General features: G+C 51.1%; 85 protein-coding genes (1 of these 85 running past the window's edge). 47 read left to right on the top strand and 38 right to left on the bottom strand.

Annotated elements, in window-relative coordinates; all coding sequences use genetic code 11:
- The 7 genes from IX84_RS20530 to IX84_RS20500 form a co-directional block, all read right to left on the bottom strand.
- On the bottom strand, positions 1-1,008 hold the 5' portion of the coding sequence (locus tag IX84_RS20530) for a S41 family peptidase (protein WP_044225154.1). 651 nt of this gene lie to the left of the window's left edge; 1,008 of the gene's 1,659 nt are visible here — the first part of the coding sequence; the start codon lies at positions 1,006-1,008; the stop codon falls past the left edge of the window.
- 107 nt (positions 1,009-1,115) lie between these two features.
- The gene (locus tag IX84_RS20525; RefSeq protein ID WP_044225151.1) at positions 1,116-2,399 is read right to left on the bottom strand and encodes a hypothetical protein; all 1,284 of its coding nucleotides are present in this window, start codon (positions 2,397-2,399) and stop codon (positions 1,116-1,118) included.
- A gap of 280 nt (positions 2,400-2,679) precedes the next feature.
- Positions 2,680-4,191 (bottom strand): T9SS type A sorting domain-containing protein, encoded by a 1,512-nt coding sequence (locus IX84_RS20520; protein WP_044225148.1) that lies wholly within the window; start codon positions 4,189-4,191, stop codon positions 2,680-2,682.
- An 11-nt stretch (positions 4,192-4,202) separates the two neighbouring features.
- Entirely contained in the window at positions 4,203-4,772 is a 570-nt protein-coding gene (locus tag IX84_RS20515) for a T9SS type A sorting domain-containing protein (RefSeq protein ID WP_044225146.1), read from the bottom strand.
- A complete protein-coding gene (locus IX84_RS20510; protein WP_160213854.1) occupies positions 4,721-7,273 on the bottom strand; it encodes a M43 family zinc metalloprotease in 2,553 nt (850 codons plus the stop codon). The genes IX84_RS20515 and IX84_RS20510 overlap by 52 nt, the downstream gene beginning before the upstream one ends.
- Positions 7,274-7,597: 324 nt before the next feature.
- On the bottom strand, positions 7,598-8,761 hold the full coding sequence (locus IX84_RS20505; RefSeq protein WP_044225138.1) for a hypothetical protein: 1,164 nt from the start codon (positions 8,759-8,761) through the stop codon (positions 7,598-7,600).
- 1,099 nt (positions 8,762-9,860) lie between these two features.
- Positions 9,861-11,084 carry an exo-beta-N-acetylmuramidase NamZ family protein gene (locus tag IX84_RS20500; RefSeq protein WP_238578311.1) on the bottom strand — a complete coding sequence of 408 codons (1,224 nt, stop codon included), beginning with the start codon at positions 11,082-11,084 and terminating at the stop codon, positions 9,861-9,863.
- Positions 11,085-11,118: 34 nt separating this feature from the next.
- On the opposite strand from IX84_RS20500, the gene IX84_RS20495 reads away from it, so the two are divergent.
- A complete protein-coding gene (locus tag IX84_RS20495; protein ID WP_044225133.1) occupies positions 11,119-12,537 on the top strand; it encodes an exonuclease domain-containing protein in 1,419 nt (472 codons plus the stop codon).
- Between the two features lie 58 nt (positions 12,538-12,595).
- Positions 12,596-13,858 carry a mandelate racemase/muconate lactonizing enzyme family protein gene (locus IX84_RS20490; RefSeq protein ID WP_044225130.1) on the top strand — a complete coding sequence of 421 codons (1,263 nt, stop codon included), beginning with the start codon at positions 12,596-12,598 and terminating at the stop codon, positions 13,856-13,858.
- A gap of 36 nt (positions 13,859-13,894) precedes the next feature.
- On the opposite strand, the gene IX84_RS20485 is transcribed toward IX84_RS20490, so the two are convergent.
- From IX84_RS20485 to pyrF, 5 genes are all read right to left on the bottom strand, one after another.
- The gene (locus IX84_RS20485; RefSeq protein WP_044225128.1) at positions 13,895-14,902 is read right to left on the bottom strand and encodes a succinylglutamate desuccinylase/aspartoacylase family protein; all 1,008 of its coding nucleotides are present in this window, start codon (positions 14,900-14,902) and stop codon (positions 13,895-13,897) included.
- 55 nt (positions 14,903-14,957) lie between these two features.
- Positions 14,958-15,230, bottom strand: coding sequence for a hypothetical protein (locus IX84_RS33550; protein WP_160213852.1), 273 nt, complete (start codon positions 15,228-15,230; stop codon positions 14,958-14,960).
- Positions 15,231-15,498: 268 nt separating this feature from the next.
- On the bottom strand, positions 15,499-16,785 hold the full coding sequence (locus IX84_RS20475) for a hypothetical protein (RefSeq protein ID WP_044225123.1): 1,287 nt from the start codon (positions 16,783-16,785) through the stop codon (positions 15,499-15,501).
- 357 nt (positions 16,786-17,142) lie between these two features.
- A complete protein-coding gene (locus tag IX84_RS20470) occupies positions 17,143-18,480 on the bottom strand; it encodes a GntP family permease (protein WP_173426316.1) in 1,338 nt (445 codons plus the stop codon).
- Positions 18,481-18,483: 3 nt separating this feature from the next.
- On the bottom strand, positions 18,484-19,296 hold the full coding sequence (gene pyrF / locus IX84_RS20465) for an orotidine-5'-phosphate decarboxylase (RefSeq protein WP_044225120.1): 813 nt from the start codon (positions 19,294-19,296) through the stop codon (positions 18,484-18,486).
- Between the two features lie 107 nt (positions 19,297-19,403).
- Here pyrF and IX84_RS20460 point away from each other — a divergent pair, with 107 nt between their 5' ends.
- From IX84_RS20460 to IX84_RS20440, 5 genes are all read left to right on the top strand, one after another.
- A complete protein-coding gene (locus tag IX84_RS20460; protein WP_044225118.1) occupies positions 19,404-20,408 on the top strand; it encodes an aminodeoxychorismate synthase component I in 1,005 nt (334 codons plus the stop codon).
- Positions 20,405-21,028 (top strand): aminotransferase class IV, encoded by a 624-nt coding sequence (locus IX84_RS20455; protein ID WP_044225115.1) that lies wholly within the window; start codon positions 20,405-20,407, stop codon positions 21,026-21,028. The genes IX84_RS20460 and IX84_RS20455 overlap by 4 nt, the downstream gene beginning before the upstream one ends.
- Positions 21,029-21,097: 69 nt before the next feature.
- Positions 21,098-22,531, top strand: a complete 1,434-nt coding sequence (locus IX84_RS20450; RefSeq protein ID WP_044225112.1) for an ATP-grasp domain-containing protein — start codon at positions 21,098-21,100, stop codon at positions 22,529-22,531.
- Entirely contained in the window at positions 22,531-23,376 is an 846-nt protein-coding gene (locus IX84_RS20445; RefSeq protein WP_044225109.1) for a mechanosensitive ion channel family protein, read from the top strand. Before IX84_RS20450 ends, IX84_RS20445 begins: the two co-directional genes overlap by 1 nt.
- A 277-nt stretch (positions 23,377-23,653) precedes the next feature.
- Entirely contained in the window at positions 23,654-25,324 is a 1,671-nt protein-coding gene (locus tag IX84_RS20440; RefSeq protein ID WP_044225107.1) for a formate--tetrahydrofolate ligase, read from the top strand.
- 43 nt (positions 25,325-25,367) lie between these two features.
- Here the strand turns inward: IX84_RS20440 and IX84_RS20435 are convergent, their stop codons facing one another.
- Positions 25,368-25,619 carry a hypothetical protein gene (locus IX84_RS20435; protein WP_152605164.1) on the bottom strand — a complete coding sequence of 84 codons (252 nt, stop codon included), beginning with the start codon at positions 25,617-25,619 and terminating at the stop codon, positions 25,368-25,370.
- Between the two features lie 350 nt (positions 25,620-25,969).
- Between IX84_RS20435 and IX84_RS33545 the strand changes: the two genes are divergently transcribed.
- The 5 genes from IX84_RS33545 to IX84_RS33540 all read left to right on the top strand — a co-directional run bounded on the left by IX84_RS33545 (position 25,970) and on the right by IX84_RS33540 (position 27,609).
- Positions 25,970-26,146: a hypothetical protein gene (locus IX84_RS33545; protein WP_160213850.1), complete on the top strand. Its 177-nt coding sequence runs from the start codon at positions 25,970-25,972 to the stop codon at positions 26,144-26,146.
- A gap of 13 nt (positions 26,147-26,159) precedes the next feature.
- Positions 26,160-26,402, top strand: coding sequence for a cold shock domain-containing protein (locus tag IX84_RS20425; RefSeq protein WP_044225097.1), 243 nt, complete (start codon positions 26,160-26,162; stop codon positions 26,400-26,402).
- Between the two features lie 48 nt (positions 26,403-26,450).
- Positions 26,451-26,666 (top strand): hypothetical protein, encoded by a 216-nt coding sequence (locus tag IX84_RS20420; protein WP_044225094.1) that lies wholly within the window; start codon positions 26,451-26,453, stop codon positions 26,664-26,666.
- Positions 26,667-26,960: 294 nt separating this feature from the next.
- On the top strand, positions 26,961-27,347 hold the full coding sequence (locus tag IX84_RS20415) for a hypothetical protein (protein ID WP_044225092.1): 387 nt from the start codon (positions 26,961-26,963) through the stop codon (positions 27,345-27,347).
- 88 nt (positions 27,348-27,435) lie between these two features.
- Positions 27,436-27,609, top strand: a complete 174-nt coding sequence (locus IX84_RS33540) for a hypothetical protein (RefSeq protein WP_160213848.1) — start codon at positions 27,436-27,438, stop codon at positions 27,607-27,609.
- A gap of 36 nt (positions 27,610-27,645) precedes the next feature.
- Here IX84_RS33540 and IX84_RS20410 read toward each other — a convergent pair whose 3' ends face one another.
- On the bottom strand, positions 27,646-29,058 hold the full coding sequence (locus tag IX84_RS20410; protein WP_052516244.1) for an alpha/beta hydrolase-fold protein: 1,413 nt from the start codon (positions 29,056-29,058) through the stop codon (positions 27,646-27,648).
- 118 nt (positions 29,059-29,176) lie between these two features.
- Between IX84_RS20410 and IX84_RS20405 the strand changes: the two genes are divergently transcribed.
- The 5 genes from IX84_RS20405 (at position 29,177) to IX84_RS31260 (ending at position 36,161) form a co-directional block, all read left to right on the top strand.
- The gene (locus tag IX84_RS20405; RefSeq protein WP_044225089.1) at positions 29,177-30,454 is read left to right on the top strand and encodes an LVIVD repeat-containing protein; all 1,278 of its coding nucleotides are present in this window, start codon (positions 29,177-29,179) and stop codon (positions 30,452-30,454) included.
- Positions 30,455-30,467: 13 nt separating this feature from the next.
- On the top strand, positions 30,468-31,061 hold the full coding sequence (locus IX84_RS20400) for a hypothetical protein (RefSeq protein ID WP_152605163.1): 594 nt from the start codon (positions 30,468-30,470) through the stop codon (positions 31,059-31,061).
- Between the two features lie 120 nt (positions 31,062-31,181).
- On the top strand, positions 31,182-31,736 hold the full coding sequence (locus IX84_RS20395; RefSeq protein WP_044225084.1) for an RNA polymerase sigma factor: 555 nt from the start codon (positions 31,182-31,184) through the stop codon (positions 31,734-31,736).
- Entirely contained in the window at positions 31,726-32,946 is a 1,221-nt protein-coding gene (locus IX84_RS20390) for an outer membrane protein (RefSeq protein ID WP_044225082.1), read from the top strand. Before IX84_RS20395 ends, IX84_RS20390 begins: the two co-directional genes overlap by 11 nt.
- 173 nt (positions 32,947-33,119) lie before the next feature.
- Entirely contained in the window at positions 33,120-36,161 is a 3,042-nt protein-coding gene (locus IX84_RS31260) for an ATP-binding protein (protein WP_052516243.1), read from the top strand.
- 18 nt (positions 36,162-36,179) lie between these two features.
- Here the strand turns inward: IX84_RS31260 and IX84_RS20380 are convergent, their stop codons facing one another.
- The gene (locus IX84_RS20380) at positions 36,180-36,788 is read right to left on the bottom strand and encodes a YceI family protein (protein WP_044225079.1); all 609 of its coding nucleotides are present in this window, start codon (positions 36,786-36,788) and stop codon (positions 36,180-36,182) included.
- 158 nt (positions 36,789-36,946) lie between these two features.
- On the opposite strand from IX84_RS20380, the gene proC reads away from it, so the two are divergent.
- On the top strand, positions 36,947-37,780 hold the full coding sequence (gene proC, locus IX84_RS20375; RefSeq protein ID WP_262501663.1) for a pyrroline-5-carboxylate reductase: 834 nt from the start codon (positions 36,947-36,949) through the stop codon (positions 37,778-37,780).
- Between the two features lie 67 nt (positions 37,781-37,847).
- Here proC and IX84_RS20370 read toward each other — a convergent pair whose 3' ends face one another.
- Positions 37,848-42,794 carry an OmpA family protein gene (locus IX84_RS20370; protein WP_044225072.1) on the bottom strand — a complete coding sequence of 1,649 codons (4,947 nt, stop codon included), beginning with the start codon at positions 42,792-42,794 and terminating at the stop codon, positions 37,848-37,850.
- 135 nt (positions 42,795-42,929) lie between these two features.
- Between IX84_RS20370 and IX84_RS20365 the strand changes: the two genes are divergently transcribed.
- Positions 42,930-43,823 carry a lysophospholipid acyltransferase family protein gene (locus tag IX84_RS20365; RefSeq protein WP_044225420.1) on the top strand — a complete coding sequence of 298 codons (894 nt, stop codon included), beginning with the start codon at positions 42,930-42,932 and terminating at the stop codon, positions 43,821-43,823.
- Here the strand turns inward: IX84_RS20365 and IX84_RS20360 are convergent.
- The 3 genes from IX84_RS20360 to IX84_RS20350 form a co-directional block, all read right to left on the bottom strand.
- Entirely contained in the window at positions 43,813-46,092 is a 2,280-nt protein-coding gene (locus IX84_RS20360) for a DUF5916 domain-containing protein (protein ID WP_044225069.1), read from the bottom strand. The genes IX84_RS20365 and IX84_RS20360 overlap by 11 nt on opposite strands.
- An 81-nt stretch (positions 46,093-46,173) precedes the next feature.
- Positions 46,174-46,509, bottom strand: coding sequence for a hypothetical protein (locus tag IX84_RS20355; protein WP_044225066.1), 336 nt, complete (start codon positions 46,507-46,509; stop codon positions 46,174-46,176).
- Positions 46,509-47,222, bottom strand: a complete 714-nt coding sequence (locus IX84_RS20350; protein ID WP_044225063.1) for a YebC/PmpR family DNA-binding transcriptional regulator — start codon at positions 47,220-47,222, stop codon at positions 46,509-46,511. Before IX84_RS20350 ends, IX84_RS20355 begins: the two co-directional genes overlap by 1 nt.
- 190 nt (positions 47,223-47,412) lie before the next feature.
- Between IX84_RS20350 and IX84_RS20345 the strand changes: the two genes are divergently transcribed.
- From IX84_RS20345 to IX84_RS20300, 10 genes are all read left to right on the top strand, one after another.
- Positions 47,413-48,030, top strand: a complete 618-nt coding sequence (locus IX84_RS20345) for a 3'-5' exonuclease (RefSeq protein ID WP_044225061.1) — start codon at positions 47,413-47,415, stop codon at positions 48,028-48,030.
- A 491-nt stretch (positions 48,031-48,521) separates the two neighbouring features.
- Positions 48,522-51,533, top strand: a complete 3,012-nt coding sequence (locus tag IX84_RS20340; RefSeq protein ID WP_044225058.1) for a SusC/RagA family TonB-linked outer membrane protein — start codon at positions 48,522-48,524, stop codon at positions 51,531-51,533.
- Positions 51,534-51,560: 27 nt separating this feature from the next.
- Positions 51,561-53,138: a RagB/SusD family nutrient uptake outer membrane protein gene (locus tag IX84_RS20335; RefSeq protein WP_044225055.1), complete on the top strand. Its 1,578-nt coding sequence runs from the start codon at positions 51,561-51,563 to the stop codon at positions 53,136-53,138.
- Between the two features lie 79 nt (positions 53,139-53,217).
- Positions 53,218-54,813, top strand: a complete 1,596-nt coding sequence (locus tag IX84_RS31255) for a SusF/SusE family outer membrane protein (protein ID WP_052516241.1) — start codon at positions 53,218-53,220, stop codon at positions 54,811-54,813.
- A 130-nt stretch (positions 54,814-54,943) separates the two neighbouring features.
- Positions 54,944-55,624: a TVP38/TMEM64 family protein gene (locus IX84_RS20325; protein WP_044225053.1), complete on the top strand. Its 681-nt coding sequence runs from the start codon at positions 54,944-54,946 to the stop codon at positions 55,622-55,624.
- Positions 55,621-56,127 (top strand): dihydrofolate reductase, encoded by a 507-nt coding sequence (locus IX84_RS20320; RefSeq protein ID WP_044225050.1) that lies wholly within the window; start codon positions 55,621-55,623, stop codon positions 56,125-56,127. Before IX84_RS20325 ends, IX84_RS20320 begins: the two co-directional genes overlap by 4 nt.
- Positions 56,128-56,222: 95 nt before the next feature.
- Complete coding sequence (locus tag IX84_RS20315; RefSeq protein WP_044225047.1) at positions 56,223-56,534, top strand: hypothetical protein; 312 nt, start codon at positions 56,223-56,225, stop codon at positions 56,532-56,534.
- A 100-nt stretch (positions 56,535-56,634) separates the two neighbouring features.
- A complete protein-coding gene (locus IX84_RS20310) occupies positions 56,635-56,808 on the top strand; it encodes a PspC domain-containing protein (protein WP_202965278.1) in 174 nt (57 codons plus the stop codon).
- Between the two features lie 13 nt (positions 56,809-56,821).
- Entirely contained in the window at positions 56,822-57,559 is a 738-nt protein-coding gene (locus IX84_RS20305) for a PPK2 family polyphosphate kinase (protein WP_044225044.1), read from the top strand.
- Positions 57,560-57,573: 14 nt separating this feature from the next.
- Positions 57,574-57,966, top strand: coding sequence for an RNA-binding S4 domain-containing protein (locus tag IX84_RS20300; protein WP_044225040.1), 393 nt, complete (start codon positions 57,574-57,576; stop codon positions 57,964-57,966).
- Here IX84_RS20300 and tilS read toward each other — a convergent pair.
- From tilS to IX84_RS20275, 5 genes are all read right to left on the bottom strand, one after another.
- Entirely contained in the window at positions 57,963-59,315 is a 1,353-nt protein-coding gene (gene tilS / locus IX84_RS20295; protein WP_052516240.1) for a tRNA lysidine(34) synthetase TilS, read from the bottom strand. The two genes, IX84_RS20300 and tilS, sit on opposite strands and share 4 nt — an antisense overlap.
- Positions 59,312-60,316, bottom strand: coding sequence for a carbohydrate kinase family protein (locus tag IX84_RS20290; RefSeq protein WP_044225411.1), 1,005 nt, complete (start codon positions 60,314-60,316; stop codon positions 59,312-59,314). Before IX84_RS20290 ends, tilS begins: the two co-directional genes overlap by 4 nt.
- A gap of 203 nt (positions 60,317-60,519) precedes the next feature.
- Entirely contained in the window at positions 60,520-62,172 is a 1,653-nt protein-coding gene (pgi, locus tag IX84_RS20285) for a glucose-6-phosphate isomerase (RefSeq protein ID WP_044225037.1), read from the bottom strand.
- Between the two features lie 173 nt (positions 62,173-62,345).
- A complete protein-coding gene (locus IX84_RS20280; protein WP_044225034.1) occupies positions 62,346-64,982 on the bottom strand; it encodes an AAA family ATPase in 2,637 nt (878 codons plus the stop codon).
- Positions 64,983-65,180: 198 nt separating this feature from the next.
- Positions 65,181-69,383 carry a DUF4397 domain-containing protein gene (locus IX84_RS20275; protein ID WP_044225031.1) on the bottom strand — a complete coding sequence of 1,401 codons (4,203 nt, stop codon included), beginning with the start codon at positions 69,381-69,383 and terminating at the stop codon, positions 65,181-65,183.
- A 171-nt stretch (positions 69,384-69,554) separates the two neighbouring features.
- On the opposite strand from IX84_RS20275, the gene IX84_RS20270 reads away from it, so the two are divergent.
- Positions 69,555-72,845 carry an AAA family ATPase gene (locus IX84_RS20270; RefSeq protein WP_044225029.1) on the top strand — a complete coding sequence of 1,097 codons (3,291 nt, stop codon included), beginning with the start codon at positions 69,555-69,557 and terminating at the stop codon, positions 72,843-72,845.
- A 12-nt stretch (positions 72,846-72,857) separates the two neighbouring features.
- Here IX84_RS20270 and IX84_RS20265 read toward each other — a convergent pair whose 3' ends face one another.
- Both IX84_RS20265 and IX84_RS20260 read right to left on the bottom strand, forming a co-directional pair.
- Positions 72,858-73,088, bottom strand: coding sequence for a hypothetical protein (locus IX84_RS20265; RefSeq protein WP_044225027.1), 231 nt, complete (start codon positions 73,086-73,088; stop codon positions 72,858-72,860).
- Positions 73,089-73,344: 256 nt separating this feature from the next.
- Entirely contained in the window at positions 73,345-73,866 is a 522-nt protein-coding gene (locus IX84_RS20260; protein ID WP_052516239.1) for a DUF7935 family protein, read from the bottom strand.
- A gap of 279 nt (positions 73,867-74,145) precedes the next feature.
- Here IX84_RS20260 and IX84_RS20255 point away from each other — a divergent pair, with 279 nt between their 5' ends.
- Entirely contained in the window at positions 74,146-74,496 is a 351-nt protein-coding gene (locus IX84_RS20255) for a HesB/IscA family protein (RefSeq protein WP_044146864.1), read from the top strand.
- 260 nt (positions 74,497-74,756) lie between these two features.
- Positions 74,757-76,619 carry a T9SS type A sorting domain-containing protein gene (locus tag IX84_RS20250; RefSeq protein WP_044225025.1) on the top strand — a complete coding sequence of 621 codons (1,863 nt, stop codon included), beginning with the start codon at positions 74,757-74,759 and terminating at the stop codon, positions 76,617-76,619.
- Between the two features lie 321 nt (positions 76,620-76,940).
- On the opposite strand, the gene icd is transcribed toward IX84_RS20250, so the two are convergent.
- Positions 76,941-78,206 (bottom strand): NADP-dependent isocitrate dehydrogenase, encoded by a 1,266-nt coding sequence (icd, locus tag IX84_RS20245; protein WP_044225024.1) that lies wholly within the window; start codon positions 78,204-78,206, stop codon positions 76,941-76,943.
- Between the two features lie 216 nt (positions 78,207-78,422).
- On the opposite strand from icd, the gene IX84_RS20240 reads away from it, so the two are divergent.
- On the top strand, positions 78,423-78,950 hold the full coding sequence (locus IX84_RS20240; protein ID WP_044225022.1) for a flavin reductase family protein: 528 nt from the start codon (positions 78,423-78,425) through the stop codon (positions 78,948-78,950).
- A gap of 100 nt (positions 78,951-79,050) precedes the next feature.
- Here IX84_RS20240 and IX84_RS20235 read toward each other — a convergent pair whose 3' ends face one another.
- From IX84_RS20235 to IX84_RS20225, 3 genes are all read right to left on the bottom strand, one after another.
- A complete protein-coding gene (locus IX84_RS20235; RefSeq protein ID WP_044225020.1) occupies positions 79,051-79,305 on the bottom strand; it encodes a DNA-binding protein in 255 nt (84 codons plus the stop codon).
- A gap of 144 nt (positions 79,306-79,449) precedes the next feature.
- Positions 79,450-82,572, bottom strand: a complete 3,123-nt coding sequence (locus IX84_RS20230) for a WD40/YVTN/BNR-like repeat-containing protein (protein ID WP_044225409.1) — start codon at positions 82,570-82,572, stop codon at positions 79,450-79,452.
- 29 nt (positions 82,573-82,601) lie between these two features.
- Complete coding sequence (locus tag IX84_RS20225) at positions 82,602-83,750, bottom strand: alkaline phosphatase (protein WP_044225018.1); 1,149 nt, start codon at positions 83,748-83,750, stop codon at positions 82,602-82,604.
- A gap of 191 nt (positions 83,751-83,941) precedes the next feature.
- Here IX84_RS20225 and IX84_RS20220 point away from each other — a divergent pair, with 191 nt between their 5' ends.
- A complete protein-coding gene (locus IX84_RS20220) occupies positions 83,942-85,024 on the top strand; it encodes a hypothetical protein (RefSeq protein WP_152605162.1) in 1,083 nt (360 codons plus the stop codon).
- Here the strand turns inward: IX84_RS20220 and IX84_RS20215 are convergent.
- A complete protein-coding gene (locus IX84_RS20215; RefSeq protein ID WP_044225014.1) occupies positions 85,014-85,820 on the bottom strand; it encodes an MOSC domain-containing protein in 807 nt (268 codons plus the stop codon). The genes IX84_RS20220 and IX84_RS20215 overlap by 11 nt on opposite strands.
- Positions 85,821-86,053: 233 nt before the next feature.
- On the opposite strand from IX84_RS20215, the gene IX84_RS20210 reads away from it, so the two are divergent.
- Positions 86,054-88,294, top strand: a complete 2,241-nt coding sequence (locus IX84_RS20210; protein WP_044225012.1) for an OmpA family protein — start codon at positions 86,054-86,056, stop codon at positions 88,292-88,294.
- 64 nt (positions 88,295-88,358) lie between these two features.
- Here the strand turns inward: IX84_RS20210 and IX84_RS20205 are convergent, their stop codons facing one another.
- A complete protein-coding gene (locus IX84_RS20205; RefSeq protein WP_044225011.1) occupies positions 88,359-91,121 on the bottom strand; it encodes a phosphoenolpyruvate carboxylase in 2,763 nt (920 codons plus the stop codon).
- Positions 91,122-91,301: 180 nt separating this feature from the next.
- Between IX84_RS20205 and IX84_RS20200 the strand changes: the two genes are divergently transcribed.
- From IX84_RS20200 to IX84_RS20170, 6 genes are all read left to right on the top strand, one after another.
- Positions 91,302-92,177 (top strand): hypothetical protein, encoded by an 876-nt coding sequence (locus IX84_RS20200; RefSeq protein WP_044225009.1) that lies wholly within the window; start codon positions 91,302-91,304, stop codon positions 92,175-92,177.
- Positions 92,178-92,543: 366 nt separating this feature from the next.
- Complete coding sequence (locus tag IX84_RS20195; protein WP_044225007.1) at positions 92,544-93,758, top strand: DUF4230 domain-containing protein; 1,215 nt, start codon at positions 92,544-92,546, stop codon at positions 93,756-93,758.
- Positions 93,758-94,354, top strand: a complete 597-nt coding sequence (locus IX84_RS20190) for a methyltransferase domain-containing protein (protein ID WP_044225004.1) — start codon at positions 93,758-93,760, stop codon at positions 94,352-94,354. The genes IX84_RS20195 and IX84_RS20190 overlap by 1 nt, the downstream gene beginning before the upstream one ends.
- Positions 94,355-94,455: 101 nt before the next feature.
- Positions 94,456-95,139 carry a response regulator transcription factor gene (locus IX84_RS20185; RefSeq protein ID WP_044225001.1) on the top strand — a complete coding sequence of 228 codons (684 nt, stop codon included), beginning with the start codon at positions 94,456-94,458 and terminating at the stop codon, positions 95,137-95,139.
- Positions 95,140-95,351: 212 nt separating this feature from the next.
- Positions 95,352-97,163 carry a LysM peptidoglycan-binding domain-containing protein gene (locus tag IX84_RS20175; RefSeq protein ID WP_044224997.1) on the top strand — a complete coding sequence of 604 codons (1,812 nt, stop codon included), beginning with the start codon at positions 95,352-95,354 and terminating at the stop codon, positions 97,161-97,163.
- Positions 97,164-97,294: 131 nt separating this feature from the next.
- Positions 97,295-98,407 carry a CNNM domain-containing protein gene (locus IX84_RS20170; RefSeq protein ID WP_202965277.1) on the top strand — a complete coding sequence of 371 codons (1,113 nt, stop codon included), beginning with the start codon at positions 97,295-97,297 and terminating at the stop codon, positions 98,405-98,407.
- 38 nt (positions 98,408-98,445) lie between these two features.
- On the opposite strand, the gene IX84_RS20165 is transcribed toward IX84_RS20170, so the two are convergent.
- Positions 98,446-99,702 carry a GNAT family N-acetyltransferase gene (locus IX84_RS20165; protein ID WP_081968862.1) on the bottom strand — a complete coding sequence of 419 codons (1,257 nt, stop codon included), beginning with the start codon at positions 99,700-99,702 and terminating at the stop codon, positions 98,446-98,448.
- 221 nt (positions 99,703-99,923) lie between these two features.
- Between IX84_RS20165 and IX84_RS20160 the strand changes: the two genes are divergently transcribed.
- Positions 99,924-102,017: a ComEA family DNA-binding protein gene (locus IX84_RS20160; RefSeq protein WP_044224990.1), complete on the top strand. Its 2,094-nt coding sequence runs from the start codon at positions 99,924-99,926 to the stop codon at positions 102,015-102,017.
- 6 nt (positions 102,018-102,023) lie between these two features.
- Here the strand turns inward: IX84_RS20160 and IX84_RS20155 are convergent, their stop codons facing one another.
- Positions 102,024-102,752, bottom strand: coding sequence for a DUF2490 domain-containing protein (locus tag IX84_RS20155; protein WP_052516238.1), 729 nt, complete (start codon positions 102,750-102,752; stop codon positions 102,024-102,026).
- A 269-nt stretch (positions 102,753-103,021) separates the two neighbouring features.
- On the opposite strand from IX84_RS20155, the gene IX84_RS20150 reads away from it, so the two are divergent.
- Positions 103,022-103,666, top strand: coding sequence for a response regulator (locus IX84_RS20150; RefSeq protein WP_044224988.1), 645 nt, complete (start codon positions 103,022-103,024; stop codon positions 103,664-103,666).
- Between the two features lie 98 nt (positions 103,667-103,764).
- Positions 103,765-106,959 (top strand): ligand-binding sensor domain-containing protein, encoded by a 3,195-nt coding sequence (locus tag IX84_RS20145; protein ID WP_081968861.1) that lies wholly within the window; start codon positions 103,765-103,767, stop codon positions 106,957-106,959.
- A 345-nt stretch (positions 106,960-107,304) separates the two neighbouring features.
- On the opposite strand, the gene phbB is transcribed toward IX84_RS20145, so the two are convergent.
- Positions 107,305-108,051, bottom strand: a complete 747-nt coding sequence (gene phbB, locus IX84_RS20140) for an acetoacetyl-CoA reductase (RefSeq protein ID WP_044224984.1) — start codon at positions 108,049-108,051, stop codon at positions 107,305-107,307.
- A gap of 321 nt (positions 108,052-108,372) precedes the next feature.
- Between phbB and IX84_RS31910 the strand changes: the two genes are divergently transcribed.
- Positions 108,373-110,817, top strand: coding sequence for a sodium:solute symporter family transporter (locus IX84_RS31910; protein WP_063978293.1), 2,445 nt, complete (start codon positions 108,373-108,375; stop codon positions 110,815-110,817).
- A gap of 9 nt (positions 110,818-110,826) precedes the next feature.
- Here the strand turns inward: IX84_RS31910 and IX84_RS20130 are convergent, their stop codons facing one another.
- Together IX84_RS20130 and IX84_RS20125 are read right to left on the bottom strand one after the other, a co-directional pair.
- Complete coding sequence (locus IX84_RS20130) at positions 110,827-111,387, bottom strand: DUF6794 domain-containing protein (protein WP_160213846.1); 561 nt, start codon at positions 111,385-111,387, stop codon at positions 110,827-110,829.
- 278 nt (positions 111,388-111,665) lie between these two features.
- Complete coding sequence (locus IX84_RS20125) at positions 111,666-112,733, bottom strand: 3-oxoacyl-ACP synthase III family protein (RefSeq protein WP_044224958.1); 1,068 nt, start codon at positions 112,731-112,733, stop codon at positions 111,666-111,668.
- A 211-nt stretch (positions 112,734-112,944) separates the two neighbouring features.
- On the opposite strand from IX84_RS20125, the gene IX84_RS20120 reads away from it, so the two are divergent.
- Complete coding sequence (locus IX84_RS20120) at positions 112,945-113,697, top strand: 3'-5' exonuclease (RefSeq protein ID WP_044224956.1); 753 nt, start codon at positions 112,945-112,947, stop codon at positions 113,695-113,697.
- Positions 113,698-113,727: 30 nt separating this feature from the next.
- On the top strand, positions 113,728-114,147 hold the full coding sequence (locus tag IX84_RS20115) for an aspartyl protease family protein (RefSeq protein WP_044224953.1): 420 nt from the start codon (positions 113,728-113,730) through the stop codon (positions 114,145-114,147).
- Here the strand turns inward: IX84_RS20115 and coaD are convergent.
- Complete coding sequence (coaD, locus tag IX84_RS20110; RefSeq protein ID WP_044224950.1) at positions 114,140-114,613, bottom strand: pantetheine-phosphate adenylyltransferase; 474 nt, start codon at positions 114,611-114,613, stop codon at positions 114,140-114,142. The genes IX84_RS20115 and coaD overlap by 8 nt on opposite strands.
- Positions 114,614-115,343: the final 730 nt, after the last annotated feature.

Here is a 115,343-nt window from a genome sequence, read left to right as displayed (position 1 = left end):
CCGAAGGTTTTTAGCGTTTAAATCGGTAAATACCTCCTGTAAAAAGGCATCAAAGTCCTCAGCATTGGGCCTGATCCAGCGAGTGGATTTCCCCTTTGCTGCCCGCCGGTACTCCCGCCTGAGAAATAGTCGGGCGAGCGGGCGGATAGGTGCCCGGACGTAGGTCTTCAGGCCATCCACCACTACTTCCCGGTCAAACATACCATTGAATTGAAAGTACCCGTATCCTTTATCTTCGATGGCCTGATACCAGAACCCATCCTGGCGAGGTTTGGAATGGCTACGGCGGGGCTTTTGGCTTTGCAGGTTGAAAGACTTACTGGGACCGGGGGCAACCCTAAGCTGCCTGGGCCCATCCGGGCAGGAACACTCAAGGGATAGGCCCTGTGCCGTATCGACATCCATACGGGCCAGGAGGCGGGGCCGGGAAAACAGCCAGCGCCGGTAGAGGTCGTCGCGAATGCCATATTCATGTTCCCGGGCCGTCATTTCCCCAAACGCTGCGGACAGGCTGTCCAAGCTACGGTTGCCAATTTGATCCACCCAACAACCAATCCAGGATGCCCCATAAATGGAATCGATGCGCTCAATATACCAGCCATAGCCTTCGTTTCGGGGGGCATAATTCAGCTGATAAGGATAAAACAGAGGTTCTTTCGGGTACCAGGACTTTAGCTGCCGGGTATGGTCATTACGGAAGGTGGCCAGTAATCGCTGCAATTCCCACCGGAATTCCTGTGGGCTGCATGGCAGGGCTAACGCTTCGATTCCGGCTTGCTCCAGGGCATCAAACGCTGCCGGCGAAAGGATAGATTCCCAATCGGGATAACTTTCACGTATCAGGCGGGCTGCGAAAAGGTAGTCTTGCTGATAAGGGTTGAGCGCCTTGTAAGCTGGTGTTTGAGTGACCGGGTGGCTGACCGGCTTGGTGCCTTTAAGCAGCACCTGTTCAATGGAGCAGGAAGAGAGCAGGAGGCCAAATAGCAGTAATGTAAAAACCTTCTTCATCGGGGTGCGCATTATTGATGCAATGAAAGTACGCAATTCTTTCTTAAGAAAATCGGCACAATCCGTGAATTGGCTCTGGCAAGGCATTTCATCTTGGAAGTCAACTTCTAATTGATCTCCACCTGATACTGCAGGACCGCCATCCAGAGCCGGTCGGTTTCGAAGACGCCGTTTTCCTGGGCCTGGAAAATGGGGCGGTTCTGTGCGCCCAGCGTCAGCTTACTGTTGTGCCCGTTGAACAACAGGTTGACCGCCAGCTCATAGGCCAGCATAGGGTCGGAAAGCCGGTCGTAACGGGCGTATTCCACAGAGGCATTGGGCTGCAGGCGGGCTTGAGTTGGCGTGCCCCCTTTTGGCAATAAATAGCCGGTTTGCCAAAACAGCACCTGCCCGGTACCAATCATTGGGAAGGCAGCGCCGGTGCCATTGAAGCTGGCTTCGCTCAGTAATAAGCCGGTGGCAGGATTGTTGGCGCCTAGGTTGCGCAGGTAGCCGGGCCCAAAGTCGTAATTGAAAAAGCCGAGGTAAGCCGTAAAGGCATCGGCAGTGCCCTTAAACACGGGCCACTCCACGTACAGGTCTGCGGCAAAGTGGAACATATCATGGTAATCGGGGCTCAACGCGCTGCCCGTCCACATCGCGCGGGGCTGCCAGGCAAAGCCTGCGCCCAGGTTGAAGATTTTCTTTTTGCCTAGGTAAGTACCGGCTCCAAAGGGCCCGTTTCCCTCATGGTCAGCAAACTGATGCTTGAGGTAGAAGGACCAGCGCAGGCGTGGGCGGGTATTGGCCCAGTCAGCGTAGGCACCGGGGTCGCCACTATCGTACTTTATCGGATTGTTCATGACGGCGCGGTAATCCCAGTTGCCAGCCTGCCCCTTCACCCAAATGCCCAGGTTGCGCCCCAGGTGATCGGTCTGGTTGACAGAGTAAAGGGAAAACAGGGGCGCATCCAGCCCCAGCATGGAGCGGCTGCTGCGCAAATTCAGGCGGCTCAGCCCGTGGTAGCCGGATTTCCCAAAACCAACGGCCAGGGCCCGGTGAAAGGCATACTCTGCGTAAAGGTCCAACACCCCGATTTGGAAGTCTGCATTGTTGCGGTAGTTGAGGTTGTTATTGCCAAAACCAGCGTAAACGAAAAGCTCGGGGGTCAGCTGCCCGCAGAAGTTCATCCGCAGGCGGCGGATGGATACATCGAAGTACTCACTGGTGGGCTCGCCGTAGATAACGGTACCGGGGTTCATCTGCGTATACCGCCCCCAGAGCTGGGCGCGAAGACTGGCTTTGAGGTAAGTCTGCCCGGTGGTATCCAGGTTGTACCGCAGTACGCCCTGTCCTTGCAGCACGCTCCATCCCATCATCAACACCACCAGAATTTGCAGGAACCGTTTCATATCGTCATGCTTTTGCCCGCAAGGAACAAAAGGCAGCACACTTCCGCAGTGACTTATCTCAGGGGGAGGGGTGATTTAGTGTTAAAATTACACTATGTGCGACTAAATGAGCATTCTGGAGTAAAAATGGCTTTTCAGGAGCTCTGCCCCGGTTTTTCCAAGTAGAACCTGCCGGATCCCAGAAGAAACCGGGATACGACAGGAGCAATGAGCTGCAAACTTTAACTTTAAACACTTTAACCTTCTACGGCCGACATAGCAAGTAGAGATGCGAAGTTGGCTACTTAATAACCACCCGTTCCACCCAAACCTGCCCCTCCACTTCCACGTGCAGGGCATACACACCCGGGGGCAACTCCGGCAACTGTAGCGGTACTTCTGGTGCAGATGGCTTTGTCACTGCCCATACCGCCTGCCCCTGTATATTGTAGAGCGTGAAGTGGCCCGTGCCCGTGGGCGCTGCGCCCGGCCAGGCGACCGTAAGGTGGCGGGAGGCGGGGTTAGGGAACACCCGCATACCCGGCTCCTCCATCGGCTCAGCCTCTGCCACACCCGTAAGCACCTCACAGGGCGTCTCCCCCTGACACCCATTGGCATCCGTTTTGATGATCCAGCAGCGGCGAGGGCCATCGCCATTAGCTTCTCCGCCACTGACTAAATTACCGCTGGACAGCTCTCCAAAGGAGAAAAAGCTCCCCCCGAGGATAGGATTATTAAGGGTGTCAAATGGAGGAAGGTAATAGCGCGACCAAAGCGAATCCCCGAAAGCCGTGAACTTAAATAGCCAGCCTGCACGGGTGGAGTTGCCATCTACATTTGTACTTACGTGGCCAGATCCTACGAAGTAGCCATCAGACACGTGCTTGATTTCGTGCAGGCCATTATTTCTAGAATGATAGCCAGAACGGTAAATAGGCCGCTGCCAGACGATCTCATGGTTGCTATTGAGGCGGGTCAGCATAGGCTGTACGATGTAAGTATTCCAGTCGATAATTTCCAGCGGCTGCTGCCCAAAGGTGATGATATCCCCATCTTCCAGGGCAACCAATTGCCGCAGCCATCCCATGTCCGCGTTTACTGAAGACTCCCAGCTATCTAAAAGCGCACCATCGGATATCCGGATACGGTGGAAAAAGTTTTTGCTATAGCCCAGGCTAACCTGCCGCTGACCCCCAGCTACTAAAATAGAATCCCCTAAAAGCTGTGCATCCTGGTAGATGTCCTTATCCTCATAATTCCCGTAGAAATTAAGCCGCACGGTTTGCCCATGCTCGTCCACAATGCGCACAAAGGGGTCGGGCACCCCATTGTCCCGGTCTATATCGCCGTACAACAAATACCCCTCTTCTAAAGGTATAGGGCTGCGGTAGTGATAATTGCTAACATCTTCAATGTCAGTATACTCATGACGGAACTCTTCGTTGAGCTGCTCATCCAGTTTAATAAAAATGGCATTAAAACGGATCGTGTAAGCAATTATAACATACCCCCCTCCATTTGCGGGTGCAAATCCACCAGCATTATCAAGCATATATAGACCTTCGCCTCCAAAGTCTGTTAATAGCTGGCTGGCTAACCGCTGCCCTGTGGAATCGTATGAAGCAATTAAAACGCCGCTTTCTAAGGAGTCAGTGCGAGCGGTACCTATGGCAATGACTGTATCATTATGAACCATCACCCTTTCAAAGAAATTACTTTGATACCCCAAATCTTCAGCAATATTAAAAGACTGTGCACTAAGGCCTACAGGCCCCAGCAGCAGCAATAAAAGTGCTTTGGTCACTAACTTCATGGCAGGCTTGTTTAGCGTGAAACAATGATTTTGTGATGCACCGGCTGCTGCCCGGCTATTTGCAGGCGTGCCCAGTAGATGCCCGCTGGCACCGGCAATTGCAGAGTGGTGCGCGAGCCAGTGAGCACGGACTGGAAGGCAGGCTGCCCCTGTAAGTTGTAAAGTATCAGGGAGGCTTGATCAGTCCCTTCCGGAAGGACGACCTGAAGGGTGCCTTGCGTGGGGTTAGGGAAAAACGCAGCACTCCTACGGTCCTGCCTGAGGTGCAGCTCCTTTGCCTGGGGCCCTCCGCTGTTTTGTTGAGCCATTGCCGGGCTCGGGCTGTTGCATTGTACCCCTGCTTCTATCCCGTTGCGCCGCAGAATTTCCGCAGCCAAATACCCAGCCTCGTTGCAGTACACCGTAAAACTAAATAGTTCCTCAACTAACGGTTTGGCCATTGGGGCTAGCTGTCCCTTTTCAGATACAAATGGCTGCAATATCTTAAACAGTTTAGAAAGGACCTCGTAGGTTTCCATTTGGTATGCCGTCAGCTTAACCAGCTCAGGGAGGCGCTTCCAGAGGGCCTTAAAAAAAGCCATATCCCAAAAAAGAATTCCTCCCGGGCCAGCAGGTACAGGCTGCCAAAGGTCTGGGTGTTTTCCAGCCACTGCCGGATAGAGTCTGCTTCTACCGCTACCGTATCCAAGGCATAATATCGAAGGATTTGCCTGGCAGCCCGCCGGCGCTCCTGCTCAAATAACCGGCTTTGCCGCTCCGCTTCCTCTTTTTGAGCTCCTGACAGCCCGGAAGCTACTTCCAGAAGGCTATCCCGCCGGAACCCAAAGTCTTCAAAACGAGCTTTGATAAGAATAGGATCTTCCGGGCAGGGCGGGGAGCAGGGGGCTTCGCCGCAGTATAATTCCTCGTCTAGCGGCTCAATTAGAACCCCTGTTGAAGAGCCTGGATTCTGAGATGGCGCTCCGGGTTTGAAATAGTAAATGATTTCATACAGATCATTCTGTCCCTCCCCGCTTTGATTACTGATGGAGGAGGCGAAAATATTGCCAGCGGGCGTAACCTCATTATCCTGATTCATCCCATGCTGCTCCTTTCTAATCGTCCCTCCGGGCTCAATCAGTATGTCCACACAATTCTCAGGGCCCGGGGCAACGCCGGGAGGCTCTGCCAGGAAGTCGTTGCAGAGGTAAACCAGCCCGTTTTCTTCGTTGCCATTATTAAACCGGGCGGCGTTTCCAACCTCCATCGAAACGTAGTCATTATTGATGATTTCATTGTCCAGCCCATGTCCCGTAACAGTACAGATGGTACCATAGTAGCTGCAGTCCTCGCTCAAGGCCCCCAGGCGGACAAAGGTATTGCCCGAAACGGTAAAGCCCTGCGCTGACCCAAAAATTTCGATACAGGATTTATCAATGGACAGTTCAGCATTAAAATAGGTGGGGTGCTCGTCCGCATTCATCTCAAATAGATTGTCCTGAATTTCGAAGCTACTGCAAAACCTAGAAACTATGCCCTTTGTATTTTTGGAAAACGTGCAATTACTGACTGCAAAGCTGCCCTGCTGTATGCCCAGGTTGGATGCCCGGATGCCTTGATATAGTTTAGAAAAAGTAGTGTTCGCTCGGCAGAAAAACCCAGCTTCCCGGGCATCAATACCAATGGCACGTTTTGGGCAGGCCCCGTTTGGGGCAGAACAATCAGCTGTCCGCTCGTCTGCAAAAGTGGTGTACCTGATCCGGGTGCCCCGGTTACCGCGCAGGACAATAAAGTAGGGCCGTTCGTCTGAGGCACCTTTATACTGGTCGTTGAGCTCAAAATTACCGAAAAAGACCTGATTGCTAGTCCCAATAGCATCATCAGCATCTACGCGTAAGCCTATCTTGTTGTTCATAAGCATACCTCCAAAGATGGTCACCTCCGAGCTATTGCCTACCGCATCTATCCCGCATACAGCATGCTCAATATTGCCCTGCCCAAAAACTTTTACGGCACCTCCCGACTCTACCTTTATACCCTGCCACATTTCATCACAGGCGCTTGTCAAGGTGTTTTTGATGTGGAGCGCTGCGCCAGTTTCTACCGTAATGGTTGCGCCCGGCAGCATCTGCAGGGGCGACAGTATTTCAAGCACGCCTGCTCCTGCTTCTACTGTAAAATTCCCTGTTACACCGGAAGGGACGGTGCCGGGGTAGGCTGCTTCCTGAAGCTGGATTTTATCCAATACGTCATCCGAATAGTAAGCATTCAGCTCCCGCAAATATTTTTTCATTCTCAAGGCCTGCTGTTCCGTAAAAGCATTCCTGCATCTATCCGGGGATATATAGTTCATGTAATTGCGCCGCACACTCGCTGGTATAGATTCACCGCCAGAGCAATCTGTAGGGTCAAGCTCAAAATCCTCATTCAGATCGTAGTCTGTATCACAAACGTAATCGCCACAGCAATAGCAAAGGTCTTCTTCTGAAGAGCAGAAGCCCACAGGTTCAGGAATATCCCCTTCATTGCACTCCCCAAGTACATCACCGGCAAAGGTATGCAACAGCCCCAGCGCATGCCCTACCTCGTGCACCGTTATAGTGCCGCTAGTGGCTAGTTCGCCAGCTTCCAAGCCCTTGACAGTTACATGGTTGCCAGGCAGTTGAGGCGCAAAGCCCAAAGGTTCCCCCTGGCCACTGTTAATGTAAATATTCAGGGCCCGTTCAACCTCATCTTCCGTTTGGAGGCTCCCCCTAATCAGCTCCAAAACACTTAACCCTTGCGGATTTTGATTTTGCAAATCAAAATAAGAACGATAGGTAGCTGGCGTAGCACAATCCGGCGTTGGCCCGTCTGCCAGGAAAAATATTCCATGCGGGTTGAACGCCTGATTGAGGTTGTCCAGCCCTTCTTGAGCCTTGACTGCCAAGTCATACCCCTCTGTACCCCACCAGGTATTGGCCTCGCTCGTTGCCTGCTCATCTATAAAATTGAACTGAACGCGCAGGAAATAGCTCTTGGGGTCTTCTTCGTACTCCCCGTACAAACCATAAGTGACGTAGCTTTGCCCGGTTGCGGTATGCAAGCCTGATATCATGAGCATGGAAAAAATAAGCTTAATATAGAATGTCGTGCGCAGAATTTGTGTGTGTCCTCTTTCGCCTGTTGGCTTCGGCGGATGGAATGTGTGTGTGTGTGTGTGTGTAAACATGAGGTCCGTTTTTTGCGGTTAGTGAATAATCGGTAAGATACGGATTTGGGTGGAGAAAAACAATGTTGGGAGCTCGCCCGTTTTAGCTGGAAGGCGAAAGGAAGCTAAACCTCACAACCTCCTCGCAAAGGGAAAACCAAGACCGGATAGATGCTCCGTCAAAAATTTAGATCAGCACAATAGCTTTATAGCCCTGCAAACCTCCTCACCCTAGCCCTAATCCACAAATAATATGCGCCCGCTCGTGGTACGCTGAAACGGCTGTTGATCCAACTCCCTGAAGCAGTCAAGCCTTGCGCGCCAGAAATAAATCCCCGCAGCCAAAGAAAGCTTTGTCTGGCTCAGGCTTTCCTGATCGCCTGACCAGACTTTCTGCCCGGCGGCATTGAAGAGTTCAAGCTTGTAACTTTCCACATTACGGGAAGGTAAAGCACGTAATTCGGCAGGCAGCCGGCTGGGAGAAGGAAAGGTTATATCACAGAAACACCCATCGGTTTCAACGGTAAAAGACTGCTGGAGGATATCACATCCATAGTAATGATTGAGCGTATACCTTCCTGGCCTCCGGGTTTGCAGCACAGGTTCTATACCTTCCCCAACCCAGTAATAGCCATCTGCATCAGGCAACCCCTCGAGCATTGCACTGCCACTATCGCAAATCACAGTGTCCTTTGGAGGTAATTGGGTGATAGAGCTGCCTGTTTCTCCGCATCGTTCCAACACGACCTGATCTACGTAATAGTAAGCCCAGGGCAAAGCATTCTCAACCCCTGTTTCCTCAAAAGTGGTACGTGCCTGATCGTATAGATTACCAATAAGCAGGTATTCTTCGCCACCCTCAGCCAGGTACTGCCCCCGGATTTCCATCCATCCGGAAGTATCCGAAAGGACACGACCTTCAAGGTTTTTTACCGAATAATAATACCTGCTCAAGCTATCCTGTTCAGGCCGGTTGTGCAACAGCATAGCCCCAAAATCATCGGTCCGGAACTTTGACCGCTCCGAAAGACAAACCTGAAAACTTAGGGTATAAACCTCCCCCGGCTCCAATGGCGCTGTCAACTGCACTGCAAGAAACTCCCGGGCATCCAAAGGATAAACAATCATACCTGCATACCCATCGCCCATATAAGGTTCCTGAAATCCACGATGATTAGCCGGCACACTGGCAACAGCGGCATAAGACCGATGAAAAAACTCTGTCGTAAACAGCAATATGAACCAGTCTACAGAACGATTGACCCCTGTTGGCCTGAATTCCGGATCATCAATTACCAGCTCAAAGGACGGATTCGGTACCAGGTTTTGAGCGGAAATATGCTGAATCATTAGAGCATGCGCTACCAGGCAAACACCTACCCGTAGAATTAATGGAATCATTCTCGAAATTTTTGTCATAAGAACGCGTGCAAATAAATTGAGCTCTAATACCGCACGTCCTGGTAGACCGTGTACTAGGCGAAATTATATTCACTAGCAAACAGTTACAAAAATGGTTCTATAATAAGAGTTCGTACAAGTACTTCCTGAGCAGTTGTAGGTATAAGTCATAGTAACACCTACAGGCACGTTATCGCTGCTACTACCTGGCTTATTAGCCGAGGTTGCAACAACGTCTATGTCAACTGTATAAGTTGGGCTAACACCACTCCAAGGACCTCCTCCGCAAACAACAACTCCCGGGTCAAAAGTCCAGTCTATATCTGTTACATTGCTCCCGCACGGAATACTATATAGATTTTGTACTAATAATTCAACTTCTGAACAGTCGTTTGTAGTTACATTACATATCTGATCATACGTAAAGGTCATAGAGCAAGAAGAATCACTTGAATCATGAGCCAAAACTTCATGTGATGATATAAATGAAAAGGAAAAAAGAGTAAGAATGGTTAAGGTTTTCAATAGGTTAAGCATGGTAATGTTTTTTATAGTTTTAAACAATGTACTATGTAAGATGCAAAAAAAAAACAGAAGCTCCTAAACTTTAACACTTAAGGGGAAGAAAACTGAAAGGTAGGATGAGCTATCCGTTTGCCGGTTACACGGTTTTGCTATGAAACCTGCCGGATACCGGTAAACTACCCGCGAGGTAAGCTCTACGACAGGAGTACTGGCTGCTGGGGTAGAGCTTAAGCCTAGTCCTTCCCAGGCGCTCTACTCCAGCTTTCCTAGGTAGAACCTGCAGCAGAGCAGAAAGCTCTACGACAGGAGCATTAGGCTGCTGGGGTAGAGCTTAAGCCTGGTCCTTCCCAGGCACTCTGCTCCAGCTTTCCCAGGTAGAACCTGCCAGATCCCGGTAAAACCGGGACACAACAGGAGGGCTTTGCTGCTGGGGTAGAGCTTAAACCCGGCAATTGCCAGGCGCTCTGCTTCAGCTTCGCCATGGAAACCTGCCGCAGAGCAGAAAGCTCTACGACAAGAGCACTGAGCTGAAACTAAAGCGCGAAGGGAATGCGCACCTTAACACGCTGCGAAGTCAGGGATAAAGCAAATACCCCTCCCGCATCTCCCGGTAAGCCGTTAGCCCTTCTGCCCAGGAGGCCCGGATTTCCTCCGCCGATTGACCAGCGACAATGGCTTTGCGCAAGGCATCTGTGCCCGCCAGCTTGTCGATAAAGAGGGTCTCCAGAAAGAAGTTCGCCTTATTCGGGTAGGCTTGGTAGAAATCAACGAGGTAGTCAAGGTTCAGGTAGCCTTCCCGACGAATGTGCTCAGGTGCAGTGCTGGCCAGAGAAAAGCCGCGGCAGCGCTTGCCTTCCAGTTTGGGATATTTGGCGCCGGGCATGGGCTCCGGCGTGAAGTAGTAATCGCCAATGGTAGCATCGGGATGACCATAGACCTGGAATTGGGTGTTCGTCCCCCGGCCTACGCTGACCACCGTGCCTTCAAAAAAACAAAGCGACGGATAAAGGTAAATGGAGCGGTTATTGGGCAGGTTCGGGCTGGGCTTTTCCGGCAATTCGTAGGGTGTGGAATGGGTATAGTTCAGGCAGGGCACCACTTCCAGTTCGCACTTGATACCACCCTTAAGCCAGCCTTCGCCATTGACCATTTTGGCATATTCCGCAACCGTCATGCCGTGTACAATCGGCACCCGGTGCATGCCTACAAAGGACTTGAAATCCGGGTCAAGGATTGGGCCGTCCACGTAATGCCCGTTAGGATTGGGGCGGTCGAGGACGAGGACTTTGATGCCTTGTTCCGCACAAGCCTCCATGACGTAGTGCAGGGTGGAAATGTAGGTGTAAAAGCGCACCCCCACATCCTGAATGTCGAATACCACGACATCCAGGCCTTGCAGTTGGGAAGGTTTCGGCTTTTTATTGTCGCCGTAGAGGGAAATGATGGGCAGCCCGGTTTGTTTGTCTTTGCCATCCGTCACCGTCTCTCCGGCATCAGCTGTGCCCCGGAAGCCATGTTCCGGTGCGAAGATTTGTCGGACGTTGACGCCCTGAGCCAGGAGCGTATCCACGAGATGCGTGCTGCCTATGACCGAGGTGGGGTTGACGACCAGCCCCACGCCTTTGGCTTTCTGCAAGTCCGGCAAATAGGCGTCCATACGCGCTGCACCGAGAACGAGCGTGCTATCGATGTCCACAGCCAATGGTATATCAACCGGCTGAACCGCCTTTTCTGACACACTTTTTGCACAATTTAGTGGCAAAAAGCCCAGTATTACAAACAAAATTTTTAACTTCACAACATATTGTTTTTTTACTGACGGAGATTAAACTATGCAACCCAAGCGTTACGCGATTGTCGACCTGGAGACTACCGGAGGCCGGGCTTCCCGCCACAAGATCATTGAAGTGGGCATTGTCCTTCACGATGGGCAGCAAGTCCTGGACACCTACAGTTCTTTGGTCAACCCCGAGTGCTACGTCCCCTACGGCATCACACAACTAACGGGCATTACGCAGGAAATGGTGCAAGATGCGCCCAAATTCTACGAAGTAGCCCGAAAGATAGTGGAAATGACGGAAGGCGCCATTTTCGTGGCACATAATGTGCGCTTTGACTACAGCTTCCTGAGGGAGGAGTTCAAACGGCTCGGCTATACCTATTCCCGGAGGAACCTGTGCACGGTCCGCCTGAGCCGCAAAGCTTTCCCGGGGCTGCCATCCTACAGCCTGGGCAACCTCATCAAATGGATGGGGTGGAAAGCCGATGCCCGCCACCGCGCACTGGATGACGCCCTCGCCACAGCCGAGCTGCTGCGCCGCATTCTGGCAGAAGAGGACAATCAAAAGCAAGTCGTGGACATGGTCAACCTGGGCATCAAAGAATCCCTGCTGCCCAAGTCCTTCGATATGGAAAAGATGCATGCCCTGCCTGAGGAATGCGGGGTGTACTACCTGCACAACGCTCAGGGAGAAGTGGTTTACGTAGGCAAGAGCATCAACATCAAAAAGCGCATTGCCGAGCACTTCGCCGACAAAACAGAGAAAGCGGGGAAGCTGCAACGGCATGTGCACGATATCACCTACGAAATTACCGGCAGCGAGCTGGTGGCCCTTTTGCTGGAAAGCCACGAGATCAAACGCCTCCATCCGCCCATCAACCGGGCACAGCGGGTGCGGCGCTTCCCTTATCTGGTGCATACCCTTACAGATGAGGCCGGCTATATTTGCTATGAAGCCACACAGGCAAATGCTGCCCGCCGGAAAACCCTGCAGGTCATTTCGGAGTATCCCAAATTTGCCCACGCCCGCAACCACCTCAACCGCGTCCGGGAAGCCTTTGAGCTTTGTGCCCGGCTTTGCAAACTACAGCCCGGCAATAGCGGTCCCTGCTTTCACTACCACATCAAGCAGTGCCACGGTGCCTGCGCTGAACAGGAATCAGTGGAAGACTACAATGAGCGGGCCCTGGCAGCCAGAGAAGTGCTTTCCACAGTATTCGAAGAAGACTTTTTCCTGCTGGATGAAGGCAGGGAGCCTGGAGAATTGGCAGTCATTCTGGTTGAAAATGGCAATTATCAGGGCTTTGGCTACCTCGATGAGGAAGGGCTGAATGGCAGCATGGACAACCTCCGGGACGCGATTACGCCCTACGCGGGCAATCCGGAAACCACACGCCTCATACAGCGCTACCTAAACAAAAAGCCACACCTGAAGCGGATTCCGGTGCAGACGGAAGCAGTGGAGTGGTAAAGGGTTACGCCTGCATTTGTGAGTATTCCTATTGACGAATCAATCCAATCCCGCAGCAATGCAGCCCAGACGATCTTTTCTAAAAAAAGCCATTGGCGCTTCCGCCCTGCTTGGTGGTTCCTTTGGATTCCGGCAGGCCCCGCGCAATGCGCCCGACCGCAGTGACCTCCTTAAGCAATTCCAGGCTATTGAGCGAGAGCCCATCGTTCAGCATCAGCACATTCCCAATCCGGTACCCATCAGTGATATTGGTGTCTACCGCAATGGGGAGCACTTCTTCCTGCGTGCCCGTTCCAAGAGCGGAGTGGAAGGCATCGCTGCAATGAAGCCTAAATATGCTGAGCGCCTTTACCCGATCATTTACGAAATGGTGGCGCCCATTCTCAAAGGTAAAGATGCCCGCAAATGGGATGAACTGCTGGACGACTTATACCTCAAAAAGCTGAACTACAAATGGCAGGGGCTCGCACTTTGGGTAGCGATAGCCTATGTGGAGATTGCGGTGCTGGACATGCTGGGGAAAGCCGGGGGCGTACCCATCAGTACGCTGCTGGGAAGCCGGGTGAGGGATGAAGTCGATATCTACTATGCGAGCGGCCGGCGGGGCAATGCCCCGGAAGCAGAAATGGAGCACCTGCTAGAGCTCGTGGAAGCCTCCGGTGCCAAAGCCGTAAAGTACCGCCTGGGTGCGCGCATGCACTACACCGATGAAAGCATGGCCCGCGACAAAGCGCTCATTCCGCTGGTGCGGAAAACCCTGGGCAGTGATGCCACCATTTACACCGATGCCAACGGAAGCTTCGATGTGCCCACGGCTATTGAAATTGGGCGCATACTGGAAGCGCACGGGACCGACTTTTTTGAGGAGCCCTGCCCCTTCGACTACTACGACGAAAACAAAGCCGTAGCCGATGCCCTGAACGTACCGGTAGCGGGTGGAGAAGAAGAGGCTAGCATGCGCCGTTTCATGTGGTTCCTTACCGAAGATGCCCTGCAGGTCGTACAGCCAGACCTGCTCTTTTTCGGTGGCTTAGTCCGATCCGCTAGAGTTGCCAAAATGGCCGAAATTGTGGGCAAGCCCTGTACGCCACACATCTCCGGTGACGGGCTCGGCTTCCTCTACATGATGCACTTTGCGTCATTCGTACCCAATATTGGCCCCTACCAGGAATTTAAAGGGAACGAAGATGGCATCCCGATAGAGAGCAGCGTGAGCCTGCAGCCCAGTGAAGGCAGGATCAGTGTGCCGGATGCGCCAGGGCTCGGCATCACTTTTGACCCGGCATTCCTGGATAAGGCAGAGCGGGTGAAAGCGCTGTGATTTATGACCATATCCAGCGATATTTAGTAACTTTCATTACTGATGATCCAACTCCTGCGCAGTAATGCAAGGTATCTTCTTCGTATTAATACCTAAATGCAGAATCCTGCTGCCGGATTGGTTGATGGGATTGACGCTCTTCCCAATGACAACCCCGTCTTCAGGGCAAAAGTACTCCTTGACTGTTTTTCCAAAAATGGTCTTTACGGCGGCAATTTTATCTCCCTTCTTTAATTGCTGCCCGAGCTGCGGGAAGACATTGAGAATCCCCCCTTCATCAGTGTACAGCCAATAGGAGGAGTCGCATAGGGTAATTTCATCTGCCGGGCAAAGGATTTCACCGGGCAGCATCTTCAGGTCGCAGAGTATGTTTCTGACGCCTACCAGACTGTCGTTGATCACATCCCGTTGAAACAAATGAGGATCTCGCAACTCTATAGTGATGGTCTTGATGCCATGTATGGCGGCCCGCCCCCTTAGCGTTATGCCGATTGGAGTGTGGTTGAGAATGATCTCGGGGTTCTGCAGCCTTGCCATCCTTGAGCTCATTTCATCAGACATATCAGCGCGGATGTAGTAGGTGTTCACACGCCCGAAACTTGCGGTATGCAAATCGATCAGGTAGTCAAATTTCTTGACGATCCTTTCAAAAAGCCGGTAGACATACAGCTCGCTTTGGGTACCATCGCGCTTGCCCGGGCTGATCCGGTTGAGGTCGACACCATCGTTGAAAGCCCTTTGCTCCAGCAGCAGCCCGGGGACATTTGCGACGAGTACGCCCACAATTGTACCCCTGAGTTCATCCAGATTTAAGTCGTTGATGAGCTTCTGGATGACCGGGATGCCGTTCAGCTCATTGCCGTGCAGGGCGGCATTCAGCCCAAGCACCGGACCGTCTTCCTTGCCCCGGGCAATAATGATGGGTATCCGGACCGGCTCACCAATCCCATTGTTGATGATGTGCAACCACGCTTCGCTGATCTGCCCCTTTGGGAAGCTTTCAATATTTAGCTCTTTGATCCGATAAGAATGCTGTCCTTCCATTGCCCTGTTGTTTTTTATTCATGACAACCAACGGTACAATATACGAAAGCCCTGTTCATCGTTGCCTAAATTCCAGCCGGTCTCCATCGTCATTAAACCGGATCGTGTTTTGGTCAATGGAAATGAAATACCAATCGTCATCGAGCTCGTCAAAGTTTCCGACATTAGGAAAGTCCATGTACAATTCCACCCTCCCGTCATCACGAAAAACATTATATGTCCCTGTAACAGTATCACTATCACCCACTGCCGCTATATTACCGTTTGAACTGAAGTTAAAAACATAGGACTCAAAATAATCGGTCTCATCATCTCCATCATCTGTCAAAAGGGTAATGATTAAACCTGCATCATGCATCAAGAAAGAAGTAACAGCGCCAGCATCATTTGTTGATGGACTAACGTCGCTGCCATCATTCTGACTACATCCGATAAACACCAATGAGCAAGCCAGCATGGTAGCAAAACAAAAGAAAGCATTACAATTACCTTTCATAGCATTACTTTAATTTTAAATAATATCCTATTGACACCTTACCTTAATTTTGGTTCTGCCGCCAGCATTTTTTTATTCAAAAAAACGCTGTGCTACCCTGTCATCGCAATGCCCGCTGCATCCGCTTTATCCGCCCGGGATAAAGCACCAGCTGAATAAAGTTGAACTCCAGCTGCCGGAAGGAGACTCCACCCTCAGGTCCTATATTTTGAGTTGGCGTATACCGCAAATTAGTGCGCAGGATAAAGCCCTGAAGCTGATTGGGGCGGATATCCCAGCCGAAGGTCACCCCCGGCACCCATTGTACTTCGCTGCCCTCGTAAGGCGTAGACCGCTGCACCGTTTCCTCCATGCTGAGCCACTCGCGGCTGAGGTGGGGGCCGATAAATGGTACGAAGCCATGGTAATCAAAGAGGAATTTATAGGCTTCGAGGGTTAAGGCCCGGCGTTGCAGGACCTGAGCAGTGCCGTAAGCCGAACGCTCCGACCGGTTCGCCCGGAAAGCCAGGTTCAGGTGGGCATCCCAGGGATAGTGGTAGTAGCCCAGCCCAAATTCCGGGAAGATCGCCGCACCGCTATGGCGGCCTATCGCCGGGTACAGTTTATCATTGCGCGGTGAGCGGCCTAGTATGAAGGCAGATGAAGGGCCCACGGCTACCGACCAGCCGCTGAGGGCTCGCTTTTCTTCCAGGCGCTCCACAGTTGCAGCCGTCTGACCGCTCTTCCAGCTTTTCTCCGCACTGAGGGTCGTCTCTATCTGCCAGTTGCAGCCCAGCCAGAAGTAGGTGGAGGGGAGCTCAATCTCTACCGCATCATTCGGGCTGACGTAGTAGTCCGTTTGGTTATTCAAAAACTGACCCGCGCCCAATTCAAACAACAGCTGCTTGCGCTGCCAGGTCAGCCCCAACTGTACCGGAAACCGCGTCTGATGCGCAAATGCCCCCGAGCCCCGGTTGCTGTTCTGTTGCCAGTCGCTTATTGCAAAGGCGGCACCGACGAAAGGACGGAATTTCTTTTCCTCTATGCGCCAGGGGTATACCCGCAGCCCAGTTTCCACACCGGGATTAAAGGTGTAATCGCCACCAAATGGCACACTGTTGTCCAGCACATTCGCAACAGGTATGGAGATGTAGAAATTGGCGTGCCCCCAAAAGTGCGTCCCTGCGATATTAATGCGCGGGACAAGCGCCGCATTGGGCGTAAAATCCGACAAGCTGCCGTCTCCATCCAGGGCGAAAGTCTGCCCCGATGCCGGAAATAATACCGCGTCCGCCCCAATCAGCAATTGCGCAAACCGGTGACGGGTCTGCCCGCCCTCCACGTAAGGCTGTGCGGTAGACTGAACGTAGAAAACACAGGTCAATAAGCTAAGCCATAGGTATCGCATGAGTTAGGTGTTTTCAGGCAAAAGTAACTCTTAATTCAGGGATGTTCCGCGAAACCCTAAACTTTGCATGGAAACATACATACGTGCTGATTCCTCCTACTGATGAGGCTCGAAGCAGGGTTCGGCGAGAAGTATTCCGGGCGAAAAAGCCACTTTTACAGCACACCCGGCGAAGGAAGTGCGCCGGGTGAAAAAACCACCTCTAAAGACATTACAGATTTCATTCCCTTCCGCCCGAGCCATGCCTCGCTCACACTTTTACATTTTACATTCAGCAGTTTGCAGTTTTACATTCCCCCTCCATTTCATTCCCTTCCGCCTATTCAGCAAAGGCTGGAATATTCACTGTACATCAATTCACCCCAAAACCCAATACAACACCAATACCCCCACCAAAACCGTCGCCCCCTGAGCCGCTGTAATCAACGTAAAACTCCGGTACGCCTCCCGCATTTCCATACCGCTAAACTGCGTGACCACCCAAAAGTAACTGTCGTTGGCATGAGAGACCGTCATAGCGCCACCGCCGATCGACAGCACCAGCAGCGACAGTTCCACCGGGTTCTCCATCCCGAGTTGTAAAACGACCGGTGCTAGCAGAGAGGAGGTAATCACCAGCGCATTGGTAGAGGAGCCCTGAGCTGTCTTCAAAAACGCCGCAATCAGAAAAGCGACCACCAGCACACCTGCTCCGGCATAACCGCCACTGCCCAGACTGCCTTCCACCAGGTCCGCAACCGGTGTGGCTTTCAGAACGCCCCCAAAAGCACCGCCCGCACCCGTAATAATAAGAATCGGCCCTGCCAGTTTGATGCCCTCTCCTATCCAGCCGCTGAGGTGCGCGCTGTCCCATTTGGGCATTAGCCAGAGTGCGGCCACCGTGCCCAGCATAAGGGCAATGAGCGGGTGGCTGAGAAACAACAGTAATGACGTGCCTGGACCATCGTACCCGAGCAGTTTGAGGACCGAACCCGCTGCGATGAGCAAAATCGGGAGCAGTATGGGCAAAACGGAGCGCCCCAGAGAAGGCAATGTACCTGTCTCCGGCGCTTCTGCTACCAACTCCGGCAGTTCCAGCCGCTGCCCCAGCCGCTTAGCCAGGAATACCGCGACCAGCATCGTAGGCAGGGCCACCAGCAGCCCAAGCAGCATAATCGTGCCGAGATAATCCGCAGCGCCGAGGTTACCGGCGGCGGCGATTGGGCCCGGAGTAGGGGGCACCAGGGTGTGGGTGGTATAGAGCCCCGCAGAGAGGGAAAGCGCCAGCACGCCTTTTTTAACGCCCGACTGCCGGGCGACCGCGTCATTCAGCCCGGACAGGATGATGAACCCGCTGTCACAAAATACCGGGATGCTGGTTATCGCTCCAATAGCTGACATCGTCAGAGCAGGGCGACCCTTCCCTACGCTACTGAGCAGCGCAATCGCCAGCCGGTGGGCAGCCCCCGATTTCTCCAGAATATACCCGATGATACTCCCGAACACCACGATAAGCCCGATGTAGCCCATCAGTCCACCAAAGCCTTCGTTAATAGCCGTAATTAGGCCAGAGAGTGGCATACCGGCCGCCAGCCCCAGAAACAAGGTAGCGCTCAAAAGGCTAAGAAGAGGATGCACGCCCAACCGGGCAGACAGCACAATAATCAGTACAATGGCTGCAATAATCGCCAGCAGCAACGGGATTCCGGTGAGCATAAACTATAGGTTTTGAAGCAATGCAGCCATAGAGGTTTGCAGAGCTTGAGCCGCACTTCTTGCTTTTTCCGCAAAGTCCTCCCCTTCCCCGGCGAAAATGATGCCCCGGGAAGAATTGACCAGCAGCCCCACATCCGCATTGGCACCGTGGCGGGTCAGGGCTTCAAGATCGCCGCCCTGTGCACCGACACCGGGCACCAGCAGAAAGTGGTCCGGAGCAATTTCCCGGATTTCCTTAAACTTCTCCGGGTGGGTGGCCCCAACGACGTACATCAGATTGCCGGGCGTACCCCATTCCTGCGCCTTTCGCATGACCTTCTCATACAAAGGCTGGCCGTTTTCCTGCTGATCGAATTGGAAATCCTGACTCCCCTTATTGGAGGTCAGCGCTAAAAGGATCACCCATTTGCCTTCAAACTCCAGAAACGGTTTTACAGAATCCACGCCCATGTAAGGGGCTACCGTAACCGCATCAAAGCCCATCTCCCCGAAAAATGCCTGTGCATAAAGGCGGGAAGTATTGCCAATATCGCCCCGCTTGGCATCGGCAATCGTGAAGTGCTCATCGGGGATGTATTCCAGGGTCTTGCGGAGGCTTTCCCACCCTTTGCTGCCAAGTGCCTCGTAAAAAGCCAGGTTGGGCTTGTAAGCCACACACAAATCTTTGGTCGCGTCGATAATGGCTTTGTTGAATTCAAAAACCGGGTCCTCTTTGTCCAGCAAGTGGCGGGGCAATCGGTCAATGTCGGCATCGAGGCCTACGCACAGGTAGGATTGCTTTTGCAGGATTTGGGCGCTGAGTTCCGCTCGGGTCATATTCTTTTGGAGCGAAAATAGGAAAAAGTGTACATTTCAACTCTATCCCTCCTGTTGTGTTACTATGGCTGGCACAACCGTCTAACTAAAGGAACCCAAACCGGAACATGACCATAACCACCGACCGGCTTACCGCTCAGCAACGTATGAACGACCTGGGTAAAGACCGCCGGCCTTTTCTCTTCCTGATCGACTTTGAAATGCAACGGCCCATTGTGCTGCCCCTTGATGCCATAGACCCGGAGCAGTTGCAGTTTGCCATTCACAACCATCGGAATGACAGGGGCATGCCCTCTGCTACCGACTTCCACTTCGAGCGCCATCCGGTATCGCTTGCACGGTATGCTGCTGCATTCAAAGAAGTGCAGAAAGCTTTGCACGATGGCAATACCTACTTGCTCAACCTGGCCTTCCCTACTGCCATTGATACCAACCTGAGCCTGCACGATATTTTCCTGCTCAACCGGGCGCGTTACCGGATTTGGCTGAAGGGGCAGTTTACCTGCTTTTCTCCGGAGCCTTTTGTGCGAGTCAGCCAGGAAGGGCGCATCGCCTCCTTTCCTATGAAGGGCACGATCGATGCTACCCTGCCCGGTGCCGAACAACAATTGCTGAGCAATGACAAAGAACGGGCGGAACATGCCACAATCGTCGACCTCATCCGCAACGACCTGAGCATGGTGGCTAAAAAAGTCCGGGTAAAGCGCTACCGTTACGTGGAGGCTATTACTACCCATACCGGCAGCCTGCTACAGACCAGTACCGAGATTGAAGGGCAACTGCCCGGTGACTTCCATCAGCAACTGGGTGACTTGTTCTTCAAACTACTCCCGGCCGGCTCCATAAGCGGGGCGCCAAAGCAAAAGACGGTAGAGGTCATCCGGGCCGCAGAGGGACAAGACCGCGGTTACTACACCGGCGTGTGCGGCATTTACGACGGGCAAACCGTAGACAGTGGTGTGATGATCCGTTTTGTGGAAGCCACCCCTGATGGACTGATCTTCAAAAGCGGAGGGGGCATTACCGCCCGCAGCCGGATGGAAGCGGAGTACGAAGAGTTGCTTCAAAAAGCCTACTTGCCTTTTGCCCCTGCAACTGCGCCGTTGATATGAAGCCACGCCTGCTCGAAACCATTTGTTGCCAAAATGGGCGACTGAAGGGGCTGGTATTTCACCAGGCCCGCGTCCGGCGCAGCGCACATGCCCTTGGCTGGACAACCTTACCTAATCTCCACAGCATTACTATACCTCAACGATTTCAAGAAGGGCGTTACAAGTGCCGGGTGCTCTATCGGGAATACATTGAAACTGTTGAATTTACGCCCTACGCAATACGCCCCGTGCACAGGCTTACCCTAGCCAATGCCGATCATATCGACTACGCCTGCAAGTACGAAGACCGCGCACTGATTAACGCCGCCTTTGCCGAACGCGGAGCAGCAGATGATGTGTTATTCGTTAAGAATGGCTTGCTCACCGACACCTCCTATGCCAATATCGCCCTGTGGGACGGCTCCCGATGGCTGACGCCCAGACAGCCAATGCTAGAGGGGACCCGGAGGGCACGGCTCCTGGAGCAGGGCCGCATTTCCACTGCGGACATTCACGCTGCCAGCCTTGACCAATTTGAAAAAATCGCGCTCTTCAATGCGATGATGGACCTGGAAGAAGGCCCGGTAATTGCAGTGCACCCAACCAACATTAGACAAAGCCGCCCGTTTACAAAAAAATAACAGCGGGTAGCTTGTTTATCCCATTTTGAAAACCATACCTTACCCGCAAAAACAGGAAAAGCACAACGCATGAAGTCCCAACTATTCCAACCCGGACAATTTGAACCGGAAGACCATTGGTACGCCAAAGCCCTGAACGCTACCATCCACCCGATGATCTCCTTTTTCCTCAACCTGAGCCAGGAGCGCATCATCAAGCGTTATTGCCACCTCCACCCTATGGTGAGCCCGGATACACTGCGCAAGCTGCTCAAATACAAACCCAGGCACTTTGTATGGGCGGGCGCTGACCTCATGCACGTGACGAGCGAGAAGGGTAAACGCCAAATGGTGGTTATTGAGAACAACTCCTGCCCTTCCGGTCAAAAGTCTATGCCGCTGCTCGATGACAATCAGGAACAAGGCGGCTACCGGCTGCTGATGGAGCGTACTTTCAAACCCCTGACCAAGTCCCGCCGCGGCCCTTCAGGTGAGCTGGCAGTGGTCTATGACAAGAACCCCATGGAGGCCATAGGCTACGCTAAAGCCATGGCTGATGTTTTCCAGGAGCCGGTACATACCGTAACGTATTACAATACGGACGAAGACCCGGCCGTCCGCTTCAAAGACGGGGTCATGTATGTCCTGGGTACGGATGGGGAATGGCACAAAATCAGAATGGCTTTCCGCTACCTCACCCAAAGCCCCTGGAACCGGCTGCCGGTGATGAGCAAAACGCAGATTTTCAACCCGATTGTCGCTTGCCTGGCGGGCGGGCGCAATAAAATGCTGGCCTCCAAAGCCTATGACCTGTTCAATGCCGAACTGGAACAAGCCGGGCTGGAAATCCTGACGCCGGAAACCATCTGGGACGTCAGCCTGGAGGAAGTGCCCATCTGGGTGGCTAAGCTGGGCGGGCAGGCTGTGGTCAAAAACCCATACAGCAACGCCGGGCAGGGTGTTTACACTATTGTTAACGAACAGGAGTTGGCGGATTTTATGAAGCAAGACTTCAAATACTCCCGCTTCATCGTACAGTCGCTCATCGGCAACTACAACTGGAGCTCCACTAGCAGCAAGGGGAAGCTTTACCACATCGGCACTGTGCCCAGCAGTAAAGGCAATGCCTATGTGGCCGACATCCGCATGATGGTGAGCTACACTGCAGAAGGTATCAGGCCCCTGTCTATCTACGCCCGCCGCGCTGCCGAACCACTGGCTGACCATATCGAAGGGGGCACCGACTCCTGGTCCATGCTCGGCACCAACCTTTCCATTAAGGAGGGGTCCAACAGCTGGGGCTCAGATACCAACCGCCTGCTGCTTATGGACCGCCGCGATTTCAACAAGCTCGGTATCGGGCTGGATGACCTGGTGGATGCTTACATCCAAACGGTATTATCCATGATTGCCATCGACAAGATGTCCATACAGCTCTTTAATTCCAAAAACAAATTCCGCACCCGCCTCTTCAAGTCCCTGGATGACGATCAGGCATTACTGGATGAAATCATGCTGTCGTAATGGAGCAACTCAAACCGTATGCGCTTTTTTTAGGGATCATAGCTGCCACCATTGTGCTCGCTGCTATTTTCAGCTGGCTTTTCCGGCGGTTTCTCAAGCGGTCGACCATCATTATCAGGAATGATCCTACCAACTATATTTTTCTGAGACATGCCATCACCGGGCTCATTTATATTGTAGGTATAAGCTGGGCAGTATATACCGTGCCCAATATGCGTGCTATTGCCAATTCGCTGCTGGCTGGCGCTGGCATTTTGGCTGTAGCGGTTGGCTTTGCCTCCCAGCATGCGCTGAGCAACATCATCAGCGGGATATTCATCATTATTTTTAAGCCTTTCCGGGTCAATGACCGGCTCAAATTCCAGTCAGGGCTTCAGGGTGCGGTGGAAGATATCAGCCTAAGGCATGTGGTTATACGGGATTTTGAGAACCGACGTATCCTCATACCCAATTCGGTGATTAGCGAAGAAGTGATTATCAATTCTGATTTTGGGGGTGACTCGATCTGCAAGTGGCTGGAGTTCTCGCTAAGCTATGATACCGACCTGGAGTTGGCCAAGTCCATTCTGACTGAAGAAGCCATGGCCCACCCCAATCTGCTGGACAACCGCTCGGAGGAAGAGAAAGCAGAGGGCTTTCCTGTAGTCAGAATCAGGGTTATTGATTTGGGGGAAAGCGGATTGCGCCTCCGTGCCTACCTTTGGGCAGAAGATAATGCAAGTGCCTTTGCCATGGGGTGCGATGTGATGGAGCGCCTGGTGTCACGATTTAAGACCGCCGGAATTATCTTTGGCCTGCCACAGCGAGTAGTAAGCATGCGGGAAAACCCAGACCGTAAAGAATAAAAAAACCGCACTCAGACGAGAATGCGGTTCAGCAAATTAATTAGTATGAAAAAACTCTGGTAAATTTAACTCGATAGGCCGGCTTTTGTTTCACTTTTTTAAAATTTTTAATAAAAGATCACACTTAATTAGCAAAGGGCTTACAAATAGTTAACCATTTACCTGTTTTTTCGCTTTTCTGCTGATATATATCATTGAAACAGCTAAAACTAAAGTGGATTATACCTGCCCTTAAACAGGTATGACCTAACCAATACCAAACCAGATAAAACCACACATGAATCGAGACATTGAAATTGCTCAGCAGGCAACACTTCAGGATATTGGAGCGATTGCCGCCAAACTGGGCGTGCCTGAAGGCAGCCTGGAACGCTACGGCCACCACAAAGCCAAACTTCCACTCTCCCTGATTGATGCAGAAAAAGCCAGGCAAAGCAACCTTATCCTGGTAACGGCCATTTCCCCAACTCCCGCTGGAGAGGGCAAAACCACTGTATCCATCGGGCTGAGCCAGGGGCTGCAAAAGATCGGGAAGAAAACAGTGGTGGTGCTTCGGGAGCCCTCCCTGGGCCCGGTTTTCGGCATCAAAGGCGGTGCTGCCGGCGGTGGGCAGTCGCAAGTCCTGCCCATGGAGGACATCAACCTCCACTTTACAGGTGACTTTAGCGCTATTGAGAAGGCCCACAACCTGTTGGCCGCCCTCATTGACAACAACATCCAAAGCAAACAGGGCAATCTGGGTATTGACCCAAGGACTGTGCTCTGGAAACGGGTTATGGACATGAACGACCGGGCTTTGCGGCAAGTTGTGGTAGGCTTGGGCGGTACCGGCAACGGACTGCCCCGGGAGACTGGCTTTGACATCACTGCGGCCTCAGAAATCATGGCGATTCTGTGCCTGTGTGAGAACCGCACTGATTTAAAAACGCGCCTTGGCAATATATTCATTGGCTTCACTTATGACCGGAAACCGGTGTATGCCCGTGACCTTGGTGCGCAGGGCGCGATGGCAGCACTGCTTAAGGACGCCATCAAGCCTAATCTGGTACAGGCCCTGGAAGGGGTACCTGCCATCCTCCACGGTGGCCCTTTTGCCAATATCGCACAGGGGACCAACTCTGTTATGGCTACACGAATGGGGCTGAGCCTGGCGGACTACGCCGTCACAGAAGCGGGCTTTGGCGCAGACCTGGGCGCTGAGAAATTCCTGGACATCAAATGCCAAAGCGCAGGCTTGTCGCCCAAAGCAGCAGTGCTTGTCGCCACCATCCGGGCTTTAAAATATCACGGTGGCGTAAGTCTTGACGACCTGAAGAACCCCGATCCTGAAGCAGTTAGAAAAGGTATCCCCAATCTTGAGAAGCACCTGGAAAACCTACAGCAGTTCGGCCTGCCGGTCGTGGTGGCCATCAACCGGTTTGTTTACGATAGCGAGGAAGAGCTCGCCACGGTGGAAGCCGCCTGCGCAGAAAAAGGCGTTAAGGTGGCCCGGTCTGATGGCTGGGCTAATGGAGGCGAAGGGACCCGCGCATTGGCGGAAGCAGTGGTGGAACTTACAGAAAACGGCAATACCCGGTTCAAGCCTTTATACGAATGGAATATGCCCGTAAAGGAAAAAATCAAGACCATTGCCACAACCATTTACGGCGCTGCAGATGTAGCCTACAGCAGGGAAGCAGAGCGCGATCTACGGCGAATCCGAAAATTGGAGCTGGAAGGCTTACCCGTTTGTATAGCCAAAACGCAAAAATCTTTGTCGGATGACCCCAAACTAACAGGACGCCCTGAAGGCTTCACCCTTCATATACGAGGCATCGAAATAGCTGCCGGTGCCGGCTTCCTGGTGCCACTTAGCGGAAATATGATGCGCATGCCGGGCCTACCCGCATCGCCTGCCGCCCTGAATATTGATATTGATGATGAAGGGGTGATTTCTGGCTTGTTCTAATAGGCCATCAAGCTTAATTCATGGGTTGAGCCTTAACAGACCACTAGTCCTGATCTTTGTCGATGAGGTGGTCTTCCAACGGCAGCCCATGCCGGAGCAGTTGCAGCCGGTCCTGGCATTTCTCACAATTACCCAAGTGAGTAATCAGGTGACGATGCGGCTCACTGCCCGGTCTTAATTTCCCACGCCAAAAGGCTGTGAGCACCTCATTCGATGGGCATTCATATACCCGGAGAATTTGCCGTACCGCCCGGTAAACGATGTAAGCCGCAATGAGAAGGAATATTGTAAACATCAGCACTTTATTGGCCCGAAAGATAAGTAGAATCGTATCCTTATGCTTTCCAGGACGTAAAATAACGGGCAAAGTTTTACGCTGTTTTGCCTGCCAGGCAAAAAAACCAAAACTTTCAAAATTGAACTATTTATTGGGGAAAGCCGTTTCTTATAATGTAGCAAGTTGTTTAAAAGTTTGTATTTAATTCGGGTTTTCTTGTATTTCCCCTCTAATCGCCTGACAACCAATTCAATCGAATTTTCTTTCGGAGGTTTTTTTTGATAGCGGAGGAACTCCCTGATAAACGCTGGAAAATCTATGTTGCTACATCCAAAACAGGAAAACACATTAACCAGGAAAAAAATTTCATGGCAAAAATTAAAACCCGCAGGGTGCAAGTTATCGAAGCCGACGCGAAATATGTTACATTGCTCTTTCTCGATCAGCATTGCCAGATTCAGCTGCCCAGACTAACCTTTCTGCACCGGAAAGAATTGGGGCTGTATGAAATTTTGAATCCTGAATTCATGAAACCTGCAGTATAAAACCAAGAATACCATGTGGTTAAAGAAAGTTGTGAATTACTTCACTGGAGAGGACGAATCATTTGAAAAGAAAGGTAAAGTCAAATTTTTTAACCGCAAGCGCGGCTATGGCTTTATAGAGCCCGAAAATATGGATAGAGATGTGTTCGTCCACGTCACCAGTCTTGAAGACAAGATTTCAAAAGGCGACGAAGTAGCCTTCGAGGTTGAAGCCAGTGATAAGGGACTGGAAGCTCGTAAAGTCCGGTTGATTTAGTATCCGGTCGCTTTGGATTCATTCTATTTTATTCACTAAACTATTACTATGAAATTGCGTAAGAACTTTGCAATGGGTAAAGGCAAGTACTACTTTACGATAAAATCCGTCCCCAACAATATTACCATTTTCAGAAAATCAAAAGACGCTGCTATTTCTACTTTCAAGAAGTATCAGAAAGCAGGAAAGGAAATCGAGTGGCTTGGCAAATGGGACGGCAAAAAATTTGTGGACAACTCCATACCTGCTGCCCTGGCTTCCTGATCTGCCCGGATAGAAAGCAAAGCCCAAGCGGCTATAGTTGTTCCCGGTCAGTTCCGTTTATTGATGTCTTTTAAGTGCAAACATTTGCGCGTATCAGTCTTGCAGCCCGTGCTGACCAAACATTAATCTGCTTTTTTGAAACTTGCGCCCCTGGCATTCAGTATACTAATCATGAATCCTGGTCGCCACTCGAAATAAAGTTTTGCCTATTCTATCGCACTTCACACCTCTTCCCTGGTTTTATCAGGGAAGACGCAATTAGATATCGTTCCAATAATTAAAAGCCTCCATGATATGGTTACGTCTGAGAAAGATGAAAAAGTTTACGAAAAGGCTATTACCTGGGTCAGGCAAAGAGGTTACTCCAAAGTAAAAGCCAACGTAGAAGACGAGGGAATCGACAAGCCCACGTCTTTCAAGCAGCCCCCCTCCTCCCCCGATGAGGAAGAGTCGTATATCACTCCTGATATTACCGCAGTGATGCGGGGCAACAAATGCTACTTTGAAATCGCCATGAAATCAGACCAAAAACAAGACCTCATCACTAAATGGAAACTGCTTGACCGGCTGGCTTCAATCAAAGAGGGAAAGTTCTTCCTCTTTACACCGCATGGGCACCGTGCTTTTGCAGACCGGCTGGTAAAACAACATGATATTAACGCCACCCTGATTAACATCTAAGTGTGCCTTTATTTGACCATAAAACGGTAGCCGTTTACCCGAACTTACCGGACAACTACTTTCTTCAACATTTTAATCGACAGCTATTATGATAGATCGAAGCATCAAAGTCAAAGTACTCAAGGAAACGTCTAAAACCGTTACGGTACAACTGACGACTTTAAATAGAAAAATGCCCGTGCCTCGAAAAGAATTCGAAAAGCGCGTGAAAAATGGCCTGTACGAAGTCATCGGTGGTTACGAAGTAGAAGCTGAAGAGTAGTTCTTCCCGGACTACCTTCCCAACACAGTCTAGCATTTACTTCTGCACCATCAGGCGCTTCATGCCTATACATTGGCCGTTTTTCAGGTAAAAGCCGATCAGGTAGGCAGCAGGCGGCAATCCGGCAAGGCTCATTCTCCGACCATCAGGCTGAATGAGCCTTACTAGTTTACCCTCTGCTGTGAAAACCCTGCACTGAAGCCCCGGCTTTTCTTCCGGCAGCTCGATATATACAGTATCTCCGCCCGGGTTCGGAAATACCTCCACACCTTTCATAAAATCGCGGGCATCTTCACTTACGCCGGTGGTCAAATTGCCAAACAACCACTCATAGGCAGCGGGGAATTCTCTTTTCCAGTACCATTCAGCATGTGTACCATCCGGATGCCCTACAGCAACAATCTCGCTTTCCTCAAACCCCGCAGCCAGTAGCTCCTGCTTCATAGCCATCATATCAGCCACCTGTTGCCCGTTTGCCCCTTCCTGAGCTCCGGCAATCATATATATCCGCATATCCTCGTGTTTCCCCCGGTCGCCTACATGGTCATAGCACGCTTCAGCAAACCAGAAAGAAGCAGAAAAAATCCCCGCTTTGCTAAATATATCCTGATGCTCTATCGCAGCATAGAGTGAAATCAGGCCGCCCATGCTCGACCCCATAATACCCGTGTGGGCCCGCCCCGGAAGCGTCCGGTAGTTTTCGTCTATGTGGGGCTTAAGTGTTTCCACGATAAAATCCACATAGGCTTCTCCTTCCCCCCCACCATAACTTGGGTTCACCCACGGACTGTACTCGTCTAACCGGGCGACCCCGCCGTTGTCAATGCCTACTACGATTATGCCGTCATCCCCATTTTCGAACAGGGCGTTCAGGGATTCATCCACTTCCCATTCTCCGAAGGCTGCAGTAGCGGCATCAAAGAGGTTCTGGCCATCGTGCATATAAAGGACCGGATAGTCCGTTGTGGAGGTCGTGTAATCTGGTGGCAGATAAACCCAAATACGACGGTTGCGGTCCAGCTGAGGCATATAAAAGTCTTCCGCAACCACAGTAACATTATCAGCGGCAGTGGAACTTCCCGGGCCGTCTCCTTCCCAGGATACAATTTCCAGATCGACCTCCAACTGCCCCCCGCCGTACTCCAAAGTCCGGTTGGGCAGAAAACCGCCATCCGAATTGCCTTCCACCGTTGCCCAGCTACCCCGGGTAAATTTGAACATCAGAGTGCCCGGATCAGGCTCAAAAGTGAGGGTGTAAGTACCATCCGCAGCTGCAGTAAAGGCATAATCCGAGCTACCTTCCTCCCAACCATTAAAGTTGCCTGCCGCATAAAGGACCGCCCCGTCCGGCGTATTAGCTGGTACACTCGTGATATTGAAAGTCACCTGAGCCAGTGCCGTTATCCCGAAAGCAATCCAAATGAACGTAGACAGAATGATTTGCCTCATCTTTTTTTTTACACAAATATAGGGCTTTAACCCAACCCTCCCTGCTTTATCCAACGTCTGGCTTTGTGAGAAGTCATCGGGAATAGATTATCTCTAAACTTTTCACAAATTTACCTTTATGAAAACGATCCCGACTTTCTATTATCTGATAGGCCTGCTCAGCCTTGCGCTGGCTTTGCCTTCTTGTATAAAGGATACCTGTGAGGCAACGAGTACTTTTCAGGCTTATGAACCGGTTTACGTGAAACCCGCTGACTTCCGCCACTCTATAGAATTTGAAGCACCCAAAGACCTGGAGAACCCTGGCAAAATTTATGTTTACCAGGATATCCTCCTGATTAATGAGCGTGGTGCAGGCATACACCTGATTGACAACAGCAATCCGGAAGCCCCCCAACCCTTTGGGTTCCTGAATATTCCGGGCAATGTGGATATGGCAGTGCGTGGCAATATGATCTACGCTGACAACTATGTAGACCTGGTCGCCATTGACATTACCAATCCCAACAGCCCGGTTTTTGCCGGACGGACCGAAGAAGCCATTCCCAGCCATAGCTTTGACGAAGAGCAAGGCTATTTGGTCCGGTACGAGAAGGTGCCAATGACGGAGGAGGTAGACTGTGACTCGTATACCGGTAATTCCTTTTGGAGAGACGGCACTTTATTCATCGATGTGGCGGCAGGCGGTGTGGCGCAGGATTTCGCCAATGAATCCGCCGGACAAGCGCAGGACGTAGGTGTTGGAGGCTCTATGGCAAGATTCACCCTCGCCCAGGACCACTTGTATGTGGTGGACGAACACCGGCTGCATGTATTTGGCTTGTCCGCCACCCCTGAGCCTGAAAAGATCAATGTAGTCGATATAGGCTGGGGTATTGAGACCATTTTCCCTTACGGAGATAAGCTATTCATTGGTGCTGCCGACGGTATGTATATTTTTGACAACAGTGTGCCTACTGCTCCGGAGCAGCTATCGGTATTCCGCCACGCTACGGCTTGCGACCCGGTTTTTGTAGATGGGAATATTGCCTACGTGACGCTCCGGAACGGCACGGAATGTGAGACTTTTACCAATCAGCTCGATGTGGTGGATGTCACCAACCTAACAGACCCGGTACTGATCAACAGCTTTAGCATGCACAACCCACATGGATTGTCTAAGCTCCATAACGCCCTGTATATCTGTGAGAACGAACAAGGCGTAAAGATTTTTGATGCCACCGACCCGGCAACGGTTGGCAACGAGCAAATTGGAAAAATGACAGGATTCCAGGCTTATGATATTATTACGCTGCAAGGCCATTTAGCGATAGTCATAGGCGACAATGGTTTATACCAATACGATATTAGCAATCCGGAGGCACCACGCCGTTTGAGCAACCTTTTATCGCTGTAATATGGCACAGTATATGAAAGCATGGGCTTTTGCCGTATTTACAGTCTTGGTGCTGCTACTGCCGGGCACAGTTGAGGCACAGCAGGATACTGAAAGCATATTCGAGCCCGGGTGGGCGCATGAAGTGCACTACGGCAGCCTGATCGGGTCCTCAGATTCAGAAATACAAGCCGGTGCCTCCCTGCAATACATTGGCACCTACCGGATAAAACGTTATCTTGGGGTAGGTGGAGGAGTTGGGGCACAAAGCTATCAGTTCAACAGTGGCTACAGCTACTTCCCCTTTTGGGCTGTTTGCAAGCTTTATGACCCTTCTCAAACTGGTGTGCAGCCCTATTTGCAGTTTGCCGCAGGTTATGGAGCAGCGCTTAACCGGAGGGATGAGGAGACTTTGCTGGTTGATGCAACAGGAGGCTTTAATGCTCACGGGGCGATAGGCCTGGAAGTACCCATTCGGCAGGAACTTGGCCTGTTATTGAGTCTGGGCTATCAGTTTCAGTCGGCTCAGTCAACATTTGACCATTTTGGCTGGTGGTGGGGAGACCGGCAGACTACGCAGGAATGGAAGTTCCGGCGTATACAACTGCAAATTGGAGTTAAATTTTAGCCTTCTTTGACAAATCTCGTGGTCAAGTCGAAAAGGGAAGCAAAAGCAACCAACGGGAGCGTTGATTTCCTTTTTGGCTTGACTCTAAATCACGAGATTTGTCTAAGAACCAATTTTAATATGGCAAAGGACGCATCCGCATATACCGATGAAGAGCTGGTGGAAGGCTGCCTGAAAAACAGGCGGCTGTCTCAGGAAATGCTCTACCGCAAGTACTTCAACAGTATGATGCGGATGTGCCTGCGTTATACCCAGGATAAATCAATAGCGCTGGAAATCCTGAACACCGGGTTTCTCAGAGTTTTTAAAAAGCTGGAGAAGTACTCATTCAACGGGTCACTGGAGGGCTGGATCAGAAGGCTTATCTTCCATAGTTTATCAGACTACTTCAAAAAGCACAACAATCAGGTTCATTTTCTCGATCTGGAAGACCGGGACGGGCCTGCACCTGACAACGCCCTGAGCCAATTGTATTTGGAGGATATCCTCAAGCTGGTGTCTTATTTACCGGATGCCACAAGAGAGGTTTTTTACCTCTACGCTATTGAAGGCTACACGCATGTGGAAATTGGAAAGCAGCTGGGGATCAGCACCGGCACCTCAAAATGGCACCTTTCCAATGCCAGGCAAAAACTGAAACAATTAATCAGAACGCATTACAACCATGCAGGATAATTTCACATCGAATATTAACCCCGAATGGGTGGAGGAGGGCTGGTCAGGCATGCGGCAAATGCTCGACCAGGAAATGCCCGTTCAACAGCGCCGCCCGTTGGTATGGGTATGGTGGAGTGCTGCACTGCTGGCTATTGGCATAGGCACAGGTTGGCTGCTCAATGATTTTGCCGGTAACCATACAGTCATCGGGCAGTTGCCGGTTCCTTCCGAATGGGCAAGGGCCAGCCAAAACCCGGAACACTCACCGTTGGAGCAGGAAGCAAACGTTACTGGTCAGGGTGACTCCTCGCCGATTGCAGGCAATACTCCCCCAATAGCAGGAGCAGCTCATTACCCTAATGCGGCTTTGAACACTTCCCCAATTCCCCGCCCCGTAAAACAGTCTGAGCCTAATGCGAAGGTTCAGTATAGACAGACAGCAAGTGCAACGACATCCATAGAGCAGGAAGGGCCACTTGCGCTCTCCCCTGCACTTACTGCTATTCCCCCGCTGAACGCTCTTGCAGCACTCAGCCCTGAACCATTGGAAAAACAAAGCTTTCCGTCGCTGCCCGAACAGCCAAAAACCACTTTGGCTACAACTTCCCCCTGGCAGCCCGGGCTTTTCATAAGCGGGCTCTTCGTGCCAGAACAAGGCAGCACAGGGTATGAAGCAGGGGTTTTTCTTGCCTGGGAGCCTAACCAATCAAGATGGTACAGCCGCTTTAGCATGAGCTACCTCCGCTTAGGGATGAATCAGCAACTGGATCAACGGCAGTTTGCGCTTTCCAACAGTCGCTTCTCCAACAACCCGGCTGTGGTCAGCATGGCTACAAAGGTGGAAGTTGCACACTTCGCTAACACAGCCCTACGTGCCGGCTATCAAATCACTCCTGGGCTGGGGTTGGAAGGTGGCTTCTTCATGGCCTACCTCACCAGCGCACAAAAGGTTAATCTGTGGGCTGGCACAGGGGCACCGGACAATAGCGGCGGAACGGACGGGAGCGAGGCCAGCCTTCCTGCTTTCAATATTACCAACCGATCTCAATCCGTAACAGGGTTAAGCCGCTGGAGTACAGGATGGACAGCTGGTTTACGGTATAATTTAAGTGACAATTTTTTCACTACCCTTAACTACAGCGCCCCTGTAACGGGCTTTCCAGCAACTGGCAATCAAAAAACAATCTTAAACCCAACCATTGCCCTGTCACTATTTGGCAGCTTCTGAAGGGCCAGTTAACATTTTTTTTAGTAGCTTTTGACCCTGAACTTCAGAGTCATTGACAGGAACGAATCATGTCTAAGCTAAAAAAAGGTGATTGCCTGCTCAGGTGTGTTCTTTTTTTTGCGCTTTTTTCGAATTGCTGCCTTCTTCATAGCCAGATCAGTGAAGAGCAACTTGTGCATTTTGATATTGAGGACGGGCTGCCTTCTAAAGTAATCTATGGCGTTGAGCAAGACAGTTCCGGATTCATCTGGGTTTCCACCGATGTTGGCCTCTCCTACTTTGATGGGGTTGAATTTCACACGCTGACCACAAAGGACGGACTGCCGAGTAATGACGTAATTGGCACTGACTATGTGGACCACCGGCTTTGGGTAAACACCCTTGGCCACCTCTCCTACCTCACCCCTGACTTTAAGGTCCAAATTGCCCCTATTTCTTCCTCTACCTTTTCTTCCTACATTGACCATCAGTTTGTAAAAACGGAAAGTGCGCTTTGGATCAGCCGTTCAAATGACCTTTTCAGGCTCAACGATGCCCTGGACATTATGCCTGTGGCCCCGGAACTCCTCCGGGAAGATAGCACCTATTATTGGGTCTTCGAACATCAGGATCAACCCTGGATGGTTAGAAAAAAGAAAGGGTACAGAACAGAGCTGCTCCAAATAGCCGGTAATCAAGTCAACACCTGCTTCGAAGTTGGCGACCCAAGTGATGATGTGTTTTACTTCTACTATGCCTCAAAAGGCCCTCTGCTTTATTGCCACTTTAAGGGCAATGTATTGGTCATCAATACGGACACCGAAACGGCGAAGAAGATAATTCAGGGGCGGGACCTCAACAGCCACATCCGGCTGAAAGACAACAATCTATGGATCATACAACCTAGAAATGGTGTTGAAATATACGCCATTCAGGGCGATACGGCGGCTATTTACCAACAAACACTTTTAAAGGGCCAGCAACCTTCCAGCGTCCTATTAGACAAAGAAGGCAATGCCTGGATCGCTACGCTCGGAAACGGGCTCTACTTTTTGCCCCGGCAAGCCAGTGCAATTCAGGTGGTGCGCAAAGCAAATGGCCTTACAGAAAATACGATCAACAGTATATTAGCTACCGATCAGTACCTGGTTGCCGGCAACCGTAGTAACATCCTTGAATTCTTCACATCCGACAGCTCCGGCAAGGTAGCAGTAACGGGCAGGAAAACCCTGGAGGACCAACCTGGCTTTCATATCACCAACCGGGTTCTAAAAATTGCCATGCCCCTTCCGGACCATTACTTTCTGGCTACCGACATCGGCTTGATTTACTACGGCCAAAACAGGGAGCAGCTCCTACTTCAGGAGGCCATCAAAAACCTGGATATTGGCCTCAATGGAGACCTCATTATTTCCAGTCATAAAGGCATAAGGAAGATAGCGGCAGCTGACCTTGCCCAAATAGACCAAATGACTGCTCCGTGGGAGATGTTCAATAAAAAAGCTGTAAAAATCGAGTCGGTTTTCCCCGGCCGGTCCTACGCCAGCACAGTAGACCATGGCGGGACAATCTGGGCCCATACCATTACCAATGGCTTAATGCAAATCACTCCAACAGATACTATTTTCTGGAAAAACCGCCACCCTGTTTTTTCCAGTCAGATCACAGACTTCGAAATCCTGGCAGACAGTACGGTTTGTGCCAGCACCAGAGGAGACGGGCTGGTCCTGATCAAAAACAACGAATACCGGATACTCAATCAAGATAGCCTGCTGGCCAGTGACTTCATTAATGTCCTCTACCAGGACCCGCACGGAAGCCTTTGGATTGGAACGAATAAAGGGCTTACCAATTGGATTGCACCCTCTTTTGATGGGCCCCGCGCCCAACTCGTGACTTACAGTACGTCCGACGGATTATTGTCCAACAGCATCAATGATATTGCACTATGGCAGGGACAGGTATTCATTGCGACTAATGAGGGCGTAATGTACTTTAAGCCCAGCGAAATCATCAATGCTTCACAATCTCCTAAATTGGTGCTTTACCCGCCGGCAGTAAATGACACTATGGTAATTAAGGCTGCTGTGGCCAGTCTAGCCCCGAATGAAAACAATATCCAATTCAGGTTCGCATCTCTGAATTTCCAGGACCGCCAAACCATCACCTTTCAGTACCGTCTAAAGGGGCTGAACGAGGAATGGGCTTCTACGAAAACCCCAGAGGCGAGGTATGCAGGTTTGCAGCCCGGAAGCTATACTTTTGAGCTCAGGGCCCTTACTGACAAAGGTCAGGTCAGCTACCTTTCCACCCCTTTCCACTTCAAGATCAACCGTCCTTTTACTCAGTCGCTAACCTTTTACTGGCTGCTTTTCATAGGTGCTTTGGCAGTGATGCTGCTTGTTCTCCAAAGTTTCAACCGAAAGGCTAAAAACCGGGAACTCAATCAGCTGGTAAAAGAAAAGACCAAAGCCCTGAAGGAGCAAAACCAGGCACTGGAAGCTTCAAACGCCAAGCTTAGGCGGTCCAATCAGGAGCTCAACCAGTTTGCTTATGTAGCCGCCCACGACCTGAAGTCGCCTCTGCGCAATATTTCAAGCTTCGTGCAGCTGCTGCGCCGCCGTGCCTATGACAAGCTGAACCAGGAAGAGCTGGAGTTTATTGACTTTGCAGTGAAGGGGACGCAGCAACTGGAGCGGCTTATCGATGACTTGCAGGCTTATTCCCAAATTACCGCATACGCTGAGCAAAGAAGCTGGAATACTGTAAAAAACCTGGTTGAGAATGCCATCGGGCAAATCCCAGCCCTTCAGAAAGAAGGCCAGGTGAGCCTCCTTACGCCCAACCACAAGATCTGGATCAACACCCGAAACGGGCAATTGCTCTTTTATCACCTGCTGTCCAACGCCTCTAAGTTCCGGCATCCGGACCGCAATTTGAAGGTACGTGTGGGGGCCAGGGAGGAAATGGGTAAGCCTTATATTTTCGTTGAGGATAATGGCATCGGCATTCACCCACAGTATCAGGAAAAAATCTTTAAGATATTCCAGCGCCTGCATACCAGCCTTGAATACCCAGGTACCGGTATTGGCCTTGCGATCTGCAAGAAAATCATTGAAGAGGAAAATGGCCATATCGGGCTGTCCTCAGAGGAGGGGAAAGGCGCTACCTTCCTCTTCACCTGCCGCATAACCGAAGAAAGGGAAGCAGCTCTCGCTACTCCCCTTTCTAATTGACGATCATTTCTGATCCGATTACTTATTCACAACAAGGTTTACCTGCAGGTCAAACTCATCGTAAATCGTCTTATCTCCCAGGTTGTCAAAGAAGCTGCCTGAACCATAACGAACATTGAATTCAGAGCGGTCAACTACAACTTCAGCCACTGCTTTCGCCTTGTCGCCCATATCTTCCAGGTTGGCCTGGAACTTAATTTCCTTGGTAATATCTTTAATGGTCAGATCACCAACAATTTTGTACTCGCCTGGCTTACCCCGAGATACCACCTGAGTAATATTGAACGAAGCTGTTGGGAATTTATCCACGCTGAAAAAGTCATCAGACTTAAGGTGCCCCATTAATTTTTCGTTCCACTCTCCTTCCAAATCGGTATTCGTCATGGAGGTCATATCGATCACGAAACTGCCACCAGTTAGCATATCGCCGTCGAATTCCAACTCGCCAGACTTCAGCTGAATGTTGCCGGTGTGGGAGCCAGTCACTTTGTAGCCGTTCCATACGATGTTGCTTTCCGCCACGCTTACCGTGCGGCGTTCTTTTTCGCCTTCAACAGGATTAGTAAAGCTCATGCCGATCATTGCTACAGCTGCCAGCAGCACAGAGAAAATACTTGCCTTTTTCATAATGGTTTGGTTTGATTGTTTTTTATGGAAAGGGTAACAACGCTACCCCTGTTAATGTTTAAACTTTAATTGGTGCAAATATAGGCGCTCTAAATCAAAGTTGCAACATCAAAATGAAAATTTCTGCTTATTCCTGCTAAATTGTAGCTTTACGCCTCATCTGGAGCACCTTTGAAAAATTCAACTTTATGAAAATACTGATCATTGGCGGCGGCAACATGGGGCTTACCTATGCCCAAAGCTTCCTGCGATCTCACATCGCCAGTAAGGAGGACATGATGATTCTGGAAAAATCGCCTCAAAAAGCGGCAGAGCTGGCTAAAAGAGACATTGGTACCGTTTACGGCAGAGCTGAGGATTGTATCCAGCAGTCTGATCTTGTTATTTTTGCAGTAAAGCCTCAGGACTCATCTGTGTTGTTTGAGCACATCAAACCACTTATCGACCCGCAACAGGTCTTTCTGTCTATAATGGCCGGTGTGAAGCTTTCGACCATCTCCGGTAGTTTGGGCGCGGAGAAGGTGATCCGGGCTATGCCCAACCTGCCTGCACAGATTGGCATGGGCATGACCGCCTTTACGTCTTCTGATGCAGTCACCCGGATAGAGCTCGTCATGGTTCAAAACCTCCTGAACACCACTGGCAAAACTGTCTACGTTGAAAAGGAAGAAGCCATTGATGCGGCTACTGCAATATCCGGCAGTGGCCCGGCTTACGTCTGGTTTTTCATGAAATCTATGATGGATGCCGCCCGTAATATGGGCTTTTCTTACTCTGAGGCAGAACTATTGGTCAGCCAGACGTTCCGGGGTGCTATTGAACTCTTTAACAAGACAGATTTCACCTGCGAAGAGTGGATTGAGAAGGTTTGTTCCAGGGGGGGCACCACCGAAGCCGCCCTGGCTTCCTACGATAAGAACCTGGTCCGTGATGACATCATTGCAGGCGCACAGGCCGCACTTGACCGGGCGGTGGAGCTTGGCAATGGGTAAGGTGAAACCCAAATTCAAAAAGTACACATAAAAGAGGCGGCACCGTTACCAGGCACCGCCCCATGCCCTATAATCTCAATATCTTAATTTCCACACGTTGGTTCCGCCTTCGGCCATCCTCGGTGCGGTTAGAGAAGAGTGGTTTTCGTTTGCCATAACCCTTGTAGAACACCCGGTCTGAAGGGATCCCTTTAGCTACCATATACTCGGCTACAGCTCGGGCCCTGGCAGTCGACAATTGATCGCAATACTCGTCCGGAGGCAGGTTATTCGTATGCCCGCCGATTTCCACGACGATGGAAGGGTTGTCTTTGAGGAAAATGTAAATCTCGTTCAGCAAGGGCTTCACCGATTCCTGAATCGTGGAACTGTCCGCTTCGAACTGCAGCTTTTGCATCTGAATCGTCTGGCCACTGCTCACGGCGCTGGTCAGTTCCTTCAATACTCTTTCCGTAATTTCAAAGTTGGCACTTGCGGTGCAGCCGTTGGCATCTGTAACGGTGACGCTATGCTGCCCAAGGCCAAGGTTTTCCACTTTAGGGCCCGCAGCCCCGTTGTCCCAGGTGATTTTGTAAGGCGGTGTACCTCCGTTCCCACTTGCTTCTGCCTTCCCATCTTCACTGGTATCGCTGAATGCAGGCTCTACGCGTCCCAGTTCAGCAGTGAGAGGCTCTGGTGCGGACATAGAAACAGCGGCTGTTTTTTCGTTCCCCGCCTCATCGGTCACGGTCACCTCGTAGCTGCCCGCGCCTAGTCCCGTACGGTTTTCACCAGCGGTGCTTTCATCACTCCAGGTGATGGTGTAAGGTGGTTTGCCTCCGCTCACAGCTGCTTGTACGGCACCATCCGAAACGCTGCTGCAGGAAATGGGTTGGGTTGCGGACAATTCCACTTCCAGTGGGAGGATATTCTCGGAAATCACAACCGACGCCTCAGCCGTACAGCCCCTGGCATCTGTAACGGTTACCTGATGGGTAGCCGGTGGAAGTCCGGCTGCCTGTGCCTCCGTACTTCCTGTGCTCCAGGCGTAGGTATAAGGAGCAGTACCTCCGGTCGCAGTTACCTTGGCAACGCCATCGCTATTGTTCGTGCTGGCTGGCTGCACCGCTGTGGCTTTCGCGGAAAGCGCTGCCGGCTCTGTCAGAGTTGTTTCGGCCTCTACCGTTGTCCCTGCCGCATCGGTGAGTGTGAGCTGGTAAGCCCCAGCGGATAAACCTGCTGCCTGGGGCTCAGTGGCGCCATTGCTCCAGGCATAGGCAAACGGTGGCTTTCCACCGGTGATGGCGGCATTCAGAGCGCCTACTCCACCCTTACAGCTTATGGGAGCGGAAACTTCCAAATTTAAAGCCAGGGGTAGGATGTTTTCCGTAATTTCCACGCTTTCCTCTGCGGTGCACCCATTGGCATCCGTAATGGTTACAGTGTGGTTGCCCGGTGGCAGGTTATCCGCCAGGTCGGCGTAGACTTCGGTACTCCAATCATAGGAATAAGGTGGGGTGCCCCCCTTTCCGGAAGCCTTCGCTTTGCCATCTGAAGCATTCGTACTGGCGGGCTGAATGATTACTACTTCAACCGATAAAGCTGCCGGTTCGCCAATCGAAAGCGTGGCGGTAGCGGTAGTGCCGGCTGCATCTGTTACGGTAAGTGAATAATCTCCGGCTGTGAGTTGGCTTGCTTCCGGCCCGTTCTGCCCGCCGCTCCATGCATAATTGAATGGAGACTTGCCGCCTGTGACCTCGCTGGCAATGGCACCCGTCGCTGCTCCATTACAACTAACAGGACCTGTCTCCGTAAGCGATACTTGCAGGGGTAGGATGTTTTCAGTAATGCCCACCGTAGCGGTAGCGGTGCACCCATTGGCATCCGTAATGGTCACTGTATGATCAGCCGGTGGAAGGGACTCTGCCACTTCTGTGGATGCCCCCGTACTCCATGCATAGGTATAAGGCGGCGTACCGCCGGTGGCACTGACCTTGGCTATACCATCTGCATTATTGGTACTGGCGGGCTGTACAGCAGTGGCTTTTGCCTGTATGGGCTCGGGGGCAGCAAGCGAAAGGGTAGCTTCCGCGGTCGTCCCTTGTGCATCTGTGACGGTCAGGGCGTACGATCCTGCGCTCAGCTCCGCAAGGGTTTCTGTAGTGCTGCCGTTGCTCCAGGTGTAACGGTAAGGCCCTTTGCCGCCTTTCAAGGTAGCGACCAAAACGCCATCCGCTGCTCCGGCGCAGGTAATGGAAGCTTCAGGAGCTATAGTGACCTGAAGCGGTAAAATATCCTCTATCATCTCCACCGAAATGGAAGACGTGCACCCTTTCGCATCTGTAACCGTTACGGTTTGCATACCGGCCGGCAACTTGGTAGCCTCAGCACTGATTTCGCCACTGATCCAGAGGTATTCGTAGCCTCCATTTCCACCGGAAGCGCTTACCACCGCACGCCCGTCTGCCTGGCCCGGACTGGCTTCTCCAGTAACTTCCACGCCGACTTTAAGCTTGGGCGGTGCCGTCACTTCGACGGTGGCGTTTGAGGTATTGCCTACTACATCAGTCACCGTCAGGCTATAGGTGCCCGCCGGGAGGGCTTTTAATTGCCTTTCGGATGTGCTGCCATTCGACCAGGCGTAAGCGAAGGGGCCTTTGCCGCCGTCCACTACTGCCGTGAGTTGCCCATCAGCGCCTTCTGTACAGCTTACGGGCTGACTCATCTCCAACTGCACCTGAAGGGGAGCGATATCTTCTGTGACTTCTACTTTGGCTGTTGCCTGACAGCCGTTGCCATCGGTTACGGTAACGGTGTAGGCACCAGAGGACAGGCGCTTAATTTCGGCTGTACTGGCACCGTTGGTCCACAAATAAGCATAAGGCGTAACACCTCCGCTAACCTCTGCTTTTGCAGCCCCATCGGAAGCGCCGGTATTCGCAGGTGTCACCTGAACTGCACGGGCTTTTAAAGCGGCTGGTTCTTCGATGGTAAAAGAAGCCTCAGCGGCAGTTCCTGTTGCATCCGTAACGGTCAGGGTATAGGCTCCGGCGGTCAGGCCGCTGAGGACTTCTCCTGCACCACCGTTACTCCAGGTGTAAGTAAAGGGGCTTTTGCCGCCCGTAACTTTGGCGGAAAGCGCGCCGGCTGCGGCACCCTGGCAATCAATAGTAGCATCCTGACTAATGTTCAGCGATAAGGGCAGAATGTCTTCGCTCACGGTCACCTCGGCGGTAGTGGCACATCCGTTGGCATCCGTTACGGTAACGGTATGTTTACCCGCAGGCAAACCAGTCACCGCTGCAGCATTACCACCGCTGCTCCAAGCAAACTGATAAGGGGACACGCCTCCGGACGCTTCCACCTCTGCAGTGCCATCGCTGCCATTAGCAGAAGCCGGTTGTGTGACTTGAGCTTGTACCTGAAAAGCGGAGGGCTCCTCCACCGTATAAGTTGCTGATGCAACCGTACCATTCGCATCCGTAACCGTGACGCCGTAATCGCCGGCAAGCAGTCCGGTCAGCTGAGGGGTGAGCGCATCGGCTGCACTCCACTTGTACGTGTAAGGCTTGGCGCCGCCTTCTGCATTTACTTTCAGCACAGCACTTTTATTACCCTGACATTTGATGGGCTTAACCTGCTCAATTTGAACGGCCAATTCCTCAAGGGTACGCGAAATATTGACCACAGCTGACACTTCACAGCCCTGCCGGTCCGTCACGGTCACCGTATGTGCGCCTTCTGACAACTGCATGGCGATGGGTGTTGTCTCTCCATTGTCCCAGGCGTATTTATACGGGGGCATGCCTCCCGTGGTTCTTGCTTCTGCCTGCCCGTCGGCAGCACCAGCACTACTGACCTCACTGCGGGCCTCTGCCCGAAGGGTAACCCTGCGGTCCGGGACACTGATATCCGTCAAACGGCTGTTGCCCTTGGTATCCGTGATGGTCAGGCGGTAAGTACCTGGCGTAAGACGGTCGGGGCTGTCACCTGTTGCATTGCCGCTCCAGTTGAAGGTGTAAGGTGGAGCACCGCCGGTTACTTTTACCCGCAGGGCACCATCTGAGCCATTCCCATTGCAGGTGACCGGGCTGACAAGCTCTACGGTAGCAACCAGAGACGAGCCTTTTTGAATAACGTAGACACCTTTGTCTTCTGTACCAATCCAGACTGCACCGTCCAGGTCTACGGCCAGGTAATTGGCAAATTCACTGGTATATTCTTCCGCTCCTCCAAAAGTGCTGGTTTCCCCACTGGTCGGGTTGTAGGAGGCAATGATGCGGGAAGCAATCCAGAGCCTGCCTTTCGCATCCAATGCAATATCGGTAATGCTGCCTTCCACTGCGTCGGTTGGGATATCGATAAGCTCCCAACGGTCCTTGCGGTCTACTTTTCCAACCAACCCGTCGCCCATCAGCCAGACTTCCCCATTCGCCACCGCAACAGACTCAATGATTAGCCCCTTCTCAATCAGGTCCCATTTGCCATCCCGGCCGACCAAAGCGCCATCATTGGTAGCAATCCAAATACGGCCAGGCCCGTCCTTAGCGATTTCATGAACGAAGTTGGACCTCAGTTTGGTGTTGTCCATCGACAACTGCTCTTTGAAAACCAACTTGCCATTTTCTTTTTTCAGGCGGTAGGCGCCGGTCAGGCTAGTACCCAGCCAGATATCCTGATTGACCTCATCGTAAAAAGCGGTAGTGATGTAGTTGTCTTCGTCTATGATATCCCCGATCGCTTCCGTGAGCTCCTGCTGCTGCCAGCGGATGTCGGCATTGCCGCCTGAAAACTGGAACAGGCCCATTTCTCCGGGCTGAAGCGTGATAGGGTCTGCAGAACGGGCACCACTGACTTTTTGAATAATCCGGGTGTTGGCCACCCATTTGGTATTATCGGTATCAACAAATATATTTTTGACCGGGCTGCCCCACGGTAGGGCCGTACTCCGGATCACCTCCAGATTCTCTTCCTGTGCCTTTCCGGCAAAGCCCAGCAAAATCAAAGCAAGCGATAGTAGGTAGCTTCTGCTCATGGTATGGTTTTCTACATTTTCGGCGCAAAGTTAGGCAACCTGAAGCAAAACGCAGTATATGGTTTAATATTACCTTTGTGCCGCCACTGAAAGTCTGCTCATCGCACGGCTGGCATTAACGAATCGATGAATAATATGAACATAGTCCTGTTTTACTTGCTGATCAAGCCCCTCTCGTACGTGCCTTTGCCCGTAATGCACCGTTTTTCTGATGCCCTCTCCTGGCTGCTGTTCCGGGTTTTTGGCTTCCGCAAAAAGGTGATTCTGGGCAACCTGGAGCGCTCTTTCCCCGAAAAACCAGCAAAAGAGATCGACCGCATCGCCCGGGAGTACTACCGGCATTTGTGCGATCTCGTAGTTGAAGCGGTGCGATCTTTCAGTATCCCGGAAGAAGAGATCAAGCGCCGGGGGAAAATGGTCAATCCGGAAATCCTGGAGCCTTTTTACGAGCGTCAGCAGCCTGTCATCCTTTGTGCCGGCCACTACAACAACTGGGAGATGACCGCCACAGCTATGCCTATGTATATCAAACACCGGGTTGTGGGCCTTTACAAACCGCTGAAAGACCAGTTCTTTAACCAAAAAATCACAGTTTCCCGCAGCCGGTTTGGTATGGACATGGTTTCCATCCGCAAAACCCGGGAGTTCTTTGAGGCTGATCATGGGGTAAGCATCATTTTGTTTGCTACCGATCAGGCGCCCTCCAACCCCAACCGGGCGTACTGGACCGAGTTTCTAAACCAGGATACGGCGGTGCTTTTCGGAACGGAGGCCTACGCCCGAAAGTACAACTACCCGGTTGTCTTTGGCTACATTGACAAGGTAAAGCGGGGGTATTACGAAATCCGGTTCAAAGTCATTTCTGAGGATCCGGCCAGCCTGCCCGCCGGTGCCATTTCAGAAGCCCACACCCGGCTGCTGGAAGAGGAAATCCGCCAAAAGCCTGAATACTGGCTGTGGAGCCACCGCCGCTGGAAACATACCCGACCGGAAGGCTGGAAACTGGAAACTAAATCAGCTACAAATTGAGCCAGTAGGTGGCTTTGAGCACAATAGCCCGGTTTTTGCCACGTGGATTCGCCAGAAACTGGTCCGAAAAATAGTTATCGGTGTACACCAGAAAGATATCCGATACGGGCTTAAAGCGCCACTGCAAACGGGTATTGATGTTGACGTTGTCGGCCTGGGTGTTGTATTGCAGGAAGACACTGAAGAAAACACTCCTGGAAAAGGAAAGCTCCGCCCTTGGCCCGACCAGCCATATACCGGCGTCGTTGTAGGGGCTGGGCAACTGAATATCCGTGTACGTCGCATCCAGGGCCAGAATCCCCAATGGCTGCCAGCGGTAGTTCAGCTGAAATCGCAGGCGGGAGAAATCCCCGTTGAAGTAACGCCCGTAGCTGCCTTCCACGCCATAGTAAAAGTCCTTACGTACATCCGAGCTGTAGCTCAAATTAAGGGTAGGATAGGTATAATCTGTCCCTTCCGGCAGTTCTACGCCCCCGGTATTGGTAGGGTCGAATGGGAAGAACAGGAAAGTATAATTCTCTGTATAGTCCAGGCTAAGCTCACTTTGCCCGGGAAACTCCACAAATGCCCCGGCGCTCAGCTCCCGGTCCGTCAGTTGATAGTCCGGTTGGTTGAAAATAAACTCTGTCCTTGCGCTGAGCCCAAAGGCGATGACCCGCTCTGCCCACCATTTCTTTTTTGGAAAGATCAAATGGGTGATGCCCGGAGAGGTGGACAGGAAGCCCCGGCGCGGTACAAAGCCCATTTCGGCTTCGTGGTTGCGCCCGATGTAGTGGGTTGGAAAAAAGATACGCCAGTTGCGCAGGTAATGGCCCACGAAGAGGGCGGCCGCCTGCGCATCCACATGATTATCACTGGTAAAAGAGCGGTGGTAGAAAGCCTCGGCTTCCCATTTATTATCCTTTGAAAAAAGATTGTATTCCAGTCCTGCCACCCGGTTGAAAGCATCAGGGTCGACTTCGTAACCGCCCGCACCGTCCGGCCGGTAGTTCACTTTGTTGGTAAAAATGGCGCCGACAAAGGACCGGTCAAAGACTTTGCGCTGCAGTACACCGACGGAATAGTTGGCAGGCGCCAGGTCTGCATCGGAGACAGCGCCGGTCTGCATATTCAGCAGGCCCACCCGCCAGTTGTTGTCCAGCTTACCGCTGAGCCGGGCGCCCGCCAAAATCGGCACATTAAAACTGCGTTGCACTTCGATCTCGTCCCCACCGGTTGTGGTACGCCGGAGCGTGCCCTGCGCCAGGCCAATCCTACGGCTGAAAAAAGGACGGCTGCTGGGGAAACCAAACTTGCCAAACAAATCCTCATTTTCGAGAAAAAACTGCCGCCGTTCCGGAAAAAAGAGCTCAAAACGGCTGAGGTTGGTCAACTGCCGGTCTACTTCCACCTGACTGAAATCAGGATTAAAGGTCAGGTCCAGGTTCAGAGAGGGTGTTATGGCAATCTTGGCATCCCCCCCGGCATTGAAGTTGCGCTCTGCGGGTAGCCGAAATTCTTCATCCCGCTCCACACCCGCAATAGCGTACGGGATAAGCGAAACGTTTAAGCCCGGGCTCGGTGGCGGCGTAACCCAGCGCATTGGCAAAGTGAAAGCGAGGTTATTGATCCCGAACTGCCTGGGCACCGGATTCCAGGTAGAACGCTCGTTTTGCTTGACAGATATGCGGCTGAAGTTGATCCGCCACTGATTGGCGCCTTCAGATCGTTTGTAACGCAGCGTTTTGAAAGGGATCGCCATTTCCACCACCCAGTACTCCGGGTGATTGGACACCTCGGCGTACCATTTATTATCCCAGTCGGTGGAAATACTGTTGCCGTTATCGATGAGGCCTTCCCGGCGTACATTCAAAGGTGTAACAGCGAAATGGAAACCATTGATTTTATCCTGGAAGGGATCAATATTGACAGCGAATTCATCAGAAGGGCCAAGTTCAAAGTCCCGGCGCAGGGAGGTGACGATGTAATCTTCCTGTGACTGATAAATGACCGCACCAATGTACAGGGCTGTCTCATCGAAGGTGACACGGACTTCCGTATCCAGTTCAGCGTAAGAGGTATCAAACGGGAAGTTTTGGTAGAAATCAGTCGCCACCCCGGCATTTTCCCAGGCTGCTTCATCCAGCACCCCGTCCAGCCGTATGGGCGTTGCAGCAGAACGGATATCCAGCCCCTCTGACGCCTGCCCTATAGCTAAGCTGCTGAAAACACAACAAAATAAAACAGTTAGCCCCTTGCGGCTAGCCCAAACCCTTGCTCGATCCGTCATTAACCCTAATAATAGTTGCCAGCTCCGTAAAGAGCCCTGTATGTTCCTGAAGTATGCAGCAGGCTGAAACCAGCCCGTTTTTTAATCCTCCTCGATGGTATCCGTCACCATCGTTTCAACGTGGTAGTCGTAGAACCGCTCAAACAGCGCCCAGTCCAGTGTTTCCGGCCAATCGTTCTCGTCCAGGCTCCAGCCTTCCAGCAGAACACTGAGCAGGTCCTCCACATTGGCTTTAAGATGAGAAAGGACATCCTCCACATCCTCGAAATCTGGCAACAGAAAAATATCCGCTTCATCGTGCTGATCCATATCAGCATAATCCAGGGGCTGTTCCGGAAAAACTTCATTAGCCCACTCGATCAGAGCTGGCTTGGGCTTCACGACAAGTGCCGTGCGGTTGATTTTGTAAAAATCCATTAGTCTTCTTTCATGTTGTGGAAGACCGCGTTGACATCGTCATCGTCTTCCATGATTTCGATTAGCTTAATGACATCCTCTACTTCGCTGTCTGTAAGCTCTTTATAATGACTGGGAATGCGTACGAGTTCAGACTCCGTCACTTCCAGCCCGAATTCTTCGATACCTTTCTGGAGGTTGCCGTAATCTTCAAAAGCGCAGACCAGGACAATTTTATCGTCTTCCTTCCTCAGTTCTTCCAGTCCAAAGTCGATGAGGCCCAGCTCCAGTTCTTCTCCGTCCTGCCCTTCGGCTTTGACTTTAAAGTTGGCCTTGCGGGAGAACATGTAATCTACCGAGCCGGAAGTACTCAGGTTGCCCCCGTACTTGGAGAAGATGTGGCGGACACTGGCTACGGTACGGGTTGGGTTGTCCGTTGCCGTTTCCACCATAAGAGCTACACCGTGTGGGGCATACCCTTCGTAAACCAGCTCTTCGTAGTTTTCCGCATCCTTTGAAGTCGCCTTTTTGATGGCATTTTCGACGTTAGCCTTAGGCATATTAGCCGTCTTGGCATTCTGTATAGCCAGACGCAGGCGGGGGTTATACTCAGGGTCCGCCCCACCCTCCTTAACAGCAATAGCAATCTCCCGGCCGATACGCGTGAAAGTCTTGGCCATATTGGCCCAGCGCTTCATTTTCCGCTCTTTACGGTATTCAAATGCGCGTCCCATTATCTGCAATTTAAATTTGAATCAATAAAGCAGGCTTAGCTTAACCTGGCTGCCCTGCTTCAGAATGCTTGCAAAATTAGCGTTTACAAATCAGCCTGCCATATTTACTTCTCAATATTTTTCCGCCAATCGCCATAGGGATGCTTCCAAAGCGGCAAAAATCCCTTATTTTAGCCCAACAAACCTCATTATGGAATATTTGGTAATTGACCTCGAAATGTCGGGCGACGACCCGAGCTATCACGATGTGATCGAAATCGGTGCAGTGCTTTACACCGATAACTGGATGGAACTGGGCAGGTATCAATCCTACGTATACCCGGAAAACGAGGAAGCGTTCTCTAAACCCTCTGAAGAAGTTCATGGCATCAGCCTTGAGCAGTTAAAAGACGCGCCCATGCTGGATGATGTCCTGCCTGAATTTGAAGCCTGGATGCTGGGGCTGAGAAAGCTCAAGCCGGACCCCTTTGATAACAGCCGGGCGCTGCGGCACACCATGATTTCGGGCCTGGGCATCGTCAATGACTTCGCTTTTCTGCGCGCCGCCTACGGCATCATCAACCGCCGCTGGCCCTTCAGCTACCACATGCTGGATATGCAGTCCCTGACCCACGCCTTGTTCCCGATCTTCAAAGCCGCCGGAGAAGCCGTACCCGAGCGCCAAAGCCTCACCGCTATTGCCGCTTATTTCAACCTGGAGCGGGAAACCGAGGAGCACAATGCGCTGGAAGATGCCGTGCTGACCGGGCGCTGCTTTATCGAACTGAACAAAATGATTGACCGGCTAAAGGTTGACCCCGCGGTTTAATTCCCGCCGACAGGACTATTGTATCCGAAAGTATGGTCTCAGTGCTTGCTGTATGGTTGCCCCTCCGAGAGCGTGGCGGGCCCCTGCCTGTCCCTGCTTTCAACTCAAATGATAAAGATCAAAGCACAAAAAGCCCGGGAGTGACAAAGGTCATGGTATAGCACAGGCAAGATGATTTCTTTTGTGGCTATCGAAACAAACAACCAATTGTAATCAGAAAACTTAGCAAATGGTTCACGAAAGTCGGGTTTTGCTCAAATTTATTCCAAAATTAAATAGGGCAATTGCGAATCAAGGAATATATTTGCCGATGGACTTGGTATAAAAACTACATTAACCCCCACTGCTTACTGTTACTCAAAAACGACAAATGCCAAGTCGTCAGGGATTTACGCCTACCACTCAAACTATTGAATTAGTGTAAAGTGTACACTAAAATTGACACGGGTAATCTAAACTTACCATACAACCAAAATTAAATTGTAGCTCTTATGAAAAACATTCTGCGATTGGTCGTGGCTTTTGCAGCTGCGCTGCTCCTGGTCCAACAGGGGTATGCTCAGGGTACTGTACAAGGCCAAGCGATCGACGAAAATGGCGAGGCCCTGATCGGGGCTACCATTCTGCTGGTGGGCAGCAGCCGGGGAACGGCTACCGACTTTGACGGTAACTACGTCCTCGAAAATGTGCCGGCCGGCGAACAGCAACTCCGGGCATCCTATACTGGATACGGAGACCTTACTAAAACCATTACCGTAAGAGACGGAGAAACCGTTACGCTTGACTTCCAACTGGGCGAAGACGCCGAAGTGTTGGAGGAAGTGGTGGTCATCGGTTATGGCTCGGTGCGCAAGGAAGATGCGACCGGGGTAGTCGCGAAAATTGATGACAAGAACTTCAACCGGGGAGCCATTGTATCTCCGGAACAACTGCTGACGGGTAAAGTAGCGGGTGTACAGATTGCGCCTGGCGATGGTTCTCCAGGTGGTGGCTCTGCCATTCGTATCCGGGGTGGTACTTCTATCAATGCCAGTAATGAGCCGCTTTTCGTTATTGACGGTATGCCTATCGACAATGAAGGTTTTGCCGGCGGGCGTAACCCGCTGAACTTCCTCAATCCAAGCGACATCGAATCCTTTACCGTACTGAAAGATGCTTCTGCAACGGCGATCTACGGTTCACGGGGTGCGAACGGTGTGATTATCATCACCACTAAGAAAGGGCAGTCCGGCAGCCGCCCGCGGGTGAATTACGATGGGTACTACACCGTAAATGAAATCCGCGGTGAACCTGCGATGCTCGATGCAGATAACTTCCGTGATGTAGTTACGTTCTTCGCGCCAAGCCGACTGAACTCCCTGGGAGGTAATAATACCAACTGGTTTGATGAAATGCTGCGTCAGGCTCAGGGCCAGAACCACTCTTTGAGCGTTTCCGGGGGCGGACAAGACTTTGGCTACCGCATATCTGCCGGTTATCAGCAACTGGAAGGTATCATCCGTGGCTCGGAGACTGAGCGGGCGAGTTTCAGCCTTAACTATAACCACAGATTCTTTGATGATAAGCTGAAGATCAATACCAACCTGCGCGGTGCACGTACACGCGATGTTTTTGATCCGGGCATAGGTGCGGCCTGGGATTTTGATCCTACACAGCCCGTACTGGATCCGGACAATGAAGCCTTCGGTGGTTTCTTCTCCTACGGGAACAGCCTGGCTCCGCGTAACCCGGTCTCTGCCGCTGAGCAACGTATTGACGAAGGGCAATCCTTCCGTACCATTGGTAATATGGAAATTGAGTATTCACTGGGTGACCTTATTGATGGCCTCAGCGTGAAAACCAACCTGGGTTTTGATGTCAATCAGGGCGACCGGAACACCTTTGAACCCACCACCTACACGAACACGCAGGTGGCTAACTTCAATGGTCTGGTGAAAATCGAGAATTACACGCGGACCAACTACCTGTTTGATGCGTACCTCAACTACGACAAGTCACTCAATGACCGCAACAACCTGAAACTTACACTGGGTTACTCCTATCAGGACTTCTACGAGCAATATCCGCTGTTTGAGGGGCAGAATCTCTCAACTGATCAGTTCGGAATTAACGGGCCGGCACAAGCCGAAGACGTATTCCCTGCCAATTCCGTCTTTGAAAACCGCCTGATCTCCTTCTGGGGCCGTGCGATTTACAACTTCGATGAGCGCTATGTACTGACAGCAACCCTGCGCCGTGACGGTTCCACCCGCTTCGGTCCGGAAAGCCGCTGGGGCTTGTTCCCATCAGCAGCCGTTGCCTGGCGTGTCCTACAGGAAGACTGGGCAGGTTCCCTAAACAATATTTTCTCGGACCTGAAACTCCGTGTGAGCTACGGTATCACAGGTAACCAGGAAATTGGTGACTACCGCTATCTCCCACAGTACGCCTTTAGTGATCAGCGGGCGCGTTACCAAATCGGTACAGATGCAGATGGCAACCCTATCTTTATCAATACTGCCCGTCCCAATGCCTATGACCCGGGGCTACAGTGGGAGGAAACGGCATCTCTCAACGTGGGACTTGAGTTTGGCTTTGCCAATGGCCGTATCAATGGCGCTTTAGAATATTACACCCAGAATACGAACCAATTGCTGTTCGAAGTCAACGTACCAGCAGGTACTAACCTTTCTGACCGCGTACTGACCAATATCGGTGAGTTGCAAAACCAGGGTGTGGAACTGACGCTGAACGCCAATCTGCTCAAAACATCGGATATGAGCTGGGACCTTACCGGTAACATAGCTTACAACCGTAACGAAGTACTGGGGCTGTCCAATATTGCTGGTGATGCAGGCATCCTTCGGGGCGGTATTGCCGGAGGTGTGGGCAATAACGTACAGATTCTCCGGGTCGGTCATGCTGTGGACGCATTTTACGTCTATGAGCATATCCTCAATGATGATGGCACACCTGTTTCTGATGAGGACGATCTTATGATGTATGTTGACCAAAATGGAGACGGACAGATCAATGAACTGGACCGCCGGATTTTCCAAAATCCAGCACCGGACATCCTCTACGGTTTGACCTCTAATTTCCAATTCAAAGGGTTTGACCTGGCTATGACAATACGTGGCGCCGTAGGCAACTATGTTTACAACAATAATGCCTCTAACCGTGGTTATTATCAGCGGGTACAAGGTGTAAATATTGGCAATGACCAGTTCTTCCTCAACAACGTTCACGAGTCTGTACTGGAGACGCAGTTCGTCGCCCCTCAGTATTTCTCTGATTACTATGTGGAAGATGCGTCTTTCATGCGATTGGACAACGTAACTTTAGGCTACACCTTACTGCCTAAGCGTGGCATTTCAAGCCTGCGCTTCTACGTTACCGGTCAAAACCTGCTGGTTTTCACCAAGTACAGCGGACTTGATCCGGAAGTAGGCGTGGGTGGTATAGATAATGCGCCATTCCCACGTCCGATGGGCTTTATCTTCGGCGCAAGCCTGGGCCTTTAATTTGTTGAACACAAGAAAAATTAAGCCATGAAAAAAATAATTAATATAGGGTTGATCGCCGTCCTGGCTATGATGTCTGCCTGTACAGATTTGGATGTACAGCCCAGGAACGATCTGACTCCTGATGTTTTCTTTTCAGATGATGCTGCCTACGAGCGTTTTCTGACCCGTATCTATGCCGGACTCGCAGTCACTGGCCAACAAGGCCCTGCTGGTAACGCGGATATCAAATCACTGGATGAAGGCTTCTCCAGCTACCTGCGCCAGTACTGGCAATTGCAGGAACTCCCAACGGATGAAGCTATTATCGCGTGGAATGACGATGGCCTGCCTGACCTGGTTACTCAGGGCTGGAGCAGCACCAATCAGTTTGTACGTGCGATGTACTATCGGGTGTTCTTCCAGGTCTCTCTGGCAAACGAGTTCCTGCGGGAATCCACACCGGAAAAGCTGGACGCACGTGGTGTCAGCAAAGAGGTAGTTGATCAAATGGTCACTTACCGCGCAGAAGCCCGTTTTATGCGTGCCCTGAGCTACTGGCATGGCATTGACTTCTTCGGTGACATTCCATTCTATACTGAAGATCAGGTGATCGGTTCTACCGCGCCTACTCAGTTCAGCCGCCGGGAGGTATTCAACTTCATCGTGAATGAGCTCAACGAAATTGAGAGTGACATGCTTGAAGCCGGCACAGCACCATATGGCCGCGCAGACAAAGGCGCACTTTGGATGCTGCAAGCCAAGCTTTACCTAAATGGTGAAGTCTATACCGGAGGGGAGACTTACTGGAATGAGGCAGTGGAAGCCTGTAACAAGATCATCGAATCTGGTGCTTACACCCTGATGGACGAGTACCACCACAACTTCCTGGCTGATAACGACCGCTCAACGGAGATTATCTGGTCTGTGAACTTCGATGGTGATGCGACTCAGACGTTCGGCGGTACCACGTACCTCGTGCATGCGGCTATCGGTGGTGCAATGAATGCGGAAGACTACGGCGTGAACAACGGCTGGGGTGGACTGCGCACACTGCCTTCCCTGGTAGACCGTTTCCCCGATGAAACCGGCAATATTGATGAGCGGGCGATCTTCTTTACAGAAGGGCAAACCAAAGCCGTAGAGGCCATCAATGAGTTCACTAATGGCTATACCGTGCCAAAATACCAGAACGTTACGTCTGAAGGTGTTGCGGGTTCTGACCCTACCTTTGCCGACACGGATTATCCGATGTTCCGTTTTGGAGAAGTGCACCTGACTTATGCTGAAGCGGTCCTCCGTGGCGCTTCCAACGGTGACCTGGGTACAGCTGTAGCCTACATCAATGCCCTGCGTCAGCGGGCATACAATAATGATGCTGGCAACATTTCAGAAGCAGACCTCAACCTGGATTTCATCCTCGATGAGCGTAGCCGTGAATTGTACTGGGAAGGTGTACGCCGTACAGACCTCATCCGCTTCGGGCAATTTACCGAAAACGGTGTATGGGCATGGAAAGGTAATGTTCAGGAAGGCAGAACAACGTCGCCTCACCTCAACCTCTACCCTATCCCGGCGGAAGAACTGCTGGCTAATGACAACCTGGAGCAAAACCAGGGCTATTAAATCTTTATGGATCGGTAGGGCTGCCTTAGCAGTCCGCCGACCATTCGAAAATTTATCAAATTTTCAATCAGATTAAGACATGAAAAATTTTCTTAAAATATCTTCCATCCTGGTTTTGGCGGGGCTCGTTGCCTTTAGCTGTACCAAGGATGAGATCGACGTGGAAGCGTTGACGGACTTCGCGCCCGGTATTGTTTCCATCTCTCCGGCTAACAACAGCAAGATTGTAGTTGGCAACTTCGACCTGAAAGTCATCGTGGCAGATGGTGAGTCTTCGCCTCTTTCCGAAATCTCTGTGCAACTGCTGGATGAATTTGGTAATACCCTTGCCGATGCGACTCAGGCAGTGACAGGTACCCGCGACAGTATCGTGGTGCCGGGTGCCGATTTTGCAGTGCCTGCCGAACAGCTTGGCGCTGGCATTTACAGCATGAACATCACGGTATCGGATGCTAAAGGGCAGACCACCAACCGAAGCACATCCTTTGAAATTTCGCTGCTGCCTTTCGCGGCCAACCACGATGAAATGTGGATTGCCGGTGGCTTCAACGGCTGGGGCGGTGATGCGATGACCCTCGTCGCTGACCACACCTGGGAAGTTTCAGGCATTGACCTCCTCGGAGACGAGTGGAAGATCAAAAACTGCCTGGACTGGTGTGATGAGGACTGGGGCGACACCGATTGCAACGGCTTCATGGAAAGCAACCTGAGTGGCGGCAACGGCAATACCGCTTGTGGTTATTCCGGCGAAGTGACCGTAACCTTCAACGACGAAACGCTGGAGTACACGGTACGCCCGGCTGTTGAGTTCGCCACCAACCTATCCGGCCTTTACCTGCTTGGTACTTTCAACAACTTTGACGGGGACGAATTCCGCTTCCAGCTCACGGGCGACAACACCTGGGAACTGGCTGAAGTGGAACTGGCAGAAGGCGATGAGTTCAAATTTGCTGAAATGCCCAACTTCATGGGCAAAAACTTCGGTGATGCAGACGGTGATGGTGTAGCCGAAGAGTTTGGCAGCAACACTATGTTCATGGGCGACCCTGGCATTTACAAGATCACCTTCAACGACGCCACCCTCGAGTATACCATGGAATTCCTGGGCACTGGTGGCGGTGGCGGATTTGAGTCCATTGGTATCATTGGTAGTGCTACGCCGGGCGGATGGGATGCAGAAACGCCTATGACGGATAACGGCGATGGCACCTACTCTATCCTGATCGGCCTGCTGGACGGTGAAGCGAAGTTCCGCGCCGATAACGACTGGGCTGTCAACTGGGGCGCTACTGACTTCCCAAGTGGCACCGGTACACAGGACGGGCCTAACATTCCGGTTACCTTTGGCCTTTACGAGGTGACTTTCAACCCTGAAACAGGTGAATACAGCTTTGAGGCAGCTTCAGTTGGCATCATTGGTGACTCCACGCCTGATGGCTGGGACGCAGATACAGATATGATGCCCGACCCTGCCGAGCCATCTGTTCAAACCGTGAATATCGAACTGACGGATGGAGAGGCCAAATTCCGCCTGAATAATGACTGGGGCGTGAACTGGGGCGCTGGTGATTTCCCAAGTGGCATCGGCACACAGGATGGACCGAATATCCCCGTTACTGCGGGTAACTACACGGTACGTTTCAACGTGCTGACTGGCGAATACTCCTTTGAGTAAGTCATTTTGATCTGGCGATTCTTTATCGCCTGATAAATACGGGCAGGTGTTCTCCGGAGCATCTGCCCGTTTTCATTTTGCCTGCCTTCGAACATCAACAACGACGAGCGCTTTTTTTACATAAAAGCCTTTGAAAAGAACACAAGTTACCGCCTCCTTTCTCACCCTGTTGCTACTAGGCAGCCTGGTCGTGCTTTACTTTGCCTCGCCTTCAGTACAGGAAACCGTCAACGAGGGATTCCGGCTGGCAAAAGCTGGTGATGAAGCCGCACTGGCTAAATGGTTTGAACAGTTCGGGATATGGGGCCCTATCGCCATCATACTGTTCATGGTCCTGCAAATGTTCCTGATCATCTTTCCCAGCTGGCTGCCCATGGTGGTGGCTACCATTGGGTACGGACCGGTTTGGGGCGTGGTTATTTCTATAGTCGCCGTCACTGTGGCTTCGGGCATTGGGTATTGGATTGGCCGGGTATTTGGAGCGCAGGCCCGGGAGCGTTTTATAGGGAAGGAAAAAGAGGAGGAAATTTCTGAAGCCATGGAAGAATATGGATTTGGCACTATAGTATTGTTTCGTCTCTCCCCATTCCTGTCTACGGACGCCATTAGTATTATTGCCGGTTTACTGGGGATGCGCTTTGTGCCCTATTTGCTGGCTACCCTTGCCGGCATCACACCACTGGCATTGGGGATCGCCTACTTCACCCGGGACCTCGACCAACTCAAAACCGGGCTGTACTGGCTGGGCGGTATTGGAATACTCCTCTACGGCTTGTACATTTGGCTGGACCGAAAACGAAAAAAATCATGAAAATTGTAATGATCGCAGCCCGTTCCGACAACGGGGTGATTGGCAAAGATGGAGGACTGCCCTGGTCTATGCCCGCAGATGAAGCCTTTTTTCTCAACGAAATCGAAGGCTGTTTCCTCCTGTCGGGCCGGAAATCCTACGAGTCCAATCAGGGCAACACCATTTTTAAAGATAAGCAGTTTGTGATCATCACCCGGCGGAAAAATTACAAAGTGGGCCCCGGCGGAGAGATTGCCCATAGTGTGGAAGAAGGGATCGCCCTGGCCAGGCACAAGCAAGTGCCCCGGCGCTGTGTGCTTGGGGGTGGAGAAATCTACCGGCAGGCTCTGCCCTATGCCGACGAGCTGATCCTTACGGACATTCACACACAGGTCGAAAACGGAGATGCCTTCTTTCCAGCGTTCAGTGCTGAAGACTGGAAGTTGACCCAACAAGAACCGCACGAAGCCGATGCCAATAACCCTTTCCCCTATACCTTTAAGTGGTTCCGCCGCCAACTTTAAATCGCAATCCATTCATAATCAAAACAGTAGACAAAACATATCACCGCCATATTACGTTTTACTGTTGATTATCGATGACATAAATTAACTTTTTAATGGAATACCTCGTAGCAGGAATAGCGGGTTTGATGGTCGCTATCGTATACGGATTAACGCATCAACAACAAAAAAAGCAAGAAAAAAGAAGAGCGCCCCACCCTTCGCTCGACACCAAAAACACCACCAACTACAATATGGAAATCTTGGAGGAAGCGCCTCTGAAAAAGCTCACTCCGGAAGACGCTCAACGTATGATCGAGCACTGGAAACGTGGAGGTTATATTCCTTCGCACCGGGAGTTTTATGCCGTACAGCGCGTCCTTCGCCGCGACGCTAAAGCTCAGCTCAAAGAAGCTCAGGAAAATTAAACGCCAAAAGCCTTGTACCGCAGGGCTTTTCTTTTTTGCAGGAACTGCCTATCTTACCCATTCTTAAAATCTAACAAGCCATATGCCCAACCGAAAATTAATGAAACGGAAAGACCAGGCCGTCATAGGAGGCGTTTGTGCAGGCATTGCCGACTACTACGGCTGGGACCCTACACATGTGCGCCTTTTTTATGTGCTGCTTTCTGTGCTTAGCGCAGCTTTTCCTGGCTTATTGGTATATGTGCTGCTCTGGCTTTTCATGCCAGAACGATAAACACTAATGGTTGATGATCAGACTAAGCGAAATCCCTACAACACCGCCCGACGACCTGGACCGGGACGACATCGAAGATAAGACGAAAGAACTACAGGAACGCCTGGGCGACCTGCAAAAAGTCCTGTACGCCGAGCAAAAACACAGCGTACTGGTGATTTTTCAAGGCATGGACGCGAGTGGAAAGGATGGGGCCGTGAAGCATACCTTTAAAGATTGCCACCCGCACGGCGTAAGGGTCCACAGCTTCAAAAAGCCTACCGATGAAGAGCTTGCCCACGATTTCCTCTGGCGGGTCCACAAGCAGGTACCGCCGAAAGGCATGATTCAGGTCTTCAACCGGTCGCACTACGAGGACATTCTCATACAAAGAGTACACGGCTGGATTGACGATGAGCACGCCCACCGGCGTATGGCGGCAATCAATGCCTTCGAGGAGCTCCTCGCCTTCGATAATAATACCCACATCTTCAAATTCTACCTCCACTTGTCCTACGAGCAGCAAAGGGAAGAGTTGCAGGAGCGCATTGATGAGCCCGATAAGCACTGGAAACATAACCCCAACGACTGGAAAGAGCGCGAGCACTGGGATACTTACCGGAAATACTACGAGTACGCCATCAACGAGAGCCGCATTCCCTGGACGATTGTGCCGGTAGACAAGCGCTGGTACCGGAACTATATCGTGGTCAAAACGTTAGTTGAACGACTGGAGGCACTAAACATGCAATACCCGCCTCTGCCGATATAACTGACAAGGATTTTATGTCGAATATTGAGAAAGTACGTGTAGACAAGTGGCTGTGGAGCGTCCGGATTTTCAAGTCGCGCACGCAGGCCACAGAAGCCTGCAAATCTGGTAAGGTTCAGGTGAATAATTCAGTGGCTAAGCCCTCTCAGCTGATTCAGCGGGGCGACCAACTTACTGTTAAGAAAAATGGTTTCAATTTACAATATAAGGCGGTAGACCTGATCCGCAAACGCGTAGGGGCACCAATCGCCCAAACCTGCTACGAAGACCTGACGCCTGAGGAAGAACTCAACAAGTACAACGAGTGGTTTGTGGGCAAGGGAAAAACGGAGTTCAGGGAAAAAGGTGCCGGCCGGCCGACCAAGCGGGACCGCCGGAAAATTGAACGCTATAAAGACAAACTTTAATCCGGTAAAACGCTCACCTTTAAGCACTGCTTTGTCGAAGGGCGTACCCGGTTGGCATGATTGCTGCGGTGCCCCACGACCCAAAGCAGGGTGCCACTATCATCCGCCAACATCCACGCAGCGGCTTTCTCTGCCCGTGTAAATTTATGGTTGCTAAAGTAATCCTGAACTTTCTGATGCTTCCCGCCCATTCCGAAGGGCTGGAACTGATCGCCTGCCCGCCATTTGCGCAGCATCAGCGGAAATGCCAGTGTTTCGAAGTCAAAGTAGGCTACTTTAGGGTCTTCGGAGAAATGCTCCGGCACCTTTTCCAGCAACTGGAAATACAGGTATCCCCCGGGAAACCGTAGCTGCTCCGCTTCTCTCTCAATAACCAATGACTGCTGAACGGTTTCTCCTTTAGCTACGACTTCCAACACCTCCGCTGCCAGGGCAATTTCGTGAGTTGGGGTCAAAAAGACCTTGCCCGGTTGCCCTTCGTGAATGCCCGACGCCAGATCATTGGCTTGTGTGGTATTCAGCCCAAAGGGCGATAACAACTCAAAAAGCACAGTTGGCAAAGCCGGAGCAAAAGCTTTAAGCGTATCCAACTGATATAAAATCCGGTCGCCATCCTGAGTTTTGGCAGCTTCTTCAATACGGTTCAGCATTTGTTCCATCAGGAAAAGTGACTCCCGAAACCGCTGCATGTTCTCCCCCAGCGATTGCTCCAATCTTGGGTTAAGCTCCCGGAAGGCGGGCAGGACACGGTGGCGAATGAAATTACGGGTATATTTAGTCTCCGTATTACTGCTGTCTTCCCGGTAGGGCAAATCGTTGGCTTCCTGATAATCGGATAATTCCTGCTGACTTGCAAATAATAATGGCCGGACCACCCACCCATTGCGCGGAGGGATACCCAACAGCCCCCTCAGGCCTGTGCCCCGAACCAGATGAAAGATCTGTGTCTCTGCAGCGTCCGTGAGATGATGAGCCGTGGCTACGTAGTCATATCCTGAAGCTTCCCGAATATTCTCCAGCCATTCGTACCTCAGCTCGCGGGCTGCCATTTGTACGGAAACAGATAATTGTTCTGCAACAGCGAGCGTATCGAAAGCAGTTTGATGAAACGGGCAATTGAGCTGCCGGGCAAGGTCCTCCACAAATGCGGCATCCTCATCAGCAGCCTTGCCACGCAGTTGGAAATTGCAATGCCCAATACCGAAGGACAAGCCGGTTTGCGCAAACAAGTGCGCCATGACCACTGAGTCTTTCCCACCACTAACGGCCAGTAAAAAGTGCTGCTGCTTCGGGTGATCTACCCCACAGGCATCAGCCAGGTAGTGCAGCATCCGTTGTGCCAGGCTCATAAGCGGGCATTGGCTTCGTAGTGCTGCCGGAGTATAGCTTCCGTATCAGGCAGCGACTTGAACACCTCAAAAGTGGTGCCCTGCGTCCGCATTGCGCCCAGCGCATTGGCAAACTGTGCAGCCCTAACGTAATCCATCCGGTCGCGAAGCAGACCGTAAGCCAGCCCTCCCGCGAAGGAGTCGCCACAGCCGGTGGTGTCAATGACTTCAGCTACCGGGATGGAGGGGACAAACTCTGCTTTGAACTGTCCGCCGGGCATAGAGTACACCATACAACCTCTGGAGTCCAGGGTGATGATCACTGCCTTCACACCTCGTTCAAGACTGTGCTGGGCGAAGTCTGCCATATCTTTTTCGGAAAGGTCCTGATAGGGCTTTTGCAGGTCTTCAGATTTATACTCCTTGCTGAACCAGCTGCACCCTGCTTCTTCAATATTCATTTTCAGAATATCGATGTAGGGCAGCCATAGGTCGCGTTCTATCCAAAAGCGGCGCACCCGGTCCCCCTGAGTGGTCACCGCTGTGGTTGGCCCATGCGCATCAAAGATGGTCAGCGCACCCGGCTTCCGGTTTTCCCTGATAAACCGCAGGGTTTCCAATGGTACTTCATAATCAGAAATCGGGACACCAACAAATACATCACTGTCCAGAAAGGGCTCCACATCTTCCGGCCGTATGGGCGGCATAAACGCCGTTTGTTTTTCCAAACGGTTATTCTGATCTACAAAGCGGAGCTGGATGACATCCCCCTGATCTAAATGTGCGTAGACGCCCTCCGTGCTGATATTGGAATATTGCCCGAGTAGCGCTTTCACCTTAGGCTCGTCCTTCTTGCGGACATGTGTGATGGGAATGACCGTACCATCCTGAGCAAGCAGGGCTGCAGCACCGATTGCGGTATGCGTTGCGCAGCCGTACTTTTCAATAACCCGGTTTTTACTAGTCGTAATGTGGTCAAAGGGAATAGGGCCTAATACAGCCACCTTGTAATGCTTATCCATAGAAATGCTTACGTCCTGGTTCGAAACGAATATAGCATTTCTTGCCAAATTGACTATTGGATTGGGCTAGAATTGCCAAACAGTTTGACCCGATTTCTATCGGTGCAGCACCGGCAGGCGTCTTAGCGCTGAAAAACCAACAGGTCATTCCGTTTCAGCACGCCAGCATATGCTGCACCGTAAAAGGATAAATCGACTCCAGATTATTCGCGCATTTCTTTCCAGGCATTGATCAGCCCGTTGGTGGAGGCATCATGACTGCTGACATCCTCTGCCCCATCCAGTTCAGGAAGGATTTTCTTGGCCAGCTGCTTGCCGAGCTCCACGCCCCACTGATCAAAGCTGAAAATATTCCAGATGATGCCTTGCGCGAAAATCTTATGCTCGTACAGCGCGATAAGACTTCCCAAACTACGCGGCGTCAATTTTTTGAGCAGGATAGAATTAGTCGGGCGGTTGCCTTCAAAAACCTTGAATGGCAACAGCTGCCCAATTTCTGAGGCGGTCTTACCCTCTGCTTCCAACTCTGCCCTGACCTCCCTTTCGGATTTGCCCATCATCAGCGCTTCCGTTTGGGCAAAGAAGTTAGACAAGAGCTTGGCATGATGGTCTCCGATAGGATTGTGGGAAATAGCCGGTGCAATAAAATCACAGGGGATCAGCTTCGTCCCCTGATGGATGAGCTGGTAGAACGCATGTTGACCATTGGTGCCCGGCTCGCCCCAGATGATTGGTCCGGTTTGATAATTCACCGGCTGACCACTCCGGTCTACGTATTTACCGTTGCTTTCCATATTGCCTTGCTGGAAATAGGCCGGGAAGCGGTGCAGGTACTGGTCATATGGTAAAATCGCTTCCGACTCTGCTCCAAAAAAATTGTTGTACCAAATCCCAATCAACGCCAACAGCACTGGCAGATTTTTGTCCAGCTCGGCTTCACGAAAGTGGAGGTCCATAGCATGAAACCCCTCCAGCAGTTGCCGGAAATGATCAAAACCAATAGTACAGGCTATGGGCAGCCCAATTGCAGAAGTCAGGCTGTAGCGGCCCCCTACCCAGTCCCAGAAACCAAACATGTTCTCTGGCGCAATCCCAAAATCCGTCACGCCATCCGCATTCGTGGAAATGGCTACGAAGTGTTTTGCCACTTCTTCTTCATTGCCTGCGGCTTCCAGGAACCACGAGCGCGCCGTGCGGGCATTCGTCATCGTTTCCTGAGTGGTAAAAGTCTTGGAGGCAATCATAAAGAGTGTCGTCTCCGGATCGCACTGCTTCAGGGTCTCTGCCATGTGGGTGCCATCCACGTTGGACACAAAGTGTACCTGCATACCCGGCTTCCAGTAGGGCTTCAGCGCTTCAGTGACCATCACCGCACCAAGGTCGGATCCTCCGATGCCGATATTGACAATCGTGCGCAGCGGCTTGCCGGTAAATCCCCGCCGTTCTCCATTCACCATCTGATTGGCGAAGGTTTCCATACGGCCCAGTACCTTATTGACCTCAGGCATGACGTCCTTCCCGTCTACCATAATGGGCAGGTTGGTACGGTTGCGCAGGGCAATGTGCAGTACGGACCGGTCCTCCGTTTCATTGATCGGTGCGCCGGTAAACATCTGCTCAATGGCATCATGCAGCTTGCACTCTTCAGCTAACTGCAGCAGCAACTGCAGCGTCTCGTCCGTGATCCGGTTTTTAGAAAAGTCCACAAGAATATCTTCAAACTGAATCGAAAACCGGTTGAAACGGTCCGGATCATCAGCGAAGAGTTGCTTCATTTGTATGTCACGGGCCTGTTCAAAGTGGGCTTCCAGTTTTTTCCAGGCTTGGGTTTGGGTAGGATTTTGTTGGTTTAGCATGAATGTATCACTTGTTTTTTCGTTTTTGGATGGTCGCAATATCGGAGATAATTGTTAATTCAAAGTGAAGCCCTGGCCCCGGCCACCACCATCATTATTACGTACACGATAAAAGTGCAACTTATTTATGGCATACTAACGCCGGAGAAATGAGTATGGCTTTGAAATTGCGACTATCCTTCCCCGCGCTTAAAACCAATAGACTTCTTATTGAAAACAAAGCTGCTCTTATCAAGTTTGAAAGGCTCCACATCTTCGAAAGTCAGGAGATTAGGCGGAGTATTGGCCCGCACTTCGGGTGAAAGGGCAGCTAAACGCAAATTGTGGTTCTTAATGGCCTCATTGACTACATTGCGCACGGTGCGGGCATTGCCAAAGTATTTGTCCCGGTAGTCGTAGAGAAAGGTCAGGTAACTCCTCAGGTGCTCCTCGGCTTCCGGTGAAGGCACCACACTTTCTTCGCTCAGCATTTGCAGTGCAATGCGGTGCAACTCTTTTGGATTGTAGTCTTCAAATTTGAGAATCTTATCGAAGCGGGAGTTCAGCCCGGGATTGGCCTTCAGGAAGGCTTCCATATTGTCCGGATAACCGGCCACAAATACGAAGAACCGCCCCCGGTGGTCCTCCATACGCTTAAGCAAGGTCTGAATGGCTTCATCCCCAAAATCGCTGCCGCCCCGGCTGATGGATAAGGCGTAGGCTTCGTCAATGAACAAGACGCCCCCCATGGCTTCATCAATACGCTCAGCAGTTTTGATAGCAGTTTGCCCAACGTGCCCGGCCACCAGCCCCTGCCGGTCTGTCTCAATCATGTGACCCCGTTCCAGTACGCCGAGGGCTTTGTAAATCTTAGTCAGAATGCGGGCTACCGTCGTCTTACCCGTTCCCGGATTACCAATGAATACGGTATGCAGGAAGAAGCTGTTCAGCACATCGCGGTTAGTCTCCCGGTAAAAACGGACGAGGCGGACCAGTTCATTGATCTGTTCTTTAATGTTGTCCATGCCCACCAGGCGCTGCAGCTCATCCAGCGATTCACGGAGCAGAGGCTCGTCCACCGGGATATTGGGGAGCTGAATCCGGGGCTTGACTTCTATTTTGGCGACATCGTCGTATTCGACCAACGCCAGTTCCTCCGCAGGCAACGTCTTGGGGTCTTCTTTAGACATGACCCGCAGCCCCAGGTTAATCTTGGACTTCTCAATGAGGTCATAGACAAAGCGGGCATTACCAAAGGACCGGTCGCGTGTCCGGAATGCACTGATGATCAGCTCATCAATTTTCTCTTTGGCCGCAGGATGCAGTTTAACCCCTTTGTTATCCGCCGCAACTTTTGCAATCTGCGACAGCTCCTGCGGCAGGTAATCCGGGAATTCAAAATAAAGCTTAAAGCGGCTTTTCAACCCCGGATTGGAATCCAGGAAGTGCTTCATCTCCTTTGGATAGCCTGCCACGATAACAGCAAAGTCCTTTCCGCCTTCGCCCGACATTTCCTTCACCAGTATCTCAATCACTTCCCGGCCGAAGTCCTTGCTGTCGTCATTTGAACGGGCAAGTGCATAGGCCTCGTCAATAAAAAGGACCCCGCCGCGCGCCTTCTCAATTGCTTCCTTGACTTTCGGAGCGGTCTGCCCGATGTACTCTCCCACCAGGTCCACCCGGTCTACTTCGTGTACATGGCCCTTGGACAACAGTCCCATTTTCTTGTAGAGCAGCCCCATCATCTGAGCGACGGTTGTCTTGCCGGTACCGGGGTTGCCAATGAATACGGAGTGCACATTAATCCGTTCCTTTTCCTCAAAGCCACGCTCCTTGCGCAGTTGCAGAAACTGAATATACCGGGCATGGTCTTTCACCTGTTTTTTAATAGCCTCTAACCCGATCAGATTGGTCAGGTTGCTCATTACCTCTTCGAAGGTCTTATTCAGAGACTCATCAGGCGCAAAGAGTATGGAAGACTGCCGGTTGGGCAGGAGTACCCCGGAAGTACCCTCCTCGAAATCCTCTGCCACTTCAAACGGAATAACAGCCAGGAGCTTATCCATGAAGACCAGCTCGGCAGTATAGCGGTCGCGGCGCCAGGAACCTTTGACATTAGAGCCCCAGCCAGCGGTAATCCGTATCAGGTCATCCCGCTTATCGATACGTTGAAGGCGGACCACCTGACCTTTCAATTCACGGGCGTCGTTATAAAACTTCGTGAATAACTCACAGTGCCAGGACTTTTCCCGGAACAGGTTCTGCAACACAATTTCTACATAAATATACCGGGTCTCTTCACTGCTGAACGTCTCGTAGTAAAGGCGCTCGTCCTCAATGACGTCATCGTAAGGCCCTTCGTACAACTTCAGGGACTGTACTTCCAGGTAAGGATTTTCTCCGGGCAGAGCCTCCCGGCCGGCTTCTTCCACATAAAAATACTTGGTGGCTACTTTTTCTCCCTCAATCCAGGCTTCCCAAAAGTAAGTACCTTTCTTCCAAAACGCGCCTTCTGTTTTATTCCCCCACCCTTCGCGTATAAACATAAAGTGGTCGTACTTACTCACTTTACGGCGGAACGGCAGAGAACAGAGCAGCTTGGAATTCTTCTTCATGGCGTAGCAACGAAGCTCTACATCCACTTCCCAGTCTTTGACATCAAAAAGCTTGTTATGAAAGGAGAGCTCTGCGTAAATGTAGGTGGTCTCATACCGGTCGAACACCTGCCGATACTTCTTTTTGTTATCGGCCAGCCACTCCGTGGAAGCATAAACCTTCAGTTCCCGGAATTTATAATTTCGCGTTGTGGGATTCGTTATTTCCTCCGCCATTCGGCAATTAACTGGTTAAAGTCATTAAAGATAAACAAATAGCGCATTTTCAATTTAATTCTATACGTTGAAATGCCCCTTAAGGTACATTTTTTCTAGAAAACCCGGTTTTGTATACAAAAATGCGCCCTGCCGTTATTCCCGACAGGGCGCAATCCAATCAACTATAAAAAATAGTCTTCAGATTCTCTTGTCCTTCTATTTTACCACAACCAGGCGGCGGGTAATTGTACCCAGTGGAGTGACCAGATTGTAGGTGTACATACCAGCAGGCAGTGCACTCACCTCTACAGTGCGGTTGTGCTGGCCCGCTACCTGTGTGCCCAAATCGCTGGCATATACCACTTGTCCGGTAAGGCTGCGAATTTCTTCAGTCACCTGTAGTGGCTCATTGATGCTGAATTGAACCGTCGCCTGAGTGCGTACAGGATTCGGTGCAATCAGGAACTCATCAAAGGCGGCATCTACTTCCCGGGTGCTTGTCAGCTCGCCGAGTGGGAAAGTAGTACCGTCCGGAAGGGCTACCCATACCCCAAACGCTGTTGGGCCATCGGCTTCACCCAGGAAGCCAGTCGCAAATACTGTTGCTGCGCCGCCTTCCAGCCCGGTGAGGTCTGCCTCATAGGCTTTCACTGCGGTACTGTTGTCGTCAGCAGGCGTAACATTCAGCTGGTAAGAAGCAGCTGGTACGTTCACATACCCTTGATAATCTCCGTAGGCCACATCGTCAAACAGTACGCCACCAGTGCTTTGAACGGTAACATCAACATCCGGCGCATCGGTAGCACCGTGGTATAGCAGCAGGTCCACGCCTTCATCAGCCGCCGCAGTCTGTGCCATATCGAATACCGCCAGATCAAACGGGGTATCAGCATTGCCAACCAGGCCGGTTGCCATGACTACATACTTTTGACCATCATTAAAGCGGATATCCTCAAATGTTGCAATCGCATCATCCGCAGAATTGCTGTTCTCACCAGCTACTGCCAGGTCAATATCCGTGCGGGTTGGCAGGTCCACGAATGGCGTTGCGGTACGGTACGCAAAATCATTAAGTAGCAGATCGCCATTGGCATAAACATCCACGGTGGGGTCCGCTGAGTTGTGAATCACCTGCACCTGGGCTACCGGCGTAAAGCGCACAGCGTCTCCCAGTGGGGAGAAAGCAATCAGATCGAAGGGTGGCTCATCGCCCAGCAGGCCGGAAGCGACTACTGTTACGCCGAAGCCAGCAAGACCTTCCGGAATTTCTGATTCGAAAGTCGCAACGAGAGCGTCGCTGTCTCCGGGTGTGATCTCCAGGTAGTAAGTTTCCGGATCAATTGGCAGTACGCCGGAGAAATTTCCATAAGCCAAATCGCTAACCAGCTCAGCCCCCAGGTCACGTGCCGTCACATCTACTGCCGGTGCACCAGGTGAACCATGGAATACGGTTACATCCACCTGAGCTGGGTCTTCTGAAAACAGTACCCCTTCTGTGTTTTGTACCAGTTCAAAAGGATTGTCTGCATCACCGGGGATACCGTTGGCAATGATGATGTTGAACTTTCCGTCTTCAAACACAACAGGCTCCGTTACATTGAACAAGATATCACCAGGCTCTTCACTGTCTGCAGGTGCCACGCCAATCGTAAGCGGTGTACGGGTCGGATAGTAAGTCGTTGCGCTTGTGGCTGTTTGGAAGTCCAGGTCTTCCTCGATTTTCACTGCGTTGTTCACCCAGAGGTCTACACTTGCAGCTGCTGCTGCCGGTGAATTATGGATGATTTGCACACGAGCCGCTGGCGTGAATGGAATGACACTTCCATCGGGCAGGACCGTCAGGAGATTGAAACCTGGATCGCCACCAACAATACCTGAGGCAAAAACCACGGCAGCGAGCCCTTCTGTACCAGTCAGGTTCTGAATGAAAGTACCGACCAGGTCATCCGCACCTGCCGGGCGTACTTCGAGGAAGTACTGAATACCGGGCAAATCAAGATAGCCTTCGGTAAATTCTCCGTAAGCCAGTCCCGTGATGAAAGGAGCATCACCGGAATCATTAATATCCACAGCTGGTGCACCGGGGGAACCATGGAAGGCCATCACCTGAAGGCTTTCAGGGTCTGTGCTTGCTTCCTGGCCCATGGCGCTGACTGCAAGACCGAAAGGATTGTCTGCATCTCCAACGATACCATTGGCAAAGACAACATAGGTTTCTCCGTTCTCAAACATGACCGGGAAGTTGACCAACGTGTCTTCCACAGACTCGCTGTCGCTGAGCGCCACACCAATATTGATCATCGTCTCGGCTGGCAGGGTTTCAAATGGGGTCGCCGTTTGGAATCCAAAGTCATCCAGCAGCAGGCCGCCATTCGCATAGATGTCTACTGTTGGGCTCGGTGAGTTGTGGATAATCTGTACACGTGCCACGGCTGTTGCCGGGAATTCCACAACCGTACCATCCGGCAGGGCAGCAAACAAACCAAAGGCAGGATCACCACCCAGAATACCAGAAGCAAAAACCGTTGCAGCACCTCCGCCCAACCCACTCAGGTCGGCTTCGAAAGTCGCTACAATATCCGGACTGCCGGCGGCGCGCACATCCAGGTAGTACAAACCGGGCTCAGCTTCCAGGTAATCGGTGTAGGAACCATAGGGTAAATCTTCAATAATCGTACCTACCGTGCGGATATCCACATCCACATTCGGTGCACCCGGCGAGCCGTGCAGGGCAGCAAAGGCTACAGACTCCGCATCACTGGCGGCTTCCTGCCCCATATCATTCACATGCAGAGTGAAAGGGAAATCGGTATCCCCGACAATACCATCGGCAGCAACGACGTAGGTCTTACCATTCTCAAAAGTCACAGGGAAGTTCACCAGGGTATCGGCTACTGAGGTGCTGTTGTCCAGCGCTACACCAATATTGATTTCCACACCGGCATCTACAAAGATGAATTCAGACGCTGTCCGGAACGCAAAGTCATCCAGCAGCAGCCCACCATTCGCATAAACATCGACAGTAGGGCTTGGGGAGTTGTGGATCACCTGCAGGCGGGCAACAGGTGTGAGCGGCAATTCAACCACATTACCGTCAGCTAATGCTGCAAACAATCCGAATGTACCTGCGAAGAGTGAGCCAGAAGCAAATACAGTAATGGCATTTCCACCCAATCCGTTCAGATCAGCCTGGAAAGTACCAACGATATTGGGATCGCCTGTTGCTCGGATATCCAGGTAGTATACGTCTTCTCCCACTGAAATATAATCAGCAGAATAGTTTCCGTATGACAGGTTTTCGATGAGGTTACCGATCAAACGTGCGTCAACATCTACGCCTGGCGCATCATAGGAACCATGCAACACTGAGATATCAATATTATCTTCATCCATTGCAGCTTCGCGGGCAGTGGCATTCACAGCCAAGGAGAAGGGAACTGTTCCACCAGTTACGTCCCCTAAAGCAGAAATCACATAAGTGTCCCCGTTAACCAGCGTTACAGGACCACCTGTGTAAACATTATCGGTAGTTGGATCACCGCCAGCCGGTACTACTGCAATATCCAGAGCAACACCAGCCGGAACGAAGTCGAATGCTGTAGCAGTACGATACTCAAAACCGGGGAGGAAAAGACCTCCGTTTACATAAATGTCTACTGTTGGATTGTCTGCGTTATGGATGAACTGTACGCGGGCAACCTCTGTTGATGGCAATTCAATCACCGTACCATCAGGCAGGGCAGCGAACAGGCCAAATTCAGGCGTGGCCCCCAGTAAACCGGAAGCAAAAACAGTGGCAGCGCCTCCGCCGAGGGTGCTCAGATCCGCTTCAAAGGTTGCCACGATATCCGGATTGCCGGCAGCACGGACATCCAGGTAGTAAGTCTGCGGTTCCACAGACAAGTAGTCCGTAAAATTACCATACTCCAGACCGGGGATAAGTGTGCCGACAGTCCGGGCATCCACGTCTACAGCAGGTGCATTGGTGGAACCATGATAAACATTAAGGTCTACCATGCCCATCATTTCGGCTTCTGTTCTGGCATTGGCATTGACGGCCAGGTCGAAGGGCGTATCCATATCGCCGACCACGCCGGTGGCAATAACCGTGTAGTTGACCCCGTCTTCCAGCGCTCCCAGCGGGAACGTAGCAATGGCATCATCAGCGGAATTACTGGGCGAGACCGCGATATCTACCTCGATATCTGCACCAGCCGGTACTTGGAGGAACGCGGTTGCAGCCCGGTAAGGCACACCTGTCAGTTCCGGTAATAGCGCATCATTGACATAAATGTCGACAGTAGGGCCGGAGTTGGTCCCCGGCGTAGGCGAGTTGTGGATAATCTGAACGTTAGCAGTTTGGGCAAAGCTCAGGCATGCCAATAGCATTGCAAGGCTTACCATGTACAACTTCTTCATGGATTGCTTTTTAAAGGTTGGAGATTTATCATCATTCACACACACTAACAGAGCACCTGTTTTTATGTTTGTGGATAAAAATAAAGTTCGTCAACCAAGTTGCCCTTTTGCCAAGTGCTTGTCATTTCCACAAAAAACTTATCTTGCCCGGCAACACCACACCAATCCTACATGGCCCACGTCAAGCTGCAAGTCCCTACTCTGGTCAGCGATCTCGAACTAAACGGGAAGCGCCACTACAGCCTGCGCCCTTTATTCCTGGATTACCCCCTGACTGCGCACCGCAGGTATGAGCACGCCGTTGTGCAATATCAGAAGGAAATCAAGAATCTGTTCAAAGGATTCAGCCTCGACCGGGAGAATGCGCTTCAATTGCTGTGGATGATGTTCCGCCCTGAGGTTCGTTATTTTCAGTTCCGGTATGAACTCACGATTGACCGGCAGTTTATTGCCGGGCGGTACCCGGTGGCTGTTTTCACCTTACAGAAGATGAACTTTGTCGTCCTGCCTACTCTGAATAACTACATGTACATCTCTGATGCCAAATCCCATACCGATTTTGAACAAGCCTGCCGCAGGGTGATCCGGAAGCTTTTGAAACAGATAAAAAAGGAGGAGCAGGAAAGTTTTTCTCCTCAGGACTACTTTTGCGGAGATAAAGATTTCCTGACGGAGGTCGATGTAACGGTCAATATCGCTGCTAAGCCTTTTTCCTTTGATGCGCCAGCCAACAACTGGTTCCTCAGCAGTCTGCTGGACGACACATCCTTCGACGGTGCTGTGGAAGCCGAAAAAACAGGTCAGGACATCAACGCCCTTTATCCGGCTGAGCTCAACCGGGCCTATCATCAGGAAGAGCGGGTACAACAGCTGTACCAACTTATGTATCAGCCGGCACAAACGCCCATCGCAATTGTAGGGCCCAATGGGGTTGGCAAGCATACTATCGTACAGGAAGCCGTTTGGCGGTACGAATCGGGCTACTATGAAAAGGTAAAGAGCCGGCACCAACGCCTTTGGCATATCGACCCCACCCGGCTTATTGCGGGCATGAGTATTGTGGGCATGTGGCAAAAGCGCCTTGAAGCCATCATTGAGTTTATCATGCGCCCTTCCGAAAAGAAGGGCGATAGTGACAAAATGCTGGTCGACAACCCTATTGCACTGCTCCGTATCGGCAAATCCGCACAAAACGATATGACGCTGAGCGACGTACTGCGCCCCTACCTTGAAAAACGTCAGCTGCACCTCATACTCATCGCAACGCCTGAAGAATGGAAAACCCTACAGGAAAAAGGGCGGCGTTTCAGCAATCTGTTCCGGGTTGTGCGCATAGAGGAGCCCGGCCTGGAAAAGGCTGTTCAGATCATTATTGAAAAACGGCGGCAACTGGAGCGTAATAATGACAACCAAATTAAGATTCAGGCCATTGAGCAGTTGCTTACCATTCAGCGCAATTACCTGCGCAATAAGCCCCTGCCCGGGAGTGTCATCAGGCTCTTGGAACAGCTGGCCGTGAAGCACCGGTACGGCATTGTGGATGCGCCGGAGGTAAGGGAGGAATTCCGCAACTTCAGCGGCCTGCAGGAGCATATTTTTGATGCTGCCGAGCCTCTTGAAGCGGAAGCCATTCAGGAAGTACTGGGGCAGCAGCTGGTGGGGCAGCCGGAGGCCGTCCGTGCACTGTCTGATGTAGTACACCTGGTCAAAGCCAAACTTAACCACCCGGGCCGCCCCTTGTCCTCTTTTCTCTTTATTGGCCCGACGGGCGTGGGCAAAACACAGGCAGCCAAAGTACTTTGCCACTATTTAATGGGGCATGAAAAGCAGTTGCTGCGCTTCGATATGAATGAATACATCGACAGCAACAGCCTGCAAAGGCTTATCGGGGACTATTACAATCCGGAGGGGCAGCTTACCGGTGCAGTGCGATACCGGCCTTTTAGTATTGTACTGCTTGACGAAATTGAAAAAGCCCACCCTCTGGTTCTTGACTTGTTGCTTCAGCTGCTCGATGACGGGCGCCTGACTGATAGCCTCGGACGGACCATTGATTTTACGAATACCATTATCATCATGACCTCCAACGTCGGAGCGCGGGAAGCGGGCACTCAACTTGGTTTCACCTATTCAGAGCAGTCTCAGGCACACACTTACCGCCGGGCCATGGAGCAACAATTCCGGCCAGAGTTCATCAACCGTATTGACCATACCATCGTTTTTAACCCGCTAAGGCCGGAACACATCCTGGGCATCGCCCGCATTCAGATCAAAGAACTCCTCAAACGCGATGGCTTTGTCCGTAGGGCCACCATCCTAAATATCAGTCAGAATGCTCTGGAATGGGTGTCCAGGCGGGGCTTCGACCCTCGGATGGGCGGACGGGCGCTAAAACGGCAAATTGAACGCGATCTCACGGCACTTTCCGCTGAACAGCTGATCAACACCCATTCTGACCACCCCATCCTGATGGATATCATCCTGAAAGACGGGCAGCTCCACCCAAAGATTACCCCACTTGAATTTGTTGAGCCGCTGGAGGAAGAATGGATGCCGGAACTGCCTGAGGAAACCAAAGGCAGAGGCTTCTACCGCCGGCTTATTAGCACCCTCGACCTGATGCTGGAAGAACTGGAAGCCTACGAATCCGCCAATCAGGAAGATGGCCCGATTGTTTATATCGACGGGCAATCGGCCGGGCAGCTCGACTGGGAATACCACCACTTTAAATCGAAAGTGGTTGAAGCCAAGGAGTCCATCAACAACATCAGCCTGGCCTTCCGGGACCGTTATTACAAAATCGGGCCAGCAATCCCACTACGCCTGAAAGCTGTGAATATGGTACCCCGGAGCGACTGGTCGACCAAAGGTATACGGGAAAACTTTAAGGATAAGCTCTTTCAGCAGGAAGGCATACGCGAGATCAGTGATGCTTACCAGTATGCCAATGTGCAATTTGACAGCCTGCGCACTGAGTTTCTCAACCACTTTCTGACCGTTGCCATACTACAACTGCAACAACGGGCAGTACTCATCAAGCCTCCCGGCAAGCTCCGCCTGCATGTACAGTCCTGTATTATCGGTATGGGCCAAACTGAGGTCGGTTTCTTAATCAACCTTTATGATAAGCTGCTGCAATTGCTGGACCTCTCCCCCACCCGCAACGATGACAATGAGATCGAAATTGAGGGTTATGGGCTGCGGGCTTTACTCGAAGGAGAGTCAGGCATTCACCTGTTCTATACCGCCAACCGTACTCCGATCCCAATACGGGTAACCTTAGACGGGCTTCAGGACCCAGAGTCTGCACATCGGGTAATCCGGTTGTATGATGCCACGTATACGATCACCGACCTGAGGTCAGGTTTTGCAAATGCGGCAGATATTACGGCTGAAGAGTTTCTGCTGCTCGTCTACGCAGGAATACCTGCTCAGTTGCGCAGAGCACTTTATCCATTGTAGAAGCGAGAGAACTTATTGATTTTCAAGCATGGCTTTCTCCTGCAAAGTAGTGCACAGGCGGACCACATCAGAGAACCGGCCCAGAGCCTGACCATTCCGGTGAAGGTAAAAGGCACCATCAGGTTCAATTGTAATTTGAACCTCCCCGGGCAACAGGAATTCCTGTTCTTTGCGCTGCTCCACGGCAATTCCAAAGTGCCTGAGTGCACAAAGCAACAGTTGAGTTTGGTTAGATGCATCCATAATTGCTGAATTAAATTATGGCAGCTGAGGCATTTGTAAAAAAAATCTGTGAAATACGAAAAATGGATTCATCAATGAGGCTCCCGGTGTTTTTGTTTGTTTATAGCTAATGCAAGGAAGCTAAAGGATGATCTATTTTCTAAAACTACAATCAATATATGATCAATTCTTCAGAAATAAAAATTCCTGCCGGATGATTTGGTGTTTTTTCTGTTTTGTTGAATACCAAAGGGTTATAGCTTAAACAAAACCGGCATTATAATCGGGTAGCCGCCTCTCTTTTAATGGCAAGCAGGGCTTTTTCAACGGCCATAACTTCCTGCTGATTGACATAATTCAGCAGCATCCCTGTCAGTTCTTTTGCATCGGATTTGGCATTTGCTTTCTCCGCTATAATGGAGATGGCATTGACCGATTCATCCCGGGCCAGCTTGATGATTTCCCAAAGTTGGGAGGAGACGTAAACCTGCTGGGTAATATTGTGCTCGTACTCCTGCTGGACCGCCAGCAACAATGACACCCGAAGCTCACCATTGGACATGCCCGGTTTACGGACTCTCAGCAGCAAGTTGGGCAGGGAAATCCGCTCACAAAACAGGGATAAACGCTCATAGGCCTGCAAGCGCAGTGGCAGGGAGGACTTTTGCTGCTCCTGCTGCATTTTAAGGTGCTGGAGCTTTTGCTGATTTTCCATGTAGGTCTTTAGCACAAAATAGGCTGCCAGAAACGTCAGCAGTCCGGGTATGGTAAGTTTGATGATCTCCAGAAGGATTTCCATAGGTTCGTTTTGTATTGAGTGTCCGGAATAGTCACCGCCTGACTGCCATTTTGATTACGCAGGCTGAGCGGTTGGGCTGCAAAACTAAGGACCTTAATCGAAAAAACGCACAGAATTATCCTGGTGGCCAGGAAACTCTCCCGTGATGCCTGGAAAAATTAAGGCAAAATTGTTTTCAAACCAAACCCGGCAGCAGGTTGTTACGTTTGGTAAATTATCGCATAGCACTTAGATTTGTTATGCAGATTAACCATAAACTTAAAAACAGCTTATCCGGATATGAGCGATGTTAAAGTAGAACAGGCTCCCATTGCACTGACTGAAGGTGCTATCAAAGCGCTGAATCAAATCAAAAAAGATCAGAACATTTCTGATGACCATGGGCTGCGCGTAGGCGTTAAAGGTGGAGGCTGCTCAGGCTTTTCCTATAAACTTGGCTTTGACCTCCCCAAAGAGAATGATCAGGTGTACGAAGTTGCCGGTATTAAGATCCTTATGGAAAAAGCACACGGAATTTATCTGCTTGGGATGGAGATCGACTGGGAAGAAGGGCTCAACAACAGAGGGTTCTCCTTTAATAATCCTAATGCTACGGATACCTGCGGCTGCGGAACTTCCTTTTCTGCATAGCTATTTTGCCCCGGACAAGACAGATGCACCTGACCCTGGGGCTAATTATCCTAATTTTACAGCCAAAAAAACAAAAAAGTGCTTCCGGATGACAATCCTTCATGTTCCGGAGCAGTTTAGCAACTTTATGCCTTTTGGTATCGTCTTTCTTATATAATCGCAGCGTAAACCAGCGATGTCAGGAGACTAAATCCTCCAAGACCCCACCAACAAATTCAAGAACGAATCATTTCAATTCAATATTAATCGATCAACTATTTATGAAAAAATCACTACTCCCTTTGCTGGCGCTATGCCTACTAGCTATTAGTGGCACAGCACAGACTGACACCCTATTCCAGGAAGATTTTGATGGCGGCATTCCCGATACCTGGACCATCAGCCCGGGCAACCCTGAAGGTGCAATCTGGCAATGGTCTGCTGACGGCACAGCTGAATCGGCAATTGTGGATGGCGAAGTACTCGATGCCTTGTTTTGGGGCGCAGGAGGCACCATTCAGTCCCCTACCGTATCCAATGGTGTAGCCATGTACAATTCTGACGTGTACGATGGAGGTGGCGTTGGCGTAGGTCAGGGGCCATTCCCTGGTACACACTCTGGCAGCCTTACTTCTCCACCTTTCAGCTGTGTGGGCTTTGACACCTTGTACCTGGCGTTCAATCAGTCTGCACGAGCCAATGCTAATGCCGTGTCTACCATCCTGGAGGTATCTGTGGATACCGGCAACACTTGGGTAGACTTTCCTATTAATCCGGAAGTAACCGGCAATGGCAGCAGTGGAGCAACCGACCTTGAACTCGTAAATATCAGCGAAGTAGCGGGAGGGCAGCCTCATGTGCAAATCCGTTTCACCTGGAACGGCCGTTATTACTACTGGCTGATTGATGACATTCAGGTGATCACTCCAATGGACCAGGAGCTGGAAATGGGCGACTTTTTCTACCCACCTGCCAGCTTCTCCACGCCAATTTCTCAAATCGCAACAGACACCTTTGGTTTCGAAGTGGACATTACCAACTTTGGTAAAGAGATCGTTAACAATATGGTTGTGAAAGCCAGTATCCTGGAACGCGTTACAGATACGCAAACAGAACTGGTGTGGGAAGACAGCCTGGTAATTGCAGAATTCCCTCCTTTTTACCGGGATTCTACTATTCAACTGCCAAACCCTTTCGTACCAGAAGACCTAACACTTGGTGAATACGTGGTACGGTACGATGTATATGCCCAGGATACAGAAGACTTTAACCCGCTGAACAACAGCAAGCAGGACAACTTCCGGGTCTCTTCTAACCTTTTCGCTAAAGAGCCTGCATTGGAAAGCGGCACCCGTCCTGGTAATCAGGCCGACTACCAAATGGGTAACCTTTACCAGATGAGCACTATCGCTACTGAGCAGTTTGTGACCAGCGAGGTTTTCTTCGGCGGTACAAAGAATGCTGCTGATGGGCCCATGGGCGGAGAAAACACAACCATCTTCCTCTACAAAGTTGCGGATAACGTAGATGCTAACTTCGACAACTTCGATTCAAGTATCGAAACTGAAGACCTTCTGGAAATCGGCTTTGGCTTCCACACTTTTGCGGATGACGAAGAAGGTGAACTCATCTCAGCTCCACTCACTGACCTCGATGGCAACCCCATTCCTCTTGAGCCAGGCGCACGCTACATCGTGGTGTCTGAATGGGCAGATCAGTCTACGGATGTATTCTCTGGTACCAACGATGACTTCATGTACTTCCAGATCGCAACCGTCGTGCGTACTTCTGAGTGGTTCCTCGGTGGCTTTGGTCCCGAAACAACTTCTGTAGTACGGATGCGTATTGCCCTGGCTACGACTAGTGATGACATCGCACTGCCAGAAGCTTCAATGAATATTTTCCCGAACCCGGTCGCTGTAAACGATCAGCTGAATGTACGCTTCGACCTCGATGGCAACTCACCGGCTATGCTGGTCGTTGCTGACCTCGATGGCCGCGTTATCAACCTCTTTGAGTACGAAGATGGCCTGACTAACGAAACCGTACAAATCCCTACCAGCAAACTGGCGGCAGGTACTTACCTGGTACGCCTGAGCACAGAGCAGGGTACAAAGACCATGAAGTTCAACGTAGTGCGCTAAGCGCATTATTCTGACAGGAATAAAAAAAGCGCTGCTCCGGAGAAACTCCGGGGTAGCGCTTTTTTAGTTTCGGCTAACCTGAGACGACGATACTCCGGGGCTGCCTGTCAGGTCACACCCCTGCAATCATCACCAGCCTCCGTATCAGGAATGTTCGCTCAGCATGAGAAAAAACACAGACATACGTTAGGTTGCGGTTTTACCACAGATAGTCATCGGGGGCGGTCTGAGCGGGCAATAAAAAACGGCGGCACCTTTCTTTCGAAAAGCACCACCGTTATCTGTTTTCAGCTGCCTGCATCAGGCGAGGCCTTATTCAAATTACATATTCTCAATAATCTCTGTACCAAACTCAGAGCACTTCAGCAGGGTCGCCCCTTCCATCAAACGCTCAAAGTCATAAGTTACGCGCTTGCCTGCGATGGCGCCTTCAACGCCTTTCACAACGAGGTCAGCCGCTTCGTTCCAGCCCATGTAGCGCAGCATCATTTCACCGGAAAGGATAACAGAGCTTGGGTTGACTTTGTCCAGGCCAGCGTACTTTGGTGCAGTACCGTGGGTCGCCTCGAAGATCGCACGGCCCGTAGTATAATTGATATTCGCACCTGGCGCAATCCCGATACCACCAACTTGTGCAGCAAGGGCATCAGAAACGTAGTCTCCATTGAGATTAAGTGTTGCAATAACTGAGTATTCCGCCGGGCGGGTCAGGATTTGCTGCAGGAAGGCATCTGCGATGGAATCCTTGATAAGCAGTGCGCCTTTGTCGAGGGCTTCCTTTTGAGCCTTGTTGGCTGCTTCCTTGCCTTGCTCCGCCACGATGCGATCGTACTGCGCCCATGTGAAGACCTTGTCGCCGTACTCCCGCTCTGCCATTTCGTAGCCCCAGTCCTTGAATTTACCTTCGGTAAACTTCATGATGTTTCCTTTGTGAACGAGGGTCACAGAAGGCTGCTTCTGATCCAGTGCGTAGTCAATTGCGGCACGGACCAGGCGTTCTGTACCTTCCACCGAAACCGGCTTGATACCTAATGAAACAGAATCCGGGAATCGAATCTGAGTCACGCCCATCTCTTCCATGAGGAATTTCTTCACTTTCTCTGCTTCAGGAGTACCGTTGAGGTATTCAATACCCGCGTAGATATCCTCTGTATTTTCCCGGAAGATGACCATGTCAATTGCACCGGGGTTCTTTACCGGAGAAGGCACGCCAGTGAACCAACGTACCGGGCGTACACAGGCAAACAGGTCCAGCTTCTGCCGCAAAGCAACGTTCAGGGAGCGGATACCACCACCTACCGGGGTCGTCAGCGGGCCTTTGATAGCCACGAGGTATTCTTTGATGGCCTCAAGCGTTTCCTCAGGCAGCCATTCGCCAGTTTGGTCAAATGCTTTCTGACCAGCCAACACTTCCTTCCAGTGGATTTTGCGTTCCCCTCCGTAGGCTTTCTCAACAGCTGCATCAAGTACGCGCTCAGAAGCCGCCCAGATATCAGGACCAATGCCATCGCCTTCAATGAAAGGCAGGACGGGATCGTTAGGTACGTTTAGTTTTCCATTTTCAATGGTGATTTTAGATCCGCTCATATTCTATTGTTCAGTTTTTAGTATTTGGTGACAGTAATTTTCTGAGGCTTTTTTAGCGGTCCAAAGGTAAAAATTAAATACAAAAAAACAGGTAGTTCTGACGGTCAGAAACAGGCAAAAGCTTGGAATTTCAGGGGCTGACCCAAGGCCGGGCGGTTAAATCGAACACAGATTTGGTTGCTCCCGTTACCAAAGTGTAATTAAAATGAAAAATTTATGGATACCATACGCGCAAAAGAAGATGTGCTGGAAAAAATCACTTATGGCTTTCACGTTGTCACGACCCGGGCAGACCGGCAGGAATTGTCTACCCGCGACCGCGACTATATTGCGGCGGGGACGATCAGCTGGGCCATGCAGAGCAGCTTCGAGCCTCCAATGGTCACTATTGCTGTAGCCAAAGATTCAGACCTGAACGAAACCATTCCCAAAGCCGGGTCCTTCGCCCTAAACATCCTGGGCAAAGAGGATAAAGCACTTGTGGACGATTTCGCCAAAGATAGTGTCATCCGGAAGGATCAGACCATCAATGGTTATGACTTCCTAAACGGAACAGCAACGGAAGCCCCCATACTCGACCGCGGTATCGGCTACCTGGAATGCGAACTTGCTGATCAGGTAAAAACAGATGGCGACCACGTCCTCTTTATTGGGAAAGTAGTCAATAGCGACCTGCGGCAACCTGAACATCTACCGCTACACGAATGGGAAACCGGTAAGCATTATGGTGGCTTTCCTGCCTGATAAACCGATTAAACCTGACCGGTAAAATCAGAAGCGCCCCTACCCTGCTGCGGATAGAGGCGCTTTTGTTGTTTTGCAATTCTATAATCTCCAGTTCTATCTAACTCAAAACTTCTTCCTCTCCGAGGATACGCCGCGCGGCATCAAGGATGGCAGTGCTTTCCAGATTGACAATCCCGCCATTCGGCCCGGGCTGAATGTGGGCATCAATAATATCCCCATTCTCAAATTTCTTCGCACCAAAGTAATTCCGGACTGTTTGTTCCTGAAGCCCCAATTCATTGGCAATCTTTTTTACGCTTCCGGTTGGGAGACGGTGCTTGATCTCCCTCAGCTCATCATACGTTATATGCATGGCTCTGTCATTTTGTGAAAGAATCGAATTTGCATTAGAAATGTACAAATTCTATCCAAATAAACCAACTTAAAATTTAAGATTCCACGCCTTTTTATTTTGAAAATATATCTTAAAACCAAATAAAAGGGCCTGGCAAATTCTTTAATCGCTTTCCTTTAGCATGATAACGTCCACAGCCCGGGCCTTTACCGCTTTGTTGAACGCTGGAATTGCTTTTTCCCTCAAGGCGTAAAATCGGTCCAGCTGTTCATCGATCTGCCGGGCCAGAGTTTCCTTTACTTGCCGGTCCTGTTCGGTAGGTGGGAAACTCCCCGAACCAACCAGCGCATTGATGTGCGCCAGCTTGTTGGTCAGTTTAATGGGAAAGTTCAGCGGGTCCTGACGGCTCCGGTTTTTGGTTTGGTACAAAGCCGTCTCCACTTCTGTCATTACAGAATCTATAGCTTCTGCCTCCATGAGCAGGCCCTTATATTCCTCCTGCCCTTTCCAACGCTGCATAAACGGCTGCATTTGCTTGCGCACTTCCCGGATATCCGTGATCGCCTGATGTGCCTCAGAGACTTTTTCATTGACCGATTGCATAAAGTCAAAGCGGGCCTGAAGGTCACTGATGGTGGAAGAAATGCGTGGGTCTTTTTTCAATTGCCAGGGCTGCTCCAGGGTGTCCTGAGGCGTCATCAGCCTGACCGTATAGTACCCGGGCACCGCTTCCGGGCCACTAAGCCCTGCCCACCACAGAATCATACCTTCTACTTCTTTGGCTTTGGGGTAACGCAAGTCCCAGTTGAAGGTGTTGGCACCGGCTTCCACCTCCAGTTTATCCTCTTTGTCTTTGGCATCTGTGGAGAAAGTGCGGATGTGCTTACCAGACTCCTCATAAAAAGCCAGAGCTACTGTTTGAGAATCGGTCACCACTGTTTCCGGAAGGAAGAAATGCACCGTTACGCCTCCGGGATGATTGGTGCCGGCGGTTTTCAGGTTTTTGCGCTGCCCGCCATCCATCAGATAGCTGTCTATGGGTTGGAAAAGATGAGCCGTTGCCGTATCCATATCCGGCCTGAGTTGGTGCAGGGGCGTCAGGTCATCGATCATCCAAAGGCTGCGGCCCTGTGTGGCAGCAATTAAATTTTGCTCCTTTACAGCGAGGTCCGTGATGGGCACAACAGGCAGGTTGAGCTGAAAGGGTGCCCAGGAACCGCCATTATCAAAAGAAAGGTACATGCCGCTTTCGGTCCCGGCGTAAAGTAACCCCTCCCGGTCCGGATCTGCCCGGACGACCCGGGTGAAGTGCTCCTCCGCTATGCCATCTACGATGAGCCGCCAGTTGTTGCCATAATCCGTTACGTGGTACAGGTAAGGCTGATAATCGCCCAGCTTATAACGGGTGCCGGCTATAAAGGCGGCTCCAGAGTTGAAGGGATCGGGGTCGATACTGTTGACCATAAGCCATTCCGGGAAATCCCCTGGGGTGATGTTGTCCCAGTTTTCGCCGCCATCACGGGACAAGTGCACCAGGCCATCATCTGAGCCCGTCCAAATGAGCCCCCGCTCGTAGGGTGATTCAGTGGCAGCAAAAATGGTGCAGTAATACTCCACGCCTGTATTATCTTTGGTGATAGGCCCTCCTGAGGGGCCCAGCTTGGTGGAATCGTTACGGGTCAGGTCCGGGCTGATCACAGCCCAGCTTTGCCCGCCATTGGTACTGACGTGCAGGTGGTTGGATGCCGCGTAGAGTTTCTCCGGGTTATGGGGCGAGAAGAACAATGGGAAGTTCCACTGGAACCGGTATTTCATGCCTTCTGCACCATAGCCCATCGGGTTATCCGGCCAGACGTTGACCGCCCGGCGCTCTCCGGTGCGATGATTCTTCATGGTCAGGTAGCCGCCATAGCTGCCGCCGTAGACGATTTCGTTATCGGTTGGGTCCACTGCAATATGCGCGCTTTCTCCACCTGCTGTAGATTCCCAGTCAGACTCGCCTATGCTGCTGCCATCCGTGCGGTGGCGGATGCGGATGGTCGAATTGTCCTGCTGTGCAGCATAGATGCGGTAGGGAAAGTCATTATCGGTCGTAATCCGGTAAAACTGTGCGGTAGGTTGATTGTGGTATGTTGTCCAGTTTTCGCCCCCGTCAAAAGTCACCTGCGCACCGCCATCATCGCCAATAATCATACGGTCAGGATCTTCGGGAGCAATCCATAAATCGTGGTGGTCGCCATGAGGTGCAGCGTAAGCCTTGAAAGTACGTCCGCCATCCTTGGATTTATGGTAGCGGACATTCATCACATACACTACGTCCTCGTCCTTTGGGTCCGCGTAGATGCGGGTATAATACCAGGCCCGCTGCCGCAGGGAGCGGCTGTCGTTGATGCGCGACCAGGTTTCCCCTCCGTCTTCCGAGCGCAGCACACCGCCATCTTTGGCTTCCACCAGTGCCCATACGCGCTCTGCATTTACTGGTGACACCGCAACCCCAATAATGCCCCGCGGCCCTTCCGGGAACCCTTCCTTTTCGGAAAGGTTCTCCCAAGTCGTGCCACTGTCTGTACTTTTCCAGAGGGCAGAGCCTTCGCCACCGCTCTCCAGGCTGTAGGGTGTGCGCCGGATACGCCAGGTAGACGCATAAACCACTCGGGGATTGGTAGGGTCAAGCAAAAGGTCTACTGCCCCGGCATCTGCATTCGCAAAAAGGATGCGCTCCCAGGTATCCCCACCGTCCGTGGTACGGTATACCCCCCGCTCCTCTGCGCTTTTAAACAGGTCGCCCATCACTGCCGCGTAGGCAATATCCGGATTGCGGGGATGAATGCGGATGCGACCGATGTGGCGGGATTTTTCAAGGCCTTTCTGTTCCCAGGTTTTGCCACCGTCTACGCTTTTCCAAATCCCGTAGCCAAAGGAAACGTTGCCGCGCACGGTTTTTTCTCCTCCGCCCACGTAGATCACATTAGGGTCGTAGGTGCTGACCGCTACCGCGCCAACGGAACCGCCAAAGTAGCCATCGGAAATATTTTCCCAGGTCTGCCCACCGTCTTTGGTCTTCCAAACCCCGCCGCCGGTGCTTCCAAAGTAAAACAAATTGGGCTGCCCGGGCACGCCTGTCACGGCACAGCTCCGCCCGCCCCGAAATGGCCCGATGTTGCGCCATTCCAGCCCATCGTAAAGTTCAGGGGCGAAATTTGAGGTAGATTGAGCACAAAGCTCAGAAGATAATGCTGGTAGCAAGAGTACTGCCAGAAGAAGAAGTTCCTTTAGAAAGTTCATGGTCAATGAATTAGGGTACAGGAGTACAATCATTTGCCCTCGACTACCGTCTTTTGCGGTAAGCCCAGCGCCTGTCTCATCTTATAATAGATTTCCGTATTTTCATAAATGCCATCAAAAAGCTCAGCACCTGGACCGTAAGCAAAAACAGGCACCATAGCGGCAGTGTGGCCATTGGTGGTAAAGCTTGCATTGATGGACTCAAAAGAGGACCCTGGATTGAGTGCCATGCCACCAGACTCATGATCTGCCGTAACAATAACAAGCGTTTCCCTGTCCCGCCTTGCGAAATTCAGGGCTTCCTTCACTGCCCGGTCGAAATCTTTGGTTTCTTCAATCACCAGCCCTCCGTCATTGGAGTGGCCACCCCAGTCTATCATGGAGCCCTCTGCCATCAAAAAGAAACCGGTATTACTGCGCCGCCCCAGGAAACTGGCGCCCATGGACACCGCTCTTGGGAGGTAGTCCCGCCCGGCTGCTTTCGTAAGCGGGTGCTTATCAGCTGCAAAATAACAAAAACGGCTCATCGGGCTGGGCACAAGGTCTTTCAGCTCATGCTCCAGATAACTGGTCACATAGTAGCTGTTGCCCTCCATCTCCCGGATGAGATCCCGTTCGTCTTTTTCGCGCCGGTCGAAGTAACGCTTTCCTCCACCAACCAGATAATCGACACCGGAAGCTGCAAGGTCTTCGGCAATTTCTTCATAAAACACCCGGATGGGCTGATGCGCAGCAAAAGCAGCCGAAGTAGCATGCACGATGGTTGCAGTCGCTACAAGTCCGGTAGCATAGCCCTGCCCCTGCAGCTCTTCCAGAATCGTTTCGCAAGCTGCCGAATCTGCTGTCAGCCCAATCGCGCCGTTGTAGGTTTTCACACCGCAGGCAAAAGCCGTTGCGCCGGCAGCAGAATCCGTAATTAAATCGTTTGCTGAATAAGTTTTTTGAAAGCCGATATGGGTGAACTGTTCCAGGTTGAGGCTGTTATCATTAGCGTATAAAGCAGCTGAGATATGCCCCAGCCCCATACCATCGCCAATCAGAAAAATGATATTCCGGGCAGTGGCATTCTCCGGTGGGGGTAATTGCTGCACCCGGCAGGACTCCAACAGTGCAAAAAGGGCTAACCACAGCCCCAGATAATAGACAGGCGCAAAATTAATATTTTGTCGTTTTTTCATACTTTGTCAATCCATAGTCCCTTTTCCAACCTTAATCAAATTATACACCAACTGTTCCAATCAAACAATTGATTATTCTGTTAACATAGAATTAATCGGGCAATAGTGGAATTTTATTTGGAACCACTGTAGCTTTGCCCCGTTAATATAGAAAACAGAACGCCATTTTTTCACTCAACCGAAAACGAACTATGATGAATCGGCTTTTGTCCACTTTAATGGCGATAATCGGGCTCAGCACATTAGGTTTTGCTCAAGATAAGCAAACTATTTTTGATGCCCTGTATTCATCGGAAATATTAGAGGTCACCATTGAGACAGACCTCTCCTACCTTATAGATAATCGCAAAAAAGACGATTACCAGCATGCTATTTTCTCCTTTGAGAATGCTGAGGGCAGGTTGGAGCAACATGATATGAAGCTCAAGCCCCGCGGTAAATTTCGTCGGAACGTTTGCGATTTCCCGCCCATTAAGCTCAACTTTTCCAAAGACCGGCTGATGGAGCGCGGCTATATTGCAGAGTATGACAAGCTCAAACTCGTCACACATTGTATGGACGACAAGTTTGCCTCCAGAGAGAACGTTGCACGGGAATACCTGGCTTACCGTCTCTACAACATCATCTCTGACAAAAGCTACCGGGTACAATTGGTCCGTATCGACTATATCGACAGCAAGGACCGGATCAGCAGGATCAGGCGCTATGGGTTTATTCTTGAAGACACCGATGAAATGGCGCACCGTGCCGGCGGCAAGGAGTGCGAAGAGTGCATCAATGTCCCAGCCGATGAGCTTGCCCAAAAGGAAGAGCACATTATGTCTGTGTTTCAGTACATGATTGGCAATGCGGACTACAATACCGGCATGATGCGCAACGTCAAAATGGTCCGCCCCTATACTGGCACCGGCGTAATCCCGGTACCTTATGATTTCGATTTCGCAGGTTTTGTTGACCCGTCTTATGCCATCCCAAATTCAGATTACGGGCTCGTTTCCGTGAAGCAACGGGTTTTCCTGGGCAATAAGGTAGACAGTGCCCTCTTGTCCTCTACGCTACAGCACTTCCTGTTCAAGCGCATGGAGATGGAGCGGGAGATCGACAACTTTAAGCTGCTTGACCGGCAGAACCGGACCGAAGTGCTTCGGTACCTTGATACATTTTACAAAGAAGCGGAAAACATCCTGAGTGGCTCCCCACTGCGGGAAACGCTTCAAAAACAAGCGCTCCGGGACAATGAAAAAGGCAAAGGTACGAATGAAGTCAGGCGCTAATTTGGTCTCCAAGCCGGATTAGTGCAGTGCCCTGCTCTTCACCTAAAGTAGCATGCAGCCCAAAATTCACCCCCTGCGCATCACGACGGTACGTTGCCAGTGTTGCCAGGGGCTCCTGATATACGGCTGCTGTGGTTTGGTCTGTATTGATCACCTTGCACCGGGTGCATTTACGAATACCTCTTAAGGGCACGCCTGAGATGGTGAAGGATGACCATTCGTCTTCCTCGTAGGCAGCGCCTCCGGTGAAAACCAGGTTGGGCCGGAAACGGTCCATGGGCACTGGGTCTGCGAGATGGCTGTTCAGGTCCTGCAAGGCCGCTTCACCGGTGATGAGCAAGGGGCAGCTATCGGCAAAAAGAGTGGACTCCCCGGGGCGGCCGTACTTTTCAGCAAGCGGTCGGGCATTCGGCAGCGGCAGGTAAACCAACCGGCAAAAAGTCCCGAGCTGATCACTAAGCCACTCGTTGACTTCTTCGCGGCAAAGCTTCGCTTTAACGCTGTCTTCCCAAACCTGAACCGGAACATCAATATCCTGCTCCGGCCCGCTTAGTGGAGTAACCATATAATCATCCCGGTCCCGGCGGTGCGCTAAAACCAACTCCCCCTCCCGTAAAACCGGCTGTATCAAAGCCATCTTTGGGACTTTGCGCTGAGTAATAAACATGCCCTTCATGTCAACCACCATCCACTGACGGTCATAGGCCAGTCCGCGCGGGCCAACAGCAGACTCGCTGAGCTGCACCCCTCCCAGGCTTTTAACCGGGTATATATAAATTCCACTAATTTGTTTCATGCCTTCTTATTCGCCCTTTGTTTTTGCAACCAAATGTAGAAGAATTCGTACAATTGTTTGGATATAATGATTTACAATTCAGGACTACCACTGTAAATGCAGATATCTAACCCGGACAAGATAATCTTTTCCACTGCCTTCAGATAATCGTCTGGCTGGAAAAGGTTTTAGGACACATGGGCATGCTTTAGATTTTCGCCTGCCCGGACAACAACCGATTTAACACAATTGCTATGAAATTTTGGCCCCTCGTTGCGGTATTTTTACTATCCCTGCCTTGCCTGTATGGGCAAAGTTCCCGCCTAAGCAAAGCTGATTCCTATTTTTCGGAAGGCAAACTGGAAGCTGCCATCCCTCTGTACCATCAGGTACTGCAACGGCAGGATGTGCCTCAGGCGAAAATCAATCTGGCAGAAGCTTACTATGGCATTGGAGACTACCACACTGCAGCCAACTGGTTCGCATTAGTGATGCCCATGGAAGAATGCCAGCCGGTGCATCAGCTCAAATATGGTTATGCGCTATTGCACAGTGGCAAATGTGACGCTGCCATCCGGTGGTTCAACATCTATCTGGAACAACGCCCCTTTGACCCCCGTAAACCAGACCTGCTCAATGCCTGCGACAAATATCAATCGCTACAAAATAAGTCAAAAGGGCAGGTAGAGATTGTCCATTTGCCTTTCAATACGCCCAGTAATGACTTTTCGCCCGTCCTTTATCGGGAGGGGCTGGTATTCACAAGCGACCGCTACCAAATGGAGGGGCAGCACCTGGCGCATTTATACCAGGTCACCCTCACCACAGCGGACAGCATGGTTTATGGAATGCCCAGACCTTTTGACGTTGAGACACCTCAAAACCTGCACGAGGGCCCGGCCACCTTCAATGCCAGCGGTAACGAAATCTTTTTCACACGCACCCGCCCTGAGAGCCAGGCGCGCAAAAAACTGGAGATCCGGACCGGCCGCCTGCTGCCACAGGGAACCTGGAGTGCGCTCTATCCGCTGACTTTCTGTAGTGATGAATATGCGGTGGCTTTCCCGGCGCTCAGCCCGGAAGGTGACCGGCTGTTTTTCGCTTCGGATATGCCGGGGGGGTACGGCGGTATCGATATTTACGTAAGTGTGCGTATTAATGGAGCCTGGGGCCGCCCGATTAATCTGGGGCCGGTTATTAATACTCCGGGCGATGAACTGTACCCCTATGTCAGCCCCGCTGGGGATTTATACTTTTCTTCCAATGGCCTGCTGGGATTAGGCATGATGGATTTATTTGTGACCCGCGAAAGTAAAGACGGTACCTGGCAGCGCCCGGAAAACCTTGGCGCGCCATTCAACTCAGCAGCCGATGACTTCGGGATTGCCATGATGGATGCCTCTGAAAGTGGCTATTTTACCTCCAACCGACAGGGTGGCGCAGGGGGAGACGACATCTACTTCTTCCGGCGGAGCGGCCGGATTGCTGCGATTGACGTACTTGATCTTACCAACGGTATGCCTATACCCCATGCCGAATTACTTGACACTCAAAACGGTGACACCCTGCAAACTAATGCAAGTGGCCGTATCGTGCTCCGGGTCCCATCCTGCACCACCCTTACCGGCTGGCAGGAAGGCTTTTTTCCAAAATCGCTTGATATTTGCCCGGATGACGTACCAAACGGTGCAGACACCCTATTCCTGGCCATCGCTTTACAACCAGATATACCGCAAACCCTTAAAGGGGTGGTATTTGACCGGACTTCCGGCCGGCCACTGGAAAGCGTAAAAATCAAACTGGAATCAGAAGGCACCTGTGCTTCTTCCGATCTTGTTTATGCCAATGAGCAGGGACGGTTTACCCTGGAATTGCAAAACGAGTGCTGCTACAACATTACCGCTACGCTCGAAGGCTACGAGCACGTCACACAGCAGTCTGTCTGCGCCACCGGCCCCAACCGGGAGCAGTATATCAATCTGTTTTTGCAGCCCCGGAGCAATGCTATGCCGGTCTCCTCTCCTGCTGACTCAACAAACTACCCGGAAAGTCCGGATAACAGAGGCAATGAACAAAGCAGAACCGACTTATTCGAAGACTTTGAGCCCAGCCGCCCAAGCAGCAGGGATACCTCTACTGTCATGGCTTACAAACTCAATGTCTACTATGATGTTGGCCGCTCAAGTGTACAGCCCGGCTCAGTCAGTGAATTGCTCAAGCTCCGTGACCTGCTGCTCAAAAACCCCAGCCTGGTTGTCGAAATCTCTTCTCACACCGATTCGAATGGCAATGCTGTAGCAAACGAAGAACTCAGTCAGCGCCGGGCTAATGCCATCGTCCGCTATCTGACGAGCGAAGGCATAGACCAGGCCCGCATGATCCCTGTAGGTTACGGGGAGGCTTTGCTGACCAATGATTGTACAGATGGTGTGGACTGTCCGGAATGGATGCACCAGGAAAACAGACGTACAGAATTCAGAATCATCCGGCAGTAAATAAGACCCCGGAATCCGAAAGCCCGCTAAGCTCATAGCATGCCTTGGATTCCGGGCTTGGCGGTTAACCTGTGGTGCCAATAGCACCGGCAATAGCGTTGATGGTCAGCATCAGTTCCATTTGCGTGTGAGCTGCTTGTTTTGCCCCCCTCGCTTTTTCTGCCCGCCAACGCTCCAGCAGTGCAATTTGATGGCGGTGAAGTGGCTGAAGCACAACGGAGCGCATCTCATTGGAACGGGCACGGCGGGGGTGACGGGATTCGTAATCGCCCCCCAGCAATTGATCCAGTTGCTGCCGGACCAGCGATAGCTCCTGCCGGAACATTTTGAGGAAACGTTCCCGAATCGCCTCGTCTTCCACCAGTGCTGCGTAAGCAGCCATGATGCTTTCATCCACTTCTCCGACGCTGTTGTCTACATTTTGCAGGACATATTTGAGGAAAGGCTCATCCTCGCATTGTGCTTTCAATGCCGTATAAGCCTCCGGTTTTTCCTTTTCCAATGACTGCAGGGCGGTACCCAGCCCGTACCAGCTCGTCATATGGTAACGAGACTGCCCCCATGCAAAAACCCAGGGGATGGCCCTTAAATCTGCCAATGTGCTCGCCCCGGTCCGCTTAGCCGGACGGGAGCCGATTTTACTGGATTCGATGGCATCGATAGGAGTTGCCTGCCGGAAAAAAGGGATAAAACCATCAGTATGAAGCAAAGCCGCATAGTGCTCCCGACTGTCCTGTGCCAGGCGCTCCAGGATGGCCTCCATCGGATGCCCTTCACAAGGTTCCTGCCGGTCCAGTACCGTACGGGCAAAGGTGCCGGCCACTAGTAACTCCAGGTTATAGGCGGCGTTGAGTTTGTAGGCATACTTCTGGGCAATGGTCTCTCCCTGTTCGGTAAGGCGTATGCGGCTGTTCAGCGTACCACAGGGTAAAGCATTAAGGAAAGCGGCTGTTGGCCCTGACCCCCGGCTGATAGACCCGCCTTTGCCGTGAAAAAACAGGATATCAACCCCCATGTCCGCGCCAGCGCGGGAGAGCCGTTGCTGTGCCTTGTATAAGTACCACTGACTAGCCATGATGCCCCCGTCTTTATTGCTGTCGCTGTAGCCCACCATAACTTGCTGACGGGGTTTTTCCCAGTGGCGGGTCTTCATGAGGTAGCGCATGGAGCGGGCTGTAAAAGGGTGCTCCAGAAAATTGCGCAGAATTTCCGGTCCCCGCTCTAAATCATCTACGGTCTCCAGCAGGGGCACTACCGGCACTGTACAAACCAGGCCTTCCTCGGTCATTTCAGTCAGCCCGGCTTCCCGGGCAAGCAGATAGACCACCAGCAAATCAGAGACTGAACGGGTCATGCTGACAATAAAGGACCCCAGGCAGTTGATGCCATATTTTTCGGTATGCGACTTTAGGGTGCGATAACATTCCGCCACTGCACGGGCGTTGTCTTCAAGCACCGCATCAGGATGGGTAAATGGCCGGGCGGACTCCAGCTCCCGGCTGAGGAACTCCAGGCGCTTCTGTTCTGACCAGCTGCCAAAATCCGTATCCGGCACCAATGCCGCTTTGAGGAGCTGAGACACTGCCTGATCATGAAAAGCGCTGTTTTGGCGGATATCTAATGCTGCCAGGTGAAAGCCGAGGGTTTCCACCACCCGCTTCACCACCACCACTTCGCGGTAAGCAACTGTGGTGGCACCGTGGGCATCCAAGGCCCGCTGCAGCATCGTCAAGTCTTTCACCAGATCTTCACTGTGGAAATAACAACCCGGGCGCTCGGACAACTGAACGGCGTGGCCCCGTTGTGTGTCCACAGGCAGCTTCACCAGCATAAGGTTGGCCATTTGCCGGAAAGCCTCACCCTTATTGCGGTCCAGGGCTTCCTCACCGGTTTGTTCACCTAACTCTTCCACCATTTCCCGGATGCGCTCCTGGGCTTCGGGGATTAGCTCCTCGATCTGACAAGCAAAGCTTAGGTGCCGGACCAGGCGCGCCAGTTTGCGGCGTATGGCTACGAAAGCATTCAGGCGAAGGCGCAGTAAAGTGTGTTGCGTTACGTCCGCAGTGACCAGAGGGTGCCCGTCGCGGTCACCTCCCACCCAGTCCCCAAAGGAGATTTTCGGGTAGGCGTGAGCCCTGGCCAGAGTGCCGGAGGCAATCCCAAAGGACTCGCCCGCCTTTTCCAGCCTGCGGTCCAGGATTTGAATCAAATCCGGGAAGACTTCCAGCAGGTAGTGCATCACATTCCGGAGTTCTGAGGTGACATCTGGTTTTTCCAGATAAATTTCGCCTGTTTTCCAAAGGCGGTACAAATTTTCCTTGATCTCCAGGTTTAGCTCCTCCCGCTCCCGGGCATTGTACATCTGGTTTTCGCGCTGTACCAGCAAGAGGTAAAGCTCCCGGTGGTGTTCCAGTACAGTAGTCCGCTTAGCTTCCGTAGGGTGAGCGGTCAGCACCGGCTCCACCGAAATTTGCCGCAAAGCTCTGAGGGCTTCCTCCTTTGAAACGCCGGCCTCCTGCAGACGGCGGAAAGCTTCCACCCAAAGCCCGGGCTCCGGATCTCCGGATTCGTCTTCCGCCCGGCGCCGGTGCTGAACAGCCGTATTGATTTCCGCCATGCTCATCAATTGAAAAACCAGAGAGTACAATTGCAGATGGCGGGTGGTAAGTTCATCCGGCACACCCGCCTGACCGATCCACGGAATCTGCTCTGCGAGCTGGGCTTCCCCGCTCTCCTTGAGCACATCCTGCAAAAGCTGCAATAAATGCTGCAAGTCCTGATAGGTCTTTTTAAAATGCTGTTGGGCGTTAGCCAGGAGGGTCTCCATATTATCGCTGTTTTGTTTGTTTCTTAGTTGTCCCAAATATCTTCAATCTTCTCCTGGGATCAAAGAATTCCTACTATATTAGATAGGCTAGCTATCTGGTTTTTACAACGGGCAAATACGTCCTGGTCAATATAATACCTATCTTTGAGCATCACTTCATCCCGAAAATTCAAAAATCTGATGAAACAATTGTTTTATTTCCTGGCCTTGGCAATAGCCGCAATGCTTGCCTCCTGCTCCAGCAATGAAGAGGAACTCTGGATTGAGGCCAACGGCAGCGGGCGGTACGAGTCCACTATGGACCTGAGCGGTATTTACCCTTTTATACTCATGGGGCTCAACAGTGAGCCGGAGGAAGAAGGTGAAGAAAAAGACCCCTTCACAAAGATGATGGAAGGTTTATTGCAGTCCGAGTCCGTTGATACACTGATCCGTTTCTCTGATATGGTCGCGCGGGAGCTTGAAAAAGAGGGGAAGAATCTGGATATGCTGCTGGATAGCCTTGAGTCTGTTGACATCAATGAAGCCGGCATTACGGAGGCCGAGAAAGAAGCAAATCTTAAGCTATTCAGAGAGATGACAAATATCCAGCTGCGCATGCAGGTCAAAAAATCTGAGTCTTTATTCAAAATCACCACCATCAACACCTTTGACGACATTGCCGAATTTAAACAGGGAGGTAATTTTATGGAGACGATGATGGGCATGGACGATTATGCAGCTATGGGCGGACAAAGCGAAATGATGGAAGATGTACTGGGCGCCCAAACGCAATTTGCGCTGTCTGGCAAAACCCTGAACGTTTCCCGCCGCGGCCAGGACATGAGCGACATGAGCGAAGAAGACAAGCAGCAATTGCAGATGGTGGAGGGCATGCTCGGCGACGAGCCTTACCGCCTGACGATCCACTTTCCCGGCAAGGTGAAGAAAAAGTTGAATTCCAAATATGCCACCCGTGTGGACAAGGAAACCGTAGTTATTGAGATCCCTCAGGAGGACCTCAAAAATCCGGATATGAAACTGGACCTGGGCATTAAGTTCAAGGGGCTCAAGTAGGCGCACATGCCTCAGCTTAAATCCTAACCAACCTGCCTGCCCGGCTTAACGTCCGGGCATTTGGCAGCTGTCTTAACTCTGGTAACAGGAGGCTTTCCCTGTCTCCCGGTAACCGGGGTGAGCGCATTGAGCATTTGGTTTGCGCTTGTCCTTAGGAAAACTCAAAAGTCCGGAAAGACGCTGTTACCAGAAACGTAAAGTACAGCGGCTTGGCTATTGGTAAGGTTACGGCCAGTATTCTTATCCCTTTTTCAATCGCTGCAAACCCAAGTTCCGCACATTTGTTCTCATCTTTACGTTTTTCAGATATGAAACGGCGTGACGGCGGGCAGGGCTTGCCGTCTCAAACCTGAATTGAAAACCACTATGGCCAGAAACAACGATTATCCTTCTTCAGGCAGTCGGCCACGCAATATGCTCCGTGCGCTATTGGTGATTCTTATTGTGTGTATTGTTGGCGTACTGCTGTTCCGCAAATTTGTGGCACCGCCGGGCTACACGAGCGTACCTAAGGAATATCAGGTCAACTACGTGCCTTCTGATTTCCGGATGCCCATTGATGAAGAGCGGGCGCTGTCCGTCCTTTCTGACCCGAATAACAACCGCCGGGGTTTCGATGAACTGGTGTATGAGGTCAATATGAGTATTCTGCAGCACGTGGGGCGCCGGATGAACCTCAACGATGGTGACCTTAGCCGCCTGCAGGACGAATATGAAAAACACCACCCCTACCTGAGAGAGCTTTACTTTAATGACTTCACCCAGCTACGGGATACCACCAGTCAGCTCTACGAGACCTGGTATGAAAATGAAGGCGGCAGTGCCATCGAAGCGCTGCGGGAAGTGGCCGGTAAGTATACCTGCTTCCTCGTCACCCAGGTCATCACTACACTGGTACCGGTAAAAGGACAAAGCATTTATGCCAAAGGGCAGGAAGTCAACACACCCTGTGGCGTAGCCATGCAGGAAGCCCTCAATCCCATGCTCAAACGGCTGGAAGAAAGGGCTGCTGTACAAGACTTCAGCCGCTCCCGGGGGCTATTGCAGGAAAAAGTGGAACGGGTAATTGCCGAACTCGCCACCATGGAAGTCCGCGACAAAAAAGGGCTTAACAAGAATCTGCAGACTCGTTTTCTGGGGTTCTCGGTCTCCTCTTCTGATATTGAGGTGTCAGCCATCAGTATACTTAAGGTTGGCTTTAGGCTCAATGAGTATTTTGACATAGGCCTTAATGCCAAGCAGGGGCTCGTCACCATCACGCTGCCTGAGCCAGTTATCCTTTCTCACGAGGTTTTCCCTAAAATTGACAAGCTGGATATCGGGTGGATGCGGGAAGTTCAAAGTGTGGACCTCAACAAAAACTTCGATGTGCTGCGCCGGGAATTCCGCCGGGAAGCCCTGGAAAGCGACATCATGGACGATGCCAAATCTCAGGCCATCGACCTAATGAATACGATGTTTGACCCCGTCATAAAGGGTATCAACAGCCGGTACAACCTCCGTGTGCGCTTCAAGGAAGTCGAATCCGCCTACCCCGAACCGGAAACCGATTACGCTGCCGACAACCAATACCAAGACTGATGCCAACGCTTGATGCCAATTACTGGGAGAACCGTTACCACGACCACAACACCCCATGGGACATTGGCTACCCCTCTCCCCCGCTCGTTCATTACCTTCAGCAGCACACGGAACCTGCAGACCGCATTCTGATTCCTGGTGCCGGCCATGCCTACGAAGCGGTATGGCTGCATCAGCAGGGATATCGCAATGTCTTCGTTTGCGACTGGGCTCCTTCTGCCTTTGAGATTCTGGAAGCAAAAGCTCCTGATTTCCCTAAAGCACAATTACTCGTTGAAGATTTTTTTGCGCTGGACCTTGAAGTGGACCTGATTCTCGAACAGACTTTCTTTTGTGCCATTGATCCGGGCAGGCGGGAGGACTATGCCCGGCAGGCCTGCAAATTGCTCAGACCAGGCGGTAAACTTGCCGGGCTGCTCTTTACACATCCACTGGAACGGGGTGGCCCACCCTTTGGAGGACGGGAAGCAGACTACCGCTCCTTGTTTGAAAAGTATTTTGACGTATTACAGCTTGCACCTGCTGCGGACAGCATCAAGCCCAGAGCTGGGAATGAGGTCTTTCTTGAGGTACAACGCCGGAGTCAGGGGCGTTAGAACAAACCTATTCCAATTACTCTATCTGAACTAAGTCTAAATAAATTTGTTCTGTTCACGCTTAGAGATTAATTTAGCGCAAAGACAGGACAAACAAGAGCATGAACGCTATTTCCATTGTAATCGCTGACGCACAGCACCTTATCCGGGCAGGTCTCCGCCATCTTGTATCACAGGATGGCCGCTTTCAGGTTATCGGGGAAGCGAGCGATGAGGATGACCTGCGCCAAAAGCTCTCTGCTCTTCAACCTGATGTGGTTATTCTGGACTACGATCAGGAAGGTGCCTTCTCCATATCCACCATCAACCGCCTCAAGAAGCAACACCCGAACGTGCGGATTATGGTCATGAGCGATGATGACGAAAAGGAGCGGATTTACAAAGTGCTTCAGCTTGGTGTTAATGGTTTCCTTACCAAAGGCTGCGGCGAGGAGGAAGTCTTTGATGCCATAAAAGCCACAGCAAAAGGAGAAAAGTTATTTTGCACCCGCGTGCTGGATTACCTGCTGGAGAAAAGCTTTCCGGAACAGCAACAAAAACCCGCTGAACGGGAGTCGGTCAGCTGTGGCCCCACCCCACTAAGCCCCCGCGAAATAGAGATTGTCCGGCATATCGCCCGCGGACTGATTGCCAAGGAAATAGCGAGCGAGCTCAACCTCAGCACCCACACTATTTATACCCACCGCAAGAACATCATGAAAAAGCTCAACCTCAGCAGTGCGTCAGAGCTGATCCTCTATGCCGTTGATATCGGAATTGTAGACGGCCGGCAAATCCCCTCCTAGCACAACGGACGAGCCCAAACTCTTTACCCCTCGCAGAATAGCCCTTTCCTCATAATATTCAGGGCAAGGATACCGTTAAACGTTGGGAAACAAATTGGTACGAAAACCGGAAACTTGCAATTGTTGCCGATTTCACTTACATTGAGTGCGTAAATTGACCGGTCTGTGGCCAAACAAAAAATTGGGCCGCGCCGTGAGCCAAATTTAATCATATGAGAACCACTATTCTTACGCTGTTCGCTGTGTTAGCGATCAATGCTGCTGTCTCTTCTGCTAACCTCTACATTTTGTACGATGACGCCTGCATGGACCGGCTGGAGTATGCCTATCAGAATGCAGATGATCAGTCTCCTTACATTATGTACCAGGTGAGTACAATGCCCGGGGAAAAAATCATCCTGGAGGTAGGAGCAGAAAGCCAGACGCCGCAGGACTTTATGCCGGCGCAGTTCATACGCTGCAACAACGCGGTGTTTGATGAGCAGCTGGTCAATGCCATCAACAGCAATATTGATGAGGTGCACATGGTAGTCCGCAAGGGCAGCCGCTATTTCATTTCACCGATCAACTTCGCAGCCCGACTGCTGATCAACGATAACGTGATTCTTTACGACTCCCCTAAATACCGCTTCCAGTTTGACCGCAAGCTGGGCACAATCGGTGAAAATATTGCCTATAACAACCCCAGAGCAGAAGTCTTTTTTGAAGGCAAACTGGAAAATGAGTGTTCCGGAGCTTACCTTTTCCACCAGTATGCAGAATTTGACGGCAACCCACATGCTGATATAGTGCTCGTACCGGAAGTAGGTATAGTGGAAGAGCGTAGCGGCATCAATGCCGAAGATGCCCTGAACAATACACTGCGCCTGGAGAAGGTAAATGGCAGAAAGCTGGACCGCCACCTTCGCCGCATTTGCGATGGTGATTTCACGGAGGATGAAGCTGCCCCTGCCGAAGATGCCTTCGCTTCCCGTGCTGCCCAGGGAGATTTGACGACAAAAGGTGGGACACCTGACTCCTACGGCGCGGAGGCTTACACACGCCCGCGTGACCCGCTTGCGAATGTCGATACGACACCTAGGGCGGTGGCACAAAAGCCCCAAACCCATAAAGTTCAGAAAGGAGAAACGCTCTACCGTATTGCCAAAAATTACGGCGTGACGATCGACCAGGTCAAAGCATGGAATAACAAATCCAGCAATACCATCTATCCCGGTGAAACCTTACAGGTAGCTGCCAGTACAATTGCTGCTGCACAACCTCAGGCTTTAACAGCAAAGGGAGGGCAGGCACAGTCTCTTCCTACCGCCCGCTACAGTACCAATCAGCCTGCTGCAAGCAGCAAAGCTGACAAATTCCACATTGTGCGGGCAGGTGAAACGGTAGCATCCCTTGCACTGCGTTACGGCTATACCGAAGCCCGGTTCCGTCAAATGAACGGACTGAACCCAAATGAAATGGTGAAAGTAGGGCAGCAAATCAAAATTGACCATTGCAACTGCCCGGATGACGCTCCGTCAGCTTACCAGCAGGCTCAACCGCGTATCAGCGCGATGGCTGCCCCTGCACCATCTGACAATAGTGTGCAGGCAAAAGGTCTCGTGCCTCAATCCTACAATACTACGGCACCTCGGATACCACAATCCGGCAGCCCGGAAGGAGAAACGTTCTCAAATGATCAGTTGGGCAGCCAAAGCCCGGAACAAGAGCTTCGCAACACCCCTTACTTCCTGAACCGCTCTTCCGTACAAAGCCCGCCTCCGGCCTCTTACAGCCGCGAACAGCCACCCGCCTATAACAATCCGGACTATACTGCCAGAGGAGGAAATAATCCACAGAGCTACGATACTTATGTTCCGGCACAACAGCAAAACCAGGTACGCACTGTATATATCGTAAAGGAAGGAGACTCCCTGTTCAATATTGCCCGCACCTACGGCACAAGTGTACAGCGCCTGCGGGAAATCAATAATCTGGAAAAAAACGAAGTCCTCATCCCTTATCAGCGGATTTTCTTGAACTAAAATAAGTGATGGGCTGTCGAAAAATGGGCTGTTTCTGAAAAGGAATAGCCCATTTCTATTTATCGAAGGGATGTTTACTTATTTTTGACCAAATTATCTGAATCCTATATATGCTGCTGCTATTCTTTTCAATGTCTATCCTCTTCTCCTTCCTGTGTTCCATATGGGAAGCAGTATTGCTGAGCATTACCCCCTCCTTTGTGGAGGTGACCTACAAGCAAGGTACTAAAACCGGGCAATTGCTGAAAAACTTCAAGGAAGACATTGACCGGCCTTTGTCTGCCATCCTTACCCTTAACACCATTGCCCATACCGTTGGTGCGATTGGCGTAGGCTCACAGGCAGGTAAGATGTACGGTGACCAAAATATGGTGCTTGGCAGTTTTGAGCTGCCGTTCTCAGTGGAAGCTTTCGTGGGAGCTGCCATGACCCTGGCTATCCTGATTCTTTCAGAAATTATACCTAAAACCCTCGGAGCGAACAACTGGAAGCAGCTTTCCGGCTTCACCGTTAACTCTCTTAATGTAGTGATTTTTGCGCTCTACCCATTAGTCTGGCTAAGCCAGCTGATCACCAGGTCGATGAAAAAAGATAAGAACAAAAGTGTGCTTAGCCGGGCAGACTTTTCTGCAATGGCGGAGATTGGTGAAAAGGAGGGTATTTTCCGGAGCAATGAATCCCGGATCATCCACAACCTTTTGCGCCTGAACACTATCCGCACTAAGGATGTGATGACGCCGCGCACCGTTGTCAAAGCGGCCAATCAGGAACGCACCATACAGGAATTTTATGACAAAAACGAAAAGCTGCAGTTTTCCCGGATTCCTGTTTTTGCAGAGTCTAAAGACCATATTAATGGCTTTGTACTGAAAGATGAAATCCTGAGTAACATCATTAAAAATAATGGATCAGCTCCGCTCCGGGATATTATGCGGGAGATTCTCATTATCAATGAGCAAATCCCCCTGCCCGATTTGTTCAATCAGCTTATGGAAAAGCGCGAACACATTGCCCTAGTTGTGGATGAATTCGGCGGCATGGCAGGTATCGTTACTATGGAGGACGTGATTGAAACCCTGCTTGGCATAGAAATCGTAGATGAACAGGACAACATTGAGGATATGCAATTACTGGCCCGGAAGAACTGGGAAAAGCGCGCGAAAGTCCTTGGTTTACTGGAAGAGCTGCAGGAAAACACTGTCAAAGCAAGACCTGAAGAAGAACAGGAAGGAAAGCAGGACTGAAAAGGCAGCCTGCCCTAAAACATCTTATCCTTTAGCCATTATTCTGTTCCAAAGGGATGCCGGATCCCTTCTGTTTTTTCCATTGGTGGTTGGAGAAACCCTACAATACGCGGTAGTAATGCCTGCACAATTGGGCTGCCGTGCTTTAGCCAAACCTGTTGGGGCTGCGGGTAACCACCTACCGAACTCTTGATTACTGTGGCGGTACGGCCGAGAATAATCTGCCGGCTGCCAAAATCCTCAATACCAGTCCGAATACAAGCCAACAGCATATTGAGGTACAACTGCGCAGATTCATTATAAGCTTCGTCAAAGCCCAGAAAGTGGACCTCCGCAGCTACCCCACTGCGCAGCACTGAACAGAACCCCACCAGTTCTTCCTCATCAAAATAGCCAATGACTTTGAAGGACGCTCCAAATGCTCTTTTGAGCCTTGAGAAATAACCTGGCTGCAGACGTATCAGACTGAAATCAGCCCGATCGGCAACAGCGCTGTAAAGCTCGTGCATACGCACCTTATAACGATCCAGGTCTGCCAGAGTCAGCGAACGGCAGCCCAGGCTATCCCCCTTGCGGAAAGCCCGCCGCGCCCGCACCCGGTATTTGCTGGTCATTGCTTCCAGGAAATCCTCAAGAGTATGCCAGCCCGGATCAACTTCCAGGATCATATTAGGCTCAAAATTGAAAGGTATGTAGCCCTTATTTTGAAGCCCGTCCTGCACCAGCGGACAGGCTGATGCCGGCAGGTCCTTGACCAGTATGGCCCGGGCATTTAACCGCTTTCGCAAACGCTCCAGCAAAAGCTGGACCAAATGCGACTGTTCACCTGCCTCAACTTCCGGCGAAAACGCAAATCCAAAGGGGCCTGAAACCTGTGCCGCTCCGCAAACCAGCACGCGTACGCCTATATTCATCCATGCCCAGCGTGGCAGCGCATCACCAATCCGAAAATCAATGATCTGAAGCGACATGATACCTGCAGCTATTCCCATACGCTCCAGTACGACATAGGCTATTTCCATTCCCTCAGGAAGCGTCTCCTCCCAGGCAAGAAGATAATTCCGGCTCAGAAATACCCGGCCTCCACCTGCCAGTTGATCCCATTCTGCAGGCAAATCAAGGGCAGACCGATAGAGACGGGCCTGATATGCACCGATGTCCAATACCACGGCTTGTTCTCTTATACCAGTGTATTCTTCAGCCAAACGGCTACCGCACTCCGACTGCAATAGTTGTTGGACGGTATCGTAGATCGGGCATCGGGAAGTGAGGCGCTCCATCGTTGTTTTTATCATTATGTTTCCGGGTGGTTTGCTCTTTCCCTAACGCTTTTTAAGGATTTTTAGTTGTACGCTTTAAGCAGAAGGCAAGCGCTGCCACGCTCCACCTTTCAACTCCTTCAGACGGCATACCAGGCAAACAAACGTCCGGTAGCCTCCACTTTCTAAATTGAAGGGGCCGACCCGCCTGGTAACCAAGCTGAAATCCATATCTTTAGGCCACAACCAAGCACAACATGCGTTCACCCCTACTGCTACTACTGCTTAATGCCTTTTATTTTATTGCCGGTGCGCAAGTCGATTCCCTTGTACAACCTACTGACCCCGACCAGCAGGTGATCGAGGACTTCCTTCAGAATACAGAAAGCGAAGGCACTTTCGACTTCAATACCATTTTTGAAGAACTTGAGTTTTACCGCGAGAACCCCATCAACCTGAACACCATTACTGAAGGGCAACTACAGGATCTGAATTTGCTGTCGGATATCCAGATCCTCGAAATCCTCAAATACCGTCAAACCGCCGGAGATTTTATCTCTATTTATGAATTGCAGGCTGTGCCCAGCCTCGACCTGCAGACCGTACGCCGCCTGTTACCCTTTGTGCGGGTTAGTGGTGACCTTGATGACTACCAGACACCAATAGGGCAAATGATGCGCGAGGGGCGCAATGAACTCTACCTGCGCTGGTTCCGCATCCTTGAAGATCAGCGTGGATATACGCCACTTGGACAAGACGAGACCGGCTCGCGATACCTGGGCGATCCCAATCAGTTCTACATGCGCTACAAGCATGCCTACAGCAATCGGCTGAGCTATGGTTTTACGGCAGAAAAAGACCGGGGCGAAGAATTTTTCAAGGGCAGTAACCCCTATGGTTTTGACTTCTACTCGGCCCATGTTTTTCTCCGAGATTACAGCAAACGTATCAAGGCTATCGCCCTGGGAGACTATGCCGTCAGCTTTGGGCAGGGGCTGGTCCTGTACAGCGGTTTCGGCTATGGCAAGAGCTCCCTGGTGATGAATATCAAGCGGACATCACGAACCCTTCGGCCATACACTTCCGTAAACGAGTCCAACTTCCAGCGGGGTGCAGCAGTCACGCTGGCTTTCGGCGATCACATTGAGGTTACCGCCCTGGGCTCCCACCGCCGCCGGAGCGCCAACCTCCTGGAATCAGATACCACCGACCTCGAGGATCAGGTCCGGCAAGCCAGCTCTCTGGACCTCGATGGGCTGCACCGGACCCCCAATGAAATCGCAGACGAAGGCGCTATTGCCCAAACCACTATTGGCGGGCAGGTGAAATGGAACAACCGCTACGGGCATATTGCAGCAAATGCCCTTTACGAAGAGCTGGATGCTGATCTGACCCAATTTCGCCCAACTCCAAATAATCAGTTCGACTTCACCGGGAACAACCTTTACAACATCAGCCTTGACTACAGCTTTATTGTTCAGAATTTCAACTTTTTTGGAGAAACCGCCCGCTCAGCCAACGGTGCCATAGCCACAGTAAATGGCCTACTCATGGGGCTTGACCGGAATGTCGACCTCGCCCTGCTGGTCCGGCATTACCCTCGCCATTATCAAGCGCTCAACGCTAACGCCTTCGGCGAAACCTTCGGCGCCCAAAACGAAACCGGTGTGTATTTAGGCATGGAGGTCCGCCCCCACAAAAACTGGCGGCTGAGCGCCTACTTCGATACCTGGCGCCATCCCTGGCTCCGGTTTACCGTAGATGCGCCTTCTACCGGATACGAGTACCGCGGCAGGCTCACCTATTATCTAAAACGAGACCTGGAGGTCTATGTCGAAATCCGGGAAGAACATAAAGCGCAGAACATCAGCAAAATCGAAGGCAAAAACGACTTCACCCTTGACCGCCATATCTTCCAGGCGCGCTTACATGTAGCTAAAAAAGTAACGAAGGAGCTGGAACTCCGCAGCCGTATTGATGTCGGCTACACTGATAATGAAATCAACAACCGGCAAAGCGGCTTCGCGATTTACCAGGATGTACTCTACCGCCCCACAGCGTTCCCCTTTTCCTTCACCACCCGCTATGCACTTTTTGACACAGATGGATTTCAGTCCCGCTTTTACTCTTTTGAGAATAATCTTCTCTATACTTTTTCCATCCCGGCTTATTACAACCGGGGCAGCCGTTTTTACTTCAACCTAAGGTACCGGGGCATTCGCAATCTGACCATTGAGGGGCGGATTGCACAGACCTTCTGGAAAAACCAGGATACCTTTGGTTCAGGCAATGAGCAGATTGACGGACAGACCCGGACGTCTGTAGGCGCTCAGATTAAATATAAATTTTAGCACCACTTATCTGCGCAGGTCAAGATTGTAAGTCAGCCCCACCTGCAAGTCATGGTTTCGTTCATGACGTTGCCCATCGGCTTTCACAATATACTGGTTTAGATAACCCAACTGAAAATTGACCTGGGGGCTAATCCGGTAGCCCAAAGCGAGATACAGCCGGTTTTGACCAAGAATATTGGCATCTACGCCTTTGCCAAAACTGATAAATGGCTCTGCATAGGCAGATAGAAAAAAGGAGTGGTCTTTCAATTCCCGCTGCCCAAGTGGCAATATGGCCATCAGCCGGTACCGGGCCCTCTGCCGGAACACGTAATCATCCGTTCCAGGCTGCTCCAGAAAACGCTGCTCCAGGCGATAGCGGTGATTTACATAGAACCGCCCTACCCTTTGGTTGATCACCCACTGTTGCCAGATGCGGTGCTCCGTAAAAGTAGCAGCGATAGGCTGCTCCCCATAAGGGAAGCTCTCTATCCAGCCATAACCCGCGGTAAGCATGCTGTTTTCCGTCACGTAATAATCAAGCCCTACCCGCATCAGAGACTGCTGCCAGGTGTCCACCCATTCGTGTCGCCGCCATTGATATTCCGTGTGCAGCCCGAACTGATCCGAGAGGCGGTGGTTCCCAAAATACATGTACCAGGTGTTGTACTGCACCGCGATATCTTTTTGTGCATTCACGCCCAGTGCAGCCATAAAAAAAGCAAATAGGAAAATTGTACGCCGTAAGTCCATTCTGTTAAGTTTTGAGTAAAAAAGTGTTAGTCCGATGAGGTTCAGGCGTTTTCCATGCAAGTTGGGGGTAACGGCTGAATAATTCTGTGCACTGCTTCACATGAGTGAAAGTTAATACCAGGTTTCCACTTCGGAGCCTTGCCAGAGCGGGAGGCTGTATCTGTTTTTCGCTTTGTGTATGTTCAGATTTCATAAGGTTATAAGTAGATAATACTTATCTTTGGCAAGCCTGCAGTCCCGGGAGCCAAAACCCAATTAAAGCAAATGGTATGAAAAACATCAACCTGGGGATTATTGAGGACGAGCCAGTCCTTAGAAAAAATATTGACCAGTTTTTTTCCAACCTTCCCGGATTTAAGCTTCAGGGCAGTGCCAGTTCTGTTGAATCTTTTGTAGAAGCCGTAGCAGCCGCAACGCCCCTCGATATTCTTCTGCTGGATATCAGCCTCCCTGGTGGAATGTCAGGACTGGAAGGCATCACCCTGCTCAAGGAGCGTTACACTTCAGTAGATATTATCATGTGGTCTTCTTTCGAAGATCCTGATAAAATTTTCCGGGCCCTGCAGTCCGGTGCAGATTCCTACCTGATCAAGCGGGAGTCTCTAACTACGATCCGGGATGCCATACAAACTGTTGCCAATGGCGGGGCTTTTATGTCTCCGTCAATTGCCCGTAAAGTGATCGACCATTTCGCTGCACAAAGCCGTACCAACAGTAATACAACCCCGGTACTTACCGGCCGGCAGCTACAAATCGTAGATGGGCTGGTAAGTGGCCTGAGCTATAAAATGGTCGGGGCGGAGCTTGGCATTTCGGTTGAAACCGTAAGAGACCACATCAAAAAGATTTACAAACGCCTACATGTAAACAGTAAAGCGGAGGTCATCAGGAAGCGCATGAATGGTGAAATTTAAGGCCTTCAGGATAACCTGCAACAGGCAGGCCTTCCGATTCAATATTATTGACTATATTTAACGAATTGTGTAGTACATTATAAACTACGTCTTGCTTAATGCTTCTTGTAATCAGGTTTAAACCTTTATGCACGATCTTATTGTTGGGCTTTTTGCTCTTCAGGCAAGGTAGCCGTTCCTATGCGCAGCCTACCTTGCCTGAGGAGCATTACTCCCTGAATGACGGGCTTTCGGACCGAATGATCTCTGATATCGTTAAGTCACCTAATGGCCTGATATGGATTGGCACCAGTAACGGACTGAACCGATTTGATGGCTACGACTTTGTCACCTTTAGCAATACACCCTCCAGCCCTTACAAAATATCAGACGCCAACATACGAGGGCTGTCTATGGACCGGGAAGGGCGGCTTGTGATCACTTTCTACAGCAGCTATGCACTTTTTGACCTTCTTCATCCCGCTACACACGAACGGACCACGGTTCGTTTGCTGCCGGACAATGGTATTCAGGGAACGCCGCGGGATATCGCGGTTGACCCCTCCGGAAATATCTACGCGATCTCACTAAGCAATACCCACTTCAGCGTTTATGCCTACAAGGGTGTACAGGAATTCACCGAATTGTTCCAAATTCCCATCAGGCAGGGAGAATATATCCCTCACTTATCGCTGCTACCCCTCCGGGACGGCAGTTTTTTGCTAAATGACAGCCATAACGGGCTACGCCATTTCAATGCTAACGGCCAGTTGCTCAAGCACATCCAAAAAGAAGGTCCTGAAGCACCGGGAAAAGGAGGCTCTTATCCTGGTCTTACTGCTGTTTTTCATCAGGATATCAACGGTAAAGTCTGGTATTCGCTGAGGGGGCAACGTGGAATGTATCATTATTTACCCGGTGAGCGAAGGCTGGAGTATGCCGAACAGCTCCCCACCGGGAAGCGCTACACCCGGATTTGGGAAGACTTAACCGGAAATTTACTCCTGGCCAATTCCGCAAATACCAGTAGTGGTTTCCCGCTGGAAGACCTCACCTGCATCCGCCCTGATGGTAAGCAGTTTGATTTTGACCATTTACTGAGCACGAGTAAATATATTGTCAGCGCTGCCAGCCAGGACTTTTTCGAAAACCTTATCCTGGGCATTGACACCGGCTTGAAGATCGTTCAAAACCAGCAGTTCAAAATCCGGAAGCTACTGGCAGACCAGCTGGGTTCTGACCAAAGAGGAGCTATCATGAGAGGGGTTACCGGCAACGGGACCGATGAGGTATACTTCGCCCGGGAAGTGGATGCCTGGTACCGTTTCAATCCCCAGACGTTCGAACTTGACACCTTGCAAATGATTGACGAGCAAACCGGAGAACAGGTGACCTTATCTTGCGGCAGGAACATCGAGATCGGCACCGATGGTTACATTTGGGGGCTTTCCTGCATCAATGGGCGTAACGGGCGGTTACTGCGGTATGATCGTACTACCTGTATGGTACGTACTTACCTGTTTGACCATAAATTCACCGCCTTTACCATCGCCCGGAACGGGACCATCTGGCTGATCGCCGAACCAGACACCCCCAGCGGGCTGCTCGTGTCTTTCGACCCCATAGCCGAGCGGTTCGAAGAATACTACGACTGGGAAAGCAACAACCCACTAAGTGAAGCTACCCCCCGCTACATTCTGGAAGCCCACGATAGCATCCTTTGGATCGGTACTGAAAACGGGCTTTACTCCATCAATCCGAATACCCGTCAAACACGGTCCTATCAGGTTGGCAAGGGCAATGACAACCAACTAGGGAGCAATATCATCTACGCCATACACGAAGATGAGCAGCACCGGTTGTGGCTGGGAACAACCAATGGATTCAATATTTTTGACCCCCAGAACAACAATTGGAAGCATTATAACCAACAGGATGCCCTGGCCAGCAATATCGTCTGTGGCTTCGTACCCACTCCGGAGGGAAAATACTGGATCAGCACCTACAACGGCTTATCCTTCTTCGACCCTGACCAGCAGACTTTCCGGAATTTCTACAAGGAAGATGGATTGAGCCATGACGAATTCAACCGGCATTCTTTCTATACGGATCTTCTCGGCAACATTTACCTGGGCGGCGTCAATGGCATGAATATCTTCCGAACAGAAGACCTGGTCAGGGAAGTCAGGACCCCGGCACCTGTCCTCACTTTCTTCTCCCGTTACAGCAACGATCAGGACAGTATGATCAGAAGGATCAGCAACCTAAATACGGACCATACGTTTATTATTGGCCCCGACGATACCCAATTCACCTTTCAGTACACATTGCCCAATTATACCACTCCGCGCCGAAATCAGTTTAAAACCTGGCTGGAGGGTATTGACAAAGGCTATATTTACCAGGGCAGAGACAACACCAGCAATTATTACAACTTGCCCGCTGGTGATTACCTGTTGCACATCAAAGGGGCTGATGCAAACGGTAACTGGAGCAGTGAAGCACTGACAATCCCCATACATGTCAATCCGCCCTGGTATAAGACTTATGCTTTTATATTATCCGGGGCACTGGTGTTCTTCCTTGTTCTGTATTCCTTGTTTCAGTACCGGCTGAACCGCCGCCTGGAGATGGAGCGCATGCGGACTAAGCTCTCCAGCGATCTGCACGATGAAGTCAGCGGACTGCTCGCCAGCATCGCTATGCGGACAGACATTCTTCAATTCAAAACCCAAGACGCCGAAAACCAAAAAGATCTTAAATGGATAGGTGAAGTCAGCCGTACCGCCATGTCTAAAATGAGTGATGTCATCTGGTCTATTGACTCCCGGAGAGACAAATTTGAAGACCTCTTGATCAGAATGAAGGAACATGCCGCAGAGATCCTGGCGCCACAACATATTGATTACCGGTTTAAAGTTGATCATCTAGATACCAACAACAGGCTCAAAGTGGACCTTAGGCAAAACCTTTACTTTATCTTCAAGGAAGCCATCAATAATATTGGCAAGCATTCCTGGGCTACAGAAGTGCAAATTCATCTCCATAACGAAGGACAGGAGTTTGTGATGCACATAGAAGACAATGGAAAGGAAATCCGGAAGCAGCGCACCGCTCCAGAAAATACCAGACAGGCTGCTATGAGCGGGCGGGAAGCGGTAAATACACTGATACAAGAGCGCCTCTCTTCCACAAAAACCGGCCAGGGGTTGTCTAACATCCGAATGCGGGCTGAGCGTATAGGCGCATCTTTACGGCTGGCAGAGTCGGACCGGGGGTTTGTGGTCCGTATCCGGTGCAGAAAATTCGCGTAGCAGTGCTTAAAAAAAGCCAGTGTTCAGCGTACCGCCAATCACTGGCTTGATTGACATTAAGAGCGTGTTGGGACTTTAGTAATCGGTCTGTCCCGGTGCACCGGGACACTTTTTCGCTTATACTTCGCCCCGAAAATCCTCATTTAGCTTTGGCTAAACTCCGGTTTTCGGGTCTCGTCTAATCAAAAAATTGCTAGTTTTCGACTAGAAGACCAAAATCCCAACACGCTCTAAGAGATAATATGTTAGCATCTCTAAGGCCTTCAAACCCTGCACCAATGTGCAGAGAGGACCGTTTGATATTGTCAGATTCCAAAACAGGTAAAGGGGATTAACTCTTTCTAATCAGTACACATGCTGGCCACCGTTGATTGCGTAATTGGCCCCGGTAATAAAGGCCGCATCCTTTGAAGCCAGAAAAGAAACAAGGTGGGCAATTTCATAAGTGCCACCGAGCCGGCCGATGGGGATGCCTTTGACAATCTTTTCCCGTACGGACTCATCTACTGCCATGACCATATCTGTGGCAATATAACCCGGAGAAATGGTATTTACCGTTACTCCTTTTCGGGCCACCTCAATAGCCAGTGTTTTCGTAAAACCATGCATGCCCGCCTTCGCTGCAGCGTAGTTGCACTGCCCAAACTGAGCACGTTGCCCGTTAACAGATGAAATATTGATAATCCGCCCATAGCCCTGCTCAATCATTGGGTTAATGACGTGCCGACAGCAGTTGAAGACACTGTACAAATTGGCTCTCATAACCGCATCCCAGTTTTCAGGGCTCATTTTCTTAAATGCCCCGTCCCGGGTAATACCCGCATTATTGACCAGAATGTCAACGGTGCCCAGTTCTGCCTCAATTTGCTCTATCATATTGCCAACCTGAGCAAAATCAGAGACATCCGCCTGAAATAGTTGGGGCGCATAGCCTGCCGCTTCCATTTCTGCCTTCCATACTTCTGCTTTATTAGGGCTTCGGTAGTTAGCTGCCACAACGTAGCCATCGTCCATTAATTGCTTGACCATATCGGTTCCCAGCCCGCCTGTGGCTCCGGTTACCAATGCAATATTCTTTTTGTCTGTTGTCATGATACCTGAGATTTTTGGTGTATTGGTTTACACTTTTACTTTCAAATACAAATATATAGATATCTATATCTTTTTAAAAGTTGTTTGCTGCTGATTTTCATCACCCCGGCAATGGGTCAACCCCTGCCAGCCTGCAAAAGAATCCTCGTACAAGACCATTGCATGCACTAGCTTTCTCAGTGCTCATCCACGGTAATACCACTCAAATTTTTAAATAAAAGTACTTAAGTCCACCCCGTATTTTTATTTATAAATTCATCAACTGACCTGCTTTTCATTGGTTTTCTTCTATTTTCATCAAAGAAAATTAGCACTCAATAAATGGCTTCACAGGAACTGGTATGGGCCACTGCAGGCCTGCTCGCCCTCTACGGCGCAGCTATTCTATTCTTTGTCATCCGCGGCGCAATGCGGACGACCTCCATAGCAGACTATGCCCTTGGCTCAATTCAGTTTTCCCCTGTGGTCGTCGGGTTGTCTCTCGCTGCTTCAATGACAAGCGCTGCTACCTTTATTATCAACCCCGGCTTTATTGCGCTGTATGGCATCAGTGGGCTGCTGGCATTTGGGTTGGTGATGCCACTTGGCATTTACCTCTCGCTCATTGTACTGACTAAAAGCTTCCGCAAGCATGGCGCTACGGTAAAAGCGCTCACTATGGCGCAGTGGATCGGCAAACGCTATGGCAGTAAGCAATATGCCCTGTTTTTCGGGTTCCTGTCGCTCCTGCTCATCACCTTTATAGTGTTGATTTGTGTTGGCCTGACTAAAGTTCTGGCCAAAGCCCTGAATGCAGAAGAGCTATACGTCCTCATCGGGCTGATCGTGTTTGTCTTTGGTTACATGATGTTTGGCGGGGCCAACTCTATGGTCTACACCAATACCATACAGGCAGTACTGATGACGATCGTTGCTTTTATTCTGCTGGGGTCCGGGTATGAGCACTTCAGCGATGGGGTCAAAGGGTTCCTGGATAAGTTGGCTGCCGTTGACCCTCTGCTGGCATCACCCGTTAACCCAGAGAGTTTTCTGTTCCGGGACTACTTTGAGATTGTTTTTTGCTCCCTGATTGTTGGTATTGCCATCGTATGCCAGCCTCATATAATCACCAAATCACTACTGCTCAAAGACGAGCGGGACGTCAACCGGTACCTGCTCACAGGCATCCTGGTAGAAACCTTATTCTTTTCCGTTGTGTTGGCCGGGCTTTATGCCCGCCTTCGGTTTCCGGACCTTACTGCAGATGGCGCCCCCATTAGCATGGATGGCATCATCCCGACCTATGTGGTTACGGAGTTCCCGGTAATGGTGGGGCTGGTCGTCATCCTCGGTCTGATTTCTGCCGGCCTCTCAACCCTGGAAGGCCTTATTCAGTCCTTATCTTCAACCATAACATCAGACATTATCGACCCGGTGCTCGGCCACAAGCTGGGGGCAGGCCATACCAAAGCAAAGCGGCTTGTTGCTATTAATAAAATAGTTATTGTCATACTCGCAGTCATTTCCATAGCTCTTTCCTACGAGCAGCTGATTCATCCCAGCCTGAGCGTGGGCATTTTTGCTCAGAATGGAGTCTATGCTTATTTCTCTGCAGCCTTTGTACCTGTATTGATGGGCATTTTCCTGAAGGAAGTCCCCCGTCAGGCACCGATAGCGGCAAGCCTGACTGCGGTTCTGGTCCACTTTGGCGTCTACTACGGGCGCATTGGCTGGTATATGCAGGCCGAGGTCCGCAATCCGGCCGTAGCCGTGACCTTTGCTATACTGGCTTCACTGCTTGTTGGCGGATTAGTGTACCTCTGGCTGCGGCCAAAGGAAGGTAAAAAAGCAGCAGCACGCCCGAAAAGTCCGCAACAAAGTGTAGCTTCGCCTCCCCCTGATTCATCAGCAACCTCATCAGCAATGGCTTTGGCACAAGCTTCAGAATGGCACCGCTTTATAGATTTGCCCAATGGCACAAAGGTTCATTACACGGACCGTGGCAAAGGGCGTACCACACTGCTGATGGTGCATGGGCTGGGCAGTAACCTGAAGGCCTGGGACAAGGTCATTCCACAGCTGTCGTCCGATTATCGGTGCGTTGCGCTGGATTTGCCGGGGTACGGGCTGTCTGACAAAGGCGACTATTCTTTTGATATTCCATTTTTTGCCGAAACCCTTTTACAATTTAAGGAGGCGCTGAAGCTCCGGCAGCCGGTCCTCATCGGTCATTCCATGGGCGGGCAGACCAGTATTTTTACGGCACTCCAGGCACAGGAACATTTTGCAAAGCTCATCCTGCTGGCCCCGGCCGGGTTTGAGCGTTTCAACTCGGCTGCACGGGAGTGGTTGCGGACCTTTTACAAACCAGCGTTATTGCGCGCTACGCCTGTCCATCAGATTGAGCGCAACTTCCACGCCAATTTCCATCAGTTCCCTGCTGATGCGCAGTTCATGATCGATGAACGCATGGCATTAAGAGCAGATACGGAAGCTTACGTACAGTACTGCAACATGATCCCCAGATGCGTCCTCGGCATGCTTGACCACCCGGTTTTCGACCGCCTCCCGGACTTGCAACTCCCCACCTTAGTCTTGTACGGAAAAGAGGATGCCCTTATCCCCAACAAAATGATCAACCCTGGCCTGACCACAGAGAAGGTAGCCCGGGAGGGAGCAGCCCAACTCCCTAACGCCAGGCTTTTCTTTGTGTCTAAGTGCGGGCACTTCATTCAATGGGAATGTGCCGATGAGGTAGTGGCGCACATCCGGGCCTTTCTCAAATAAGGGCTAAGACTATCGTTGTTTACGAAGCTCCACTGAATCCCGGTTCAACTGCCGTTTTCCTTCGTAGAGGATTTCTGCAGATTCCATTCGCTTTTTCCGTTCTGCTTCCCGGGCTTCCTGCAGCGCAATAACCTGTTCTTTTACTTCTATTGGTTTTTTATTCAAGCTTCGGTGCATGGACCGGATGATGAGCCGCGCCATGTCATCAGGATGGTGCACGCCCATGTCTTTGAGGGCCACCGAAAGACGAGACCCCCCGTAAAAGCCCCAGTTATGAATAATCCACCGCCCGAGGCTAAAGTGTAACTTGCGAACGGCTTCCTCCTCCTCCGCCATACGAAACTTCTGGAGCGACTCCCGGTCTGCAAGTTTATTCAGTTGAACAATAGCGTCGCTCAGGTCCTTGGGGATGTATACCCCATACAGGTATTCCTGCTTAATGCGCCGCTCATAAGCTTTGTCATACTCAGCTTCCGTAGCCACCGGTTCCTCCTGTGCATGCAGTACAGATGCGCCGGCCAGTAAAAAGCCCAAACAAAAAAATAACACCTTTTCCTTCATTTTCCTCATTGGTTGATTTCGTAGATAAAACTGTTTTCGGGCTTACCGTATTGTCTTTTCCGGCCAGCGAATCCACATAACCCTGCACCAGGCAGCCATCCGTTAAAGTCTGTCAGGCAAAAAAAATCCCCGCTGCAATGAACGGGGACCAAAATTAATGTGCTATGAAAAAGTTAATACAACTTCCGTGAATAGAAGATGAACAGCTAACATACAAAATTTGGCAGGGAATGCCCAGAAACAGATAGGAAACCTCCTGTTTAGCATTCCTGTCGCTTTGGTTCAGCTTACCATCTGATCAGAGCTGCGCCCCAGGTGAAACCACTGCCAAAAGCAGCCAGGCACACCAGGTCACCATCCCTGACTGCGCCGGACTCCCAGGCTTCGCAAAGCGCGATGGGCACAGATGCCGCAGTGGTGTTGCCATATTTTTGAATGTTATTCCAAACCTGCTCATCCTTAAGCCCCAGGCGCTTTTGCACGAACTGGCTAATGCGCAGATTGGCCTGATGAGGCACGAGCATATTGATGTCTTCTTTCTTCAGGCCCGCTTTCTCCAGGGCCTCCATGATGACCTGAGGGAATTTCTGCACGGCCATTTTGAATACGAACTGCCCTTCCATATTCGGGTAGATCTGATCGTTGTCGAGCATGTGCTGATTCAGGAAAATCTCGCCAAATTCAGCATCCGAATAGCCATAATCGACTTCCTCACCGGTATATTTTTTATGGTAGCCACCGTGGGAGCCGGGGTTGATAAAGGCCAGTTTTTCTGCATAGGTACCATCCGAGTGCAGGCAGGTTTGGAGCACGCCCTGACCTTCTTCTTCAGTGGGCTGTAGCACAACCGCACCGGCACCATCGCCAAAAATGACAGTCACACCACGGCCCTCTGTGCTAAAATCCAGGCCCATAGAGTGCATTTCTGCGCCTACCAGCAGTACGTTTTTGTACATGCCGGTCTTCACAAACTGGTCTGCTACAGACAGCCCATACACAAACCCACTGCACTGATTCCGGATGTCCAGCGCGCCAATCTCGGTATTAGTTATACCCAACTCGCGCTGCAGCAAAACACCACAGCCAGGGAAATAGTAGTCCGGGCTGAGGGTGGCGAAAATGATAAAATCTATATCTTCCTTACTGATCCCGGCACGTTCGATGGCAATCTCAGCGGCGCGGGCCCCCATGGTGGTCGTAGTCTCTTCGTGTTTGGTGCCATACCGGCGCTCTTTAATGCCGGTCCGCTCCTGAATCCACTCATCACTGGTATCCATGACTCTGGTTAAATCGTCATTGGTTACCACTTTATCGGGCACGTAGGAACCAATGCCCCCAATTTTTGAACGAAGCATAAGTTTTGGTTTTAAAGGCCAGGCGCCCACTTTTGGGCCACTCCACCTTGTATCATAATTTTGTAGACAATACGCTGCTGAATATTTATTCAGAAGCGGGCGTTAAAATCGAAATTTTATTACAAATCGCCAAACACTTACGCCCCCATATCGCTCCCGATAGGATTTGGTAGCTGTATTTATTTTATTTTTGTCAAAAATCGCATCTTCTATGCCTGATATAGCCAACATTCTGTTCCTGGATATCGAAACCGTTTCAGGAAAGCCTAATTTCGATGGGCTCAATGACGACCTCAAAGCACTCTGGACCATCAAAGCCAATCAGCTGGCGCGTGGCCGGACCGAACCACTAACTGAAGAAGAGGTAGCAGAATCTTATACAGAAAAGGCTGGCATCTTTGCAGAGTTCGGAAAAATCGTTTGTATCTCCGTTGGTGTGGTACACCGGGATAAAGCAGAAAAAAAACTCAAAATCCGGCTCAAGTCCTTTGCCAGTGAAAATGAAGCCGAGCTCCTGCAGGGCTTCTCACAGATGGTCTTCAAGTACTACAACGACTCCAATAAATTCGGTTTCTGCGGGCACAATGCAAAGGAGTTTGACATCCCCTACATCTGCCGCCGCCTCATCATCAACCGCTTGCCCCTGCCTGCTCCGTTTGACTTATCGGGCAAGAAACCCTGGGAAACCAAGCACATCATCGACACGATGGACATGTGGTCTTTCGGCGACCGTAAGAACTTCACCTCCCTGAAGTTGCTGGCAGCTGTGCTGGGCTTCCCATCGCCCAAAGATGACATCGATGGCTCGCAGGTAGGCCGGGTATACTGGGAAGACAAGGACCTGCGGCGTATTTCCTTTTACTGCGAGAAGGATGTGCTGGCAACCACTCAGCTCTACCTCCGTTACAAGCTTATGCCGCTGCTGGAAGAAGATCAGGTCGTGCACGTGGACGGGGAGGATTGATTATGATGGCAGTGTTTTGTAATTTGTAGCATGGGAAAAATTTATGCAACAATAAGGCTCATTAATACCCGGGATGTCGTTCTGGCTGATGCCAAAGCGATGGATAAAGCGGCCATTAGAAGCCTTGAGCTTAGCATTCTGGTAGATAGCGGCGCGTATAACCTCGCTATTAATGAAACCATCAAAGAACAGCTTGGCTTACCGATTATTGATGAACAAGTCTTCGAATTGGCGAATGGACAACAGGAAAAGTATCCAATCGTAGGCCCCATTGACATCCAATTTGAAAACCGGGCTACAACCACCAGAGCAGTCTTGCTGCCTGGGGACAATGAGCCCCTATTGGGCCAAATCCCTCTGGAGGATATGGATGTAGTGCTTTTACCCCGCGAGGAGAAAATGATTGTCAATCCCAAAACCCCGCTCATCGCCCGTAAAGAGCTTAAGTAGACTTAAAGCGCTCCCGCAGGGCCTCGGGCACAAAGGGCGTTGCATCTCCCCCGCCAATAATGATTTCCCTTACGATTGTGGAGCTAATGTGGGAGTAGGCCGGCTGACTAATCAGAAAAATAGTTTCTATCCCCTCCCCAACGATGTTATTCAGTTGGGAAATCGTCTTTTCATAATCAAAGTCAGAGGCATTCCGCAAGCCGCGCAGCAGGTATCGCGCACCAATCTGACGGGCATAGTGTGCCGTGAGGCCGGAGAAATGCCCGACTTCCACCTTGGGCTCATCTGCGAAGACCTCCCGGAGCCACTCCAACCTTTCCTCAAGGGAAAAAAGGTACTTCTTCTGGCTGTTGACGCCGATAGCAACAATGATTTTATCGTAAAGCGGCAGAGCGCGCTTGATCAGGTCGACATGACCAATGGTGATGGGGTCGAAGGAACCTGGAAAAATGGCGATGTTAGACATGTAGTTGAGCTTGGTGGCTTTTCGGGAATTGAGTACAAAAATATAAAAATCGGGCAGACTGGGTATTGGGAATAGGGTTTAGGTGATTTTTCAGGGGCGCTTCAGCGAGGCAAGCCTTGGTGGAAAAGATCAGCGGCTTCAGTTTACTATTGCCGTGCGCGGCGTGAGGGAGAACACGGATTAGACTGATTGCGCAGATTTGCACGGATTTCGAGCAGGGGCATAAGAGCGGGGCATGTTTGTGGGGCGGCACTGGGTTGCAAAGATTAGTGGTTTCAGTGTACTATTGCCGTGCGCGGCGTGAGGGGGAACACAGATTAGACTGATTTCGCGGATTTTCGCGGATTTCGAGCAGGGGCATAAGAGCGGGGCATGTTTGTGGGGCGGCACTGGGTTGCAGAGATCAGTGGTTTCAGTCAGATCAGCGGCTTCAGTTTACTATTGCCGTGCGCGGCGTGAGGGAGAACACGGATTAGACGGATTGCGCGGATTTTCGCGGATTTCGAGCGGGGGCATAAGAGCGGGGCATGTTTGTGGGGCGGCACTGGGTTGCAAGATCAGTGTGATCAGTCAGATCAGCGGCTTCAGTGTACTATTGTCGTGCGCGGCGTGAGGGGGAACACGGATTAGACGGATTGCGCGGATTTTCACGGATTTCGAGCGGGGGCATAATAGCGGGGCATGTTTGTGGGGCGGCACTGGGTTGCAAGATCAGTGTGATCAGTCAGAT

This window comes from Phaeodactylibacter xiamenensis (genome assembly GCF_000759025.1).
GTDB classification, from domain to species: Bacteria; Bacteroidota; Bacteroidia; order Chitinophagales; family Saprospiraceae; genus Phaeodactylibacter; species Phaeodactylibacter xiamenensis.
This window is presented reverse-complemented; position numbering and strand designations above follow the sequence as displayed.

Bases quoted from the DNA above. Each gene is read 5' to 3' on its own strand.
- IX84_RS20410 (WP_052516244.1), bottom strand. From the start codon at position 29,058: ATGAGGCAAATCATTCTGTCTACGTTCATTTGGATTGCTTTCGGGATA.
- IX84_RS20395 (WP_044225084.1), top strand. From the start codon at position 31,182: ATGGCAAAGGACGCATCCGCATATACCGATGAAGAGCTGGTGGAAGGC.
- IX84_RS20195 (WP_044225007.1), top strand. From the start codon at position 92,544: ATGGCCAGAAACAACGATTATCCTTCTTCAGGCAGTCGGCCACGCAAT.
- IX84_RS20160 (WP_044224990.1), top strand. From the start codon at position 99,924: ATGCGTTCACCCCTACTGCTACTACTGCTTAATGCCTTTTATTTTATT.
- IX84_RS20315 (WP_044225047.1), top strand. From the start codon at position 56,223: ATGGAATACCTCGTAGCAGGAATAGCGGGTTTGATGGTCGCTATCGTA.
- IX84_RS20210 (WP_044225012.1), top strand. From the start codon at position 86,054: ATGAAATTTTGGCCCCTCGTTGCGGTATTTTTACTATCCCTGCCTTGC.
- IX84_RS20460 (WP_044225118.1), top strand. From the start codon at position 19,404: ATGACCATAACCACCGACCGGCTTACCGCTCAGCAACGTATGAACGAC.
- IX84_RS33540 (WP_160213848.1), top strand. From the start codon at position 27,436: ATGATAGATCGAAGCATCAAAGTCAAAGTACTCAAGGAAACGTCTAAA.
- IX84_RS20125 (WP_044224958.1), bottom strand. From the start codon at position 112,733: ATGCTTCGTTCAAAAATTGGGGGCATTGGTTCCTACGTGCCCGATAAA.
- IX84_RS20470 (WP_173426316.1), bottom strand. From the start codon at position 18,480: ATGCTCACCGGAATCCCGTTGCTGCTGGCGATTATTGCAGCCATTGTA.
- IX84_RS20485 (WP_044225128.1), bottom strand. From the start codon at position 14,902: ATGGAAGGACAGCATTCTTATCGGATCAAAGAGCTAAATATTGAAAGC.
- IX84_RS20355 (WP_044225066.1), bottom strand. From the start codon at position 46,509: ATGGATTTTTACAAAATCAACCGCACGGCACTTGTCGTGAAGCCCAAG.
- IX84_RS20450 (WP_044225112.1), top strand. From the start codon at position 21,098: ATGAAGTCCCAACTATTCCAACCCGGACAATTTGAACCGGAAGACCAT.
- IX84_RS20275 (WP_044225031.1), bottom strand. From the start codon at position 69,383: ATGAAGAAGTTGTACATGGTAAGCCTTGCAATGCTATTGGCATGCCTG.
- pyrF (WP_044225120.1), bottom strand. From the start codon at position 19,296: ATGACCCGAGCGGAACTCAGCGCCCAAATCCTGCAAAAGCAATCCTAC.
- IX84_RS20365 (WP_044225420.1), top strand. From the start codon at position 42,930: ATGAACATAGTCCTGTTTTACTTGCTGATCAAGCCCCTCTCGTACGTG.
- IX84_RS20290 (WP_044225411.1), bottom strand. From the start codon at position 60,316: ATGGATAAGCATTACAAGGTGGCTGTATTAGGCCCTATTCCCTTTGAC.
- IX84_RS20150 (WP_044224988.1), top strand. From the start codon at position 103,022: ATGAAAAACATCAACCTGGGGATTATTGAGGACGAGCCAGTCCTTAGA.
- phbB (WP_044224984.1), bottom strand. From the start codon at position 108,051: ATGACAACAGACAAAAAGAATATTGCATTGGTAACCGGAGCCACAGGC.
- IX84_RS20510 (WP_160213854.1), bottom strand. From the start codon at position 7,273: ATGCTCATGATATCAGGCTTGCATACCGCAACCGGGCAAAGCTACGTC.
- IX84_RS20370 (WP_044225072.1), bottom strand. From the start codon at position 42,794: ATGAGCAGAAGCTACCTACTATCGCTTGCTTTGATTTTGCTGGGCTTT.
- IX84_RS20145 (WP_081968861.1), top strand. From the start codon at position 103,765: ATGCTTCTTGTAATCAGGTTTAAACCTTTATGCACGATCTTATTGTTG.
- IX84_RS20215 (WP_044225014.1), bottom strand. From the start codon at position 85,820: ATGAAACAAATTAGTGGAATTTATATATACCCGGTTAAAAGCCTGGGA.
- IX84_RS20270 (WP_044225029.1), top strand. From the start codon at position 69,555: ATGGCCCACGTCAAGCTGCAAGTCCCTACTCTGGTCAGCGATCTCGAA.
- IX84_RS20425 (WP_044225097.1), top strand. From the start codon at position 26,160: ATGTGGTTAAAGAAAGTTGTGAATTACTTCACTGGAGAGGACGAATCA.
- IX84_RS20185 (WP_044225001.1), top strand. From the start codon at position 94,456: ATGAACGCTATTTCCATTGTAATCGCTGACGCACAGCACCTTATCCGG.
- IX84_RS20490 (WP_044225130.1), top strand. From the start codon at position 12,596: ATGCAGCCCAGACGATCTTTTCTAAAAAAAGCCATTGGCGCTTCCGCC.
- IX84_RS20320 (WP_044225050.1), top strand. From the start codon at position 55,621: ATGAAAATTGTAATGATCGCAGCCCGTTCCGACAACGGGGTGATTGGC.
- IX84_RS20445 (WP_044225109.1), top strand. From the start codon at position 22,531: ATGGAGCAACTCAAACCGTATGCGCTTTTTTTAGGGATCATAGCTGCC.
- IX84_RS31910 (WP_063978293.1), top strand. From the start codon at position 108,373: ATGGCTTCACAGGAACTGGTATGGGCCACTGCAGGCCTGCTCGCCCTC.
- IX84_RS20525 (WP_044225151.1), bottom strand. From the start codon at position 2,399: ATGAAACGGTTCCTGCAAATTCTGGTGGTGTTGATGATGGGATGGAGC.
- IX84_RS20255 (WP_044146864.1), top strand. From the start codon at position 74,146: ATGAGCGATGTTAAAGTAGAACAGGCTCCCATTGCACTGACTGAAGGT.
- IX84_RS20345 (WP_044225061.1), top strand. From the start codon at position 47,413: ATGGAATATTTGGTAATTGACCTCGAAATGTCGGGCGACGACCCGAGC.
- IX84_RS20455 (WP_044225115.1), top strand. From the start codon at position 20,405: ATGAAGCCACGCCTGCTCGAAACCATTTGTTGCCAAAATGGGCGACTG.
- IX84_RS20130 (WP_160213846.1), bottom strand. From the start codon at position 111,387: ATGAGGAAAATGAAGGAAAAGGTGTTATTTTTTTGTTTGGGCTTTTTA.
- IX84_RS31255 (WP_052516241.1), top strand. From the start codon at position 53,218: ATGAAAAATTTTCTTAAAATATCTTCCATCCTGGTTTTGGCGGGGCTC.
- IX84_RS20420 (WP_044225094.1), top strand. From the start codon at position 26,451: ATGAAATTGCGTAAGAACTTTGCAATGGGTAAAGGCAAGTACTACTTT.
- IX84_RS20400 (WP_152605163.1), top strand. From the start codon at position 30,468: ATGAAAGCATGGGCTTTTGCCGTATTTACAGTCTTGGTGCTGCTACTG.
- IX84_RS20390 (WP_044225082.1), top strand. From the start codon at position 31,726: ATGCAGGATAATTTCACATCGAATATTAACCCCGAATGGGTGGAGGAG.
- IX84_RS20235 (WP_044225020.1), bottom strand. From the start codon at position 79,305: ATGCATATAACGTATGATGAGCTGAGGGAGATCAAGCACCGTCTCCCA.
- IX84_RS20190 (WP_044225004.1), top strand. From the start codon at position 93,758: ATGCCAACGCTTGATGCCAATTACTGGGAGAACCGTTACCACGACCAC.
- IX84_RS20360 (WP_044225069.1), bottom strand. From the start codon at position 46,092: ATGACGGATCGAGCAAGGGTTTGGGCTAGCCGCAAGGGGCTAACTGTT.
- IX84_RS20440 (WP_044225107.1), top strand. From the start codon at position 23,654: ATGAATCGAGACATTGAAATTGCTCAGCAGGCAACACTTCAGGATATT.
- IX84_RS33545 (WP_160213850.1), top strand. From the start codon at position 25,970: ATGGCAAAAATTAAAACCCGCAGGGTGCAAGTTATCGAAGCCGACGCG.
- IX84_RS20280 (WP_044225034.1), bottom strand. From the start codon at position 64,982: ATGGCGGAGGAAATAACGAATCCCACAACGCGAAATTATAAATTCCGG.
- IX84_RS20300 (WP_044225040.1), top strand. From the start codon at position 57,574: ATGTCGAATATTGAGAAAGTACGTGTAGACAAGTGGCTGTGGAGCGTC.
- IX84_RS20415 (WP_044225092.1), top strand. From the start codon at position 26,961: ATGGTTACGTCTGAGAAAGATGAAAAAGTTTACGAAAAGGCTATTACC.
- IX84_RS20265 (WP_044225027.1), bottom strand. From the start codon at position 73,088: ATGGATGCATCTAACCAAACTCAACTGTTGCTTTGTGCACTCAGGCAC.
- IX84_RS20115 (WP_044224953.1), top strand. From the start codon at position 113,728: ATGGGAAAAATTTATGCAACAATAAGGCTCATTAATACCCGGGATGTC.
- IX84_RS20200 (WP_044225009.1), top strand. From the start codon at position 91,302: ATGAAACAATTGTTTTATTTCCTGGCCTTGGCAATAGCCGCAATGCTT.
- IX84_RS20305 (WP_044225044.1), top strand. From the start codon at position 56,822: ATGATCAGACTAAGCGAAATCCCTACAACACCGCCCGACGACCTGGAC.
- IX84_RS20335 (WP_044225055.1), top strand. From the start codon at position 51,561: ATGAAAAAAATAATTAATATAGGGTTGATCGCCGTCCTGGCTATGATG.
- IX84_RS20230 (WP_044225409.1), bottom strand. From the start codon at position 82,572: ATGAACTTTCTAAAGGAACTTCTTCTTCTGGCAGTACTCTTGCTACCA.
- IX84_RS20495 (WP_044225133.1), top strand. From the start codon at position 11,119: ATGCAACCCAAGCGTTACGCGATTGTCGACCTGGAGACTACCGGAGGC.
- IX84_RS20520 (WP_044225148.1), bottom strand. From the start codon at position 4,191: ATGAAGTTAGTGACCAAAGCACTTTTATTGCTGCTGCTGGGGCCTGTA.
- IX84_RS20405 (WP_044225089.1), top strand. From the start codon at position 29,177: ATGAAAACGATCCCGACTTTCTATTATCTGATAGGCCTGCTCAGCCTT.
- IX84_RS20350 (WP_044225063.1), bottom strand. From the start codon at position 47,222: ATGGGACGCGCATTTGAATACCGTAAAGAGCGGAAAATGAAGCGCTGG.
- IX84_RS20380 (WP_044225079.1), bottom strand. From the start codon at position 36,788: ATGAAAAAGGCAAGTATTTTCTCTGTGCTGCTGGCAGCTGTAGCAATG.
- IX84_RS20220 (WP_152605162.1), top strand. From the start codon at position 83,942: ATGATGAATCGGCTTTTGTCCACTTTAATGGCGATAATCGGGCTCAGC.
- IX84_RS20515 (WP_044225146.1), bottom strand. From the start codon at position 4,772: ATGGCTTTTTTTAAGGCCCTCTGGAAGCGCCTCCCTGAGCTGGTTAAG.
- IX84_RS20165 (WP_081968862.1), bottom strand. From the start codon at position 99,702: ATGATAAAAACAACGATGGAGCGCCTCACTTCCCGATGCCCGATCTAC.
- IX84_RS20225 (WP_044225018.1), bottom strand. From the start codon at position 83,750: ATGAAAAAACGACAAAATATTAATTTTGCGCCTGTCTATTATCTGGGG.
- IX84_RS20505 (WP_044225138.1), bottom strand. From the start codon at position 8,761: ATGATTCCATTAATTCTACGGGTAGGTGTTTGCCTGGTAGCGCATGCT.
- IX84_RS20310 (WP_202965278.1), top strand. From the start codon at position 56,635: ATGAAACGGAAAGACCAGGCCGTCATAGGAGGCGTTTGTGCAGGCATT.
- IX84_RS20175 (WP_044224997.1), top strand. From the start codon at position 95,352: ATGAGAACCACTATTCTTACGCTGTTCGCTGTGTTAGCGATCAATGCT.
- IX84_RS20170 (WP_202965277.1), top strand. From the start codon at position 97,295: ATGTCTATCCTCTTCTCCTTCCTGTGTTCCATATGGGAAGCAGTATTG.
- pgi (WP_044225037.1), bottom strand. From the start codon at position 62,172: ATGCTAAACCAACAAAATCCTACCCAAACCCAAGCCTGGAAAAAACTG.
- IX84_RS20155 (WP_052516238.1), bottom strand. From the start codon at position 102,752: ATGGACTTACGGCGTACAATTTTCCTATTTGCTTTTTTTATGGCTGCA.
- IX84_RS20120 (WP_044224956.1), top strand. From the start codon at position 112,945: ATGCCTGATATAGCCAACATTCTGTTCCTGGATATCGAAACCGTTTCA.
- IX84_RS20340 (WP_044225058.1), top strand. From the start codon at position 48,522: ATGAAAAACATTCTGCGATTGGTCGTGGCTTTTGCAGCTGCGCTGCTC.
- tilS (WP_052516240.1), bottom strand. From the start codon at position 59,315: ATGAGCCTGGCACAACGGATGCTGCACTACCTGGCTGATGCCTGTGGG.
- IX84_RS20250 (WP_044225025.1), top strand. From the start codon at position 74,757: ATGAAAAAATCACTACTCCCTTTGCTGGCGCTATGCCTACTAGCTATT.
- coaD (WP_044224950.1), bottom strand. From the start codon at position 114,613: ATGTCTAACATCGCCATTTTTCCAGGTTCCTTCGACCCCATCACCATT.
- IX84_RS20475 (WP_044225123.1), bottom strand. From the start codon at position 16,785: ATGCGATACCTATGGCTTAGCTTATTGACCTGTGTTTTCTACGTTCAG.
- IX84_RS20260 (WP_052516239.1), bottom strand. From the start codon at position 73,866: ATGGAAATCCTTCTGGAGATCATCAAACTTACCATACCCGGACTGCTG.
- IX84_RS20205 (WP_044225011.1), bottom strand. From the start codon at position 91,121: ATGGAGACCCTCCTGGCTAACGCCCAACAGCATTTTAAAAAGACCTAT.
- icd (WP_044225024.1), bottom strand. From the start codon at position 78,206: ATGAGCGGATCTAAAATCACCATTGAAAATGGAAAACTAAACGTACCT.
- IX84_RS20435 (WP_152605164.1), bottom strand. From the start codon at position 25,619: ATGTTTACAATATTCCTTCTCATTGCGGCTTACATCGTTTACCGGGCG.
- IX84_RS20240 (WP_044225022.1), top strand. From the start codon at position 78,423: ATGGATACCATACGCGCAAAAGAAGATGTGCTGGAAAAAATCACTTAT.